Source organism: Pannonibacter sp. Q-1 (assembly GCF_054073275.1).
Window position 1 is genome coordinate 170,026 of the sequence record NZ_JBSXNB010000005.1, and the last position, 113,796, is coordinate 283,821.

A 113,796-nucleotide genomic window follows, 5' to 3' on the forward strand; every position below is an offset into this window, starting at 1 on the left:
CGACCACCTTCTTCGCCCTGCCGGAAGGCCAGCGCGGCATTTTCGTCGGCGGCGGCGGCTCGGTGCGCGTGGCACGGCTGACGGGTGTTGCCCGCATGACCGACATGATGCTCACGGGCCGCGTCGTGCCCGCTTCCAGCGCCGAAGCCTGGAACCTTGCGCAATATGTGGTGGGTGAGGGTGAGGCTCTGGCCAAGGCCACCGAACTGGCGCAAGCCGCCGCCAGCAATGCGGAACTGTCCAACTATGCCGTCATCAATGCGCTGCCGCGCATTCAGGACATGGCAAAGGAGGATGGACTTTTCGTCGAATCCTTTATTGCATCCTTCACGGCCACGAGCCCGGAAGCCGAAGAGCGCCTGCGCGCCTTCCTCGAGAAGCGCGCCGCGCGGCTGAAGGCTCCGGGCGCCGCCTGAAGGAGATGCCATCATGGCCATGGATGCGGACGTGATCTGCCCGAAGCAGGGTGAGGTGGAAATCGGCAAGCTGGATAGCGCCGTCGGCTTCCTGCTGCGCATGGCGCAGCTCAAGGTCTACGAGCAGTTCTTCGCCGATGATGCCGAACTGGTGATGAAGCCGGGCGAATTTTCCGTGCTGTGGGTCATCTCCTGCAATCCGGGCATCCGCCAGAGCGCGCTGGGCAACCGGCTGATGATCAAGCGGGCGCATATGACCAAACTCATCCGCGCCTTCGAGGATCAGGGGCTTGTCTCCCGCCGGGTGCCGGACGAGGACCGCCGTGCGGTGGAGCTGACACTGACGGCGGAAGGCGAGGATCTGGTGGAGCGGACTAGCCGCTGGTTCTTCCGCCACGAGGAAAGAATTGGCGCCAATCTGGCCGCGGAGGAGCGCGATCAACTGGTGCATCTGTTGCGCAAGTTCATCGGGATTGAAGGGAGGCCCACATGAACATCGACGATCTGATTGCCATCGACTTTCACACCCACGCGGAAGAGCCCTGCTGCGGCCCGCGCGATGACGGCTATGACGAGTTTCAGGCCGGCATGGCCAAGTATTTCCGCAATCCGGTGTCGCACAATCACCTGCCCACGGTGCAGGAGACGGCGGACTATTTCCGCGAGCGCAAGATCGGCGCGGTGATCTTCCCCGTCGATGCGGAGCGCGAAACCGGCTTCCGCCGCTATGACAACGAGGAAGTGGCCCGGATCGCAGCCGAAAACAGCGACATCCTCATCCCCTTCGCCTCCATCGATCCGGCCAAGGGCAAGGCCGGTGCGCGCGAAGCACGCCGTCTGGTGCGCGATTTCGGCGTGCGGGGCTTCAAGTTCCACCCCACCATGCAGGGCTTTTATCCCAACGACCGCTCGGCCTATGTGCTCTATGAGGCCATTGCCGAGGAAGGGGCGATCACCCTGTTCCACACCGGCCAGACGGGTGTGGGTGCCGGCATGCGCGGCGGCATGGGCATGCGGCTGAAATATTCCAACCCGATGTATCTCGATGACGTGGCGGTGGATTTCCCCGACATGCCCATCGTGCTGGCGCACCCGTCCTTCCCCTGGCAGGAAGAGGCGCTGTCGGTGGCGACCCACAAGCCGAATGTCTACATCGACATGTCCGGCTGGTCGCCGAAATACTTCCCGCCGATCCTCGTGAAATATGCAAACAGCCTCTTGAAGCACAAGATGCTGTTCGGCTCCGACTGGCCGGCCATCACGCCGGACCGCTGGCTCGCCGATTTCGAGCAGATCGACATCCGCGACGACGTGCGCCCGCTGATACTCAAGGAAAACGCAAGGCGCCTTCTGAAGCTCTGAACGCTTCGCATTCCCTCTCAGATACCTGTCCCTGCCCGTCTGGCCTTGCCAGGCGGGTTTTTCATGTGGAGTTCAAAATATTCGAAAACTGGAAAATAATATGAATGGAGTTTTGCTCGATGGTATTATCTGTCTGGAAAACATCGATGAGGCAGTGTAATAACCCTTTATTGCACTATATGGCTTCAGTTTAGCCGCTCGTCGGGAAGTTGAATCTGATAAAAAATCAACCAGTAAATGCGTATAAATTGTCAATATTACTTATAGAAGAAAATAAATATTGGTAAACTGGACGTTATTAGACTTTTATTGAAATTTTCAATTAAGGAATGAACGTTAGCGTGAGCGAATGTCCATGTTTGGGAGTTCGCGATGACCATTCGCATCAAGCTTTTTCTTTCGCTGTGCCTTCTGGCGCTGGCGCTGTTTGCAACAAGCCTCGAAGGCTGGATTGCGTTGCAGGATGCATCCGACAGAACAGAATCTATCGTTGAAGGCCGGGTTGTTCCCATGGAACAGCTCAAGACCGTCTCGGACATGTATGCGGTCAACATCAAGGATACAGCGCACAAGGTCCGGTCAGGATACATGCCCTGGGCCGACGGCGAAGCCCGGGTGAAGGAGGCGCTGGCCATCGTCGAGGCTCAGTGGATGGCCTATAGCTCAACTTCCATGGGGTCTGAGGAAAAAAGGCTGGCTGCCGAGGTTGTCTCTACCAAGTCCCGCGCAGAGCCTGCCATCAACAAGCTGGCGGGCATTCTGCAGGCACAGGACGCGGGGGCTCTCGACGCCTTTGTGCTGAATGAGCTTTATCCTGCGGTTGATCCGGTCGGCGAACCGATTGCGCAGCTGATGAACCTGCAGATCCAGATGGCACAGCAGGTCTACGCGGAAGCGGTGAAAGACCGCATACAGTCCAAGACGATCATGATCGTCATTGCCGCCGCATCCATTCTTGTCATCGCTTTCGCCGGATACACCGTGGTTACGGGTGTGACGCGGCCTTTGGCTGGCATGCAGGGCGCCATGCGCCAGCTGGCTGAGGGCAATCTGGAAGCCGATGTGCCCTATCTCACCCGCAAGGACGAGATCGGCTCCATGGCAGCTGCCGTGCAGGTGTTCAAGGACAATGGCCTGGAGCGCCGCCGTCTGGAAGCTGAACAGGCGGAACAGCGTGCCGTCGCCGAGCGCCGGGCGATGGCCATCGAGCAGGTGATCAATGGCTTTGACAGCGATGTGAGCCTGATCCTGCGCACCGTCGCCGCCGCCTCTTCCGAACTTGAGGCAACGGCTGCGTCTCTGTCTGCTTCGGCAGAAGAAAGTGCCCAGAGCGCCACAACGGTCAGCGCGGCCTCGGAGCAGGCGTCGGCCAATGTGCAGACTGTCGCCGGGGCGTCGGAAGAGCTGGATGCATCCATCGCGGAAATCGCCAACCGGGTGCAGTCATCGGCAGATGTGGCGGGCAAGGCCCTGAAGGCCGCCAATGAGACCGAGACGATGGTGGAGGGGCTGGTGGCCTCCGCCGAGAAGATCGGCAGCGTTGTGGAACTGATCAACGACATTGCCGGCCAGACCAATCTGCTGGCACTCAACGCAACCATCGAGGCGGCGCGGGCCGGAGAGGCGGGCAAGGGCTTTGCCGTCGTCGCCACGGAAGTGAAATCGCTGGCCAGCCAGACCGCGAAGGCCACCGAAGAGATTGATGCCCAGATCACCGGCATGCAGGGCGCCACGGGCCGTGTCGCCGCCGCCATCCGCTCGATTGGCGACATCATCCAGCGGATTTCGGAATCGTCTTCTGCCGTTGCGGCCGCCGTGGAGCAGCAGAGCGCGGCGACGCGCGAGATTGTCCGCAACATCACGGAAGCTGCCACAGGCACGCAGCAGGTGTCGTCCAACATTGTCGCCGTTACGCAGGCGGCAACTCACACGGGGGCGGGCGCATCGCAGGTTCTCACCTCCTCGCAGGAGCTGGCACGCCAGTCCGAAACGCTGAAGGGCAAGGTGGAGACCTTCTTCGCCGATATCCGCGCGGCGTGAGATCCCCCAGCGGCCTCGAAAGCCCTGGCAGGAAACAGGCCTGCATATGACATGAAAAACCCTCCGGCGGTTCACCTGCCGGAGGGTTTTTCATTGTGCGCCCTGGTATCAACGCGCCCCGGTATCAGAGCGTGAAGCCGCTGTCCGTGGCGAGGGACTTGAGGCTCTTCTGCGGGCGGGCGCCCACGTGGGCAATGACTTCAGAGGCGCACAGGCAGCCGAGGCTGGCGGAGGTGGCCAGATCGAAATCATGGGCAAGGCCATAGAGGAAGCCGGAGGCGAAGAGATCGCCCGCGCCGGTCAGGTCGGCGACCTCGCTCACCTCGTTGGCGCGCACGTGCACGGTTTCCTCGCGGGTGATCGCCATGGCGCCATCCTCGCCGCGGGTCAGGGCGGTCAGCTTGCAGCTCTCGGCTGCGGCGCGGATGGCCGTATCGATGTCGGCGGTCTGGTAGAGTGCCTTCAGCTCGTGCTCGTTGGCAAACATCAGATCCACCACACCGTCGCGCAGCAGTCCCTGGAACTCGCTGCGGTAGCGGTCGACACAGAAGGAATCGGACAGGGAGATGGCGACCAGCCGGCCATTTTCATGGGCGATCCGGGCAGCCTGCAGGAAGGCCTCCTTGGCAGCGGGGGGATCCCACAGATAGCCTTCCATGTAGGTGACGGCCGAGGCGCCGACGACCGCCGGGTCCACGTCTGCCGGCGACAGCTCGACGCAGGCCCCCAGGTAGGTGTTCATGGTGCGCTCGCCATCCGGCGTGATCAGGATCATGGAGCGGGCAGTCGGCACGCTGTCCACCAGCGGGGCCGTCTCGAAATGCACGCCCGTGCCCTTCATGTCATGGGCGTAGCTGGCGCCCAGAACGTCATTGGCCACCTTGCCGAGATAAGCCGGCTTGCCGCCGAGCGACGCAATGCCTGCCGCCGTGTTGCCCGCGCTGCCGCCCGAGATCAGCACGGTCTGGCCCATGCGCTCGTAAAGGCGCAAGGCCTCCGCCGTGTCGATGAGGCGCATGGAGCCCTTCACAAGGTTCTCCCGCACGAGGAAATCTTCCTCCACATGGGCGAAGACGTCGCAGATCGCATTGCCGATGCACAGGGCATCAAAGGCCGGTTTGGTCATATGGCAGTCCAGAGTTGCCGGGCCGCGCAGACGGTGCGCGGCCGGAAGGATTGGAGATCAGACGGAAGGGGTCGGGCGCAGGGCGCGGTTGGCCTCGGGCTCGCGGATCTTCTCGCGGAAGGGGCTGGCCCGGTAGACGCCGAGGATCTTCAGTTCGGCGCAGTAGAAGGCAAGCTCTTCCAGCGCCAGCGCCACGGACGGATCATCCGGATGGCCCTCGATATCGGCATAGAACATGGAGGCGAAGAACTGGCCTTCCAGCTGGTAGGATTCCAGCTTGGTCATGTTCACACCGTTCGTGGCAAAGCCGCCGAGCGCCTTGTAAAGCGCGGCCGGCACGTTGCGGACGCGGAAGATGAAGGTGGTGATCACCGGCTGGCCGTTGTTGGCCGCACGCGCCGGGCTGCGCGAGAGAATGAGGAAGCGCGTCGTGTTGTGCTCCGCATCCTCCACATTGCGCCTCAGGATATCGAGGCCATAGACATCCGCCGCCATTTCCGGGGCAAGGGCCGAGGCCGTCAGGTCGCCGCTCTCGGCAATCTGGCGGGCGGAGCCTGCGGTGTCTGCGCCGACAATGGCTTTCAGGCCCAGCTCGCGGATGATGTTGCGGCACTGGCCGAGGGCCATCACATGGCTCTGCACGCTCTTCAGCCCGTCCAGCGTCGCGCCCTTCAGCGCCATCAGCTGGAAGCGGATCGGCATGAAATATTCGCCGATGATGTGCAGGCTGGAGCGCGGCAGCAGGTAATGGATGTCGGCCACGCGGCCCGCGATGGAATTCTCCACCGGGATCATGCCGAAATCGGCCTCACCCGATTCCATGGCCGTAAAGCAGTCCTCGAACGTCGCGCAAGGGATGGCCTGGTAATCCGGATAAACGCTGTGGCAGGCCATGTGCGAATTGGCACCGGTCTCGCCCTGAAACACGATTTTCTTGCGGTCAGACATGGACGTCCGCTTTCTGCTGTTTGAGGCTCTCTGCGATTAAAGAGGAAGTGCCCGGAGGGCAAGGCCGGAAGAGGGGCTTAGCGCCCCTCGAACAGCTTGCGCACGTGATCGAGATCCTCCGGCGTGTTCACGTCGATGGGCACGGTCGGCGTCAGGCACACATCGATTCGCATGCCGTCTTCCAGCGCGCGCAGCTGCTCCAGCTTTTCCCGCAGCTCAAGGCCGGAGGGCGGCAGGGAGACGAACCGGTCCAGCGCGCTGCGCCGGTAGGCATAGACGCCGATGTGCTGGTAGAGCGGGCCGGAGCCGGTGGGGGCGGTGGCGCGGGTGAAATAGAGGGCGCGGAAGCGCTCGCCGTCCACAGGCGTCACCACGGCCTTCACGAAGGCCGGGTTGTTGCGGCCCTCTTCGGTGCGGATTTCGGTCATGATGGTGCCGATGTCCACGGAGGGATCGGCCAGCGGCAGGAAGGCGGCGCGGGCCGCTTCCGGGGCAATCAGCGGCACATCCCCCTGCAGATTCAGCACCACATCGAACTTGCGCTCCGGATCGAGAATGTTCGCCGCTTCCTGGATGCGGTCCGAGCCGGACTGGTGATCGGGACTGGTCATGACGGCGTGGCCGCCGTGATCGCGGACGGCCTCGAAGATGCGCCTGTCATCGCAGGCGACCGCTACCGGGCCGATATCCACCGCCAGAGCCTGCTCCAGAACCCGGACGATCATGGGTTTGCCAGCTATGTCTGCAAGGGGTTTTTCCGGCAAACGAGTCGCTGCCAGACGCGAGGGTATAATAACAAGTGCCGATGTCACGCCTTGCTCCGGGTGCTGCCGGGCCCCCACTTCTGCGTCTTAATGCGTAGAAGGCCCAATTTCCTTGTGCCGGGACTTTTATACCTATGGACAGCGGCGTCAAAAAATTTGTAGTTTCCAGCCCAAATTCATGGAGCAGATTATGGTTCCGCCTCTGGGGGTGCGGGCCATGGACGCGTTAATCTGGAGCCAGACCTGATGGATTCCTTCGAGCTGAACAAGGCCGCGGGAGCGGTTTTGATGGTGCTTCTTCTGACGATGGGCGTGGGCATCGTCTCTGATGTGATTTTTGAGACCAAGGTGCCGGAGAAGCCTGGGTACGAAATCGAGGTGGCAGAGGCAGGTGAAGGTGCGGCTGCACCGGCTGCCGCGGAAGCTGTTCCGCTGCCGCAGCTGCTGGCCGCTGCATCGCTTTCTGATGGCGAAAGGGCCGCCAGAAAGTGCGTTGCCTGCCACAGCTTTGAAAAGGGCGGCCCGAACAAGGTCGGTCCGGATCTGTGGGACATCGTCGGCCGTGCGCCGGGTGCGCATGAGGGCTTTGCCTATTCCGCCGCGATGAAGGCCTATGGCGAAACCCATACCGCCTGGACCATCGAAGAACTGGATGCCTTCATCGAGAACCCGCGCGGCCACATGCCTGGCACGGCCATGGGCTTTGCCGGTCTCAAGCGTGCAGAGGAGCGCGCTTCCATGCTGGTTTACCTGAACAGCCTGTCGGACAATCCGGCTCCGCTGCCGCAGTAAAGCTGCACGGCACAGAAAACGCAGGAACCGCGTCCCCCCAGGGCGCGGTTTTTGTTTGCCCGGTTTTTGTTTGCGTGGATTTCCGGTTCCCCGGACTTGCGCTTCCGTGTCCGGCGGGCACTGCCGGTTAAATTTCTGTCATCTCCCGTTTTACCCGGTGACGGCACGGCACATCGCCTTTTACTATAGCGGCGGTTGCGGCTGATTTGAGCCCGCGGCAGGCTGTATCCATCATGGGCGGCTGGCCGGCGGACCGCTGGACAGGAGAACAGTTGATGACGCTAGCCCGCAAGGCTTCCTTCCGTGCATTGATGACAGCGGCAGTCATGACCATGGCTTGCTGGCAAATGAGCGGGGGGCAGGCAAGGGCTGCAGAGGAGCCGCAATGGCGCCATGCCACGGCACTCACCGGTGAACCGCGCTACGGGGCGGATGCCACCCACTTCAACTATGTCAATCCGGATGCCCCCAAGGGCGGTACGGTCAAACTGTCTTCCATCGGCGGCTTCGACAATTTCAACGTGCTCGCCCCGCGCGGCAATCTCGCGCCCGGCCTTGGCCTCATCTACGAAAGCCTGATGGAATCCTCGCTCGACGAGTACGACATCAGCTCGATGTATGGCGTCATTGCCGAGGCCATGCGCTATCCGGACGACTATTCCTGGGTCGAATACCGGCTCAACCCGAAGGCCCGCTGGCAGGACGGCACGCCCATCACGGCGCAGGATGTGATCTGGTCCTTTGAAAAGGCGATCGAACTCAGCCCGCAGCAGAAATTCTACTACAAGGACGTGAGCAAGGTGGAGGAGCTGCCGGGCGGCGTCATCCGCTTCAGCTTTGCCTCTGCCGGCAACCGCGAACTGCCGCACACGGTCGGCCAGATCCTCGTCTTGCCGAAACACTGGTGGGAAGGCACGGACGCGCGAGGCAACAAGCGCGATATTTCCCGCACCACCCTTGAGCCGCCGCTTGCCTCGGGTCCTTACCGGATGAAGAGCTTCGTCGCCAACCGCGAAGTCGTTTATGAGCGCGTCCAGGATTATTGGGGGGAAGACCTGCCGATCCGGGTAGGTACCAACAATTTCGATGAAGTCCGCTACATTTCCTTCCTCGACCGCACGGTTGCCTTCGAGGCTTTCAAGGGCGGCCAGTACGACTTTCACCTGGAGAATAGCGCCAGCGCCTGGCTGAAGAACTATGACTTTCCGGCTGCGCGCGATGGCCGCGTGGTGAAAGAGGAGTTCATCGACCACGGTTCGGGCCGGATGCAGGCCTTCGTGCCGAACCTGCGGCTGAAGAAGTTCCAGGATCCGCGCGTCCGCCTGGCGCTGAACTACGCCTATGACTTCGAAACCAGCAACACCATCATCTCCGGCGGGCTGAACAAGCGGATCAACTCCTATTTCGCCGGCACCGATGAACTGGAAGCCAAGGGCCTGCCCGAAGGCAAGGAGCTGGAGATTCTGGAAACCGTGCGCGATGAGGTGCCGCCGGAGGTCTTCACCACGCCCTATGTCAACCCGGTCGGGGGCTCTTCTGAAAAGGCGCGTGCCAACCTGCGCGAGGCGGTGAAACTGCTGCGCGAGGCAGGCTACAGCCTTCAGAACGGCAGGATGGTGGATGCACAGGGCACTCCGCTCTCCTTCGAGATGCTCTATTTCGACCAGGGCGCGGAGCGCACGCTGCTGCCCTATCAGCAGAATCTGCGGGACATCGGCATCACGATGACCTTGCGGGTCGTTGACATGCCCCAGTACATCAACCGCGTGAACAGCCGCGATTTCGAGATGACGACGCTGGTTTGGGGCCAGTCCCTCTCACCGGGCAACGAGCAGCGCAACATGTGGGGCTCGGAATCGGCTGACCGCGAGAATTCGCAGAATTACGCCGGCATCCGGAACCCGGCCGTCGACAAGCTGATCGACAGGGTCATTTTCGCCAAGGACCGCGAAGAGCTTGTGGCCGCCACACGGGCGCTGGACCGGGTGCTGCTCTGGAACCACTACGTGATCCCGCAATTCTACGCTGACGTGGACCGGACGGCCCGCTGGAACCGCTTCGGCCATCCGGACAACATGCCGGAGTTCACCTACGGGTTCCCAACGATCTGGTGGTATGACGCCAGCCTGGCAGCCAAGACGGGAGGCGCGCGATGAGCCGGTCTGACACCCTGTCCCGCCGTTCTCTTCTCAAGCTGGGCGCCTCGGCGTCCGCGCTCGGTGTCCTGCCCTGGAGCGCTTCGGCCTTCGCGCAAGGGACAAGTCCTGCAGCGCCTGATGCTGCGGCGACTGCAGCAGCGGAAGCGGCGGCAAGGCCGGACCTGCGCCACGGGTTGTCGGTCTTCGGTGACCTGAAATATGCGCCGGACTTCACCGCCTTTGATTATGTGAACCGGGAGGCGCCAAAGGGCGGACGTCTCGTCTTCACGGCGCCGAGCTGGGCCTTCAACCAGAACCCGCAGACCTTCAACACCTTCAACACCTTCATTCTGAGGGGCGATGCGCCGCCGCGCATGGAAATGTGCTTCGACACGCTGATGACCCGGGCGCTGGACGAGCCGGATGCGGTCTATGGCTTGCTCGCGTCGGGCGTGGAGATTCTCGATGACGGTAACCGCTATGTCTTCCATCTGCGCCCCGAAGCCGTGTTCCACGACGGATCGCGCCTGACGGCGGAAGATGTGGCCTTTTCCTTCAATCTGCTGAAGGAGAAGGGCCATCCGCTGCTCGTCCAGATGCTGCAGGAGTTTACCACCGCCAATGCACTGGATGTGTCGCGGGTGGAGGTGATTCTCTCCGGCAATCACAGCCGCCAGCTGCCGCTGATCGTGGCCGGGCTGCCGGTCTTCTCCAAGCGCTACTACACAGCCTACGACTTCACCCAGTCGACGCTGACCCCGCCCCTGTCGTCCGGCCCCTACAAGGTGGGCCGCTACGAAGTTGGCCGCTTCATCGAATATGAGCGGGTCAAAGGGTGGTGGGCCAAGGATCTGCCCGTCAACGTGGGGCAGGGCAATTTCGACGTGATCCGGCTTGAATTCTTCCGCGAGCGCCAGGTGGCCTTCGAGGCCTTCAAGAAGGGCGTGATGACCTTCCAGGAGGAATTTACCGCCAGAACCTGGGCGACCGAATACAACTTCCCAGCCGTGCAGGACGGCCGGGTGGTGAAGAAGGAATTTCCCGACAACCGGCCCAGCGGGGCACAGGGCTGGTTCTTCAACACCCGCCTGCCGAAATTTGCCGATCCGCGCGTGCGTGAGGCGATTGGTTTTGCCTTCGACTTCGAATGGTCGAACCAGAACCTCTTCCACGGCGCCTATACCCGCACCCAGTCCTTCTTCCAGAAGACGGAGATGATGGCCGAAGGCACGCCTTCGGCGGAGGAACTGGCGCTGCTGGAGCCTTTCCGCGCTGATCTGCCGGAAGCCGTTTTTGAGGAAGCCGTCGTGGCGCCGGTCTCCGATGCGTCAGGCAATGACCGCAACCTGCTGCGCCGTGCCGCCGGCCTTCTGGCCGAAGCCGGGCTGAAGCGGGATGGCGGCACGCTGCTGGATGCGGATGGCAGGCCTTTCACCATCGAATTCCTCGACAATTCCTCCGCGTTCGACCGTGTCGTCCAGCCCTTCATCACCAACTTGCGCCGCCTCGGCATCGCGGCAACGTCCCGCGTTGTCGATCCGGCGCAGTATGAGTCGCGGTTGAACAGCTTTGACTTCGAGATGACCAGCCGCCGCTTCTCCCTGTCGCCGACGCTGGGCGAATCGGTCCGCAGTTTCTGGGGCAGCCGGGCCGCCAAGACCAATGGCAGCTACAATCTGGCCGGTATCAGCAGTCCGGTCATCGATGCGCTGCTTGAAAAGGCCATTGGCGCAGCTACCCGCGAGGAGATGAATATCGCTGCGCGGGCGCTCGACCGGGTTCTGCGGGCCGGGCATTACTGGGTGCCGCACTGGTTCAAGCCTGTTCACACGGTGGCAATCTGGGATGTGTTCGGCTATCCCGATGAGCCGCCGTACTATGATTTTCCGGTGGAATCGACCTGGTGGTTTGACACCGAAAAGGCAAAGAAGATTGGCATGGGGGGCTGAGAGGCACTGACGCCTCGCATCCATTCCGGCACAAGGGCACAAGACCAGACACATGGGCGCCTATATTCTCCGCCGCTTGCTCCTCATGATCCCGACGCTTGTGGGGATCATGGCGATCAATTTCGTCATCATTCAGTTTGCCCCCGGTGGTCCGGTGGAGCGGGTCATCGCCCAGCTTTCGGGCACCGATGTTTCGGCCACATCGCGCATCAGCGGCGGTGGCGGCGGCGACTTCGGCGGTGCGGGTGGGCAGGCGCAGGCCACCGCCGGCGACAGCGTCAGCTCCAAGTACCGCGGCGCACAGGGGCTGGATCCCGATTTCATCAAGCAGCTTGAGGCGCAGTTCGGCTTCGACAAGCCGCCGCTGGAGCGGTTCCTCACCATGCTGTGGAATTATGCCCGCTTCGATTTCGGCGAGAGCTACTTCCGCGACATCCGCATCATCGACCTGATCAAGGAAAAACTGCCGGTTTCCATGTCGCTCGGCATCTGGATGACGCTGATTTCCTACACGATTTCCATTCCGCTCGGCATCCGCAAGGCGGTGAAGGACGGCTCGCGCTTCGATATCTGGACGTCAGGGGTGATCATCGTTGCCTATGCGATCCCCAGCTTCCTCTTTGCCGTACTGCTGATCGTGTTGTTTGCCGGCGGCTCCTTCTACGACTGGTTCCCCTTGCGCGGCCTCACCTCCGACAACTGGGAGCAACTGTCGCTCTTCGGCAAGATCGCGGATTACTTCTGGCACATGGCCCTGCCGCTGGCCGCCATGGTGCTCTCCGCCTTTGCCACGACGACCCTGCTCACCAAGAACTCGTTCCTCGACGAAATCCGCAAGCAATACGTGATCACCGCCCGTTCCAAGGGCCTGACCGAGCGCCAGGTGCTCTATGGCCACGTGTTCCGCAATGCCATGCTGATCGTGGTGGCGGGCTTCCCCGGCGCCTTCATCTCGTCCTTCTTTGCCGGATCGCTGCTGATCGAAACCATCTTCTCCCTCGATGGTCTGGGTCTGCTCGGCTTTGAATCGGTCATCAACCGGGACTATGCGGTGGTCTTTGCGACGCTCTACATCTTCTCGCTCATGGGGCTTCTGGTGAACCTCCTCTCCGATCTCACCTACACCTGGATCGATCCCCGGATCGACTTTGAAAGCCGGGAGGTCTGAGCCATGGACAGCACCAGCACGGCATCCGCCTCTCCCGTGGCAGCGCCTGCCCCGCGCGGCCGCTTCTCCCTGTCGCCGATCAACCGGCGCCGTCTCGCCAATTTCCGGGCCAACCGGCGCGGCTACTGGTCGCTCTGGATCTTCCTCGTGCTTTTCGGCCTGTCGCTCATTGCGGAGGTTCTGGTCAACGACAAGCCGGTGCTCGTCTCCTACAAGGGCGAGCTGCTGGCGCCTGTTCTGGTCGACTATCCGGAAGAGAAGTTCGGCGGCTTTCTCGCTGTCACAGACTACCGCGATCCCTTCATCCAGGACGAGATCAGCGCCAATGGCTGGATGGTCTGGCCGCCGGTGCGCTATTCCTACCGGACGGTCAACCGCGACATTCCGGTGCCGGCCCCGGCGCCGCCCTCCTGGATGATGGACAAGGAGCAGCGCTGTGCCCGCTATCCGCTGGGCGCAGAAGACCCCGGCTGCACCATGGGCAACTGGAACTGGCTCGGCACCGATGATCAGGGCCGCGATATCCTCGCCCGCCTCGTCTACGGTTTCCGCATTTCGGTGATCTTCGGTCTTGTGCTCACCATCGCCTCCTCGGGCATCGGCATCGGTGCGGGCGCGGTGCAGGGCTTTTATGGCGGCTGGGTGGACCTTCTGTTCCAGCGTTTCATCGAGATCTGGAGCGCCATCCCGACGCTCTATCTCATCCTGATTATCTCCTCCGTGCTGATACCCGGCTTCTGGACCTTGTTCTTCATCCTGCTTGCCTTCTCATGGGTGTCGCTCGTGGGCGTCGTGCGGGCGGAATTCCTGCGCGGGCGGAACTTCGAATATATCGCCGCAGCCCGTGCGCTCGGCGTGTCCAACCGCACGATCATGTGGCGGCACCTTCTGCCCAACGCCATGGTGGCGACGCTGACCTTCATGCCCTTCATCCTCAACGGCTCGATCTCGACGCTGACGGCGCTGGATTTCCTCGGCTTCGGCCTGCCGCCCGGTTCCGCCTCGCTGGGCGAAATGCTGGCGCAGGGCAAGAACAACCTTCAGGCCCCGTGGATCGCCATCACCGGCTTCTTCGTCATCTCGCTCATGCTCAGCCTGCTGATCTTCATCGGCGAGGCGGTGCGCGACGCCTTCGATCCGCGCAAGAGTTTTGTGTGATAGACTTGCGCCAAAGGAGCTTGGCCATGAACAGGATCGTCAAGACAGGGTACCCGGTCGAGAACCTGCCAGAAGACCTGCGCGCAGGCCTTCCTGCCGGTACGCGTGTGCAGGTGACTGTAGAAGGACCAGGTCTTGAGCATCAGCAGGCCGGCCATAGTCTGGAGGCGCTTTTTGCGCAGGTTCCTGCCGGGGTTCGGCGGTCTTCCAGGGCTCTTCTGGAGGCCCTTGATGCCGAGCGTGACGGATGGGGGCGGCAGAGCTGATGCCGGACAGGCTTCATCTGGCGGCGGCTCTTTCAGCCAATGCAACATATTTCATGTCTCTGGACCGGCGCCTGACGCCGCCTGCCCCATTGCAGAAGCTTGGCCTTGATGAGGCCGCTCTGACGATGTTGAGAACCCAAGGTGCCTGACCCAATGACCGACACGCCGCTTCTTTCCGTCAAGGATCTCTGCACCGCCTTCACGCAAGGCGGGGCAACCAGTCTTGCGGTCAACAAGGTGAGCTTCGATCTGCGGCCCGGCGAAACGCTGGCGCTGGTGGGGGAAAGCGGATCGGGCAAGTCGGTGACGGCCATGTCGATCCTCAAGCTTCTGAACTATCCGTCCGCGTCCCATCCGGGCGGCACGATCCATTTCAAGGGCAAGGAGCTTGTGTCGGCCAGCGAAGAGGAAATGCGCAAGCTTCGCGGCAACGACATTTCCATGATCTTCCAGGAGCCGATGACCTCGCTCAACCCGCTGCATACGGTGGAGCGGCAGATCGAGGAAATCCTCAAGGTCCATCGCGGCATGGGCGGCAAGGCCGCACGGGCGCGGGTGCTGGAACTGCTGACGCAGGTGGGCATTCCCGAGCCGGAAAGCCGCCTTGGCTCCTATCCGCACCAGCTCTCCGGCGGCCAGCGCCAGCGCGTCATGATCGCCATGACGCTGGCCAACGAGCCGGAGCTCTTGATCGCCGACGAGCCGACCACGGCGCTCGACGTGACCGTGCAGGCGCAGATCCTCAAGCTCCTCAAGGACCTTCAGACGGCGCGCGGCATGGCCATGCTGTTCATCACCCATGACCTTGGCATCGTGCGCAAGATCGCTGACCGGGTCTGCGTCATGACGAAGGGCGAGATTGTCGAGCAGGGGCCGGTGGAGGAGGTGTTCCGCAATCCCCAGCACACCTATACCCGCCATCTGCTGGCTGCCGAGCCCAAGGGCGAGCCGCCCGCCGAGGACCTGAGCCGCCCGGTGGTGGTGGAAACAAAGGACCTGAAGGTGTGGTTCCCCATCCGCCGTGGCCTGCTGCGCCGCACCGTGGGGCACGTGAAGGCGGTGGACGGCATTGACCTCACCCTGCGAGAGGGGCAGACGCTGGGCATTGTCGGCGAAAGCGGCTCCGGCAAGACGACGCTAGGCCTTGCCATCCTGCGCATGATTTCCTCGCAGGGCGCCATCCGTTTCAAGGACAAGACCATCTCGGGCCTCTCCTGGGATGATATGCGCCCGCTGCGGCGCGACATGCAGATCGTGTTTCAGGACCCCTTCGGCGCGCTCAGTCCGCGCATGTCCGTCGCCGATATCGTCGGCGAGGGACTGCAGGTGCATCAGCCGCGCCTGAGCGAGGCAGAGCGGGACCGGATCGTTGCCAAGGCGCTGGAGGAAGTGGGGCTGGATGCTGCCTCCCGCTTCCGTTATCCGCATGAGTTTTCCGGCGGCCAGCGCCAGCGGATCTCCATCGCCCGCGCCCTCGTGCTGGAACCGAAGTTCGTCATGCTGGACGAGCCGACATCAGCCCTCGACATGAGCGTGCAGGCGCAGGTGGTGGATCTCCTGCGCGATCTGCAGAAGCGGCGCGGCCTTGCCTATCTGTTCATCTCGCATGACCTTAAGGTGGTGCGGGCGCTGGCCAATGACGTCATCGTCATGCGTCATGGCAAGGTGGTGGAGGCAGGCCCGGCGACGCAGGTCTTCACCAGTCCCGCCTCAGGCTACACCCGCGCCCTCATGTCCGCCGCCTTCAATCTGGAAACGGCCGATGCAGGAGTGGTGAGTGAGTGATACCGGACCCCGATGAGCCTGGCTCATCGGGATTTGGTCAAGCCCGTGCGGCATCCGAGCCTCTTCAAGGCTTGATTCGTCAGCCTCTCGGAACCTTGAGGCGAATCAGTATTTTGACCTAGGTATTTATATTTACCAAAGGGAATTTTACGCGGTTTCTTATTGGTTCCAGGTTTACTGCACCAAAATACTTCTCTTTAGCCGCGGTTGATGGCTCAAGTTTACGTTTCGTTATGCGCTGTCCCTGAGAGTTGGGCTCTGTTTCCTTTTGGGAATGAGTCTGAGTTCGGGGAGAGAACTGCATGTTCGGGATGAAGCGCAGGCCGGCGGCAGCAACAGCAGAGCAGAACCTGTCCGTGCCCAAGACGGATGCAACGGCTGTGCAGGAGGAGCACGCCGCCCCGCCCGTGCGCACCATCCGGACGGATGACAGCTTGTCCGGCCTCGCTGCCGCAGATCTTCTCATCAACGGCTCTGTGCCCCGTCTGGTGCTGGCCTATGTCTCGCCGAATGTGGACTTCCAGACCGTGATGAGCCGGCTGCAGCGTCTTGCGGAAGGGGCCATGGTCATCGGCACCACCACCGCAGGTGAATTGTGCGCCGAAGCGGGCGAGGGCGTTTACTGCAGTGCCTCGGGCAACTGGCGCTCTGTCGTGCTGCAGGTGTTCGGCGGTGCTCTCGTGGAAAAGGCCGAGGTCTTTGCCGTGCCGCTGCACAGCGAGGACCTGCGCGGCGGGCGAAAGCCGCTGGACCGGGAAAGCCGCATTCAGCGCATCATGTCAGGCCTGGAAAGCGTGCGGCCCTCTTTCCCGCTGGAGGCCAGGTCTGCCTTTGCGCTGACCTTCATCGATGGCCTGTCGCTTTCTGAAAACTACTTCATGGAAGCGGTCTACCGCACCCGGCGGTTCCCCTGCTGTTTCATCGGCGGCTCGGCCGGCGGCACGCTGGACTTCAAGACCACGCGGCTTTTTGACGGTAAGCGCGTGCTGGAGAACCACGCTGTCATCGTCTTCATCAAGGTCGCCGAAGCCTACCGTTACGGTGTGATGCGCAGCCACAATTTCCGCAAGACGCAGACCCGCTTTGTCGTTGTGGATGCGGACATGGACCGGCGCACGGTGAGCGCGGTGATGGATCCGGTCTCAGGCCAGACGATTTCCCTTGTCAGCGCCCTGTCGCATGCTCTCGGCGTCAGTCCGGACGGGTTGGAAAAGGCGCTGCAGAACCGCACCTGCGGCGTTGAAATCGGCGGTGAGGTGTTCGTCCGCTCGATCTCCGGCATCAATCTTCAGAACGAAATCATCACCTTCTACTGCGATATCGCGCCGGGTGATGCTCTCTACCTTCTGGAAGCAACCGGCTTCATCGAGCAGACCCGCCGGGACATCGGCCAGTTCCTGTCCGGCAAGCCGAAGCCGGTGGCGGTGATGATGAATGACTGCATCCTGCGGCGCCTGTCCAATGGCCCGGAGCTGCGCAATGCCACGGGGCTCTGGCCGGCGCCGGTCGCAGGGTTTTCGACATTCGGCGAGCTTCTGGGCGTCAACATCAACCAGACGCTGGTTGCTCTCGTCTTCTTCGAAAACGACGGAACTGCCTGGAAGGACGAGTTCATCGACAACTTCCCCATCCACTACGCCAGCTTTGTCGAGTATTTCACCCGCCGCCGCCTCAATCAGGTGCAGGTGCTGAACATGCTCCGCTCGCAGGTGGTGGATGATATTGCCCATTATCTGGGAGCCTCCAGCCGGATCGAGAATGTCGTGACCGAAGTGTCGGAAGTCGGCAACGTCATCAACAACATCCGCGGTGCCATGGCGGGCGACAGCGGGTCCGCAGAGAGCGCGGGGGAGGATAACTCGGCGCAGCTGGCCAGCAAGTTCGGCAGCGTGGCTGAATCGCTCAATTCCCTGCGCCAGGTGCTAGGCATCATCGACAATATCACCGCCCAGACCAACCTTCTCGCTCTCAACGCCACCATTGAAGCGGCCCGGGCGGGAGCGGCCGGCAAAGGTTTCAGCGTCGTGGCCGGGGAAGTGAAGAAGCTTGCCAACGACACCAAGGCATCGCTCGGGCACACCCAGAAGGCCATTGGCGACATCGAGGTTTCGCTGGGGGAACTGGGCGGCATCATTGACGCCACACGTGATCAGTTCGCCCGCGAGGGCGAGCGTTACAAGCATATCGTCCTGCGGGTGGATGAGGTTTTCGCCCAGGCCGGCAACATCGAGCGCTCGCTGCATGACCTGACCGAAATCAGCCAGATGCACCAGCAGGGCTCGGCACAGGTCATGGACCGCATCGCCTTCCTCAAGCGCCTCGACGAGACGAGCGAGGGACGTAAGGCAGCAGGGTGAGGGAGGCCGCCTCTTTCACTCCAGCCAGCAGGTGGCCCTGCGGCCGGCCTTTTCCTGCATCAGCCCGAGGGAGCGGCGGGTCTTGAAGCCAATGAGGCCGTCGGGCTTGCCGACGTCATAGCCTGCCTTCTGCATCTTCAGCTGCAGGTCGCGCACGGCGCCGCGTGACAGATGCGGCGTGGGGTCCCAGTTCGCGGCAAAGCCCTCGTCGCGGCCGTAGCGGTCGGCGAGGTGTCCGACGAAGAGGGCGTAGACGTCGCTCTCGTTATAGGCCTTCAGCACATAGAAATTGCCGGTGGCCAGAAAGGCAGGGCCATGGCGCCCGGCGGGCATCAGGATATTGGCGGGCTTGCCGAGTTCGGCCTTGGGAAATTCGCGCCCGTGCACCCGGGTGACGCCCTCGCGGACAAAGCGGGAGATCGTCTGCTGCTGGTCCGGCCCCTCGCGGGAGCAGGAGACGGACGGCGGCAGGACCACCTCATAGCCCCAGTCGCGGCCGCGCTCCCAGCCATGCTGGCTGAGATAATTGGCGATGGAGGCCAGCGTGTCGGGCACGGAGCGCCAGATGTCGCGGCGGCCGTCGCCATCGAAATCGACGGCATATTTCAGGAAGGACGAGGGCAGGAACTGCGGCTGGCCCATGGCACCGCCCCAGGAGCTTTTCAGTTCAGCGCGGGTGATATGACCATCGGCAAGGATCTGCAGCGCGGCCACCGTCTCACCCAGAAAGAACTCCCGCCGCTCCCCCATGAAGGCGCGGGTCGCCACCACGCGCAGGCCGTCATGCGGGATCTTCGCCGCGCCATAGCCGGTCTCCCGGCCCCAGATGGCGACGATGATCCTTGCCGGAACGCCATAGCGCGCTTCCACGGCTTTCAGGGTGGCGCCATGTTTCTGCATCAGGCTGCGGCCCGGACCTGCCAGTGCGCGGAACTGCTTGTCCTGGAAGTAGCCGCCGGGGGCCTTGAACTCGGCCTGGAAATTGACGGCAGGCGGGGCTTCCGGCCGGTCCGGGCGGCTGAGGCCAGGCAACTTTTCATCCGGCGTCAGGCCGGAGAGTTCCCGGTCGATCACAGCCTGCGGCACGCCGGCGGCGCGGGCGGCAGGCGCAACGTTGCCGGACAGGAAGGCGCGGAACTCGGCCTCATAGGCTGCCTGTACCGGGCTGAGGGCGGCGCAGATGGCAATCAGGCTGGCGGCAAGGGCGGCAAGTCGCAGGGGGCGCATGGGCAATCCGGTTTGATCAAGGGGCTTCAGTGTCGCCCGAAGCCGCTGATTCGGCCAGACCGCGCAAGACGCGGCCGGAGCGGGGCATCACAGATGCCCGTCAGACCGCGGTCCACCCGAGGCCGGAGGCGTTGCGCCGGTCGAGATCCTGCGGGTCAAAGGCATACCAGTTGCCGCCGGAGCGCTGGTCATGGATGCGGGATATGGGCTGGCCGAGCAGGTGGCACTTCAGCAGCGTGCCCACGGCACCATGGCCGCAGAAAAGCACGGGGTCCATCTCCGGAGTTGCTGCAAGCACAGAGCGGACGGCCGCGACGATCCGGGCCTGGGCATCAATCGCCCGCTCCCAGCCGCGCACGCTGACCTCGGGCTCTGCGAAAAAGGCGTTGGCCACGTCTTCAAACTCCGCCGGCGGCAGAAAGCCCGTGGCGGAGCGGTCATTCTCGTGGCTGGCCTCGACAATGGTGACGGAAGGCCCGCGGGCGGCGGCGAAGAGTTCGGCCGTTTCGATGGCCTTGCGCTCGCCGCTCGACACCACATGGCGGATCCCGGCGGCCCAGGGAAGGGCTGCGGCCCGTTCGGCGCGTTGACGCCCGGTGTCTGAAAGACCCCACTCCGGCACGGGCACGGCCGGATCTATCCGCACTTCCGGATGGGTGAGATAGACGCAGAAACGGCCGCTCTCCGTCATGCACCTTCCTCCGCCAGCCAGCCCGCGATCAGTTGATGGGCGATGGAAATGGGCGGCGGGGTGCGGTGGCCGAGCGGATGGGTGCCGGCCATCATTTGGCGGACTTCTGCCCGGTCACACCAGCGGCAGGCCTCCAGTTCGTCCTGCTCGAAGGCAATCTCATCCGTCAGCGCCTCGCCCGTGCAGCCCAGCATCAGGTTGGCGGGGAAGGGCCATGGCTGGTTCAGCACAATGGAGACATCACCGACACGGATGCGCGATTCCTCGTAAGTCTCGCGCCGCACCGCGTCTTCAATGGTCTCGCCCGGCTCCATGAAGCCGGCCAGAACGGTGAAGATGCCTTCGGCAAGGCGCGGCGGGCGGCCCAGCAGAACCTTGTCGTGATGGGTGATGAGCATGATCACCACCGGGTCCGTACGCGGGAAATGCATGGCGCCGCAGGCCGGGCAGTCGCGCCGGTAACCGGCCTCCGCCATCACGCTTTTCTGGCCGCAGCGCGAGCAGAAACGGTGGCTCATGTGCCAGTGCACAAGTGCACGCGTCTGCGCCAGCGCGCCCAGATCGGCCTCCGGCAGATCGGCGCGGACGGCCAGGCTGCGCAGATCGATGACTTCGAGATCCGGCCGCAGTTCCAGGTCCTCGTCCGTGCCGGTGCAGGCGAAGGTGAACAGCGGACGGCGCTCATCCCCTTCCAGACCTAGCAGGATGGCCTCCGCCGGATCAAAGCCCAGCCGGTCGGCACCGGCCCGGCCATGGCGGATCGAGGGCGCGCCACCGTCGCGGGTCAGCACCAGCTTTCCTGCCGTGGAGGCTACGAAACGGGCATCGGGCCGGGTCATCTGTTCGATGAGCCACTCCGTCTTGCCGCGCAGCTCCGAACAGCGGTCCAGCGGGTTCACGGTAAAGCTCATGCCGGCCAGCGTATTCGCCAGGGCCACAGCGTCAGATGCCATCGGTTCAGTCTCCCTCGGAAATGCTTCGGCTCAGGCTTCCGGCCCAGTGTTCTGTCCAGTGTCCAGTTCAGCGCGCAGACGGTTGATCAGATCTTCCGCCACGCCCGGCTCATAGGGCTTTGCCGGAACGGCGCCCCACACCGGGCCGGGCCAGGCCGGGTCCTCGTGGAACCTGGCAATGATGTGCAGATGGAGCTGGGAGACCATGTTGCCAAGGGCGCCGACATTCAGCTTTTCGCAGGCCGTGATGGCGCGCAGAGCCTTGCTGACACGGGCAATCTCGCGCATCAGCTGCAGCTGGTCGTCTGCGGAAAGGTCGATGATCTCGATCAGGTCGCTGTGGCGCGGCACCAGCAGCACCCAGGGGTAATTGGCATCCTTCATCAGCCGCACCGCGCACAGCGGCAGATCGGTCACGTGCAGGCTGTCGCCTTCAAGGCGGGGATTGAGGTCAAAGCGGATCATGAGCGTCCCGGCGTCCTTCCAGCGCCCCGGCATCCGGGGCAGAGGCGGCAGACTACACGCGACGCTCCGTCTTGGCGAGAGAGGCCCCCGCACAAACGAAACGCCCCGGCTTTTGACCGGGGCGTTCCAGTTTCAGGTCAGGTGACCGGACGGGGATCAATCCTCGTCGCGGGCCTTCAGAGCGGCGCTCAGGATGTCGCCGAGCGAGGCACCCGTGTCGGAAGAACCGTACTGTGCCACGGCTTCCTTCTCCTCGGCGATTTCGAGCGCCTTGATGGAGACGGAGATGCGGCGGGTCTTCTTGTCGAACTGGGTGATGCGGGCGTCGAACTTGTCGCCAACCGAGAAACGCTCGGGGCGCTGGCCGTCGCGGTCGCGGGCCAGATCGGCGCGGCGGACGAAGGTGGTCAGATCGCTGTCGGCAACCTTCACTTCCAGACCGCCATCCTTCACTTCGATGACTTCACAGGAGACGATGGCGTTCTTGCGCAGTTCGCCAGCGGCGCCAGCTTCGAACGGATCACCGCCGAGCTGCTTGATGCCGAGCGAGATACGCTCCTTCTCCACGTCCACGTCGAGCACCACGGCCTTGACCATGTCGCCCTTCTTGTACTCCTCGATGACCTGCTCGCCCGGACGGTTCCAGTCGAGGTCGGAGAGGTGCACCATGCCGTCCACGTCGCCTTCGAGGCCGATGAACAGACCGAATTCGGTCTTGTTCTTGACTTCGCCTTCGACTTCCGTGTTGACCGGGAAGCGCTCTGCGAAAGCATCCCACGGGTTCTGCAGGGTCTGCTTGAGACCGAGCGAGATGCGGCGCTTGACCGGATCGACTTCCAGGACCATGACGTCGACTTCCTGAGAGGTCGAAACGATCTTGCCCGGATGGACGTTCTTCTTGGTCCAGGACATTTCGGACACGTGGATCAGGCCTTCGATGCCCGGCTCCAGCTCGACGAACGCACCGTAATCGGTGATGTTGGTCACGCGGCCCGAGAACTTGGCGCTGATCGGGTACTTGGCTTCGATGCCATCCCACGGATCAGTTTCAAGCTGCTTCATGCCGAGGCTGATGCGGTGCGTGTCCTGGTTGACGCGGATGATCTGCACGCGGACGGACTGGCCGATGGTGAGAACTTCCGACGGGTGGTTGATGCGGCGCCATGCAATGTCGGTGACATGCAGCAGGCCGTCGATGCCGCCGAGGTCGACGAACGCACCGTAATCGGTGATGTTCTTGACCACGCCTTCCACGGTCTGGCCTTCTTCCAGGCTCTGCACCAGCTCCGAACGCTGCTCGGCGCGGGTCTCTTCCAGCACGACACGGCGGGACACCACGATGTTGCCGCGGCGCTTGTCCATCTTCAGGATCTGGAACGGCTGCGGGGTGTGCATCAGCGGGGTGACATCGCGCACCGGGCGGATATCGACCTGCGAACGCGGCAGGAAGGCAACGGCGCCATCCAGATCGACGGTGAAGCCGCCCTTGACCTGGTTGAAGATCTGGCCGGTAACCTTCTCGCCCTTCTCGAACGACACTTCGAGACGGACCCAGCTTTCTTCGCGGCGCGCCTTTTCGCGCGACAGCACGGCTTCGCCGAGAGCGTTTTCGACGCGCTCGAGATAGACCTCGACCTCGTCGCCAACCTTCAGGTCGCCATCACGGCCCTTGACGCCGAATTCCTTCATCGGAACGCGGCCTTCGACCTTCAGACCGACGTCGATGACGGCGAGGTCCTTCTCGATGGCAACGATGATGCCCTTGACGACGGACCCTTCATAGAGGTCGTTCGTGGTGAAGGACTCGTTCAGAAGGGCGGCGAAATCCTCGGTGGAGGGGTTCATTGCAGACATAAAAACTCCTGGTGCCATTGCTGGCGTCGCCGGCTGGGCTGGTGTTGATGATGGACCCCCATTCCTTCCGGGACACCACCGCAAGGTGGCATCCTTCCACGCAGAACCTGCCCCAAAAGCAGATCCGGCGCGGGCCGGCGGACGGAAGGCGGAGATCCGTAACGTCCTTGGTCCAGGCACTGCATCAGCGGCTGCCCGAACCGGAATTCCTTCATGCGGCCCATGCCGGCGGAGAGGGGGGCTGACCCGCCTGCCCGTCACAAGGCTGCCTGTTTGATCAAGCCGAAATCCCGCTCTCCGGCATGGCCGGGCGGGTCTTTCCGAGGCTCCTGATCAGGATGCCCGGGCGGAGGTGACGATATCCACAGCCGCCTGGAACGCCGTCTCTATACCCATTCCGGTCGTATCTAGCAAGTGCGCACCGTCAGCCTGGCGCAGCGGAGCGACGGTTCTGTTCATGTCGCGCTCGTCCCGGCGCTTCAGATCCTCCAGCACGGAGGCGAATTCCGCCTCCTTGCCCTGCGAGAGGATTTCCGCCGTGCGGCGCTTGGCGCGCGCCTCGGGGGCGGCGGTGACATAGAGCTTCACATCCGCGTCCGGGCAGACCACCGTGCCGATGTCGCGCCCGTCCAGAACCGCACCGGGAGGGGTCTGGGCAAAGGCGCGCTGCAGGCGGACGAGTTCATCCCTGAGGCCCGGCAGCACGGCAATGCGCGAGGCGGCCTCGCCAACCTCGTGGGCGGAGAGGGCGCTGCGGTCCATGTGGCCAAGGTCAAGACGCCCGGCAATATCGACGGCCACCTTCTCGTCCCCGAGCGGCAGGCCCTGCGCCAGAAGCGCCGCGGCAACCGCCCGGTAGGTGAGGCCGGTGTCCAGATGCCGCAGGCCGAAATGGGCGGCGAGGCGGCGGGCAAGCGTGCCCTTGCCGGAAGCGGCGGGTCCGTCGATGGCAATGATCATGCGCGGGCGTCCTCCAGCTCGCTGATGTCTGCGCCAAGGCCTGCAAAGAGGCTGGTGAAGGTGGGGAAGCTGGTGGCGATCACGGCGCCGTCGTCCACCGTCACGGCCTTGCCGCTGGCAAGACCGAGCACGAGGAAGCTCATGGCGATGCGGTGGTCGAGGTGGGTCGTCACGATGCCGCCGCCAATGCCGGAGGCGCCGCCCGTCACGGTCAGCTCTGCCTCGCCTTCCTTGCAAGGGATGCCGTTGGCCTCCAGTCCGCGCGCCACAGCGGCGAGACGGTCGGATTCCTTCACGCGCAGTTCGTCAAGGCCGGGCATGAAGGTGTCGCCCTCGGCAAAGGCCGCTGCCACGGCGAGCACCGGATATTCGTCGATCATGGACGGCGCGCGGTTCGCAGGGACGGTGACGCCCTTCAGCTTGCTGGCCCTGACGCGGATGTCGCCCACGCGCTCACCGCCGGCCATGCGCTCGTTCTCGATGGTGATGTCGCCGCCCATCTCGATCAGCGTGGTGATGAGGCCGGTGCGGTGCTCGTTGAGCAGCACGTTTTCCACCGTCACGTCGGAGCCCGGTGTGATCAGTGCGGCGACGATCGGGAAGGCGGCAGAGGAGGGATCGCCCGGCACGTCGATGGCCTGCGCCTTCAGTTCCGGACGGCCCTTGAGGCGGATGATGCGGGCGCCCTGCTCGTCAATCGTCACGGAGATATCGGCGCCGAAACCGGCGAGCATCTTCTCGGTGTGGTCGCGGGTGGCGATGGGCTCGATCACGACCGTCTCGCCCGGTGTGTTGAGGCCGGCCAGCAGCACGGCGGACTTCACCTGCGCCGAAGGCATCGGCACACGGTAGGTGATCGGCAGCGGCATGTCGGCGCCGCGGATGGACAGCGGCAGCCGGTCCCCGGCGCGGGCGACGACCTGCGTGCCCATCTGGCGCAGCGGATCCAGCACGCGGCCCATCGGGCGGCGGGACAGGGACGCATCACCCACGAAGGTGGCGGCAATCGGATGGGTGCCGAAGATGCCCATGGTCAGGCGCACGCCGGTGCCGGCATTGCCGAAGTCGATCACGTCTTCCGGCTCCAGCAGGCTGCCGAGGCCAACACCGTCGATGTGATAGGTGCCGTTCTCATCCTTGTGAATGCGTGCACCGGCCGCGCGCATGGCACCGGCGGTGTTCAGCACGTCCTCGCCTTCCAGCAGGCCGGTCACGGTGGTGCGGCCGACAGCCAGGGCGCCGAACATCAGCGAGCGGTGCGAGACGGATTTGTCCCCCGGCACGCGGATGCGGCCCGTGAGGGCGGAACCGGCGCGCGAACGCAAGGGGCGGGGCGTCGAAGCGTGAGACATGGTCAATTCCGGAAGTTGCGGAGCCTGAAAAAGTGGTCACTCCTAACACGGGTCCATGCCCCCGTCATCCGCGAGTGCGGGATGGCACGAATTTTTGCTTGCGCAGCGCCTGAGAATGCTTCAGTCAACGAGGCCGGTCATTTGGCTTTGACATGAGGGCGCGCCGCATTTAAGGGCCGCGCCTTGAGCAAGACGGCCCCGGCGTTTGCGGACTGGACAGAGGCGTTCCAGCCCGGAAGTGCCGGAGACAGAATTTTGGACAAACCCTCGAGCACGAACAAAGGGTAAGCACGGTGGCAAAACCTGAACTCGGCACAAAGCGGCTGTGCCCTAGCTGCGGCGCCAAATATTACGACCTGAACCGCAACCCCATCACCTGCCCGAAGTGCGGCACCCTGTTCGACATCGTGTCGAGCAGCCGCGCTGCCAAGGCTTCCCGCGTCGTCCAGCAGGAGGACGAGGACGAGGATGAAGAGGATCTGGTGGCTCCCGAGCTGGTGTCCCTGGAAGAGGCCGATGCCGAGGTCGAGGGCGATATCGTTCCGGATCTGGGCGATGACGACGAAGCGGCCATCGACGATGACGCCGATGACGATGTCTTCATCGAGGACGAGGAAGACGAAGACGAAGCCGTCCCGGGCATCGTTGTCGAGATGGACGACGATACCGACCGCTGAGACCGGCATCTGTTGAAATGGGCATCCGGTGAGCTGCTGCTGCCGGATCCTTATTCTCCAGTCTTCAAGGGGGCGGGGCTGCAGGCCATCGGGGCAACCGGTGCGCCAGAGCCTCGCCCCTTGCTGTTCCGGGCCTTTGCCGGCTCATGGATGCTCAGATTTCTGCGGGGCTTTTCAAGGGGTTGAGTTGTCCACAGGCGGTTTTTGATTTTTCTGGCAAAAGCCTCTTGATCAATTCGAAGACCCCCTCTATAACCCGCCTCCACAGACGCCGGTGACCCAAGCCGGTTCAAAAGTTTCGGGGCCATAGCTCAGTTGGGAGAGCGCTTGAATGGCATTCAAGAGGTCGTCGGTTCGATTCCGATTGGCTCCACCACTTCGAGGGTAACCTCGGCGAGGCAGGTTCAGGAAACTGAACCTGCCTTTTTCGTTTTCCCGTCCTGTGCCATGGTCTGGAACCGTCTCCGGAAATGCAGCGAGGCCGCATGAAGCACTTTCTTCCGCTCGATCTGGATCAGCTGACGCCGGAGCACGATGCACCGGCCCCCGAAAAGGTGATCTCGGGGGACCCGCGTTTCACCACCTGGCTGCTCGAGACCCGCGATGGTGAGCGGCAGTTCACCGGCGCCTGGGAATCAACGCCGGGCGCCTGGCGTGTCTCCTATGATGAATGGGAGTTCTGCACGATCCTGTCCGGCCATTCCCGCCTGACCGATGCGGACGGCTCTGTGCGCGATCTGAAGACCGGCGACAGCTTCATCATCCAGCCCGGCTTTTCCGGCATCTGGGAGGTGATCGAAACCACCCGCAAGCTGTTCGTCATCCGTTTGTGACACCAACTCCCGGTGAGCTTGGCTCACCGGGAGTTGGTCAAGCCCATGCGGCGCCTGAGCAATCTCAAGGCGAGATGCGTCAGCATCGAAAGCCTTGGCATAAGAGTATCTGCCGTCACGCAGAAGCGTCTGCGGCTTCCTGTCTGGCGCTGGGCAGCACGCGGTCGCGGCCGATGATGATGACGCGCTCCATGGCCTTTGCAGCGGCCTGAGGGTCGCGCTGGCCGATGGCATCGGCAATGGCGCGGTGCGTGCCGGCGGTTTCGGCAAAGCCTTCGCGGCTGCCCGTGGGAGAGCTGAGGCGGAAAATGCTGACGAGGGCCGCGCCGATGAGGCTGCCGACCGAACTCATGAACGGATTGCGCGAGGCTTCCAGCACGGCCAGATGGAACTTCATGTCGGCTTCGGCGAAGGCGCGGGCGTCTTCCGCGTCGCGCATGGCATCGGTCAGCCGGTGCAGGGTGCGGATGTCATCGTCACTGGCGTTGAGGGCGGCCATGGACGCGGCCGCTGGCTCCAGTGCCAGCCGCACATCGGACAGATGATTGAAGAGGGCGGCATCGACGCCGCCGCTGAAGTGCCAGCTCAGCACATCGCCGTCGAACAGGTTCCAGAACTTGCGGTCGGTGACCTTGGTGCCGATGCGCGCGCGGGCCTGCACCATGCCCTTGGCGGCCAGCGTCTTCATCGCCTCACGCAGCACGGTGCGCGACACCTGGAAGCGCTCGGCCAGCTCATTGTCACCCGGCAGAACGGCACCGGAAGGGTATTTCCCTTCCACGATTTCCCGGCCCAGCACATCCACCACGCGCCCATGGCTGTTGCGCGGGGAGAAATTTGCGATACTGGGCTCCATCACGTTCATGTCCGGTTCCCAAGGCCCTCCGGGGGCCTCCTCTAGCTGGCTTGATGCATGCGCCTGTCCACCCCGCCGGTAAACCAAACCAGGCCCTTCTGCAACAAAATGAAGGCAAAGAGCAGCAATCCGATCACGATCTTGGTCCACCAGCTCGAAAGTGAGCCATCGAAAATGATATAGGTCTGGATCAGGCCCATGATCAGGACCCCGGCAAAAGTTCCGGCCACATAGCCGCTGCCGCCTGTGAGCAGGGTTCCGCCGATGACGACGGCGGCAATCGCGTCCAGCTCCACCCCCACCGCTGCCAGCGAGTAACCGGCCGAGGTGTAGAGCGAAAAGACGATGCCCGCGAGGCCCGACAGGAAGCCGGAAAGGGCATAGACCTGCACCGTGGTGCGGCCCACCGGCACGCCCATCAGCCGGGCCGTCTGCACCCCGCCGCCAAGGGCATAGACATTGGTGCCGAAGCGGGTGCGGTGGGCCAGGAAGATGCCGGCCGCAAGCGTCAGCAGCATGATGCCGCCAATCAGCGTCAGGCGCCCCTTGCCGGGCAGGCGGATGAACATGTCCTGCAGCGTGCCATAGAACTCATGCGTGACCGGGATGGATTCGGTCGACAGGACGAAGGCAAGCCCGCGCGCCAGGAACATCCCGGCCAGCGTGACGATGAAGGCCGGCATGGCGAGGGCGTGGATGATGCCGCCCATGGCCGCACCGAAGGCCGAGGTCAGCACCAGAACCAATGCGAAAGCTGCCAGCGGATGGATCGGCGTGTCGCGCAGCAGTACCGCGAGCAGAACTCCGGTGAAGGCGATGACCGAACCTGCCGACAGATCAATGCCGCCCGAGAGGATGACAAAGGTCATGCCGACGGCGGCGATGCCGAGAAAGGCGTTGTCCGTCAGAAGGTTGCCGGCCACCCGAGTGGACAGCATGGCCGGATACTGGGTGTAGCAGATGGCATAGGCCAGCACGAAGACGGCGAGCGTGATGAGAAGCGGAAGCTGGCGGGATGTCATGGCTTGGACAGCTCCCTCTTGGCTGGTCTTTCCGGCTGGCGCCGCAGCACGGTGAAAAGGCTCTGGATGGCGGGGGACTGGATCAGCAGGATCACGATGATGATGCTGGCCTTGATCACCAGATTGAATTCCGGCGGAAAGCCGGAGATCAGAATGCCGGTGTTGATCGACTGGATGATGAGTGCGCCAAGGGCGGTGCCGAATAGGGTAAAACGCCCGCCGAGCAGCGAGGTGCCGCCGATGACGACGGCCAGAATGGCGTCCAGTTCCAGCCACAAGCCGGCGTTGTTGGCATCGGCGCCGCGGATATCGGCGGCGGCGATGATGCCTGCCACCGCTGCGGCAAGGCCGGAGATCATGTAGACGGCGACGATCAGCACCCCGGCATTGACACCGGCGAGGCTGCTGGCGCGGCGGTTGATGCCGACGGCCTCGATGAGAAGGCCAAGGGCCGTGCGGCGCACCAGCAGGGCGGCGATGAGGGCGGCCGCCAGCCACAGCACGACGGGCATGGGCAGACCGAAGAGCGAGCCGCTGCCGACGAAGATCAGCCCCTCATGGGTGAAGGTGAGGATGGTGCCTTCGGTGATGAGCTGGGCAATACCGCGACCGGCCACCATGAGGATGAGGGTGGCAATGATCGGCTGGATGTTCAGCAGCGCAACGAGAATGCCGTTCCACAGCCCGCAGGCAAGGCCGATTCCAAGAGCAACGGTGATGGCCGCCACGGCGCTGCCGCTGCTGGCCACCGTTGCCGCTGCCGCCGCGCCGCAAATCGCCATGACGGCCCCCACCGACAGGTCGATGCCGCGCGTGGCGATGACCAGCGTCATGCCGATGGCGAGCAGGGCCACCGGTGCGCCGCGGTTGAGAATGTCGATCAGGCTGCCGTAGAGCCGCCCGTTGGCAATGCCGATGTCGAGAAAGCCGGGAAACAGCAGGGTGTTCAGCGTCAGCACCACGGCGAGGGTGATCAGCTGCGGGGCAAAGCGCCGGAAAAAGCCGCCAGCGGCCTCGAGGAAGGGCTTCATTCGGCTGCTCCTCTGGCCTGGTCCTGAGCGGACACATGTCCATGTCCGGCCTCTGCGATGGCCTGCATCACCTTGTGCGGGGTCACGTCCTCTCCTGTCAGTTCGGCCACATGCGCCCGGTCGCGCACCACGATCACCCGGTGGCTGTAGACCACCAGCTCCTCCAGTTCGGAGGAAATCACCAGCAGCGACATGCCCTTGGCGCAAAGATCCTCGATCAGGCGGATGATTTCTGCGTGGGCGCCCACGTCGATGCCGCGCGTCGGCTCGTCGAGGATGAGGAACTTCGGATTGAGCGCAAGCCAGCGGGCCAGAAGCGCCTTCTGCTGGTTGCCGCCGGAAAGCTGGCCGATGGGCTTTTCCCGGCTGGTGGTGCGGATATCGAGCGCCTTGATGTATTTGTCGGCGAGTGCCACCTGCTCCTTGCGCGGCACGGGCCGCATCCAGCCGCGCCGCGCCTGCAGCGCAAGGGCGATGTTCTCGCGGATCGAAAGCTCGGCGATGATGCCGTCATGCTTGCGGTCTTCCGGGCAGAAGGCAAAGCCTTCGGCAATGGCCTGACGCGGCGAGCCGAGTTTCAACACCCGACCGTCCATCCGTGCCTCGCCCGTATCGGCGGGGGCGGCGCCGAACAGAACTTCAGCGGTTTCCGTGCGGCCGGAGCCGAGCAGGCCGGCCATGCCCACGACCTCGCCCGCATGGACCGACAAGTCGAAGGGGGCGACATGGCCCTTGCGGCCGAACTGGCGGAACTGCAGCGCAGCTTCGCCTTCCGGTGCCGTGTGAACGGCTCGCTCCCGCGTTTCGGCCTCCAGATCGCGGCCGAGCATCAGGGCCACCAGATCAAGGCGTGGCAGCCCCAGAGCGGCACGGGTGGCGACCTTGCGGCCATTGCGCAGGATCGTCACCGTGTCACAGATTTCGTAGACCTGATCGAGGAAGTGGGAAATGAAGACGATGCCGAGGCCACGCGCCTTGAGGCCGCGCACCACGTTGAACAGCATCTCCACTTCCTGGGTATCAAGGCTGGCGGTGGGCTCGTCCAGGATCAGCACCTTGCCGGAGAGATCCGCTGCACGGGCGATGGCGATGATCTGCTGCACGGCGACCGGATAGGCCGACAGGCTGCGCCGCACGTCGATATCAAGGCCGTAGCCGGCCAGCAGCACCTTGGCCCGTGCTTCCATCTCACGGGTGTGGACCATGCCGAAGTGCATGGGCTGGCGGCCGAGAAAGAGGTTTTCGGCCACCGTCAGGTTACCGAGGAGATTGACCTCCTGATAGACGGTGCCGATGCCCATGGTCTGGGCGTCCAGCGTGTCGCGCGGGTCGATCCTGCGGCCTTCCAGCAGGATGTCGCCCCGGTCGCGCCGGTAGGCGCCGGTCAGGCATTTCACCAGCGTGGACTTGCCCGCGCCGTTCTCGCCGAGCAGGGCATGCACCTCGCCCGCCTGCAGGGTGAAATCCACGTTGTCGAGGGCGAGCGCGCCGGGAAAGGATTTGGTGATGCCGGTGGCCTGCAGCAGATGCTGCGGCCCGGCGTGGGTAGATCTGTCTGTCACGGCGCTGCTCCGCAGGCATTGGCCGCCGCAAGGGCGGTCAGAAGCTGGAGACCGGCAGAAGGGTGTCTGCCGGTCCCCCGATCAGGACCGGCTCAGTAGCCGAGGTCCTTCTTTTCTTCGTAGACCTTCTGCGGGTCGTCAGCCTTGGTGTAGAGCTTCGATTCCGTCTGAATGAACTTTGCAGGCAAAGTGCCGTCCTTGCGGAAGGCTTCCAGCGCGTCGAAGGCGGGGCCTGCCATGTTCGGCGTCAGTTCCACCGTGGCATTGGCTTCACCGGCGGCCATGGCGAGGAAAATATCCGGCACGGCGTCGATGGAGACGACGAGAATGTCGGTGCCCGGCTTCAGGCCCGCTTCCTTGATGGCCTGAATGGCGCCGACAGCCATGTCGTCATTGTGGGCATAAAGCGCGCAGATGTTCTTGCCGCCGTTTTCCGCCTTGAGGAAGCTTTCCATGACTTCCTTGCCCTTGGTGCGGGTGAAGTCGCCGGTCTGGCTGCGGATGATCTTCAGGTTGTCATGCCCGGCCAGCGCCTGCTCGAAGCCCTTCTTGCGGTCGATGGCGGGGGACGAACCGGTCGTGCCCTGCAGCTCCACCACGTTGCACGGCTTGCCGTTCACTTCCTTGACCAGCCAGTCACCAGCGACCGAGCCTTCATGCACCAGATCGGACCCCACAGCCGTCAGGTACAGATCCTTGTCGCTGTCGACCATGCGGTCGAGCAGGATCACCGGAATTTCCGCTTCCTTGGCTTCCTTCAGCACCGCGTCCCAGCCGGTGGCGACGACGGGGGCCAGCAGGATGGCGTCCACGCCCTGTGCGATGAAGGAGCGCAGCGCCTTGATCTGGTTTTCCTGCTTCTGCTGGGCATCGGCAAACTTCAGGTCGATGCCGCGCTGTTCCGCCTGCTGGCGGGTCAGGGTCGTCTCGGCGGCGCGCCAGCCGGATTCAGATCCGATCTGCGAAAAGCCAACCGTCAGCGCCATCGCTGAGGTTGAGGCAAGCGCGACCGTTGCGAGCATCGTCATGCCCGCCAGAGCTGTCTTCAATTTCATTGGTTCCTCCCAGAACACGAATGGCCGTGGCCGGAAGTCAAAAAATCATACTATATTATTATTGTAAAGATGGTGTTTGAGTCCTGATGCAACATTGCATTGTGCATGTGCGAAAGCGCGCAGCGCCGGGTACCCGGATGATGCGAATAAGATTTTGAAATATATGAGAATTTTTCGGAGCAGAGAGGCCTGGATTTTCTCAGGCCGTCTGCTCCTGCATCTGGCTGCTGCGCCCGGCGAGGCGGCTTTCGAGGATCAGGCCCTGTTCGGCGAGGATAGGATGGGCAACGGTGACCAGCAAGGAGTTGATTTCCTTGAAAGCCCGCACCAGCTCCAGATGCATGTTCGAGGTCGCCATGCTGGCCGGATTGCCGGTCTGCAGCCGCTTCAGGTGGCGGTTCTGGCTGTCGCGCTCCAGCTTGCGCAGGACTTCCTTCTCACGCATCAACTGTTCGGCTGAATCGATGTCGGCGGATATCAGCACATTCATCGCCATCTGCATGTTGGCCAGAACCCGTTCATGCAGGCGGGTGATCTCGGCCCAGCCTTCGTCGGAGAAGCGCAGGCCAAGCCGGTTGCGCTCCTCGGCCAGCGGCAGCAGCATCTTGGCGATGATGTCGCCGATATGCTCCAGGTTGATGGCAAAGTCGGTCAGCTCGATGCTGCGCCGGGCATCTTCCTGCTTCAGCTCGCCCCGGTTCACCTCAGCAATGAACAGCTTGATCTCGGTGTGCCGCCGGTTGACCTCCTCATCAAGGGCGCGCAGCGCGGCAATCTGGCCGTCCTGCGCCCCGGCCAGAAGGTCGATGACTGGCCGGTACATCTGTTCCACCGTTTCACCCATCAGCAGCAGCTCGCGCTTGGCCGAAGCCAGGGCAAGGCTGGGGATCCTGACGGTCGAGCGGTCCAGCGCGGAGCGCGGGCGCGTCTGCACCGGGTCCGCCACCACAGGCGGACGGGGCAGAATCAGCGCCGTCAGAGCCTGCATCGGCCCGGTAAAGGGCAGCGCCAGCACCAGCAGAACGGCATTGAACAGCACATGGGCGTTGACGATGCGGCTTTCCGGGGCAGCGCCGAGCCAGTCCAGCGGCGGGCTGGCCATCCAAAGCGTGAGCAGCACGGCGGCAGACCCGGCCGCACGAAATACAAGGTTGCCCATGGGGATGCGGCGCGCCTCGATGCTGAGCCCGCGCGTCAGCCACACGGCAATCAGGCCTGCGCCCATATTGGCACCCAGAACCATCGGCAGGGCCGCATTGAACGGCAGCAGGCCCGCGCCGGCAAGGCTGGCGAGCAGCAGCACCATGGCGACAGAGGAATGCATGGCCCAGGTCAGCAATGCGGCCAGGGCGAAGGCGGTCAGCGGGTCGCCCTGCAGATAGGTGATCACCGCCGGCAATGCTTCGCTGTGGCGCAGGGGCGCGGTGGCCTCACCGATCATCTTCAGCGACAGCAGCACGAAGCCGATGCCCAGAATGATGCGGCCCAGCTGGCGTACCTGTCTGGCCTCGAACTTCAGAAACAGCACGCAGCCTGTCAGCATCAGCAGCGGAATGAGCTCGGAGAGATCGAAGGCCAGAATGCGCACCACCAGCGCAGACCCAAGGTCCGCCCCCAGAAGCGCGGCGAGCCCCATGGAGGCACCCAGCAACCCGCTGGCGGCAAAGCCCGCGGCCAGAACGCCCACGGCCGTGGAGCTTTGCAGCAGGATGGCCAGAACCATGCCGGCGAACGCCATGCCGAAGCGCCCGCCCTTTGCCTGCCTCAGCGCATCGCGCAGGGCAGGCCCATGCGCCCGCTCCATACCGGTGCGCACCATCCGGACAGCCCAGAGCAGAAGCATGACGGCCGCAGCCAGATGCAGGATGACGAGAAAGGGATGCATGGCGGCTCCAAGAATAGCCCGTCAAACGGGAAGGCTGATTGTATACGCACTGCACAACCTGTTGTTCCTTCATACGCCCGAATGATGCAAATGATAAGGCGGAGAAGGAAAAATGCCGCTGAAACGCGCCATTTTGGCAGCAAAGAGAAAATAAGCTGGCAAAATTAATGAAGCCTGGCAAGGGCGGAGCCTGTGGTGCGGCGCTGCCGTGGTGATTTGGCGCTCAGGGTTGCATGTCTTTATGCCCCTTCGGGAGGAGGGGGCCGGACATGGCCGTTGTCCTGTTCAAGGAACTGTCGTACAACGTTCATATGAGCGACATATGCCGTTCATATGAACATAATAAGAAGCGCGGGGACAAACACAGACTGCAGCCGGAAAGCCCGTCTTTCAGGCCCGGTTCGAGTGTTCCAAGCGCTGTGTGGAGCCGGACCCGTGGAGCGGGGCGGTTCCTTGTTAGGGAGCAGAAAACCAATGGCTAAGCGTCATATCGCAGCCGGCCTCTTTGCCGCTGCCGCCCTCATGGGCACCACTTCCGTTTCGTTCGCTGCCACGGAAATCACCTGGTGGCACGCCATGGGCGGTGAACTGGGCCAGAAGCTCGAAGATATCGCCACCAAGTACAACGCCACCCAGAGCGAGTACAAGGTTGTCCCGACCTACAAGGGCAGCTACGCCGAGACCATGACGGCCGCCATCGCCGCCTTCCGCGCCGGCCAGCAGCCGCACATCGTTCAGGTGTTCGAAGTCGGCACCGGCACCATGATGGCCGCCAAGGGCGCCGTCTATCCGGTCTACCAGCTGATGGCTGACGCTGGCGAAGCCTTTGATCCGAAGGCCTTCCTGCCGGCCGTCGTCGGCTACTACACCGACACGGACGGCAACATGCTGTCCATGCCGTTCAACTCCTCCACCCCGGTGCTCTATTACAACAAGGACGTCTTCGAAAAGGCTGGCCTTGATCCGGAAACCCCGCCGAAGACCTGGGAAGAGGTCGAGAGCTTCTCCAAGAAGATCATGGAATCCGGCGCTGCCAAGTGCGGGTTCACCACGGCCTGGGTTTCCTGGGCGCAGACCGAAAACTTCTCTGCCTGGCACAACCTGCCGATCGGCACCCTGGAAAACGGCTTCGGCGGCCTCGGCACCGAGCTGACGCTGAACGGCGAGACCCAGGCCCGTCACTGGGGCAACCTGAAGAAGTGGCAGGACGAGGGCATCTTCCAGTACGGCGGCCCGGCCGGCGGCAACGACGCCCCCCCGAAGTTCTACTCGCAGGAATGCGCCATCTACATGAACTCCTCGGCTGCCCGCGCTGCCGTGAACGCAAACGCCAAGGACTTCAAGGTCGGCGTTGGCATGCTGCCCTATTACAGCGACGTTCAGGGCGCTCCGCAGAACTCGATCATCGGCGGCGCCACCCTGTGGGTGCTGCAGGGCAAGCAGGCTGAGGAATACAAGGGCGTAGCCTCCTTCTTCAGCTACCTGTCCTCCGCTGAAGTTCAGGCTGAATGGCACCAGGCCACCGGTTACCTGCCGATCACGCAGGCTGCCTATGACCTGTCCACGGAACAGGGCTACTACGAGAAGAACCCGGGCGCTGACGTCTCCATCAAGCAGATGACGCTGAATGCCCCGACCGCCAACTCCAAGGGCCTGCGCTTCGGCAACTACGTCCAGATCCGTGCGATCATCGACGAAGAGTTCGAGCAGCTGCTCAGCGGTTCGAAGACCTCGCAGCAGGCTCTCGATGACCTCGTCAAGCGCGGTAATGCGCTGATCCGCGAGTTCGAAGCAGCCAACAAGTAAGCCGGAAACGGCAAGCAAGCCCGCGCTTCCCGCGCGGGCTTGCTTCTTTTTGCGTTCAGGGTGGGACCCATGCAGACAAAACGCGCCATCTTTCCCAACAGGCTGCTGCCCTATCTCTTGCTGGCGCCGCAGCTTGCGATCACGGGTGTCTTCTTCCTCTGGCCGGCAAGCCAGGCGATCTGGCAGTCGTTCCTCAGAGAGGATGCCTTCGGCTTCAAGACCACGTTTGTCGGGGTGGATAACTACATCCGCCTGCTGGCAGATCCCACCTATCTGAATTCGCTCTATGTTTCGGCGATCTTCGCCGTTTCGACGGCGCTGCTGTCGCTGGGTCTGGCGCTCGTGCTGGCCGTGGCGGTCAACAGCCTGATCCGCTCGCGCAATGTCTATTCCACCCTGCTGGTCTGGCCCTATGCGGTGGCCCCTGCGGTGGCGGGCATCCTGTGGTGGTTCATGTTCAACCCGTCCATCGGCATCTTCCCCTATCTGCTGCATGGGCTCGGCTACAACTGGAACCACAGCACCAGCAAGGTGGATGGGATGATCCTCGTCATCCTCGCCGCAAGCTGGAAGCAGATCTCCTACAACTTCATTTTCTTCCTGGCGGGGCTTCAGTCCATTCCGCAGTCGCTGCTGGAAGCAGGAGCCATTGACGGCGCGCGCCCGGTGAAGCGCTTCTTCACCATCGTGCTGCCGCTGCTCTCGCCCACCACCTTCTTCCTGATGGTCGTCAACTTCGTCTATGCGATGTTCGACACCTTCCCGGTGATTGACGCGACCACCAAGGGCGGCCCGGCGCAGGCCACCAACATTCTCGTCTACAAGGTCTATTCCGACGGCTTCGTCGGCCTCAACCTTGGCTCCTCGGCGGCTCAGTCCGTCATTCTGATGGCGATCGTCATCGTGCTCACCATCATCCAGTTCCGCTTCATCGAGCGGCGCGTGGCTTACTGAGAGAGGCGCAAATGGTTGAGAACAAACCCTGGCTCACCGTCCTCACGCATCTTGTGCTGCTGACGGGCCTCTTCATCGTCGCCTTCCCGGTCTATGTGGCGGTGATTGCCTCCACCCATGGCCCGAGTGACTTCATGACCGGCGTCATCCCCATGCTGCCGGGCAACGAGGCGATTGCCAATTTCACCACCATGATGACGAGCGGCAACAGCTCGGCCGGCGCGCCGCCGCTCGGGCCGATGATGTTCAACTCGCTGATCATGGCCCTGGCGATCGCCATCGGGAAGATCACCATCTCGATCATCTCGGCCTTCGCCATCGTCTATTTCCGCTTCCCCTTCCGCCAGCTGGCCTTCTGGCTGATTTTCATCACCCTGATGCTGCCGGTGGAAGTGCGCATCCTGCCCACCTACAAGGTGGTGGCGGATCTGGGCATGCTGAACAGCTACTCCGGCCTTGCCATTCCGCTGATCGCCTCGGCAACCGCGACGTTCCTCTTCCGCCAGTTCTTCCTGACGGTGCCCGAGGAACTGATGGAAGCCGCGCGTGTGGACGGGGCAGGCCCGATGAAGTTCTTCCGCGACATCCTGCTGCCGCTCAGCCGGACGAATATCGCGGCGCTCTTCGTCATTCTCTTCATCTACGGCTGGAACCAGTATCTCTGGCCGCTGCTGGTGACCACCGACACGTCCTATTACACGATCGTCATGGGCATCAAGCGCATGGCCGACGTGGCTGATGCGCATCCGCAATGGCATCTGGTGATGACCACCGCCGTGCTGGCCATGCTGCCGCCGGTCATCGTCGTCATCGTCATGCAGAAACTCTTCGTCAAAGGTCTCGTGGAGACGGAAAAGTAATGGCTACCATCACTCTTGATAACGTCCGCAAGGTCTATGCCGGCGGCGTCGAAGCGGTCAAAGGCGTGTCCATGGACATTGCCGACGGCGAGTTCATCGTGCTGGTCGGCCCTTCCGGCTGCGGCAAGTCTACCCTGCTGCGCATGATCGCGGGGCTTGAGGAAATCTCCTCCGGCGACATCCGCATCGGCGACCGGGTGGTGAACCGCGTGGACCCGTCCGAGCGCGACATCGCCATGGTGTTCCAGAACTATGCGCTCTATCCGCATATGACGGTCTACAACAACCTCGCCTATGGCCTGCGCAACCGCGGTGTGCCGAAGGACGAGATCGACCGCCGCGTCAAGGAAGCTGCGCGCATCCTGGAAATCGGCGCCTATCTCGACCGCAAGCCCAAGGCGCTTTCCGGCGGCCAGCGCCAGCGCGTTGCCATGGGCCGCGCCATCGTGCGCGAGCCGGCGGCCTTCCTCTTCGACGAGCCGCTGTCGAACCTCGATGCCAAGCTGCGCGTGCAGATGCGCGTGGAAATCAAGCGCCTGCAGAAGTCGCTGGCCACCACCTCCGTCTATGTGACGCATGACCAGCTCGAAGCCATGACGCTGGCCGACCGGCTGGTGGTGCTGAACGGCGGTCAGATCGAGCAGATCGGCGATCCGATCTCCGTCTATGAACGCCCCGCGTCCACCTTCGTGGCCTCGTTCATCGGCTCTCCGGCCATGAACCTGATCACGACGGCTTCCGCCAATGGCCGCCTGTCACTGCCGGGCGGTGCCGGTCTTGATGCGCCGGACATGGGCAAGGGCGCAGAGGTCATCCTTGGCGTGCGGCCGGAGCATCTGGCCCTCGCCAGCGAGCAGCCTGCGGAAGCGGGCGGTCTGACGCTGGACGTGGTGGCCGGTGTGCTGGAGCCGGTGGGGGCCGAGAGCTTCCTCTATGGCACCGTGGGCAGCGAAGCCGGGCCGCAGGTGGTCATCCGCGTGCCCGCCCATGCCCGCTACGAGCTTGGCCAGCGCGTCAGCTTCACCGCCAGCGCCGCCAAACTCCATGCCTTCGACAAGGCAACGGGCAAGCGCATCGAAGACTGATCACGGCACGCCCGCTGATCTGAAGGCCCGGCCCTGCGCCGGGCCTTTGCATGTCCGGGGTCAGAACCAGTCCGGCCTTGTCCGCTGTGCGGCGGGCACCGTGCCCATCACGTCGCGGTCCACCGCACCGCTGATGCCGTTGACCGTGCCGCTCTGGCTGTATTGCCAGAAGGCATAGCCCGTCCAGTCCGGCGGCAGGGTGGGGGCCGGAGCGGTGGTGTAGTCGGCGACCCAGAGCGGGTATTCCGAAAAATCCGGATTGCCGACACTGCTCCAGAAGCCGGGCGAGGCATAGATCAGCGGCTTCACGCGCAGAAAAATCTGCAGGACATGCAGGAGTTGCGACAGGGCATAGCTGAACTCGGTATTGGTCACCCCATTGGTCTCTTCGCAATCAATGGCGGGCGGCAGGTCCGTCTTGCTGTCATAGCCTGCCGTCTTGAGCTGCCGGATGAACAGCTCGGCCTGATCGAGAAAGCTTTCGTTGGGTTCAAAGAAGAGATAGGGCCCGCATTTCAGCCCGGCCGCCTTGGCGCCCTGCCAGTTGGTCTGGAACATGGGGTCGACATAGCTCGTCCCCTGCGTTGCCTTGATGAAGGTAAATCCGATCCCGTCCGCCGCCACCTGTGCCCAGTTGACCGTGCCTTGATAGTGCGAAACGTCGATGCCATTGACCGTGCTGCTCATGCTTCATCTCCATTGGGGGAGGATGAACAAGGGGACGCCGGTGGCATCAGTCTGTGAAGCATGCCTGCCAGATGATGGGTGTGATGCTGGCCGTCAGAACCGGCGGAAAGACGGGAGTGGCCAGTCAGCAGGACCGGCCACCCCGGAGCGGAAGCGAGGTTGCGAGCTTGCTGTTACATCGCAGGCTGGATGGAGATGGCACGCAGCGGCTGGCTGAGGCCGGTGATCTCGCCGGCCTTTGTCGCGGCGCCGGTCATCAGGTCAACCGTGTAGAGCACATTGTCCGCCACAAGCCAGGCCGTGTTCTGGCCATCGGCCGTTGCTTCAATGTCGAAGGCATAGGTTGCAGGCTTGCCTTCGATGCCCAGCTTGCCGACTTCCTTCAGCGTTCCGTCATTGGGCTTGGTCTGCTGCACCAGCGCGCCAAGGGTGGCGTCGATGTTGTACATGGCCGTCTTTTCCGGCTTGCCGCGTGAGTTGGTGTAGGCAGCGGCAGCGATATCCGGCGTTTCGCCCTTGTGCATGCTGCCCTCCTCATAAGCGAGGCTGCCATCAACGGTAACAGCGCCCGTATCGGGATGAACGCGGTGGTTCACCGTGCCTGTCATGTAGCGCAGCCGGTCGGCAGCAGGGTTGAAGTTCACGATAACCGGCATCTCGCCCATCGTCAGCGGAATGTCCATCTTCGCCACTTCCGTGGCTTTGCCGGTCTCCAGATCGATGGTGACGATTACATTTTCTGCCGTCACGCCGGTCAGCGCCTGATTGGCCGGGCGGAAGTCGATGCCTGCGAGGCGTCCGGCGCCTGTGATGTCCAGCGTGCGGGTCTGGCCCGGGTTTGCCGTGTCGAACAGCACCAGCGTGTTGTCACCGGCAAGCCCGGCCACCTGCGCGGCCTGCGCGCCGCTGATTGCCAAGGTGGATACCGCAGCAAGGGTCACAAGTCGGATCATGGTCATCTGCATCTCCTCAATCTTCGGGATGCACGGCCTTTCAGTGCCGTACAGTCTCCAGACACGGGAGAGCCGGGCATTGGATGCAGTGAGCCGGAATTTTTTTCGCATCCATTTGCGCCGCTCACGTGTTGATGAGACAGGATCGCCCGCAAGGAAAGGCTTGCCACGGGGTGGGACCGGGATACTCTCGCAACGGCAACAGAGGGAAAATTGCATGCAGGACCCGCAGCAGCGGCTGGAACAGGCCTTGAAGGCCTGTGCGGAAGGCAGCAGGGATGGCCTTGCCGCGATCTACGAAAGCGAAGCTGCGCGCATGGTCACCATTGCCTTGCGCATTCTGCGCCGCCATGACCTCGCCGAGGAAATTGTTCAGGAGGCGTTCCTGCAGATCTGGCGCAAGGCCGGGCAATATGATCCTGCCCGTGGCAGCGCGCGGGGCTGGCTTTACACGATCGTCCGCAGCCGGGCGCTCAATGCCCTGCGCGATGCGGGCCGGGAGGAACTGGCATCCGCCGAAAGCCTTGACCAGCTGCACGAGGATGGAGACGAGACGCTCTACACGGATCTGTTCGACGAACTCGATACCTCCAGCCGGCTGAAGGCCTGCCTGTCCCGTCTTGATGCCCTGCGCCGCAAGACGATCCTGATGGCCTATGTGTCCGGTTACAGCCACGGGGAAATTGCAGGGCGCCTGCGGCTGCCGCTGGGCACGGCCAAGGCCTGGATCCGCCGCTCTCTTCTGGCTCTGCGGGAGTGCATGACATGACCGGCTCCCTGACAGATGCCGAGATGGCCGACGCCTACGTCCTTGGGCTGATGGATGATGAAGAGCGGCGGGCCTTTGCACTCCGGCTGGAAACGGAACCGGAGCTTGCACGGCTGACCGGCATGGCGCAGGACCGGTTTCTGGAACTGGATCTGGCAGGGCCTGCCGCGGCGGTTTCCGCCGGTCTTTGGCAGAAAATCGAGGCGGAGCTGGACGGCCAGCCGCAGGCGGCCAGCGGAGCAGAAAAGGCCCCGCCACCTGCAAATGACAATCTGCCGGCACCAGCGGCAGGCCGGTGGAAGCGGCTGGCTCTGGCGGGCATGGCGGCTTGCCTGTTGCTGACGGCCGGGCTGACATCTGTTCTCCTGCGCCAGCAGACACCGCAAGTCATTGCCGTTTTGATGGATGCTGGCGGCAATCCGGTCGTGATGATCGAGGATTTTGGCGGCGATTCTGCCAGAGTGGTGCCGCTGGCCGATATCGCGGTGCCGGATGGACAGTCGCTGGAGGTCTGGACATTGCCGCAGCAGGCGGGTGCACCGGTCTCCATGGGGGTGCTCACTGCGCTCAGGGGGGCAACGCTGTCTCTGTCTGGCCTGCCCGAACCGCAGGAAGAACAGCTGTACGAGATCACCTTCGAACCGGCAGGCGGCTCTCCAACCGGCAGGCCTACAGGCCCCATCCTCGGCAAGGGCTTTGCACGGATGCCAAGGTCCTGAACCTCATCCCAGCCCCAATTCCTGCCGCAGCTTGCGGGTGAGCTTGGCGGCAACGAGGCTGTGGGCGGCGCGGATATAGGCGAAGAGATCGGTTTCGCTCAGGGCATCAAGGTCGTGGAGCTGGATCCATTTGGCGCGGGCGAGATAGGGGGCGGGGGCAAGGCCGGGCTGTTCGCTCAGCATCTGATAGGCCATGTCCGAGCACTTGAAGCTGACGGCGGGCGTGCCCTTCCAGTCAGACCAGATGGCGAAGATCTTGCCGCCGACCTTCCAGACGGACGCCCCTTCCCATTGGATGACGTGGGTGGTGGCGGGCAGCGAGGCGCAGAAGCTGTCGTAGCTTGCTCTGGTGGCCCGGCCGGAGGCTTCGTCTGCGATGTGCTCTTCATGAGCCTTTTTGTTAGCCATGTTTGGTCTCCCCTGTGCAGGGCGCTGCTGCCCCTTGCTTGAAACTGCTGCCGCCAGCCGCCATATTGAGGACAAGCGGGGTGATTGGCACCCCGGCTCCGGATGCCTCAAGAGAGGGTCCGGTTCTCAAGGTCGCTTTGTAGAGGACTTTGACGATGACGCGAATGTCAGCGTTTTCAAGCCCGTTCATGCTCGGCTTCGACGACATTGAACGGGTTCTCGACCGGGTGTCGAAAGCCGCCAACGACGGCTATCCACCCTATAATATCGAACGCCTTCCCAAGTCGGACGAGCATGGCGAAGTCATTCGCATCACGCTGGCCGTGGCAGGCTTCACCCGTGATCAGCTCGATGTCTCCGTGGAGGAGCGCCAGCTGGTGATTCGCGGGCGCCAGTCCGAAGACAAGTCCCGGCAGTATCTGCATCGCGGCATCGCTGCCCGCCAGTTCCAGCGCGCCTTCGTGCTGGCGGAGGGCATCGAAATCCTCGGAGCCGATCTCAAGGATGGGCTTTTGTCGATCGATCTTGTCCGTCCGGAGCCCGAACGCGTGGTGCGCCGGATTGAGATCACTGCAAGGGACTGACTTTCAAGGGGGCAGGGTCTGCCGCCCAATCAAGGAGACAATGCCATGACGCGCGACACCAATGAACGCGCAATGGACCCGCATGACCTGACGCCGGAGCTGTTCGCACGGCTCGGCGCCGGACAGGTGGGTTATCTGCGCCAGATGAGTTCCGATGATCTTGCCCGGCTTTTCCCCGGTGCGGCCCATATCGCCAGGGGCTTGCGCCTGTGGGCGCTGCTCAACGCGGACGGCACGCCGATCATCGTGGCCGACAGCCGCGAGGCGGCCATCGCCAATGCCTACGAGCACGACCTGACCATGCTGTCGGTTCACTGACCGGCAGCGGCCAGACCAGAATAGAGAAAAGGCGCAGCCTGTGAAGCTGCGCCTTTTGCGTTTGAAGGGATCTGGCTGGGGCGTTCAGGCACCTTGCGGCAAGGCGCCCGGTGTCCGCGAAGGCCGCGCCGGCGGCCCGTAGGCGGGAACGGCGGTCCGGCCGGACGAGGCCGCAACAGGGGGCTTGGCCGGCAGCGGTGCCGGAGCAGGCTTGGGCACCTTGCGCCAGGGCTGGCTCTTGAACCAGGCAGCGATATAAGCGACGGCCGCAATGGCGGCGAGGCCTGCAATGTTGGAGATGGCCTGGATCAGCCAGTCACCGCGTCCGCCTGCCATGTCGCGCAGGATCGCCGTGGCCTGGGCGATGGGAAGGCTGGCGAGGAACACCGGCAGCGACTGCTGGCCCACCTTGCGCAGCACGGCCACCACCGGGCCGGTAATGCGCCCCTCGGCATGCAGCCGCACGCCGTTGGGGCCCACGGCGACATAGGCGATATAGGCCAGCGCCAGGAAGTGGACATAGCGCAGGATGCCAAGGTCGGTCTTGATCCAGAGCGGCCTTGAGGCCTCCCGCAGCGCCTGGAAGCCCGGCACAGCCTCGTAGATCCGGAAATTTGTAAAGGGGATGCTGACCAGAACCAGCGCAACCGCCAGCCAGACAAGACGGCGGTCAACGGGCGGCGCCGGAATCCAGCCCTTCATGAAGGCAAAACCGGTGAAGAACACCAACTGCCAGGCGAAGGGGTTGAAGAACCACTGGCGGTTCGACCAGGGCTCGGCCGGAAAGCTGACCAGATGCAGGGTGGCGGCCACCCACATGCCGATCATCGCGGCAAAGAAGGCAATGCGGCTCTTGGCGGCGATGAACATCATCACCGGCACCATGGCGAGCAGCGCCACATACATCGGCAGGATGTCGAAGTAGTTCGGCACATAGGTGAGGCTGAGCAGGCCCGGCAGGTTGCCCACCGGATCATTGAAGAAATAGCGCAGGTTCAGCGCCTGCACGTAATCTTCCTTGAGCCCGCAGCAGCGCTCCAGATAGCCGCTGTTCATGAGCGCGGCAAGGCCTGCGGCGATCACCAGGAACTGGCAGATATGCGCCCAGTAGACCTGCCACATGCGGTGGCCGATGCGGGCGGTGCCCATCAGCATGCCGCTCTGGTCGAAGATCTTGCCGAAGGCAATGGCCGAGGCCATGCCGGAGCAGAAAACGAAGATCTCCGTGGCGTCGGAAAAGCCGAAGCGCGCCGGAATCCAGTTCGCCCACCAGCTCTGCGGCAGATGGGAGATGAAGATGATGAACATGCCAAGGCCACGAAACACATCAAGGCGAATGTCTCGTGGTCTTTGCACGGCCTGAGCCGGCAACTGAGGGGTCGGATGGAAGGTCAAGCGCTTCAGGCTCCCCGCTGGACAGTTGATCGAAATGCCACGCCGGAGCGGCACGGGGCCGCGAACCGGGCATGAAACATGTGCAACGCCGCGCAGTGGCACGGGCGGCAAATTGCTGTCCGGCGGTCGCGGCTGTGCCTGCGGCCCGGGTGAGGGGCGTGGGGCTTGGACGGCCGGACATCTCCGGCCGGACTTGCGCGCAAGGCTCCGGTCAGGCCTCTTGGCCTGCAGCCGGTGCGCCGTGCCCGTGATCGTCCAGATGCAGACAGTCCGGGTGCAGCAGAGCGGCAAAGCCAGCCTGGCACGGGCATGGTGGGGGAGGCATAGCCCCCCGGCCGCCCATGCTCAACCCTGAAAGGTCCTGCCGTCTGAGGGGTCTCCACAGATTTAGCCAGCTCATGACCGGCATGAGAAAATGCAGCTCCATGTGCCAGCCTGCCGGCCCTATGCAATTGCCGCTGCATCGCAGCCTCCCTGTTGGACAAGCCAGAGTGCAGGATCCTGATGGCGGATCTGGGGATGATCTGTGGCGATCTTCGCCCAAATTTGCCGCCATCGTGCACCGGGTTTCATGCGGACTGGAACGCGGCGGTCCGCCATTTGGTTGCCTCTGGCGGCGCAGAATCTGCAAAATTGTGGCGGCATCTGGGAGAGGGTGAATAAATTCAGGGACTTGCGTTCGTTCGTCGCAGCGGCATTCACGGGCAATTGATCTTGCGCTTGCGGATGTACGCGTTAAGCTCATCCTGTCTGCAACTGTTGAAAGGAGGTGAGCCCATGTCGAGTGAGACCCCGAGCCTGACCCTGATGTCTGGGCGGAACGGAACGGTGCTGGAGCAGCCTCTGGCAGCGCGAGGTTTTGCCGGGATCTGATCCGGACACGAGGTCAGCCGATCTCACGGAAGGGCCGCCAGTGCGGCCCTTCTTTGTTTTTATGGGCTTTGTTTTTATTGGCTTTGTTTTTGCAGGATCGGACAGTCAGCCTTCTGCGGCCCGGGCGTGGGAGGTAAGGCCAAAGACCTTGCGGGCCATGCCGAAGGCAAAGCGGCTCCAGTTGCCAAGCGGATCGGCAGGCGGGATGCCGGCGGACTGCGGCAGAAGGTGTCCCACCACGTCGCCGCATTCGAAGCTAAGATCGGCGGAGAACTTGCGGGCGAGGGCCTGCATGGAGCGGTTGGTGGCCAGGCAGTTCATGTAGATATGCTGGCAGTCGCGCGCTCTGGCGGCAATCAGCAGCAGTTCCATCAGTTCGGTGCCCAGCCCCATGCCGCGCCAGCCTTCTTCCACGCAAAAGGCGGCTTCTGCAGCCGCGGCGCTGCCGACGGGGCGCAATTCTGCCGTGCCGCGCAGCACTCCGTCCTCGAAATAGCCGTAAATGACTGTATCAAGCGCAAAGCTGGTTTCCACATAGGCCCGCAGAAAGCTGTCGCCGACGAGCATGGCAAAGCGGCTGCGGCGGGTCTCTGGGTCCAGACGCAGGAGATGATCACGGAAGAGATGTTTGTCGGCGCTGCCCAAGAGGCGGATACGCCCATTGGTGCTGCCATTGTTGTTAAGGTGCGGCATTCCAGCGGTCCTTCGGTGAAGTGACTCGCCGCCCTTGGGTCCTCCATAGACTTGGACCATATATGACGCGGAATGGCGTCCGGATCAATCACGTTTGCCCCATACGGTGAATTGGGGCATAGCGGGGGAAGAAATTTTTCGCCCTTGCGGTTAGACTAAACGTCCCTGTGGGGCAGGAAGGACTGATTCGACATGACACGAGTTGCAACGATCGCGGTTCTGGCATTTGCCGTTGGTGTGGCCGGCTGTTCGCGGCTGGGCATGGATGGCGGCCGGGCTCCGGCGCCGCTGCCGGCTTCCCCGACGACGCCGGTGGCCGGTGGTCAGCTGCAGCCGCTCACGCCTGCGCCGGGCATGGTGATGAGCGACCCGTCAATGTCCGGGCCGCAGCCCGGCCAGCCCATGGGCCAGCCGCTGGGTGCGCCGCAGCCAGGCACGGCTGCGCCCGGTGCCATGGCCTCGGTCACGCCGCCCGCAGGCGCCACGGAAGTGGGACGCAACGACATGCTCGGCGGCTGGAAGATCGCCTCAGGCAGCTCCAATTGCATGCTGTTCATGACCCTGACCACCTGGTCGGGCGGCTACCGCGCCAACACCCGCGGCTGCAATGACAGCACGCTCGCCGGTATCGCCGCCTGGGATCTGAGCGGCAAGCAGGTCGTGCTCAAGGATGGAACCGGCGCCACAGTGGCCCAGCTCTACGGCGCAGGCGGCGAGCGCTTCAACGGCCAGACCGTGGGCGGCATGCCGGTATCTCTTTCCCGCTGAAGCCGGAAACGCCTGAGCGCATACGGACTTGCACCCCCAAACCCGTTTCCCGGAAATTTCACGGGAAACGGGTAAGTGTGTCGGGGTGTAACTATCGGATGCTGCTGGCCCATGGCAAAATACGACCCGCTGCGTGAACATCTGGCCCGTCTGGACGAAGTCGTCTGGGCTGCGAAGCTTGACGAACTGGAGACGATCCTCGGCGTCAGCCTGCCAATGAGTGCCCGGGAGCACCGGACCTGGTGGGCCAATTCCGGCGGAAGCCTGGTGCATCAGAATGCCTGGCTCGACGCCGGCTGGCGGGTCGATCATACGGATCTGCGCCGGGATCTGGTCGTCTTCCGCCGTCTGCGTATTTCCGGCACCTCGGCTGCTGCCGAAAATGCCGGGCCCTCGCGCTCCGGACGTCATCAGGAAAACCTTGATCAGTTGCGGCGGCATGCCCGCGAAATGCGGGAGCCGGTCAATCTGACCGTTCGTGCCGAATGGACCGAGATCGGCATCGTGACTGAAACCCCCTGCAACAGCCGCCTTGTGCCCGCGCTTCCGGGGCTCTACCGGCTGGCGGTGCTGGCCGGCGGCAAGGTTCAGACTTTCATTCTGGATACGGGCGATCTGGGCGCGCTGCACCGGGATCTTCAACGGCTCAGCCACCCGGATGGGCCGGATGTCACCCGGATCGCAGAGAAGCTCGGCCTTGCGGCGGGAACAGCCGCCATGGCCGACATGGTGACGCCCGGCAACATCTGGCTGATTGCAGATGGCCGCGGCAAACCGGCTGATCTGGCCAGCCCGGCCGGCCGCGAGCTTGCGGGCCGCCTCCTGTGCCTTCATGAAAGGCAGAACGGCCGCAAATCCCGTTTCGTGCGCCTGTGACAGCCTGCCGTCCCTGGGTGACGGATACCAGCTCACGATGAGCTTGATGCCACGTAAGCTGGTTGAGCCCGTGCGGCGGCGGGTTGCTTTGCACTGACTGCCATCCCTCCCCTCAAGGGCTACAGCATGCACACATCGTGTTTGAAGCCAAAGACGGTTTGGGGACAGCCAGCAGTCTGGTTACTCTGGCGCGGCGTTTCAGCCCCCCTCCCCACCAGGGGGCTACTGCATGCACACATCGTGCAGAAAGACGTTTCTGGGCTTTGGCACAAGTGGCAGCCGTTGTTTCCATGGCTCGGCGTTTCAGTCCCCCTCCCCCTTGAGGGGAGGGGTGAGGGGTGGGGGTAACGGCCTGAAAAAACGGGGTATTTTCATTGAAGGTGCGTTGGGTAGAGACGAGTGCCAGTCAAGCGGCGCTCCTGTGTGAAGACCCCCACCCCTACCCCCTCCCCTCAAGGGGGAGGGGAAACGAGAGGCTTCAGCCAGAGAAGGAAGGCTCTGAAACTGCTTACCTTTTCCAGCATCAAAGCAGCGCTTGCAGCCTCTTCTTGTACGATGTGTGAATCCGGTAGACCAGGGGGAGGGGGGCGGCAGGCGTCCTCCCGAAAAGCAAACGCCTCATTGCGGGCAGTTTCCGGACCTGATGTGTGAATCTGGTAGCCGGGGCGGGGCAGGGTGTGCCTGCCAGCCAGCCGGACGTATGGCCGGTTCGGGTCCGGTACGTGCCGATTGCAATCCCCGGGGATACACCTTCCTGCGAGCCTGCGCGATGGTTGTGCTCCGGTGTCAATAGGCCCGGGAAAGGCCGCGCTTTTGCCGCTTTCCTCTTGCAATTGACGAAGAAGCTTTACGTTTGGGTGCCCGTCTTGTGCTAAAAAGCGCGCGCCGGCTGGAGAAGGGGCTTGCGCCGACGTGGCTTTGTCCGTATCGCAACAGCGGAAAATTGTATGCGCTTGTGCGCAGTCGTGCAGCAGATGCCCGTCTGGCAGACCGTACAGGAAGGCGGAAGGCCATTCGGTGCAGGCGGAGAGCCTACATTGAAGCCGACGATGAACATGGATCTGCCGGTTGCAACCGCACTGGCCAGCAGGTACGACGCGCTGGTTGCATCCGGCGCAATTGCCCGTGACGACGCCCAGGCGGAAGTCGTCCGCAAACTCGATTCCCTCAATGCACGCCTTGCGGAAGTCCGCCTCGCCTCGAAGAAGAGTGCGCTGGGCTGGCTGTTTGCGCGCAAGAAGAACGAGATGTGGGCCGCCGTGCATGGCCTCTACATCTGGGGCGGTGTCGGGCGTGGCAAGACCATGCTGATGGACCTTTTCATGGAAGTGACGGTCATTCGCCGCAAGCGCCGGGTGCATTTCCATGAGTTCATGGCCGAGACGCATGAGCGCATTTTTGCCTGGCGTGAGGCCCTGAAAAGGGGCGAAGTGAAGGGGGATGATCCCATCCCTCCGGTGGCTGACCAGATCGCCGCCGAGACCCGCCTCTTGTGCTTTGACGAGTTCTCCGTGACCGATATTGCCGATGCCATGATCCTTGGCCGGCTGTTCACACAGCTCTTCGCAAGAGGGGTTGTTATGGTTGCAACGTCGAATGTTGCACCCAACAATCTTTACAAGGACGGGCTCAACCGGCAGCTCTTCATGCCCTTCATCAACCTGCTGCAGAAACAGGTCGAGGTGCTGATGCTCGATTCGCCAACCGACTACCGGATGGAGAAGCTGGGCGGCGCCGAGGTCTATATCAGCCCGCTTGGCGAGGCGGCAAAAGCGGCTGCGGACGGCATCTGGGCGAAGCTCACGAACGGCTTTCCTGAAGAGCGCCAGCAGCTGGACATGAAGGGCCGGCACATTGAGGTGCCGCGCGCGGCCAACGGTGTGGCGCGCTTCACTTTCGCAGATCTCTGCGCAAAACCGCTGGGTGCAGCGGACTATCTGCGCATCGCCCATACCTATGATACGGTCTTCATCGAGGATGTGCCTGCGATGGACCAGACCCGCCGGAACGAGGCCAAGCGCTTCATCAATCTCATAGATGCTCTCTATGACAACGGGGTGAAGACGGTGGTCACCGCAGAGGTTGAACCCGATGGCCTCTACAGGGCGCCAAGCGGGGCCGAAGTGTTCGAATTCGACCGGACAGTGTCCCGTCTCATTGAGATGAGGTCCGAGGCTTACCTGTCCGGAGACAACAGAAGTCATGCACGCGCTGATATGCATTCCGTATATGTCATGCACGTAAGCGCGCAGGGGACGCCAGAATCTTCCGGTGTCCTAGCGTAATATTCTTTTGATTGGCTTGCGTGAGCGGATCAAAGGGAGTAGTGCCATCCCCAGTCATCGGCGGATGGCATTGAGTTCCATCTTACGTAAAGGGAAACGTTCGGATATGGCGCGCAATAAGATTGCTTTGATCGGTTCGGGTCAGATCGGCGGCACGCTCGCTCATCTTGCCGGTCTCAAGGAACTCGGGGACATCGTCCTCTTCGACATCGCCGAGGGCACGCCGCAGGGCAAGGCGCTCGACATTGCCGAGTCTTCCCCGGTGGATGGCTTCGATGCCAAGCTGGCCGGTGCCAACTCCTACGAGGCGATTGCCGGCTCCGACGTGGTGATCGTCACCGCCGGTGTGCCGCGCAAGCCCGGCATGAGCCGCGACGACCTTCTGGAAATCAACCTGAAGGTCATGGAGCAGGTGGGTGCGGGCATCGCCAAGCACGCTCCGGACGCTTTCGTCATCTGCATCACCAACCCGCTCGACGCGATGGTCTGGGCCCTGCAGAAGTTCTCCGGCCTGCCCGCGCACAAGGTTGTCGGCATGGCCGGCGTCCTGGACAGCGCCCGCTTCCGCTACTTCCTGGCCGACGAGTTCAACGTTTCCGTTGAAGACGTCACGGCCTTCGTTCTGGGCGGCCACGGCGACACCATGGTGCCGCTGACCCGCTACTCCACGGTTGCCGGCATCCCGCTGCCGGATCTGGTCAAGATGGGCTGGTGCACGGCCGAGCGTCTGGAGCAGATCGTCCAGCGCACCCGTGACGGCGGCGCCGAGATCGTCGGCCTGCTCAAGACCGGTTCTGCCTTCTATGCTCCGGCTTCTTCCGCCATTGCCATGGCTGAAAGCTACCTCAAGGACAAGAAGCGCGTTCTGCCCTGCGCTGCTGCTCTCAGCGGCCAGTACGGCCTCAAGGACACCTATGTCGGCGTTCCGGTCGTGATCGGTGCCGGCGGCGTCGAGCGCGTCATCGAAATCGACATGAATGCCGACGAGAAGGCCATGTTCGACAAGTCCGTCGCATCCGTCGACGGTCTGGTTGAGGCCTGCAAGAAGATCCAGCCGTCGCTCGCCTGAGCCCGGTTGTAACCTCACAGGAATGACGTCCGCTGCCGGGTCCCCCGGCGGCGGTTCTCCGAACACACGGGGGAGAGAATGAACATTCACGAGTACCAGGCCAAAGCGGTCCTGAAGGAATATGGCGCTCCGGTTGCCGAGGGCGTTGCAATCTTTTCGGCGTCTGAAGCCGAAGCGGCTGCAAAGCAGCTCCCTGGCCCGCTCTGGGTCGTCAAGTCCCAGATCCACGCCGGTGGCCGCGGCAAGGGCAAGTTCAAGGAACTGCCCGCTGATGCCAAGGGCGGTGTGCGTCTCGCCTTCTCGCTGGAAGACGTGGTCAAGCACGCTGGCGAAATGCTCGGCAACACCCTCGTCACCGCCCAGACGGGCGATGCCGGCAAGGTGGTGAACCGCCTCTACATCGAGGACGGCGCCGACATCGAGCGCGAGCTGTATCTCTCCATCCTCGTGGACCGTTCCGTTGGCCGCCCGGCCTTCGTGGTTTCCACCGAGGGCGGCATGGACATCGAAGCCGTTGCCGAACACACCCCGGAAAAGATCGTCACCCTGCCGATCGATCCGGAAACCGGTGTGACGGATGCCGACGCTGCCAAGCTCTGCGATGCGCTGAAGCTTGACGGCGAGGCCCGCGCCGACGCGCTGAAGCTGTTCCCGATCCTCTACAAGGCCTTCATGGAAAAAGACATGAGCCTTCTGGAGATCAACCCGCTGATCGTCATGAAGAACGGCCGCGTGCGCGTTCTCGACGCCAAGGTCTCCTTCGACGGCAACGCCCTGTTCCGTCATCCGGAAATCGTTGCCCTGCGCGACGAGACCGAAGAAGACGCCAAGGAAATCGAAGCTTCCAAGTGGGACCTCGCCTACGTTGCCCTCGACGGCAACATCGGCTGCATGGTCAACGGCGCCGGCCTTGCCATGGCAACCATGGACATCATCAAGCTCTACGGCAAGGAGCCGGCGAACTTCTGTGACGTCGGTGGTGGCGCAGGCAAGGAAAAGGTCGCTGCGGCCTTCAAGATCATCACGGCTGACCCGAAGGTCGAGGGCATCCTCGTCAACATCTTCGGTGGCATCATGAAGTGCGACGTCATCGCGGAAGGCGTTCTCGCCGCCGTGAAGGAAGTCGGCCTCAAGGTTCCGCTGGTGGTGCGCCTCGAAGGCACCAACGTCGAACTCGGCAAGAAGATCATCGCCGAAAGCGGTCTGAATGTGATCGCCGCTGATGATCTGGACGATGCCGCCCAGAAGATTGTCGCTGCCGTGAAGGGAGCCGCCTGATGTCCATTCTCGTCAATAAGGACACCAAGATCATTGTCCAGGGCCTGACCGGCAAGACCGGCACGTTCCACACGGAACAGGCTCTGGCCTATTACGGCACCCAGATGGTTGCGGGCGTGCACCCGGCCAAGGGCGGCGAAAAGTGGTCCGGCTCCAAGGGCGAAAGCCTGCCGATCTTCGCCTCCGTGGCTCAGGCCAAGGACGCCACGGGCGCTGACGCATCGGTGATCTACGTGCCGCCTGCCGGTGCTGCCGCTGCCATCATCGAGGCGATCGACGCCGAGATCCCCTTCATCGTCTGCATCACGGAAGGCATTCCGGTTGCCGACATGGTGAAGGTCAAGGCGAAGCTGGAGAAGTCCAAGTCGCGCCTGCTCGGTCCGAACTGCCCCGGCATCCTGACCCCTGAAGAATGCAAGATCGGCATCATGCCGGGCTCCATCTTCAAGAAAGGTTCGGTCGGTATTGTGTCGCGCTCCGGCACGCTTACCTATGAAGCCGTGTTCCAGACCTCCAACGCCGGCCTCGGCCAGACGACGGCTGTCGGCATTGGCGGTGACCCGGTCAAGGGCACCGAGTTCATCGACGTGCTGGAGATGTTCCTGGCCGACGAAGCCACCCAGTCGATCATCATGATCGGTGAAATTGGTGGTTCCGCCGAAGAGGATGCAGCCCAGTTCCTCAAGGACGAGGCCAAGAAGGGCCGCAAGAAGCCGATGGCCGGCTTCATCGCGGGCCGCACGGCTCCCAAGGGCCGCACGATGGGTCACGCAGGTGCCGTGATCTCCGGCGGCAAGGGCGGTGCGGAAGACAAGATTGCCGCCATGGAATCGGCCGGCATCCGCGTCTCTCCGTCTCCGGCCAAGCTCGGCGAGACCCTCGTCGAAGTCCTGAAGGGCTGATACGATTTCCGGGCGGGGCGCATGGCGCCCCGCTTCGGCAACCACCGGGCCCCCGGCGGCCACGCGGTAGTCCAGGGGGATTTCCGCCAGCAAAGTGCCGGAAACGTGTCTTGGCTGCGTAGTTTGTTTACGTATCGTAAGGCATAAGGGACACCCGAGCGGACGCGGCGTCGCCGTCTCGTTCGCACTCTTGAGCGGGGTCCGCGCCGCAAGGCCGGGCCCGAACGTGCAAACCAAGGGCCTGCCATCCGGCCGGTCCGCCAAAATAAGGGCGGAGCAACCCTCCGCTGATGCAGCATGGCTCGGCAGGACGCGAACAATGTCTTCGCGATGACGTCGTTTCTCTACGGCGCCAACGCAGCCTATATCGAAGAACTCTACGCCCAGTATCAGGAGAACCCCGCCTCGGTTGATGCCGAGTGGCAGGACTTCTTTGCTGCGCTGAAGGACGACAAGGCCGATGTGCTGAAGGAAGCGCGTGGCGCTCCCTGGAAGCGCGCCGACTGGCCGCTCGCCGCGAAAGGCGATCTCGTCAATGCCTGTGACGGCAATTGGGCTCCGGTCGAAAAGGCCGTGGGCGACAAGCTGAAGCAGAAGGGCGATGCCAAGGGCAAGCCGCTCTCGGATGCCGAAGTGCAGCAGGCGACCCGCGACAGCGTGCGTGCGCTGATGATGATCCGCGCCTACCGCATGCGCGGCCATCTGCATGCCGATCTCGATCCGCTGCGCCTCTCGCCCCCGGGCGATCACGAGGAACTGCACCCCTCGTCCTACGGCTTCACGGATGCCGACTGGGACCGTCCGATCTTCATCGATCACGTGCTGGGCCTGGAATATGCCACCCTGCGCCAGATGCTGGAGATCCTGAAGCGCACCTATTGCTCGACCCTCGGCGTCGAGTTCATGCACATTTCCGATCCGGCCGCCAAGGCCTGGATCCAGGAGCGCATCGAAGGGCCGGACAAGCACGTCGAGTTCACCCCGCAGGGCAAGCGCGCCATCCTGAACAAGCTGGTCGAGGCCGAAGGCTTCGAGAAGTTCATTGATGTGAAGTACACCGGCACCAAGCGCTTCGGCCTTGATGGTGGCGAAGCGCTGATCCCGGCGCTGGAGCAGATCATCAAGCGCGGCGGTCAGCTCGGCCTCAAGGACATCGTTCTCGGCATGGCCCACCGCGGCCGCCTGAACGTGCTGACCCAGGTGATGGGCAAGCCGCACCGCGCCGTGTTCCACGAGTTCAAGGGCGGCTCCTACGCCCCGGACGATGTGGAAGGCTCGGGCGACGTGAAGTATCACCTCGGTGCGTCTTCCGACCGTTCCTTCGATGGCAACGAGGTTCACCTGTCGCTGACGGCGAACCCCTCGCATCTGGAAATCGTCAACCCGGTGGTGCTCGGCAAGTCCCGCGCCAAGCAGGACCAGATTTCCGCCGTTGACGGCCGCTGGATGGTGGATACCGCCCAGATCGACCGCTCCCCGGTTCTGCCGCTGCTGATCCACGGTGACGCGGCCTTTGCCGGCCAGGGCGTCGTGGCAGAGTGCTTCGGCCTGTCGGGCCTGCGCGGCCACCGCACCGGCGGCTCGATCCACGTCATCATCAACAACCAGATCGGCTTCACCACCAATCCGCGCTTCTCGCGCTCCTCGCCCTATCCCTCGGATGTGGCGAAGGTCATCGAGGCGCCGATCCTGCATGTCAACGGCGACGATCCGGAAGCCGTGGTCTATGCGGCCAAGATCGCAACCGAGTTCCGCCAGACCTTTGGCCGCCCGGTCGTGATCGACATGATCTGCTACCGCCGCTTCGGCCATAACGAAGGCGACGAGCCGGCGTTCACGCAGCCGATCATGTACCGCAAGATCCGCAAGCACCCGACGACGCTGCAGCTCTACACCGACCGCCTGATCGCGGAAGGCGTGGTTTCGGCCGAAGAGGTCGAGGGCATGAAGGCCGCCTGGCGCGCCAAGCTCGACACCGAGTTCGAGGCTGGCCAGGTCTACAAGCCGAACAAGGCCGACTGGCTCGACGGCAAGTGGTCCGGTCTGAAGCGGGCTGACGATGAGGAAGATCCGCGCCGCGGCTCGACCGGCGTTGCCATGGATGACCTCAAGGCTCTGGGCAAGAAGCTCACGGAAGTGCCGGAGGGCTTCAACGTCCACCGCACCATCTCGCGCTTCCTCGCCAACCGTCAGACCATGATGGAAACCGGTGAGGGCATCGACTGGGCGACGGCCGAGGCGCTGGCCTTTGCAAGCCTGCTGAAGGAGGGCCACCCGGTCCGCCTGTCCGGCCAGGACTGCGAACGCGGCACCTTCTCCCAGCGCCACAGCGTGCTCTACGATCAGGAAGACGAAAGCCGCTACATCCCGCTGAACCATGTCAGCGAGGATCAGGCCCGTTACGAGGTCATCAACTCGATGCTCTCGGAAGAGGCCGTGCTCGGCTTCGAATACGGCTACTCGCTGGCTGAGCCGAACGCGCTGACCATGTGGGAAGCCCAGTTCGGTGACTTCGCCAACGGTGCCCAGGTGCTGTTCGACCAGTTCATCTCGTCTGGCGAGCGCAAGTGGCTGCGTATGTCCGGTCTCGTCTGCCTTCTGCCGCATGGCTATGAAGGTCAGGGTCCGGAACACTCCTCCGCCCGTCTGGAGCGTTTCCTCCAGCTCTGCGCGGAAGACAACATGCAGGTCGCCAACTGCACCACGCCGGCGAACTACTTCCACATCCTGCGCCGTCAGCTGAAGCGCGACATCCGCAAGCCGCTGATCCTGATGACGCCGAAGTCGCTGCTGCGCCACAAGCGGGCGGTGTCCAAGCTCGTCGAGCTGGGCGAGGATTCCACGTTCCACCGCCTGCTGTGGGATGATGCCGAGTACCAGCCCGATGGCGCCACCCGCCTCGTCGCGGATGACAAGATCCGCCGGGTCGTCATGTGCTCCGGCAAGGTCTATTACGACCTGCTGGAAGAGCGTGAAAAGCGCGGCATCAACGACGTGTACCTGCTCCGCGTCGAGCAGATCTACCCGTTCCCGAAGAAGGCCCTCGCCCAGGAACTGGCCCGCTTCCGCAACGCCGACATGGTCTGGTGTCAGGAAGAGCCCAAGAACATGGGCAGCTGGTTCTTCGTCGAACCCTATATCGAATGGGTGCTCGACCAGATCGGCGCCAAGTGCCGCCGCCCGCGCTATGCCGGCCGCGACGCCATGGCCTCGACGGCAACGGGCCTGATGTCCAAGCATCTGGCCCAGCTCCAGGCATTCCTGGACGAAGCATTCGCAAGCTGATCCGGTCCGGCCTGCCATCCCCGGGATGGCGGGCCACCGGTCTACAGAATTGGCCAAGGCAGATTTTTTAAGAGAAGGCGACCATGGCAACCGAAATCCGCGTGCCCACCCTGGGCGAATCCGTGTCCGAAGCGACGATTGCCCAGTGGTTCAAGAAGCCGGGCGAAGCCATCAAGGCCGACGAGCCGCTGGTGGAACTGGAGACCGACAAGGTCACCGTTGAAGTTCCCGCTCCCGCTTCCGGCGTTCTGGAAAGCATCGTCGTCAAGGAAGGCGAGACCGTTGGCGTCAACGCTCTCCTCGGCTACATCGCAGCTGGCGAAGGCGCCGCTGCAGCTCCCGCTGCCAAGGCAGAGGCTCCGGCCCCGGCGGCAGCTCCCGCTGCTGCTGCTCCGGCCGCTGCTCCCGCAGCTCCGTCCTCCATGCCCCCGGCCCCGGCTGCGGGCAAGCTGCTGGCCGAAACCGGTCTGTCGGCTGATCAGGTTGCCGGTTCCGGCAAGCGCGGCCAGGTGCTGAAGGGCGACGTGCTGGCAGCTGTTGCCGCCGGCGTTTCCGCAGCTCCGGCTGCCGCTGCGGCTCCCGCCGCCGTGCGTGCGTCCGTTCCGGCGGATGACGAGGCCCGCGAAGAGCGCGTGCGCATGACCAAGCTGCGCCAGACCATCGCGCGCCGCCTGAAGGATGCCCAGAACACCGCCGCCATGCTCACCACCTATAACGAGGTGGACATGGGCCCGGTGATGGAGCTGCGCAGCGCCTACAAGGACGTGTTCGAGAAGAAGCACGGCGTGAAGCTCGGCTTCATGGGCTTCTTCACCAAGGCCGTCTGCCACGCCCTGAAGGAAATTCCGGCCGTGAATGCCGAGATCGACGGCACGGACGTGATCTACAAGAACTTCTGCCACATCGGTGTGGCCGTCGGCACGGACAAGGGCCTTGTCGTGCCGGTGGTGCGTGATGCGGACCAGATGTCGATCGCCGAGATCGAGAAGGAAATCGGCAACCTCGGCCGCAAGGCCCGTGACGGCAAGCTCGGCGTCGCCGACATGCAGGGCGGCACTTTCACCATCTCCAACGGCGGCGTCTATGGCTCGCTGATGTCCTCGCCGATCCTCAATGCCCCGCAGTCGGGCATTCTGGGCATGCACAAGATCCAGGAACGTCCGATGGCTGTGAACGGTCAGGTCGTCATCCGTCCGATGATGTATCTGGCGCTGTCCTACGATCACCGCATCGTTGACGGCAAGGAAGCCGTGACCTTCCTCGTCCGCGTCAAGGAAAGCCTGGAAGATCCGCGCCGTCTGGTGCTGGACCTCTAAGCGCTCCACAGCTCATCCGCCGCCGGCTCTCCGGCGGCGGGCCTGCAAAAGGGCCGCTGGTCATGAGAGGCACGCTCGAAAGGCTGCAAGCCAACTGGGTCTACGGCGGTTTCCTCGCCGGTCTCGTCCTGCTGGCCATGACCAGCGTCTTCACCAAGACCTGGCCCTTTTCGGAAAAGCTCGTCTATCTGAGCCTTCCCTTCTATATGCTGCATCAGCTTGAAGAGCATGATGCCGACCGTTTCCGCCGCTTCGTGAACTATGTCATCGGCCGGGGGCATGATGTGCTCACGGTTCGTGCCGTGTTCATCATCAACGTGGCGGGCGTGTGGGGCGTGGTGGCGCTGTCGCTCTGGCTCATGCGCTCCATCGCGCCGGGCTGGGGGCTGATTGCGGTCTATCTGCTGCTGATCAACGCAGCCTTGCATGTGGCGCAGGGGCTTGTCCTGCGCCTCTACAATCCGGGCCTTGCCACCGCCGTGGCCCTGTTCATTCCCCTGGGCGTCTATGCGATCTATGGCCTCTGGCCTCTGACGACGCCCCTCCAGCACGGGGTGTCGATCCTCCTTGTGCTGGCGCTCCATGGCGCCATTGCCTTGCGCGTGCGCCAGAGGCTGCAACGGTTCGAAGCCGCAGCCGCATCTTCAAACGATTTCCCTTCGCAAACCTAGAGGCGACCTCATGTCCCAATACGATCTCGTCGTCATCGGCACCGGCCCCGGTGGTTATGTCTGCGCCATCAAGGCGGCCCAGCTTGGCCTGAAGGTCGCCGTTGTCGAAAAGCGCGCCACCCATGGCGGCACCTGCCTGAACGTCGGCTGCATTCCCTCCAAGGCGCTGCTGCATGCTTCGGAACTGTTCCATGAAGCCGGCCACGGCTTTGAAAGCCTCGGCATCAAGGTGGGCGCACCCACGCTCGACCTGCCGGCCATGATGCAGCACAAGCAGGCCACCATCGACGCCAATGTCGGCGGCGTCGGCTTCCTGCTGAAGAAGAACAAGATCGATGCCTTCCACGGCACCGGCAAGATCCTGGCCGCAGGCAAGGTCTCTGTTACCGCTGAAGACGGCAAGGTCACCGAGATCGAGACCAAGTCCATCGTCATCGCCACCGGCTCCGACGTGATGCCGCTGCCGGGCGTCGAGATCGACGAAAAGACGGTCGTTTCCTCCACCGGCGCGCTGACGCTGGAGAAGGTTCCGGGTCACCTGGTGGTCGTCGGCGGCGGCGTCATCGGTCTGGAGCTCGGCTCCGTCTGGGGCCGCCTGGGCGCCAAGGTGACTGTGGTCGAGTTCATGGACAAGATCCTCGGGCCGATGGACGGGGACATTTCCAAGCAGTTCCAGCGCATCCTTGCCAAGCAGGGCATGGAGTTCAAGCTGTCGTCCAAGGTGACGGGCGTTGAGAAGAAGGGCGGCAGCCTTGCCGTCAGCATCGAGCCGGCCGCCGGTGGCGCTGCCGAAGTGCTGGAAGCTGACGTTGTGCTGGTCGCCATTGGCCGCCGTCCCTACACGGCCGGTCTCGGCCTTGAGGAAGCGGGCGTCAAGCTGGACAACCGTGGCCGCGTCGAGATCGATGGCCATTACCAGACCAACGTCCCGGGCATCTATGCCATCGGCGACGTGGTCGTTGGCCCGATGCTGGCCCACAAGGCCGAAGACGAGGGCGTGGCTCTGGCCGAAATCCTCGCCGGTCAGGCTGGCCATGTGAACTATGACGTCATCCCGGGTGTAGTCTACACCTCGCCGGAAGTCGCCTCCGTCGGCAAGACCGAGGAAGAGCTGAAGGCTGCCGGCGTCAACTACAAGACCGGCAAGTTCAACTTCACCGCCAATGGCCGCGCCCGCGCCATGAACCACACCGACGGTTTCGTCAAGGTTCTGGCCGATGCTGCGACCGACCGCGTGCTGGGCGTGCACATCCTCGGCCATGGTGCTGGCGAGATGATCCACGAAGCTGCCGTGCTGATGGAATTCGGCGGTTCTTCGGAAGACCTCGGCCGCACCTGCCACGCGCATCCGACCATGTCGGAAGCCGTCAAGGAAGCCGCCATGGCCACCTTCGCCAAGCCGATCCACGCTTGATTGGTGCTGGACCTGCAGACATGAGAAAGGCCGGAGCGGCAACGCTCCGGCCTTTTTTGCTTTACGGGCTGACCTGCCAGTTTTCTCCGTCTTGCCATGGCTCGACCATGGCATCCATGCCGTTTCACCTCCGCACGCTCGCGAGCTTATGGGGTGGAGTTTCCTGAAATCTGCATGGTTGGAAAGGTCAGGGAATGGATGGCATGATCAAGTCATGCCATGACGACGGTGAGGGTGTGTGCTGACGATATGCCCCCTCACCCTTCCGGCACATACCACAGCCCGTCCGGTCCCTTTTCCAGCATCGGTGTCTCGAAGCAGCCTACGGTGCGGGTGGTCCAGTGGTCCGGGCCTTCTGCGCCCTCGCACCAGCGGCGGGATTGCAGCATGGCGGCGCCAATGACCACGGGGGCAAGGCCGAGACTGGCCAGAAGATCCAGCGCGGCGCGGATGGAGGCGCCGCTGGAGATCACGTCATCGACCAGCGCGATCCGGCGGCCCTGAAGCAGGGGCAGCATGCGCGGGTCCACATAGAGCCGCTTGATCTGATCCGGCGTGGTGATGGAGGTGAGTGGCACCGAGAGGCTGTCGTCGTACCAGAACTTGCGCGAGGTACCGAGCGGCACATAGCGGCTGTGGCCGAGCCTGCGGGCGGTCTCGGCGGCTAGCGTCAGGCCAAGCGTCGGCAGGCCCACCACCACATCCGGCGTGAAAGGCGTGAGCCTCTCCGCAAGGCCCTGTGCCAGTGCATCCAGAACGGTAAAGCCCGCCTGATTGACGATGAGCGAGGCCAGTGCGTGCTTGCCATCGGCCAGCGGGCGGATCGGCAGGCGCAGCTGTTCGCCGCTGGGAAGCGTTGCCGGGAAGAAGTTGCGATGGCCAATATTGACCGGGAAGCTGCCCGGCGCATGCAGTTCCTGCCAGAACGCATGAGGCTCAAGTGCGGGCGGGTGCGGCTCAGTCATGGGCGGCCTCACCGGAAAGCTCCCGCTCCACCAGCCGCACCCAAAAGCGCACGCCGGGGCCGATGGCCGCGTCGTTGAAGTCATAGGCGGTGTTGTGATGCAGCGCGCCATCCACCGCCGGGCCATTGCCGAGCCAGACATAGCAGCCGGGTGCTTCACCGGCGAAATAGGCGAAATCATCGCCCGCCGTGGAGGGCGGGAAGGCCGTTCGCACCTTGGTACCCAACACATCCCGCGCTGCGCCAAGCGCCCGCTGCGTTGCGTCCGGATGGTTGATTACCGGCGGAATGCGGCGGATGTAGGTATAGTCTGCAGCAATGGCGAACATCTGCGCCGTGCCCTGAGCCAGACGGCCGATTTCCGCCTCCAGCTGGTCGCGCACCTCCGGCGAATAGGCGCGGGCCGTGCCGCCGATCTCCACCAGATCCGGGATGACATTGAGCGCCTTGGGGTCACCGGCCTGAACGGAACAGGCGCTGACCACGGCGGGCTGCAGCGGATCGACAACGCGGCCTGGAATGGTTTGCAAGGCGGACAGGAAAGCTCCGGCGGCAGTGATGGGATCGCGGCCCAGATGCGGCTTGGCGCCATGCGTGCCGGTGCCCCGGAAGGTGACGCGCCAGCTGTCGGACGAGGCAAGCTGCGGGCCTTCCACAACCGCCATCTCGTCCGGGTCCAGCCCCGGCATGTTGTGCAGGCCATAGACCGCATCACAGGGGAACAGGCGGAACAGGCCGTCCTCCACCATGCGCTTTGCCCCGCCCCGGCCTTCCTCGGCGGGCTGGAAGATAAAATGCACCGTGCCGGAGAAATTGCGCGTCTTCGCCAGGGCCCTTGCCGCGCCCAGCAGCAGGGTGGTGTGGCCATCGTGGCCGCAGGCGTGCATCTTGCCGGGGACGGTGGATTTCCATGGCCGGTCTGCGGTTTCCGGCATGGCGAGCGCATCCATGTCGGCGCGAAGGCCAATGCTGCGCGGGCCGTTGCCGCAGCGCAGGGTGCCGACAACGCCGGTGCCGCCAAGGCCCCTGTGCACCTCCAGCCCCGCCTCCGCCAGCAGGTTCGCAACGATGGCGCTGGTGCGTTCCTCCTCAAAGCCCAGCTCCGGGTGGGCGTGCAGGCCGCGGCGCAGGTCCGTCAGAAACGGCAGGTCAGCGTCGATCAGGTCGCTCATGGCGGGCTTTCCCTGTCAGCTCAGGATTTCGAGAACGGGGGACTCCAGCACGTGCCCGGTCTCCACATCGGCAATGCCCCGGTCGGTCTGGTGCGGCCCTGCATTGCAGGCCAGCGTGGCGCCGAAACAGGCCTTGAACACGAGATAGGGCGGCTGCCAGATGACAACCTCATCCATGGCGGCGCGGATTCGGGCAAAGCCTTCGGCCACTTCGCCCAGCAGAGCGTCCGACACAAGGCCGGAAAGCGGCAGGGGCAGCACGGCCAGCACCTTGCCGCTGGAAGCCACGGCCATGCCGCCGCCTGCCGCGATCACCGCATTGGCGGCCATGGCGAGGTCTTCGGCACTGCCGCCAAAAACCGTCAGGTTATGGCTGTCATGGGAGACAGTCGTGGCAAAGGCGCCGTTCCAGCGGCCCCATTCGCGCAGGAAACCGACGCGCGGACGGCTGTCTGCCCGGCCATGCCGGTGGGCAACGGCGATCAGCGTTGTCTCCTCCGGCGGCACCACAAAGCCGCTGCGCACGTCTGCTTCCACCGTGCCCCAGCGGGTGAAACGGGGCCTGTCGATGGTGGCGAGTTTGACGCGGGAACCTGCGGCGGCAACCCGGAAATCATCAGAATTTAGCTGGCTAATCTTCATCGATCCGCGCAGGCCGGAGAGGGAGTTGGAGAGGGTTTCAGAGCGCGGCTCTGCCAGCATCTGTCCGTCCCGAGCCACCACTTGGCCGCTGACGATCACCTGCCGGGCCGCAAAGGTCTCAAGGTCCGCGAAGAGGACGAGATCGGCCCGGCGCCCGGCGGCGATGAGGCCGAGATCTTCGCGGCCGAGCCGCCTTGCGCCGTTGAGCGTTGCCGCCTGCAAGGCCCATTCGGGCTTGAGGCCATAGCGCACCAGCCGCCGCACCACGTCATCAAGGCCGCCGGCCTTCGCAAGGTCATCGGGGAACACGTCATCGGTGCAGAGCGTCACGGTCTGCGGCAGATGGCCGAGCGTGTTCAGGGCTTCCACGAATTCCGGCAGCAGATGGTCGTGGGAGCCGCGCAGCTCGATGGAAAGCCCGGCGCGCAGTTTTTCCATCAGGTCAGCGGCGGAGGTCAGCTCGTGATCGGAGGTGACACCGGCGGCCATGAAGGCGGCAAGGTCCGGGCCGGTGAGGCCGCGTGCATGGCCGCAGACCGGCTTTCCGGCGGCAAGCCCTGCCTGCACGATGCCGCTCATGCGCGGCTCGCCCGCGATGACGCCGCGCATGTTCATCACTTCCGCGATACCGGCAATGCCGGGGCGGGCGAGCAGGGCGGCGATCTCTTCCGGCCCGAAGTCGGCACCGGCCAGTTCCAGCCCCGGCGCGGAAGGCACGCAGGAAGGCGCGAGCACGGCATAGCGCAGCGGCAGACCGGCACTGGCGGCAAGGGCGGCATCGACACCCGCAAGCCCATGCACATTGCCGAATTCATGCGGGTCCCAGACGGCGGTGGTGACGCCCCGGGGCACAACGGCGGCGGCATAGGCGGCGGGCGTCACCATGGAGCTTTCGACATGCATATGCGTGTCGATGAGGCCGGGGGAGAGATAGCCGCCCTGCGCGTCGATGATGTCCGTGGCATCACTGCGGCTGCCGGGGGCGTGGACGGAAGCAATCAGCGGCCCCGTCAGCCCCACATCGGCGGCGCGGCGCTCGCCGGTCACCATGTCGATGAGGATGGCGTTGACGATCAGCCGGTCAAATGGCGCATCACCTCTGGCGGCAGCAACGGCGCGCAGGCGAAGGGCAGCACTCGCAAGATCGAAGGGCTCGCGTGTCTGGTGTGTGGTCATGGCCGGGCTGCCTCCCGCGTCAGGGCGGTGAGGATCATGCCGCGCACGGCGTCCACATCGCAGGCAGAGGCATAGGCGGCGTTGAAGCGGGCATGGGTGGCGCGGGTTTCCACCACGGTGCGCCCGCGCGTGTGCTGACCGGCCGTTTCCATGGCGATATGCGCCGGGGTGAAGGTGGCGAGTTCCGGCCGGGCGAAGATGGCAGCAGCTGCCGGATCATAGAGCGCCATGGCGGGCCGTCCCCGGCTGGTGGCGATGGCGATGAAGCCTTCCAGCATGTCCGCCAGAAGCGCCGCATTGCGCCCGCCTGCGGCCCGCACAGGGGCGGCGTCCTCAGGGCTTGCGAGGATCTGGCGGCAGAAGTCGAGGTCCACCATCTTCAGCGGCAGTCCCTGCGCCAGCACGATGGCTACAGCCTCCGGGTCGGCATAGGCGTTGAATTCGGCAGAGGCCGTGTGGTTGCCTCTCGTCAGCCCGCCGCCCATCCACACCAGTTCGTCAATGCGGGCGGCAAGGGCGGGGCGGGCGAGCGCCAGCGCGGCTATGTTGGTCAGTGGCCCCAGCGCCAGAATGCGGCGGGGGGCAGGGGCGCTCTCCAGCCACTCACAGAGTGCGGCAAAGGCATCGCCTTCCGGCAGTAGCTGATCCTGCGGCACGGTGAGGCCAATCGTCGGAATGCCGGTGGCCCCGAGGATGGCCTCTGCCGTCTCCATCTGGCCCATGACGGGGCGGGCAAGGCCGCTGTGCAAGGGCATGCGCCAGCCGAAGGCCGAGGCCGCGCCCGCAGCGTTGCGGCGGACCTGATCAAGCGGCGTGTTGCCGAAGACCAGCGAAATGCCGTCCACCTCAAGCCCTGCATCCATCACGGTCACAATGGCCGCGATGTCGTCAAAGCCCATATCCGTGTCGATCCACACACCCATGGTCTATCCGAACCTGTTGAGTTCCGCCGCGCCGGAAACCGGCATGTCGAAGGCAAGGCTGGCCCCCAGCGCATGGGCGGGAAGGGCAGCGTCGGTTTCGGCTTTTACCAGCCCCAGTGGCGTTTCCAGCACATATTCGCGGGCGCTGCCTGCAAAGGATACGCCGCGCACGACGCCCTTGTGCGGTCCCGTTTCAAGCTGGATGGCGCGGGGGCGCCAGGCAAGCCCGGCGGCTTTCGGCAGCGGGCCGGACACTTCCAGCGCGCCTGCGTCTGTCACCAGCCTGTTGCCGTCGATGCGGGCGATGTTTTCAAATCCGACAAAGTCGGCGACGAAGCTGGAAGCCGGGTGATTGTAGATCTCCTCCGGCGTGCCAATCTGCTCGATGGCGCCATTGCGCATGACGACGATGCGGTCAGCCAGAGCCAGGGCTTCCACCTGATCGTGGGTGACGAAGATCATCGTCACGCCGCTTTCTTTCTGCACCCGCTGCAGCTCGGTGCGCATTTCAAGGCGCAGGCGGGCATCCAGGTTGGACAGCGGCTCGTCCAGCATCAGGAGCTTGGGCTGCATCACCAGCGAGCGGGCCAGCGCCACACGCTGCTGCTGGCCGCCGGAAAGCTCCGGCGTCTTGCGGGCGGCAAAGGCGGACAGGCCCACGGTCTTGAGCCCGGCCTCCACCGTCTGCTTCAGCGCCTCGCCGCTGATACCCTTCAGCCGCAGGCCGAAGGCGACATTCTCGAACACCGTCAGATGCGGGAACAGGGCATAGGATTGGAAGACGAGGCCGATCTCGCGCTTGTTGGCGCCCACGCGGGTGATGTCGCGGCCATCCAGCACGATGCGGCCCGACTGCACCGGCATCAGCCCGGCGATGGCGCGCATGGTCGTCGTCTTGCCGCAGCCGGAGGGGCCGAGCAGGGCGAGGAGCTCGCCGCGCGCGATGGTGAGGTCGAGATCCTTCACCGCCGTGGTCTTGCCATAGGCGAGCGACAGCTTGTCCAGGGTCAGATAGGTGGCGTCAGACATAGCGTGAGAACCCCAGGAAACGTTCGGCGGCAAAGACGATGCCGATGGACAGGAAGGCGAGCAGCGACGACAGGGCGGCAATGGAGGGATCGAAGACGATTTCCATGTAGCCCAGCATGTCGATGGGCAGGGTGCGCACGCCGGGACCGGAAAGGAACAGCGACACCGGCACCTGATTGAAGCTCGTCACGAAGCCGAGGATGAAGGCGGAGAGAATGCCGCCGCGAATGTTGGGCAGCACCACCCGGAAGAAAGCGCCGAGCCGTGAGGAGCCGAGCAGCACGGCCGCCTCCTCCATGTCGGAGCGCAGGTTCGCAAGGCTGGCGGACACCACCCGCACCGCATAGGGCAGCACCAGCGCCGTATGGGCGACGAACAGCGCCAGGCTGATCGACAGGCCGATGGGCAGCACGAAATAGCGCAGCAGGGCAAGACCGACGATGATGCCCGGCACGATGATGGGCATCGACACCATGAAGCGCACGGTCTCCGCCCCCGGCAGGCGGTAGCGCGACATGGCATAGGCGGCAGGCACGCCCAGCACCAGTGCGGACAGGGTGCCGCCAATGGCAAGGATCATCGAGGTGACGAAACTCTGCTGGAAGCTTTCCACCGTGAAGACCTTTGCGATCCAGCGGAAGGAAAAGCCCTGCGGCGGGAAGGCCAGCGTCTCGCCGGCAGAAAAGGACGCGGCGACGATGATGAAGAACGGACCGATGAGGAAGGTCAGCACCAGCGTCAGGATGATCCAGCTGGACAGTCTCTGGGTCATGACTTGCTCCGGGCCGTGGCAATGCGGCGCAACAAGATGTTGGCGGCAAAGCTCATGACGATGAGGATGAGGGCGATGACGCTGGCGGCAACGAAATTGCCTGCGACGGTGACCTGCTGGTAGAGCAGGGTTTCCAGCATCAGCACCTTGGAGCCGCCAAGGATGGCCGGGGTGATGTAGGCGGTGAGCGAGCCGGTGAAGACCAGCGTGCCGCCAACCACCAGCCCCTCGCGGGAGAGCGGCAGGATCACCTTCCAGAACACCTGGAACCAGTTGGCCCCCAGCACCCTTGCGGCAGGCACCGCATCACGCGGCAGGTTTTCCAGCGCGCTGATCAGCGACAGGATCATCAAGGGCAGGAACAGCTGCAACAGGCCGATGAAGACGGCGGTCTCGGTGAAGAGGATGCGTAAGGGGCCATCCGTCAGGCCGATGCCCTGCAGCGCCTGATTGACGATGCCGGTGCGCCCCAGAATGACGATCCAGGCATAGGTGCGCGCCACCGGCGAGATCATCAGCGGCAGCACGATCAGCCCCGTGACGCGGCCCTTGGAGCCCGGCGGCAGGGTGACGATGGCATAGGCTGCGGCATAGCCGATGACGGCGGCCACCACGGTGACCATGGCGCCCAGTTTCAGCGTGCGCAGGAAAACCGTCTGGTTCAGCGGCTGCGAAAAGAAATCCGTATAGGCCGACAGCGTCCAGCCTTCGGCAGAGCGGAAGCCCTCCGACAGCAGCAGCACGACAGGCACGAGAAAGACCACGGCCGCGAAGAGCGCCGCAGGCAGCGCAAGTGCCAGAGCTTCCGCCCGGTTCTGGAACATGATGTCCGCCTTAGCTTCTGGAGGGAGAAAAAGTCGGGGTGCGGCGGCAGAGCGGAGCCCGCCCGCCGCACCCCCAGCCTTGGGAGGCATTCGTCCGGCAGCGCGAAGCTGCCAATGCTGGTCCGAGAATCAGGTCTTACTGGGCGACCTTGGCGTTCCACTCCGTCAGCCAGGCGTCGCGGTTGTCCAGAATGGTGGCGGACGGCATCAGCTTCAGGGTTTCAGCCGTTTCTTCGCCGAAGGTGATGTTGTCGGCGATGGCCGGGGAAACGGTCACTTCCTTGTTGGCCGGGCTGTCGACCAGCTTTTCGGCAAGCTTGGTCTGCACTTCGGTGGAGAGCCAGTAGTCCATGAACTGCAGCGCCAGATCCTGGTTCTTGGAGCCCTTGGTCAGCACCATCACGTTCATGCCGCCCGTCTGGCCTTCATCGGGCATCGCCCATGCCAGCGGCAGGCCGAGCTTGGTGAAGGGCGCCCAGGAGAAGCGGCCGATGGGGGCAGCCCAGATCTCTTCCTGCTGCATCAGCTGCACCAGCTGGGAGGATTTGACGTAGAAGGTGACGATCTCGTCCTTCTTGGCGCCAACGGCCTCGATCGGGCCCTTCAGGTCCGGCGTGTTGTTGCCGAGGGCTTCGCCCAGCATGTACAGCGCCGGCGGGCCCTGATTGGTGGTCACGTTCGGGAAGGCGACATGGGAGACATATTCGTCCTTCAGCAGGTCGGCCCAGGAGCGGATGGTCATCTTGTCGGTGCGGTAGACGATCGACGTGGCATAGAAGGTGTAGCCAACGCTCATGCCGTCGCCATTGGGGTCCTTGGCGATGTCATAAAGCTTGTCGAAGTTGGACAGCTTTGCGGTATCGATCCTGTCGATCAGGCCCTTGCGGGAAGCGGCCAGCGCATCGGCCATGGAGACGACGGCCATATCCACCACCGGATTGGCCATGTTGGCTTCCATCTTGGCAAGACGCTCGACGCTGTTGCCGGTCTCCACCACCAGCTTGCAGCCGCATTTCTCTTCAAAGGGCGTGTAGAGCAGTTCCTTGAACTCGTCCTGCGCAAAGGCATAGACGGAGATCGTCAGGATCTTTTCCTGGGCAGCGGCTGCGCCCATGGTCAGGGCAAGCGCGGTGGCCGCGCCGAGCATCCGTTTAACGGTCATTGGCTGTCTCCTGCTGGTGTCTGTTGTTGTTCTGCGGTTATGCGGGGGGATGGGCCGCAGGTCTGGCGGACCACCAGGCTCATGGGCACGCTGGGGCGGCTGGCGCGGGCAATGCCCGGGTCGCGCGGAGCAGTCCCCGTGTCCTGGCTTTCGATGAGGCGGAGGAGGGCCTGGATAGCCTCTTCCGCAATGGCGGGCATGTCCATCCGCACGCTGGTGATGGCCGGCGTGATGGCGGAGGACCAGATGAGATCGTCAAAGCCGGTGAGGCTGGCGTCCTGCGGCACGCGCAGTCCTGCCTGCTGCAGCTCTGTGAGGGCGCGCAGGGCCTGAAGATCGGAGAGGGCGGCAAAGGCGGTGAAGCCGTCCGCCACACGGGCCGCGAGCCCAAGGCTTGCACCCGGTCCATGCAGGGCTTCATGCGGTTCGATCCACAGCACCTCAACCCGCCGGTCCGGCCCGAGGGCGGAGCGGATGCCGCCCACCCGGTCGTTCTGCACGTTGGAGGCCGGATTGCTGCCGATGATCACCACGTCCCTGTGGCCGAGGGCTGCAAGATGGGCGCCGGCCAGCGCACCGCCCTGCCAGTGGTCGGCCGAAACCGTGTTGCCGGGGGTGGAGGGGCTGTCGATCACCGCAACCGGGCTGCCGGTGCTGATGATCCGCGTGCCCCGGCGCGGCACGATGATGATGCCGTCCACGCCCCGGTCCTGAAGGCGGGTGATCGCCTGCGTCTGCATGGCCGCATCGCCGCGCGAGTCGGCGATGAGCACGCCATAGCCGACAGCTGCGGCCGCATGTTCGATGGCCTGTGCGATCTGCGGGAACAGGGGATTGGCGATGTCCGGCAGTACGAGCCCCAGAACCTGCGACCGGCCGGTGCGCAGTGCCCGGCCTGCCTGGCTGGGCATATAGCCGAGTTCGGCCGCCTTCGTCCGGATCCGCTCTGCCAGTTCAGCCGAAACGCGGCCCTTGCCGGACAGCGCATTCGACACCGTTGCCGCTGAGACATCCAGCAGCGCGGCGATCTGGGTGAGGTTTGGCCGTGACCGGGGGGCGTTCATCCTGCGGGCACCTGATTAATCGATTAATCCGAGTGCTAGATGAAGTTTCTGCCGCTGTCGATGGCTTTTCAGGCCCAGAGTGGCTCTTGCCTAAAAGAAGTGCAACTTCATGTATCGTACTGGTTGAGCCTGGTGCCGGGGTGCCGCTTCTGATCAGTGGTCGCCGGCGCAAAGGGCGTGATTGCCGAGCGCGCGCAGCACCTGACAGTCGGCCACCACATGATCATGTCCGCAGGCGGCGACGATGCGCTTGAGTTCGGATTCAAGCCGCTTCAGACGGGCAATCTTGTCCTGCACGGCCTTGAGTTGGGTCGCAGCGATCTCGTCGGCGCGGTTGCAGGGGGCTTCCGGGTGGGCGCTCAGCTCCAGCAGATCACGGATGGCCTCCATCGGCAGGCCGAGATCGCGGGCATGGCGGATGAATTGCAGCCGCTCCAGATCCGGCTGGCCAAAGCGGCGCTGGTTGCCTTCCGTGCGCACCGGCGGCGGCAGCAGGCCTGCCTGCTCATAATAGCGGATGGTCGGAACCTTGACGCCGCTCAGCCGTGCCAGATCGCCAATCGAAAAGTCCATCGCCGCTCTCCCCTCTTGCGCTTGCAAGGAGAAGTCTAGGAAGGCCCCGGAGCCTTCGCAAGAGGCTGGCTGCCTATCTGCGGCGTGTCAGCATATGGGTGGTGATCGTCTCCACGAGACGCGGATCATGAGGATCGGCAATCACGGTTGCTTCCATCCGCTGGTCCCCGAACATGCGCATATCGATGATGCGCATGCCATAGAAGCCCTTGAGTTCCACTCTCAGGCTGCCATCCGCCCTGTAGAAGGCCTCGGTCCAGCCCCATTTGCAGTCGCGGGGGATGCAGGAGGTGAAGGCGCGCGCGCGAATGAACACACGGTCGTCCTCGCAGCGGCTGGTGACCTCGATCTGCGTCAGCTCCCTGGGCTTGGCGCCACGGGTAACCCAGGTTCCATGCTCGGGAATCGGGCAATAGCTGCGCTGCTCCTGCGCTGTGGCGGGCACAACGGGCAGGATGAAAAGACCGGTCATAAGCGCCAGGGCGGCAAGGCCAGTGTTGAACATCACGTCCTCCTGTCCTCAGCCTGAAGCCTGCGCATTAACGTTGCGTTAACGGATTGGCAGGAAAGGGCACAGGGTGTGACGGGCAAAAGAAAAACCCCCGCTGGCAACGGGATCATCCCGTGTCAGTCAGGGGTCTTTTCATCCGGCTGTCCGGAGATGCCCTGCCAGATGCTTCCATCCGGCAGATCGGCAATTAGCGGCGCGGACCTGCGGCGGCCTTGCGCTTCGGACCTGCGATCAGGCCTTCGCGCTGGGCGAGCTTGCGCGCAGCCTTGCGGGCGCGGCGAACAGCTTCGGCCTTTTCACGGACGCGCTTTTCGGACGGCTTTTCGAAGGAGCGGCGCGCCTTCATCTCACGCAGCACGCCCTCGCGCTGCAGCTTCTTCTTCAGGACGCGGAGCGCCTGCTCGATGTTGTTGTCGCGAACGAGTACCTGCAAGGTAAATCCTGACGTTGCCTGCGCCGCAGCACTCATGTGAGGGCAGCAGGGGTTAGACCTAAAGCCATATGGCACGAGAAGTGGCGCAACCTAACAGGTTCCGCGCAAATTGCACCCCCTTGGGCACAAAAAAATGCTGCGAGCCCGAACTTTCTTTGCGGCGCGCCAGTTCTGACCGGTTTTTCCGGGTCCGATACATGACGTTCCGCGCTGTCTGCTGAACTGCGGGGAAGGTTTCCTTGGCCCGGACAGTCCCCATTCGGGCAGAGCTGCCGGTCAACAGAAACGCCGCAGATACAGGCTTGCGCCACGCTGAATACAGAAACGGGCACCCCATGGATGCCCGGTCCTTGTCACGTGCAGAGGAAGCAGGTCTGCTGCCGTGCCCTTTCAGGCTGGCGCAGGGGTCGCTTCCGCCTGAAATCAGGCGATCTGCAGGTTGGCAGCGGCGCTGCGGCCCTGACGGTCGGTTTCCAGCTCGAAGCTGACCTTCTGACCTTCATTGAGGTGGCCGATGCCAGAACGCTCGACGGCACTGATGTGAACGAACACATCGCGCTCGCCGTTATCCGGCTGGATGAAGCCGAAGCCCTTCTGGGTGTTGAAGAACTTTACGGTTCCAGTTTTCATGATGATAGTACCTTGCAAAAAGAGTCATACCTGACCCGCAGGACAGGCGTCGATACATCGCCGGATTTTTCGAAGAAAGATTTGGCGGGTCGATATCGTTGACACCGCAAACAGCCAAGTCAGGCCCAAAAAGACGATGACTTACTGTGACGGGAGAATGAGGCTTATGCAAGGCATTCTTTCATTTTATTTTCGGGGATGCGCCTTGTCATAGGCCTCCAGCAGCCGCGCCGCATCCACTTCCGTATAAATCTGGGTGGTGGAAAGGCTCGCGTGGCCCAGAAGCTCCTGAATTGTACGCAGGTCCCCGCCTCCAGCCAGAAGGTGGGTTGCGAAGGAATGACGCAGGGCATGCGGCGTAGCGCTGTCTGGCAAACCAAGAGCACCGCGCAGCCTGGCCATGGCAAGCTGGATGAGACGCGGATTGAGCGGCCCGCCGCGTGCGCCAAAGAACAGCGGCCCGTTGGGCTCCGGCGTGTAGGGACAGAGCTTGAGATAGGCCTCCACCGCCTCGCAGACGACGGGCAGCACCGGCACCACCCGTTCCTTGCCGCCCTTGCCCATGATGCGAAGGCTGCGGGTGCCTGTGCGCGGCGCATTGCGCCCGGTGATCGACAGGGCCTCGGAAATGCGCAACCCGCAACCATAGAGCAGTGTCAGCACCGCGGCATTGCGGGCCTCGATCCAGGCCTCGCTTTCCATCGCCAGGTCACCGGAGGCAACGGCGGTGGCATCGGAGGCGGTGAGGGGCTTGGGCAGCGACCGGGGCTGGCGCGGCGCGCGCACGGCACCGGCTGCCGCGGCATTCACTTCGCCCTTGCGTTCCAGAAAGCCGAGAAAGGACCGGATGCCGGCAAGGCCGCGCGCGAGCGAGCGGCTGCCCGTCCCGCCGGTGCGGCGGCGGGCCATGAAGGCGCGGAAGTCGGCAGGCTTCAAGTCCTGCACGTCCTTGAGGTCAGGCGCCCCGCCCAGATGGCCTGTCAGGAACCGCAGGAACTGGCGCACGTCGCGCTCATAGGCAACCAGCGTCTTGTCTGCGAGGCGCCGCTCATCGCCCAGATGATCCAGCCATGCCCCAACGCGGGCGTTCAGCTCCGGTGTTGCGGTGACCAGCAGGGAATCAGTGTCGCTCATCGTGTGAGTTTACCGTGGCCAAGGGCAGCGCCAAAGCGAAAGAGGCGGCCCCTTCCGGGTGCCGCCTCCTGATACGGTTGCGCTCGTGCCTCGGGATCAGGCCGTGGTGTCGACGCCGCCGGTCTGGCCACCTGTCTGGCCGGCCTGCGGGGCTTCCTTGGGGCCGCCCTTGGACACGCCAACGAGGGCCGGGCGCAGCACGCGGTCGCCGATGACGTAACCGGCCTGCACAACCTGCACGACGGTGTTGTTCGGCACTTCGGTGTTGGGCACTTCGAACATGGCCTGATGGAAATTCGGATCGAACTTCTGGCCTGCCGGGTCCAGTTTCTTGACGCCGTGCTTGTCGAGCTGGTTCAGCAGCTCGCGCTCGGTCATTTCCACGCCCTCGATCAGGGCGGTCAGGCCGGCATCGGCGCTCTGACGAGCGTCCGCCGGAAGGGCATCGAGCGCGCGGCGCAGATTGTCGGAAACCGTCAGCACATCCCGGGCAAAGCCCGTGACCGCATAGACGCGGGTGTCCTTGATTTCCTTTTCCGTGCGGCGGCGCAGGTTTTCCATTTCGGCCATGACACGCAGCGCACGATCCTTCAGCTCCGCGTTCTCCGCCTGGAGAGCCTCAATGGGGTCGACGGTGGTCCCGGCCTCGGGCGCAGCGGCTGCCTCGTTTTCCGCTTCGGGGGTCTTGTTCTCGTCGGTCATCTGGGTTCCATCAATTGGGTCTGCGAATATGAAAACGCAGGCCGTTCAACCATCGGGCAGGCGGTGTTTCCGCAAGGGAAACTTCTCACCTGTTGCTTGCCCGTGACTGGAAGCGGCCTGCGGCTGTCTTTATCCATTCCCGCCGCCGCTGCCAACCTCTGCGAGCAGGGGCATGGCGGGCGGCGGGAAAAAGAGGTGCGGGATCAGAGCGCGCTCTTGATCCAGTCGGACAGCTTGCTCTTGGGAGCAGCGCCGACCTGAACAGCCATCGGCTCGCCGTCCTTGAACATGACGAGCATCGGGATCGAGCGCACGCCATACTTGACGGCCATGGCCTGGTTCTCGTCGATGTTGATCTTGGCGATCTTCACCTGGCCGGCCAGCTCTTCGGAAATTTCCTCCAGAGCCGGGGCAATCATCTTGCACGGGCCGCACCACTCGGCCCAGAAATCAACCACGACCGGCTCGGACGACTTGAGGACGTCGGCATCGAAGCTGGCGTCGGTGACTGCGGTGGTAGCCATTTGCGTTCACTTTCCATGCGGTGGCCCCCTGAAGCACCCGGCTTCACGGACTCACCTTGTTGCGTTGTCCCGAACGTAGGAAGGCGGACCCGTCCCGTCAAGTAATCCAGCCGCTCAAGCAACGGGCCTTCAAGCGATCTTGTCCGTGCTCTTGAGGCTGGCGAGCACTGTGTCCAGCGCATCTTCGGGGGCCATCATCAGCTTCGGCGCGCTGGTCCACAGCAGGGCGGCCGTCACCTTGCGGCCCGGATAGATGTCCGAAACCAGCCGCCGGTAGACGGCAAGCTGGGCCAGATAGTCCGGTGGGATGCCTGAAGCATCGGCCGGCACGTGCCGGTTGGTCTTGTAATCGGCAATCAGCACCTCGTCCGGGCTCACCACCAGCCGGTCGATCTGGCCGGAGACGGAAACCGTCACCCCGTCCGCCGTCACCATATGGCCGGAGATGGGTACCTCCGCCCGCCCGCCGGGGGCAAAGAGGGGGGCAAGATCCGGGTCTTCCAGAATGGCCATCACCTCGCCCAGCAGCTCGTCCTTGCGGGACGCAAAACGGGCAGGCAGGGAGGTTGCGACAAAGCGCCGCCCGGCGGCGGCGCGTTCCGCCTCGGGCAGATCCGGCAGCAGTTCCAGCAGCCGGTGCAGCAGGCGGCCGCGCTCCAGCGGATAGGCTTCCGCCTGCCGGTGTGCTTCCAGCGCCGAAAGCCCGTCCGGTGCCTCGATGCCTTCCTTCATCTCCATCGCGTCAAACACGCGGGAGGGCTGAAGCCGGGGCATGCGGGCGGGCGGCGTCACCGGGCGTGTCAGCCACTCCGGCACAGGGGCGGCGGGTTTCTTTGCTTCCGGCTCAGCGTGGGCACTGTGCTTCTTCAACGGCGCTGCCGGATCGGTGCCGGGCTTGCGCCACAGCCATGCGGTGACGGTGCCATCAGGGGCTGTCACTTCTTCTGCTTCCGGCTTCAGCGCGCTGGCGGCCAGATCATACCAGCAGCCTTCTTTGGGGCCCTTGGCAGGCTGCCAGCCGCAGACGATCAGCCGGTCCTCGGCGCGGGTCATGGCCACATAGAGCAGGCGCCGGTATTCCTCGGCGGCACTGGCGCGGAACTTGTCGATGGCCGCAGTCTGCCAGCCCATGCGCTCGGCCTTCACCGGCAGCCACACCAGCGCGGGGGCCTGCTCCCTCCCGTCCTCCGGCGTGAAGGGCAGGAAGGACGGGTCGTGATGGCTGCTGACGGGGGCGTTGCACGGGTCCACCAGAATGACGATCGGCGCCTCCAGCCCCTTGGAGCCATGGACGGTCATGATGCGCACCAGCCCGGCGGCATTGGTCAGCTCGCGCTTGATCTCGGTGGGGGCAGCGGCAAGCCAGGCAAGGAAGCCTTCAAGGCCGGGAATGCCGGTCTGCTCATAGCCCATGGCCAGCGCCAGAAACTCGTCCAGCACGTCATCCACTTCAGGCCCCATGCGGCCCCGGAAGGCCCGCCGCCCGCCATCGACGGACAGAAGCCTTGCATAGAACTCGAAGGGCGGCATGAAGTCGGCGCGTGCGCGCCATGCCTCCAGCTGCAGGCGCACATGGTCCCAGCGGTTGCCGTCCTGCGCCTTTTTCAAGAGCCCCTGCCACAGGGTGCCGGGGCGCAGCCGCGCCACCGGATCGCGGGCAATTTCCAGCAGGGCATCGTCATCCAGACCGAACAGCGGGCTCTTCAGCACGGAGGCCAGCGACAGGTCATCTTCCGGCAGCAGCATGAAGCGGCCAAGGGCAACCAGATCCATCACCGCGATGTGCTCGGTCAGCACCAGCCGGTCGCTGCCGGCGGCAGGCACGCCCAGCCGCTTCATCTCCCGGTTCAGCGCTTCCACGAAGGGCCCGCGCTTGCGCACCAGGATCATCACGTCGCCCGGGCCTGCGGTGCCCTCGTCCATCCACCGGCGCAAGGTGGCGGCAATGCGCTTGGCCACCCGCAGCATGGGCGAGCCGGTGCCCAGATGATCCACCGGCAAGGTCCAGTCCTCCGGCTCCTCGCTCTCCAGCGGCTCTTCCAGCGGCCAGATTTCAACGAGCCCCGGATCGCGGCGGATAGCCTCATGCACCGGGGGCTTCACCTCCTGCGACAGGCCGGCATGGGCTTCGGCGGGCAGGAACACCCGGTCCACCGCGGCCAGCACATCGGGGGTCGAGCGGAAGGACAGCTGCAGCTCCACCGGATGGAACGGCTGGTCTGCCTGCGCGGCGCGCTTGTCGAAATAGCGGCGCATCTCGTCGAAATAGGCGGGCACGGCGCCTTGAAAGGAATAGATCGACTGCTTCTCGTCGCCCACGGCGAAGATGGTGCGCGAGCCGCGTCTTGCGCCTTCGCCGGAGAAGAACTCTTCCGCCAGCGAGCGGATCACCTGCCACTGCCTGGGGCTGGTGTCCTGCGCCTCGTCCACCAGAATGTGGTCAAGGCCCTGATCCAGCTTGAACTGCACCCATTGGGCCGCATCGCTGTTGGCCAGAAGATTGGCGGCGCGCACCACGAGGTCTTCGAAATCCAGCAACCCGCGCCGGGCCTTGCCCGCCTCGTAATGGCCGATGACGCCATCAGCGAGGCGGAAGATGGCGGCGGTGCCTTCCAGCGTGACGATGGCGCGGCGTTTCTCCAGAAGGGCCACAAGCCGGTTCTGCTCCGCCAGCATGTCCTCTGCCACTTGCGGAAACTGCTTGGTGACGCCTGCCGTGCACAGGCGCTTCGCCGGTTCCATGGCCTGCGTGAAGAACACCCGCAGCCAGTTGTGACGGAAGGTGGCGGGTTCGCCGCCGGGCTTCAGTCCTTCGGCGGCAGCGGCCAGAAGGTCCGCCTTGTCGCCATCGGTTTTGGTGCCCAGCCGCAGGGCTTCGGCAACCGCCAGCGGATCGCGGATGAGGCGGCCTTCCAGAAGCTCTTTATCCAGCGCCTCAAGGCTTGCACCCGGTTCCAGCCCGAAATCCCGCGCAAGGCCCGCAAGCGCAGTATCCAGATCTCCGGCGCTGACGATCCAGTTGCGCAAGGCATCGCGCCGGTTGATGGCCTCGGCCAGAACCTCCTCGACAGCCGCATCCGGCATCAGGCCGATCAGCCGTTGCAGTGCCGCCCCCAGCGGGCTTTCCGGCTCGGTCTCTGCGGCATGCAGCACGAAGGCGCGGGCTTCCGCCATCAGTTCTGCCGCCAGCCGGTCGTCGAGCACCGAGAAATGCCCGGCCACATTGGCTTCCAGCGGAAACTGGTGCAGCAGCGCTTCGCAGAAGGCGTGGATGGTCTGGATCTTCAGCCCGCCCGGCGTTTCCAGCGCCTGCGCAAACAGCCGCCGTGCCCCGGCCAGACGGGCGCGGGACGGGGGCGTTCCGTCGATGGCTGCAATTTCCTTTGCCAGCTCATCATCGCTCAGGGCGATCCACTGGCCGAGGATCTTGAACACACGGGTCGCCATCTCGGCAGCGGCCGCCTTGGTGAAGGTGAGGCACAGAATGCGCGAGGGATCGGTGCCATCCAGCAGCTGGCGCACCACCCGGCGGGAGAGAACGAAGGTCTTGCCCGAGCCCGCATTGGCACTCACCCAGGCCGAGGCGTGGGGCCGCGAGGCAAGGTCCTGCCGCTGAAGCGTTGCAAGGGGGATCTGCGGCCCGCTCATTCGCTGTCCTCCGAACCGCTGGCCCATTCCTTCACCCGGGCAAGGTGATCATAGGGGCCGTTGAGGTCGCGTTCCTTCTCCACCCTTGCGCGGGAGAGATAGCCGCGCCCCTCATCCTGATAGGCGGCCACCAGCTGTTCCAGCCGCTTCCAGGCATCTTCGGCAAGTTCCTCGATGGTGCGGTCCTTCGGCTGGCGCGATTCCACCTTCAGCGCCGTGCGTCCGCCTTTCAGCTCGATGTAGAGCATGTCGGACACCGGATCGCCCGCAGGCACGCTGCCGAAGCCGCCGCGCCGGATCATGGCGACTTCTAGCGGCAGCTGCGGCGAAAGCAGCGCCTCCACCTGCTTGATGCTGGGGACGGCGCCGGTCTTGTAGTCGATCACCGCCAGCGTGCCGTCCTGCATCAGGTCGATGCGGTCGGCGCGGCCGGTCAGGCGGAATTCTGCACCCGGCAGGGTCAGTTCGACGCCGCCGGAAATTTCGAGGAAGCGCTGGCGGATGGAGGGTTCGCGCTGGCGTTCAAAGGCAACGAATTCCTCGGCAATGCGCAGGAAGCGCGGCCACCACAGGGCGCGGATGGCGGGGAACGCATCCAGCGGGGCAAACAGCTCCGCGCCGATTTCGACCAGCCGCGCCACGGCCTTCTGGTCGAGATCCCCATGCCATTCGGACAGGAACAGCGCCAGCGCATCATGGATGATCGAGCCCTTGTCCGCCAGCGTCGGCGAGCCGCCGATGGGGTCCACGGGTTCCAGACCGAGAATGCGGCGGGCGAAAATGGCGTAAGGATCGCGCACCAGCCGTTCAACTTCGGTAACGGAGAGGCGCACCGGCCTTGCGCTCAGCGGCGGCTTCGGGGCGGGCCGCTCCGCCGGGGTGACGGGGCCTTCGGCAAGATCAAGCAGGCCAGCAAGCTCTGTCCAGCGCCGCCCGCGTTCCAGCAAGGCAGCTTCCGCCTCAGGTCCGGCCAGTGTCAGCAGCCGTTGCAGCCAGCGGGAGGTCACAGTGGGGGCGCCATCGGCGCGGCTGGCACGGGAGAGGATCACCCGGCGTGCGCCCAGCCCTTGCACAAAGTCATGGGCGCCAGCCCCGATGCGCCGCTCCGGCGGCTCCAGCCCCATGTCGCGCTTCATCGGCCGGTTCAGCCAGGGATCATTGCGGGTGCGCTGCGGCCAGATGCCTTCATTGAGCCCGCCGAGAATGACCAGATCTGGCCGCTGCAGGCGCGCTTCCATGGGGCCGAGGATCTGCACCCGCGGATCGCCCGGCAAGCGCCGGCGCACGGCGGTTCCGGCAATCAGCGCAGCGAAGACGGAGGGCCATTCGCGCGCAGGCACGGCAAGGCCAGCACGGCTGCTGTCCATCAGCCCGGTCAGCATCAGCGCCAGCGCGTCGCCGGTTTCGCCTCGGTAAAGCTCCGCATCCGAGCCGGTGGGGTCGCCTGCAATCTGTTGCAGCACCCTTGCATGGGCACGGGCGAGTTCATCGACGGGAACGGGCTCCTTCCGCTCCAGCAGGCATTCCAGCGGCTCCAGCGCCGTAATCAGACGGTTGGCAAGATCGCTGACCGCGGCCCAGTCCTCTTCCACCAGCTTCTTCCAGCGCGGCGTATGGGCATCCTCGGCCGCAAGGCGTGCGGCGGCAATCGCATCCGGCAGCCCGCGAGAGCCGAATTTCGGCGCAGGCCCGCGCAAGACGCCGCGTTCCAGCGAGCGGGCGGCAGAGCGGATGTCTTTTGTCTCCAGCCCGAGGCGTGCCAGCGGATGTTTCAGCAGGGCGAGAAGATCCAGCGGCGCGCAGCCTTCCAGTGCAAGGCGCGCGGCCAGCATCGCCAGCACGGCGGGCGGCGTCTGGTCGAGCGGGCGTCCGGCGCTGTCATCCACGGTGATGTTCCAGCGGCCCAGCTCTTCCGCCACGCGGCGGGCGAGCAGGCGGTCGGGGGAGACAAGGGCTGCCGTCCCGCCGCGCTCCACCGCCTCGCGCAGGGCAATGGCGAGGCTGAGGGCTTCTTCCGCCTCGTTGCGGGCGATCACCAGTTCCACCCCGTCAAGCGCGGCCTTGCGCTCCTCTGCCGGGGTCTGTTGCAGGAAGGAGGTCCATGCGTCGGTGGTGGAGGCCGGGCGCAGGGCCTCGCTCACCAGCGCCTCGCGGGCGGCGAGCTGCGGTGTTTCCGGCGGGCAGAGTTGCACCACCTCGTGCCGGTCCACGCCCAGCCGGTCGAGCAGCTGTTTCAGGCCATATTGCGGGTGGCCGTTGGCGCTGGGCTCGTCCTGCGGCAGTGCGGCTTTACCTGCATTCACCCGCCGCTGCGGGGCGCGGCCAAGGGCGGACCAGGAGGCATCATCCATGCGCATGTCCAGCCCCGGCAGCACGATGGCGCCCTGCGGCAGGTCTGCAATGGCTTTCAGCAGCTCGGCGGTGGCAGGCACGGTGCCGGTCGATCCGGCGGCAATGACGGGGCCCTTGGGCGGGTTGAGGCGCAGGCGCTCCGCCTCGCGCCGGATCAGCGCCGACCGGCGGGCCTTGGGGTCCATCGCGCCGCATTCGGCGAGATAAGCAGGCCAGGCAAGGCGCACGATATCAAGGAACTCGAGCGTCACCTGCCAGTAGCGGGCGTGATCCTCCGGCACGAGGCTGGCGAGCGCCGACCAGTCGGCTTCCTCGGTTTCCAGCTCGTCCATCAGGGTGATGAGGTCACCTGCCAGCCACGCGGCATCAGCGGCGGAAGCAGGAAGGCCCAGCGGCTCGTCCTCGCCAAGAGCCAGCACCTGACGGCGCAGTGCGGCCTTCCAGCCCATCACCAGCCGCGTCATCGCCAGCTTGCGTTCCAGCGGCGGCAGTTCGGGCGGCAGCGCCTCCCCGTCACCGGGAGCGGAGAGAAGCTGCAGGTCCTCATCCGCATCGCCCAAGGGGCGGATGCGCGGCAGCAGCACGGGCCGCCCGCCGAACATTTCCTGCACCAGCGCGGGCAGGGCACGGGCGGCGCGGCGGGTCGGCAGATAGAGGGTCACATCGGAGAGCAGCAGCGGATCATCCAGCGGGCGGAAGCCCTCGATCAGCCGTCCGTCCACCAGCGCTGCGATCAGCTCCCGGGAAAAATCCGCCGAGGGCGGAATGGAGAAAATCCGCGCTGCCATCAGTCCTGCCTGCCGTCTGGATCGGGTTTCAGTCTGCGCTTTCGCGCACGGCCAGTTCCGCCTCGGCAATGGCTTCCGGCGTGCCGATATGCAGCCAGATGCCTTCCATCAGCGTGCCATGCAGGCGCCCGGCCTCGATGGCCCGGTCAAACAGCAGGTTGAGCGAAAACTTGCCCTCCGGCGCATCGCGGAAGAGGCGCGGATGCAGGATGGCCGCGCCCGCATAGGCAAAAGGCGCCACCGAACGTTCCGGCCGGCGCTCCAGTACGCCGTTCGGGTCCATCAGGAAATCGCCGCGTCCGTGATAGCCGGCGCTGTGTACCATGTCCGAGAGCAGCAGCAGCGCATCCATGCGCTCCGGATCAAAGGCTTCGATCATGTGCTCCAGATTGGGCTTCACGCCTTCCACCCAGTAGGCGGTGTCGGCATTCACCACGAAGAACGGATCATCGCCCAGCAGCGGCAGCGCCTTGGCGATGCCGCCGCCGGTTTCCAGCAGAGCCTCGCGCTCGTCGGAAATCATAACCTCAAGGTCCTTGCGGCGGCGGGCATGCACTTCCACCAGATCGGCAAGGTAATGCACGTTGACGACGCAGCGCTTCACCCCGGCAGCCGCCAGCTTGTCCATGCCATGGTCGATCAGCGCCTTGCCGTTCACCTCGATCAGGGGTTTGGGTGTTGTCGCCGTGATCGGGCGCATGCGCTTGCCAAGCCCGGCAGCCAGGATCATTGCGCTATGGGGACGGAAAACGCCGTTCGTCATGAGAAACCTGCAAACTGCTCCGGTTGAAATCGCCTGCCGGAGATAGGAAGTGCCGACGCCCCCGGCAAGCAGGGGCCACTGCCTAGCAGTGCCTGCTTCGCGCCCTCAAGGCAAGTGCAGCCGGGTGCGGCTTGAGAGCCTCTTGCAGCCATGAGGCAGCAGGATGACCAGCAGGCAGCTGGAACGTGACTGAATCTTCGCGGCACATGAGCATTTTTCGCGATGTGCCGTTTGACCGGCCTTTCCCGCCATGCAAAGCACAGGGTACGTTGGTGAGGCCTCTCAAGAGTCCGGTCCGGAGTTCGCCATGACAGTGAATGCGTCAGTTCTGCTCTTTTCCTATGGCACGCTGCAGCTGCCTTCCGTGCAGCAGTCTTCCTTCGGACGGCTGCTTTCGGGGGAAGAGGACGCCATGACCGGCTATACAACCAGCATGATCGAGATCACCGATCCCGAAGTTCTGCGCCAGAGCGGGCAGCGGTTCCATCCGGTGGTCGTGCCCAGCAGCAATCCGGACGATGAAGTGAAGGGCACCGTGTTTGCGATCACGGACGAAGAGCTTGCAGCCGCGGATGCCTATGAAGTGGATGACTACATCCGGACCGAGGTGCAGCTGAAGTCCGGAAAGCGGGCGTGGGTCTACGTCAAGGCCTGATCTGACGGCATCAGAGACACCGCCGCCTCACGGCTTGGAAATGCTCATGGGCGGTGTGGCCTAGCCAGTCCGTGCCCGGAACCAGCTGGCCAGTTCCGCCAGCGCCGGATGGGCGAGGGTGCGGTCGAGATAGTCCGTCATGCGTGGCATGTGGGCCATGTACTGCGGCTTGCCATAGGCATATTTCAGCCGCACGAAGGCCCCGAGGATCTTGGCGATGCGCTGCGCGCCCATGACGGCATAGGCAGCACGGAACAGCTCTTCGTCAAAGCCCGCATCCTGCGCCTTGCGGCGGGCGAGATAACCGGTCAGCAACCCGTCTTCCAGCGCGCGCGGGATATCCACCCTTGCATCGAGCAGCAGGGAGGCAAGGTCATAGGCAACGGGGCCAAGGACGCAATCCTGATAGTCGATGAGACCCAGCTTCGCGTGCCCCTCGCGCCCGTCCAGCCACAGGATGTTGGGGGAGTGATAGTCCCGCATCACCCAGCCGGTCTGCGCGTCCCTGATCCGGGCAAAGGCCGTCTGCCACAGGGCGCGGTATTCCGCCCGCTCCTGCGTATCCGGCGCTGCAGGCAGGGTGGCGGGATCCGCTCCGGCACGCCAGGGCACATACCATTCGAGAAAGAGATGGGCCTCCGTCAGCAGGGCATTTTCCGAATAGGCCGGGATGATGTGGCGGGCCAGCACCGTACCGTCCATGCCGGTCACGGGCAGATCCTGCGGCCAGTCCGTGTCCGAGTGCATGTCCGCCAGCAGCTGCGCGGCGGCGGCGTAGCGCTCCGCGATGGGCTGCCTGTCCGGCGTGATGATGCCTTCGCCGCCAAGGTTCTCCTGCAGCAGCAGGCCCGCATCCCGGTCGATGGCATAAAGCTCCGGCGCGCTGTAACCGCGCCGCCGCAATTCACCCGTCAGTGCGATGAAGGCATCGACGGTGCGGGCGCGGTGCACGGTCTCGCTGTAGCTGGGTATTTCGCCGGGCTTTGCCTGGTCATAGGCGGCAGGGGAATTCATCAGCACGGCGGATTTTTGCGGCGTGCGGATCACCTCATAGGCCCGAGCCGACGCATCGCCGGTCAGATAGCGCCGCTCTGCGCCTGTGAAGCCTGCCGTCTCCGCCAGCGCCCGGATGCGCTGCGTCCGCGCCAGCCGCTGCACCCAGCGGCTTTCTGCGGCAGGGCTGGCAAATGAGAAAGTCACCGCACGGGCGTCATTCTCGCCGGAATGGGCGATGGACAGGATCAGCCGGCTGGCGGGAAGGAAACGGCCGGCCTTTTCCGGCCATTCGATCAGCGCCGCGCCTGTGGCCGTCAGATCCTCCAGCCCCAGTTCCTCCAGTTCCTCCGGCTCTTCCAGCCGGTAAAGATCGAGATGGGAGATGGTCAGCCGGTCCAGATCATAGGTCTGGACGAGGGTGAAGGTGGGGCTCGGCACTTCCAGCGCGGGATCACCTGCAAAGGCGCGCAGCAGGGCGCGGCTGAAGGTGGACTTGCCCGCGCCCAGATCACCGTTGAGCGCAATCACATCGCCGGGGCCAAGGATGGCGGCCACGTCTTCGGCCAGCCGCACCATGGCGGTTTCATCGGCGATGGTGAGGCTGAGCGTGGGGGAGAGCGGGTGCGCGGGGCTCATGCCGGGCTTACTCGGCAGCAACCCGGCCGGTCACTTCGGGCTTGGCGGGAAACGTGCAGGTCACGGTCGTGCCGTTCCCCTCCCGCGACTGGATCTCCACATGCCCGCCGTGCAGTTCCACGAAGCTCTTGACGATGGACAGGCCGAGGCCCGCGCCCCGGCGTCTTGCGCCCGAATCGTGGCCGACAAAGCGGTTGAACACGGCCTCGATCATCTCCTGCGGAATACCGCAGCCACGGTCCTTGACGGTGAAGACGACGCTGGCGCCCTGCCGGGTGCAGGTCACATCGATGATGCCGCCTTCCTCGGAATAGCGCACGGCGTTGGCAATCAGGTTGAACAGCACCTGGCGCAGCCGGCGCTCATCCGCCAGCATGGTGCCGATGTCATCCGGCACATGGGTGCGCAGCACGATCTGCGATTCGACCAGCCGGTCTTTCAGGCCCTCGACGGCGGCGGACACGGTCTGCGCCACATCCACTTCGCTGAGGTCCAGCTCCATGATGCCCGCATCAATGGTGGCCAGGTCGAGAATGTCGTTGATGATGGCCAGCAGCGCCGAGGACGAGGACAGGATGTATTCTGCGTATTCGCCCTGCTTGTCGGACAGTTCGCCGAATTTCGGATCGGACAGAAGCTGGGCAAAGCCGATGATGTTGGTCAGCGGCGAGCGCAATTCGTAGGAAACGTGCTGGATGAAGGCGTTCTTCAGATCGTCCGCCTGCTGCAGCGCCTCGTTCTTTTCAACGAGGGCGCGCTCCATGTTGACGCTGTCGGTAACGTTAACGAAGGTCACCAGTGTGCCGCCATCCGGCAGGGGCACGGTGGCGTAATCCAGCACCGAGCCATCGCGCCGCTCCATGCGGCCGGCCAGATGCGTACGGCTGTCCATCAGCCCGGTGATGGACCCTGCCAGCAGGCGCCAGGCTTCCATCTCGCCGGTGTTGGCAGCGCAGGTGTTCACGATGTCATTGACATGCGGCATGACCGAAAGCTGGTCTTCCGGCATTGCCCAGATTTCGCTGAAGGCCGGGTTCCACAGGCGCAGGCGCCCGTCGGAGCCGAACACCGCGACGGCTTCGGACAGATTGTCCAGCGTTTCGCCCTGAACGCGGATCAGGGCGTTGTAGCGGCTTTCAAGGTCCAGCCGCTCGGTCACGTTCTCGTAGATATAGGTCACGCCGCCCTGCGGATGCGGGTTGGCGATGACGCGCAGCGTGCGCCCGTCCGGCAGGTGCCACCAGCTTTCGCGCGCTTCCAGCGACTGGTAGCTTTCCAGCATCTTGGTGCGCCAGACGCGGTAATCGGCCTGCTCGGGCAGCTTGCGCCCGGCGCGCAGCGTGTCGAGCACGATGCCGTCTTCCGGCTGGCCGTCGAGGAAACCGGTGTCGAGATCCCACAGGGCGCGGAAGGCGGCATTGTAGAACTGCAGCTTGCGGTCGGCACCATAGATGGCCACTGCTGTCGCCAGCTGGTCCAGCGTGCGCCCGTGGAATTCCTCGGTGCGCTTCAGTTCCTTCTTGGTGCGGTCCAGCTCGGAAATGTCGATGGCAATGCCGGCGCTGCCGACGTTGGAGCGCACATCCGTCACTTCAAAGACGCGGCGTTCACCAGCCGCCACAATCGGCATGCGCGAGCGGAAGCAGCCGTCATCGTTGCGCTCGCGGCTCATGGCCTCGCGCGCCGGGGCATCCAGGAATTCGACAGCGCCGCTGACGGCCGCCTCGGGTGAGGCGCAATCGACGGCGCGGGCATAGGCGCGGTTGGCCCAGTTGACCTTGCCTTCCGCATCCGTCTGCCAGGCCGGGGCGGGCATGGCCTCCAGCAGGGCATGCAGCATGTAAAGCTCACCGGAGAGACGCGCGTTGCGGGCGGCAAGCTCCGCCTGCGACTGGCGGTCGCCGGTCAGGTCGCGCAGACGCAGCACGGAGGCGGCACCCGCCGTGCGGCCCACGGCCTCTATATAGGTGCGGTGGCGGGTTTCCAGCGTGATGCAGAAAGCCTCGCCAATGCTGCGCAGGCGGGCGAGGTGATCTTCCAGCAGTTCGGCCGATTTTGCATCCAGCCAGCTGCCGAAGCTCAGAAGCTGGGCGGCGCTGCGCGGTGCGCCGCAGCTGTCCGGCAGATTGCCCCAGACATGCGGCGTCAGACCCGGGCGCTCGCCAAGTCCGGTCCAGGCGATGATCCGCTGCTCTTCGGTGTTGAGCATGGATTCCAGCCGGTCGACGAAAAGCTTGAGATCGCGGTTCTCGCGTGAAAGGGCACCGATGCGGGCAGCGCTGGTGCGGCGGTTGCGCAGGAAGGCGAAGGAGGCTGTGACGGCAAAGGCGCAGGCCCCGCCAAGGGCGGCCAGCCAGACCATCTGGTCGGCGCCGAACTGTGCGGTGGAGGTGCTTGCCGCCTGTGCCAGACTGCTGCCCATGCTTGCTGCGAGGGCAAGGGCGCTCACGCCCGAGAGGGAGAGCGTTTTCAGAATCCGTCTCCGCCGCCCTGCGCCCTTGCGCAAGCGTGAACCGCCGTCTACCGGCATCTGCCTACCTCTTTTGCCGCCATTCAGTCCGGCCGGAGGCCGGAGTCGTCAGGGAGCTGCCTCAATCCCCTGATTCGTCTTGACCATACCTTGTTCGGGAATCGCGCTAAAGAGTCTGTTGATGAAAAGTTAACAGGCCCCGTCCGGGTGGACGGGGCCTGCATTTGTGCTTCTACGCAAGTCAGATTCCATATGGCACAATATGTGGTGTGCCGTATGCTTGAAATCAGTACTTGTAGTGTTCCGACTTGAACGGACCGGTCTTGTTAATCCCCAGATATTGGGCCTGGTCGTCCGTCAGTTCGGTTAACGAGACGCCCAGCTTGGCGAGGTGCAGGCGGGCCACCTTCTCGTCCAGGTGCTTCGGCAGCACGTAGACCTCGTTCTTGTACTGCTCACCGCGGGTGAAGAGTTCGATCTGCGCCAGCACCTGGTTGGTGAAGCTGGCGGACATCACGAAGCTCGGATGGCCGGTGGCATTGCCAAGGTTAACGAGGCGGCCCTGCGACAGAAGGATCATGCGCTTGCCGTCCGGGAAGACGACCATGTCGACCTGATCCTTGACCGGGCGCCACTGCAGGTTCTTCAGCGCGGCAACCTGGATCTCGTTGTCGAAGTGACCGATGTTGCAGACGATCGCCATGTCCTTCATCGCCCGCATGTGGTCGAGGGTGATGATGTCCTTGTTGCCGGTGGCGGTGACGAAGATATCAGCCGTGCCGGCCACCTGATCCAGCGTCTTCACGTCGAAGCCGTCCATGGCGGCCTGCAGGGCGCAGATCGGGTCGATTTCGGTGACGATGACGCGTGCGCCCGCACCTGCCAGCGACTGGGCCGAGCCCTTGCCCACATCGCCATAGCCGCAAACCACGGCGACCTTGCCCGACATCATCACGTCGGTGCCGCGGCGGATGCCGTCCACCAGCGATTCACGGCAGCCATAGCGGTTGTCGAACTTGGACTTGGTGACGCTGTCGTTCACGTTGATGGCCGGGAAGGGCAGCTGGCCCTTCTTCTGCATCTCGTAAAGGCGCAGCACGCCCGTGGTGGTCTCTTCGGTGACGCCCTGGATCAGATCGCGCTGCTTGGTGAACCAGCCCGGGTTCTTGGCCATGCGCTTCTTGATCTGGGCAAAGAGGTATTCTTCCTCTTCGGACTTCGGATCTTCGATGAGGCCGGTCTCACCGGCTTCGACGCGGGCGCCGAGCAGGATGTAGAGCGTGGCATCGCCGCCATCGTCGAGGATCATGTTGGCGCCTTCCGGGAAGTCGAAGATCCGGTCGGCATAGTCCCAGTATTCTTCCAGCGTTTCGCCCTTGATGGCGAAGACCGGAATGCCCGCAGCGGCGATGGCGGCAGCTGCCTGATCCTGGGTGGAATAGATGTTGCAGGAAGCCCAGCGGACTTCGGCGCCAAGGGCCACCAGTGTCTCGATGAGCACGGCCGTCTGGATGGTCATGTGCAGGGAACCGGCGATGCGGGCGCCCTTCAGCGGCTGAGAGGCGGCGAATTCGGCGCGGCTGGCCATCAGTCCCGGCATTTCGGTTTCGGCGATCTCGATTTCCGTCCGGCCCCAATCGGCGAGCTTGATGTCCTTGACGATATAGTCGGTCATGACCTGATCCTGTTCTGATCTGTTTCAGCAGCCGCCCGCTGGCGGCACGAAGGTGCACTGCACCCGGCCAGGCCTGCCCGCCTCACGGCAACAGCCCCGGAATCCCATTCCGCTCCTTATATAGCGGCCTTTCAGCCCTATCAATGCGGATATAAAGATTTCTTTATATCCGGGCGGAAATGCGGGAATGGGGTTAAGGGAGTGTTGGGGGGGGCAGCGCAAGGATGATCTCTTAAGAAAATTTACGGCGAGTGCTTTGGGGGAGGCGAGTCTAGTCTTTGACCAATCCTACGAATCGGAATATTTTGCTTTTGAATTAAAAGGAGTCGCAGATTGAAAAGTCTTCCTCATTACGCGAAAAATCTAGCAAAGATAGCCGCGATCATTGCTCTTATGGGGTCTCTTGTTTGGGTTCAATGGCCTATTGATCTCTCTAAAGTGTCTCCGGGTGCGTTGCTTACATTTGTAGCCGCATTTATAGCATGGGTTAGTTTTGAACTTGAAGATCTCTCCTCAGTGTTGAAAATTGAAAACCGAAAGATGAATGAGGATGTTGAAAAAATAAATTCACTTATCGGAATTATAGATAAAAAACAATATTACATTCTTCGAAATAATGCAATTGAAACTACAATGCAAAATGATGATTATGAGGGATTGAGTAAGCTTCTAGATTATTATGAGGATGATATTTTTCCGTTTAATAATCGAGATGTACAAGCGAAGTATGAAAAATTTTGTCGAGATAGCGAAGATTTTTTAAATGAACTAATGAGTATTTATAATAAGGGTAGTAATGGCTGGATGACGTGGCGACCTGACAACGGAAGTTGGGTTTCACAAGATAAATATGACTATGTTATGAATAAGATAAATGAGTTAAATATTAAAAGCCGAAATCTTAACGATTCATGGATTTCATTTTTAAAGCTGGCCTCTAAGAGTTTGAGTGGTGCTTCAATATCTATTGAACGATATAAATAGTTGATAGTAATAATGAGAACTTATTTCTATTGCATGCGGCGTCCAGTAAACTTTGCGTAAGGCTGTATGCGGATCGAGAAGAAGCTGCCGCAGCTTCCTCGTTAAGGGGCCAGGGTGGAAAACAAGCGCGTCGGAGAACACAGTTTTGGCCATGCAACAGCTCTAGGCGAGACGCAGCTGTTAGACCGAAAAGATCCTCAAGGTTGATGACTTGCGGGTGTTCATTTCAATAGGCATATGTTGCCATTGTCCGCGACGCGCACCCGCAACACTCCCTGCCTCTCAATCTTCCTCGCCGAACCTGTCCGCCACAAGCGCGGCGATGGCGGTCAGGGCGGCTTCGGCTTCGGGGCCGGTCACTTCCACGTGGATGCAGCAGCCGGGCGCTGCGGCCAGCATCATCAGGCCCATGATCGAAGTGCCGCCGACGGTCTGCCCGTCCTTTGACACGCGCACATCCGCGTTGAACGTATCCACCAGCTTCACCAGCTTGGCGGAGGCGCGGGCGTGGAGGCCGCGCTGGTTGACGATCAGCAGGCTGCGTTCGAGGCGTGTCATGTTTGGCGCGGCATCCATCGTGGTCAGTGTCTTTCTTCGGGGCGCTGGCGTCAGCCGTTGCCGGACAGAACCTGGCTGGCGACGGAGATGTATTTCTGGCCGGCCTTGCGGGCTTCCTCCACCGCATCGGCAAGGCCCCGGTCGGCGCGCACGCTCGCCAGCTTGATCAGCATCGGCAGGTTCACCCCGGCAATCACCTCGATGGTCTTGCCGTCCATCACGGAGATGGCGAGGTTCGAGGGCGTGCCGCCGAACATGTCGGTCAGGAGCACGACACCTGCGCCGGTGTTCACCTCCTCGACAGCGCCGAGGATATCCTGACGGCGCTGCTCCATGTTGTCCTCCGGACCGATCGCAATCGTTGCGACCTGCGTCTGCGGGCCAACCACGTGCTCAAGTGCCGCCTTGAACTCTTCCGCCAAGCGGCCATGGGTCACGAGTACCAGTCCAATCATGCCTTGCCGACCTGTGTCTTTCGTCGTGGGTCCGGTCTGTCCGGTTTCCCGGGGCTTGCGCCGGATCTGAACGCTGTTGCCGCAATGTCGGCAAGCGTGGCGCCCAAAGCAAGCAGTTTTCTCATTAACACGGCCTAAACAGGCGGCCGCTTTCCCGGATAAATCGCGCGCAGGGCCTCCCGGATCAAGGCCACTGCGCCTGCCGCATCGCCGGAGGGCACCGGCTGGCGGGCAATCAGCCGGTCCAGCAGCACCGTGGAAAGGGCATCTGCCTCCGGCATGCGCTCGAGTTTTGCTGCCGGCTCAAGATCGGCCACAAGGCTGATCAGGGCCGCAGGCTCATGGAGAACCGGCACGATGCCGCGCCCGCGCAGCTCCGCCAGCCCGGAGATGGCCTGCGGCGCCCGCGCCCTCAGGCCTGCCGCTGCCGCGTCCAGCAGGCACTGGTCATCGGCCACATGGGCGGCAAAATGGCCGTTGCGGCCAGCCCGCTCCACCAGTTCTGCCGCCAGCCGCGACTTGCCGGAGCCCGAGGCGCCGCGGATCAGTACACCCGTGGTGCCGAGGATGACCGCGCAGCCATGCACCAGCAGGCCGCCATGAGCTGCCTGGCCACTCATGCGCTGCCGCCTGCGGGCAGGGTGATGATGAAGCGCGCACCCAGAATGATCTTCTCACCGGTTTCCGGATCGGTCTCCGTGCGGTTTTCTGCCGTGATCGTGCCCCGGTGCGCCTCGATGATCTGGCGCGAGATGGAGAGGCCAAGGCCGGAGTTGTTGCCGAAGGCCTCGCCATCGGGCCGGTCGGTATAAAAGCGCTCGAAGATGCGCTCGATCTTCTCGGCCCGGATGCCGGGGCCGTCATCATCGACGGTGATGACAACCGTGTTGCCTGTGCGGCTGGCGCCGATGCGCACGGTGCCGCCGGGGGGCGAGAAGGAGCGGGCATTGTCGATCAGATTGTTGATCACCTGCGCCAGACGGCTGTCATGGCCGAGGATCAGATAGCCTTTCTCCTCCGCCTTTTCGGCGGCCTTGTCGGCATGCCGGTCCTGACGGGTGCTGCCCTTCACATCGGCATTCTTCACGTCTGCGATGGTCAGGATCACGCGCGGTGCATCTTCGGCGGCACGCTGGTTGGCCATGTCGGCGACATTGCGCAACAGGCGGCTGGCATCCAGCGCTTCCGCACTGCCGCGCGCCAGTTCCGCATCCAGCCGCGAGGCGTCGGAAATGTCGGTGATCAGGCGGTCGAGCCGGCGCACGTCATGCTGGATCACCTCCAGCAGGCGGGCGCGCGAATTGTCCGATTTCGCCAGCGGCAGGGTTTCCACGGCGCTGCGCAGGGATGTCAGCGGGTTCTTCAACTCATGTGCCACATCTGCGGCAAAGCGCTCGATGGCGTCCATACGGTTGTAGAGCGCATTGGTCATGTCGCGGAAGGAGCGGGCAAGATGGCCGATTTCGTCCTGCCGGTCCGAGAACTCCGGGATCTCCTGACGCGATTTGCCGCCGCGCCGCACCCGCTCTGCCGCCGCAGCAAGGCGGCGAACGGGGCCGGCAATGGTGCCGGCCGTCAGGATCGACATGACGAGCATGACGCCTGCGGCCACCATGAACACGCGGATGATCGCGATCCGCTCGGCACTGACGATCGCGTCAATGTCTCCCCCTTGCGTGGAGAGCAGAAGTGCGCCCACCACCTGCCGGAACCGCTGGATCGGCACGGCCACGGAGACGATCAGCTCGCCGCGCGGCGACAGGCGCACGATGCTGGCGGGAGAGCCGGAAACGGCGGCTTCCACCTCAGGATAGATCAGCCCGTCACCGGCACCGGCTTCCTGATAGACCGGCAGATCACCGCGCCGCAGCCAGATCTTCACCGATTGCCAGATCCGGTCAAAGAAGCCGTCCTCCTGCACCGTGGGCGGGGACAGGTCGTAGCGCATCACCTGGCTGTAAAGCTGGCGCGAATCAAGGATCAGCATGCCTTGTGTGTCATAGATCCGGGCGCGGGTCTTGGTCGGCGAAATCAGCCGCCGCAGCACCGGCCCGACACGCTCGGGATTGACCGGGAAATCGAGGGATTCCACCGTTGTCGTGCTCGGCATCAGAGTTTCGCCCGCCTGCATCTGCAGCAGGCGTTCCGGGTCAACCGTAATGGCGCCTGTGTCCACCGTGGCCGAAGCGGCGATGGCGCCGGCGATGATTTCTCCCTGCGTCAGAAGGCTCTGCACGCGCGCGTCGATCAGCCCGGCGCGGAACTGGTTGAGGTAGAGAATGCCGGAGACCAGCGCAATGAGCCCGGCGAGGTTCAGCACCACGATGCGCCGGGTCAGCGAGGAGAAAACATAGGTGCCGAGCAGTGCCCCGGCCCGGTTCAGGAACCTTCGGCGCAGGCGTGGGTTGCCAAGATGGCGCAGGGCAGCCGGAGACGTGCGTTCGCCCGCGCTGTCCTCTGCGCGGGCGTTGCCGTCTTGCTCCTTCGCGTGAAGGCGCATGTCTTCCCCGGTGTCAGTTGCCATCTGGCGTCAGGAACCCTCAGGTCTCCCGGAACCGGTAGCCGACGCCATAAAGGGTCTCGATCATGTCGAAGTCGTCGTCCACCATCTTGAACTTCTTGCGCAGGCGCTTGATGTGGCTGTCGATGGTCCGGTCGTCCACATAGACCTGATCATCATAGGCCGCGTCCATCAGTGCATTGCGGCTCTTCACCACGCCCGGGCGCTGGGCCAGCGCCGAGAGGATGAGGAACTCGGTCACGGTCAACGTCACCGGCTTGCCGTTCCAGGTGCAGGTGTGGCGCTCCTGATCCATCAGAAGCTGGCCGCGTTCCAGCAGCTTGTCGCCATCCTCGCGCGGGGCGGAGGCATCGCGCGGCTGCACCCGGCGCAGCACGGCGCGCACGCGCTCCACCAGCAGGCGCTGGGAGAAGGGTTTGCGGATGAAATCGTCCGCGCCCATCTTCAGGCCGAACAGTTCGTCGATCTCGTCATCCTTGGAGGTGAGGAAGATCACCGGCAGGTCCGAGGTCTGGCGCAGGCGGCGCAGCAGTTCCATCCCGTCCATCCGCGGCATCTTGATGTCGAAGATCGCAAGATTGGGTGTGTCGCTGAGAAGACCATCCAGGGCGGAAGCGCCATCCGTATAGGTCTGAACCCTGTATCCTTCCGATTCCAGCGCAATGGAAACCGAAGTCAGGATGTTACGGTCATCGTCGACGAGTGCAATAGTCGGCATGATGCGGGTCTTCGTCCTTTGATCCGTCAATGTCGTAACTCACCTTCAGCCTTTGGCCCCGCAATTGCGCATAAAATAAGGCAAAGGCAATTGCATACCAACTCTTTAATCTTCTGCCGGTTCCATTAGCCGCCGTTTTTTGTACGGCGGGAACCTCGGCGCCCGTCTGTCATGTGGGTGTGATCTGCGAAAGACAAAGTGTTCTGCGTCACAGTTTTGCTTAAATTCACGGTCCAAAATAAATCGTTCTGCCAAGTCTTTGTTTTTTAATCGATTAAATGGTCAAATCATCCTTTCTGTTCTCTTGTTGCGCAGCAGCAGATCAACTAGGGTCCGCCTGCGCCGGGACTTGAGGGGCAGCAGATCAGGTGCGATCCCCCGGCCCTCCGGCGCGTGTAGACAGATTAAGGGACTGCGCGATCATGAAAGAGACAGGTGTCCGGAACCCGGCCTGCGGCCTTGAAACAATCGGCCTGACGGGGCTCGGTGCGATTTATTGGAACCAGAACGAACCGTCTCTTTACGAATACGCGCTGCAGCGAGGTGAGGCGCGGCTGTCGGCCGGCGGGGCTCTGGTGGCTGACACCGGCACCCACACGGGCCGTTCGCCGAAGGACAAGTTCGTTGTCTGTGATGCTTCGACCGAAGATCAGGTCTGGTGGGACAACAACGCAAAGATGACGCCGGAGCAGTTCGACGTTCTGCTGGGCGACTTCCTCGATCATGCCAAGGGTAAGGATCTGTTCGCGCAGGATCTCTACGGTGGCGCCGAGGCAGCCTATCGTCTTCCCGTGCGTGTCTATACCCAGTTTGCGTGGCACTCGCTGTTTATCCGCAACCTGCTGATCCGCCCGAAGGCGGAAGAGCTGGCCACCTTCGTGCCGAAGATGACCATCATCGATCTGCCGGACTTCAAGGCCGATCCGGCCCGTCACGGCTGCCGTTCCGAAACGGTCATTGCCTGCGACCTGTCGCGCATGATCGTGCTCATCGGCGGCACGTCCTATGCCGGCGAGATGAAGAAGTCCGTCTTCACCTTCCTCAACTACCTGCTGCCGCCGCAGGGCGTCATGCCGATGCATTGCTCGGCCAACGTCGGCAAGGACGGCGACACTGCTGTCTTCTTCGGCCTGTCGGGCACCGGCAAGACCACGCTCTCCGCTGATCCGGAGCGCACTCTCATCGGTGACGACGAGCACGGCTGGGGCAAGACCGGCGTCTTCAACTTCGAAGGCGGTTGCTACGCCAAGACCATCAAGCTGTCGAAGGAAGCCGAGCCGGAGATCTTCTCCACGACGCAGCGCTTCGGCACCGTGCTGGAAAACGTGGTGCTGGATGACGCCCGCGTGCCGGACTTCGACAATGGCTCGAAGACCGAGAACACCCGTGCGGCCTATCCGATCCACTTCATCTCCAACGCCAGCGCCACCGGCGTTGCACCGCAGCCGAAGACGATCATCATGCTGACCGCCGATGCTTTCGGCGTGATGCCCCCGATCGCCCGTCTGACCCCGGCGCAGGCCATGTATCACTTCCTTTCCGGCTACACCGCCAAGGTGGCTGGCACGGAAAAGGGCGTGACCGAGCCGCAGGCAACGTTCTCGACCTGCTTCGGTGCACCCTTCATCCCGCGCCACCCGAGCGAATATGGCAACCTGCTGCGTGATCTCATCGCAGAGCAGGGCGTCGATTGCTGGCTGGTGAACACTGGCTGGACGGGCGGGGCCTATGGCACCGGCAGCCGCATGCCGATCAAGGCAACCCGCACGCTGCTGCGCGCCGCGCTGGATGGCTCGCTGAAGACCGCGGCCTTCCGCATGGACCCGAACTTCGGCTTCGCCGTTCCGGAAGCCGTGCCGGGCGTCGACAGCGCCATCCTGAACCCGCGCGAAACCTGGGCCGACAAGGCCGCCTATGACGCGCAGGCCAAGAAGCTGGTGCAGATGTTCATCGACAACTTCGCCAAGTTCGAAGACGCGGTGGACAGCTCTGTTCTGGCTGCAGCTCCGGCTTCGCGCAACGCGGCTGAGTGATCCGCTTTCCCGTACGGGAATGACATGAGAGACAGCCGCAGCCTCGCTGCGGCTGTCTCGCGTTTTACAGCTTTCCAAACGGGCCCCGGCATGCGCACCCATCATGCCTGGTTCCGCTGCAGCGCCCCGGCCCTCCGGGGCGCTGTTCCTTTTCCGGCCAGTATTTTGGCAGCAGCCCGGTTGAACGGGTTTTTCTTTCCAGCGCCTGCATCCTCCCTATATCCTTGCGGGAAAGACCATGAGGGAGAGTGCCATGGCGGATGAACTGGCAGTGGCAGAAGCCTGGGTGAAGGCGGGCCGCAAGGTGGCGGTTGCGACGGTGGTGGAGACCTGGGGTTCTGCGCCCCGGCCGGTTGGCTCCCATCTCGTCATTGATGCACAGGGCAATTTCGAGGGCTCCGTCTCCGGCGGCTGTGTCGAAGGCGCGGTCGTCGCCGAGGCGGCGGACGTGATTGCCTCCGGCAAGGCCTCGATGCTGGAATTCGGCGTCGCCGATGAAACTGCCTGGCGGGTCGGCCTGTCCTGTGGCGGGCGCATCCGCGTCTATGTGGAGCCGGTCACCCATGCAGCTTGATCTTCTTGCCGCTCTCAACGAGGAGCGTTCGGCCCGCCGTGCCGCCATTCTGGTGACGGAGCTTGCCAGCGGCGCCCAGCGGCTGGTGAAAAAGGGGGCGGTCGCGGCTGCGGACCCTCTCGCCGCAGAGCTGGAAAAGCGGTTCCTATCCGGGGCGTCCGGGCTGGTGAGCGCGGAGGATGGAACGCAGGCCTTCCTCACCGTTTCCGTCCCATCACCGCGCCTCGTGATCATCGGCGCGGTTCATATCTCGCAGGCGCTGCTGCCGATGGCGCAGATTGCCGGGTTTGACGTGACGGTGATTGATCCGCGCACCGCCTTTGCCAGTCCCGAGCGGTTCCCGGCGGAGGTGCTGATGGCCGAATGGCCGCAGGATGCACTGCGCGAGCGCCCGCTGGATGCCTATACGGCGCTGGCCGCCGTCACCCATGACCCGAAGATCGATGACTTTGCATTGGAAAGCGCGCTGCGGGCGGGGTGCTTTTATGTGGGCGCGCTGGGCAGCCGCAAGACACATGCCTCCCGCCTGCAGCGGCTGGCGGCGGCGGGTGTGGCAGAGGCGGATCTTGCCCGCATCCGCGCGCCCATCGGCCTTGATATAGGGGCAGCCTCACCTGCCGAAATCGCCGTCGCGGTGCTGGGTGAGGTGATTGCCGCGCTGCGCAAGCCGGGCGGGGGGCGCTGATGCAATTTGGTTCAGTCCCTCTGGCGCAAGCCGAAGGCGCGCTGCTGGTCCATGCGACGCGCACGGCAGAAGGGCTGCTGAAGAAGGGGCACCGCCTCACCGCAGCCGACATCGAGGCGCTGGCCGCAGCGGGGCTGACGGTTGTGACGGTGGCGCGGCTGGAGCCGGGCGACGTGGATGAAAACACGGCGGCGCAGAGGCTGGCAAAGGCCGCAGCGGGCAGCGGCTTGATCCGGGACGGGGTGCAGACCGGCCGCGTCAATCTTCATGCGGAGGTGAATGGCGTGCTGGTGATCGACCGGCAGAAGGTCGATGCCATGAACCGCATTGATCCGGCGCTGACCTTCGCCACCCTGCCGGAATTTGCCGCCGTGAATGCGGGCCGGATGGTGGCGACGGCGAAGATCATCCCCTATGCGGTGGCCGAACACCATCTGGCTGCGGCGGAATTGGCCGGGGCAGGGGCCATCCGTGTCGCGCCCTACCGCGCCCGCCGGGTGGGGCTGGTGGCAACCCTGCTGCCGCAGCTGAAGCCCGTGACCATGGACAAGACCCGCAAGGTGCTGGAGCGGCGGTTGGAAGTCTCCGGCAGCGAGGTCATCGCCGAGCACCGGGTGACCCATGACAGGGACGCGGTGGCAGAGGCGCTTGCCGCCCTGAGGCGCCAGGGGGCGGATTTCTTCGTGCTCTTCGGCGCTTCCGCCATTGCCGACCGGCGCGATATTCTGCCCGCAGCCATCGAACAGGCCGGTGGCCGGGTGATCCACTTCGGCATGCCGGTGGATCCGGGCAATCTGATGCTGCTGGGCGAATTGGACGGCATGCCGGTCATCGGCGCGCCGGGCTGTGCCCGCAGTCCGGCGGAAAACGGCTTCGACTGGGTGCTGAACCGGCTGCTGGCGGGGCTAGCCGTGACGCCGGAGGTGGTGACCGGGCTTGGCGTCGGCGGCCTTCTGATGGAGATTGCCAGCCGCCCGCAGCCCCGGCAACAGGGGGCGGGCAAGTTTTCAGCCGCCAGTGCAAGCGGGCGCTATGGCGGCATCATTCTGGCGGCGGGCAGTTCCAGCCGCATGGCGGGCGGCAACAAGCTTCTGGCGCAGCTGGAGGGCAAGAGCGTCGTACGTCATGTCATTGACGCGGCCGCGGCCAGTCAGCTCGAAAAGGTCATCCTCGTCACCGGCCACATGGCGGAGCGGGTGAGTGGAGAAGCAGATGGCAGCCGTGTACGCGCGGTCATCAACCCCGGTTTTGAAGAAGGCATGGCCAGTTCCATCCGTCTCGGGCTGCGGGCCTTGCCGGACAATCTCGATGGCGTCGTGATTCTGCTGGGCGACATGCCGCGCATCACCGGCGCCATGATTGATGCGCTGATCGCCGCCCATGACCGCAGCGAGGGGCATCTGATCGTGCTGGCGACGGCAGAGGGCAAGCGCGGCAATCCGGTGCTCATCGACACGCGCTTCCGCGAAGATCTCATGCAGCTTCAAGGTGATACGGGCGCCCGGCATCTCGTAGGCGCGCATGATGATGTCTGTACTGAAGTTGAACTGGGCCGTGCCGCGCGGCTTGATCTCGACACGCGCGAGTCTCTGGCTGCGGAGGGCGGAGTATTGACAGAAGGTTAACTGCAGTTTCAGCCATGCTTTGCCTGCAGGTCTTCCATGACGGCTAAGCTCTTGCGCAAATCAGGCAAGGGCATTATGTAACCTTCACTTGATTTGCGGTTGCGGACGTGAACTTCGGTCCTGTCTGGCTCCGCCATGAAATTCCAGCACGAGAATGCGACGTCTGGCCGCCCGGCAAGTTCCGGAGGAGCGGCCGGTCTTTTGCGTTTTCTTGCAACAGAGACCGGCAAGAAGGAAAAGAAGATGGATAATGCTCTGAGCCTCCCGCGTCCTGGCCGCTGCAAGTGGGCCGAAGGTGACAGCGGCAACTACACGTTCCCGTGCAATGTGCGCGTCGAGTCCGGCACGTCCTACTGCACGGACCACCGCGCACTGGTCTACATGCCGCCGGAAGAGCGCCGCCGCTCCAGGAGCGCGTCTGCTCCGGCCTTCAAGCGCATCGCGGCCTGATACGGGCACACTCAAGACAGGGCAGCTTTCCTCCTCCCGGCTGTCCTCTTTCAACCCGGCTCCCCGTTGAGCCGGGTTTTTTCTTGTTCAGGCCAACGTGGAGGAGGGAGAAGGATTGTCCTGCGGCAAACAAAAAACGCGGCTCCGGAGAACCGCGTTTCGAAAAATGTCCGCTCTGAGCGAGACCGGCCGTTATCCTCAGGCTGCCTTGAGCGCCGTCTGGATTTCGATCAGCTGGGCCAGCGTTGCTTCGGCCTTGGTGCGCGCTTCGTCGTCGCGGGCGTCGGCAACGTCCTCACGGGCGTCCTGCACCTGCTGGGCGATGACGTCGGCCTTCAGCTCAGTCACCGGAATGGCCTGTTCGGCCAGAACGGTGAGACCGCTGGTGGACACGTCGGCAAAGCCGCCGCGCACGAAGTACTCGACCAGCTTGCCTTCGCCGGTGCGGACCTTCAGCAGGCCCGGACGCATGGTGGCCATGAACGGGCTGTGATCCTTCAGGACACCAAACTCGCCTTCGCTGCCGGGAACGGTGACCTCGAGAACCTTGTCCGACAGGAGAAGGCGCTCAGGGGAGACAAGCTCAAACTGAAATGGCTGTGCCATCTGGCGTGTCCTTTGTTCGTCGCAATGCGGGCGGCAAAGCCGCCCTGCAAGAAGCGGCGCCACGCGGGCGCCCGCCAATTATACCAAGTCTTACGATGCTAACGCATCATGCCTTGAACAGGCTCAAACGCCGCACGGGCTGGTATTACAGGCCGCTGCCGGGAAGCCCGGCAGCGGCAGATTGCATCAGGCAGCTTCAGCTGCCAGGCGCTGGGCCTTCTCGATCGCTTCCTGCATGTTGCCGACCATGTAGAAGGCAGCTTCCGGCAGGTGATCGTACTCGCCTTCGACCAGGCCCTTGAAGCCCTTGATCGTGTCTTCGAGGGCGACGAGCTTGCCCGGCGAACCGGTGAAGACTTCGGCCACGAAGAACGGCTGGGACAGGAAGCGCTCGATCTTGCGGGCGCGGGCCACGGTCAGCTTGTCTTCTTCAGACAGCTCGTCCATGCCCAGGATCGCGATGATGTCCTGCAGGGCCTTGTAACGCTGCAGAGTCTGCTGCACCTGGCGAGCCACATTGTAGTGCTCATCGCCGATGATGCGGGCATCCAGCATGCGCGAGGTCGAGTCCAGCGGGTCCACGGCCGGGTAGATGCCCTTTTCGGCGATCGATCGGTTGAGAACCGTCGTTGCGTCGAGGTGGGCGAAGGTCGAAGCCGGCGCCGGGTCGGTCAGATCGTCGGCGGGCACGTAAACGGCCTGCACCGAGGTGATCGAGCCCTTGGTGGTGGTGGTGATGCGTTCCTGCATGGTGCCCATGTCGGTCGCCAGCGTCGGCTGGTAACCCACGGCCGACGGGATACGGCCGAGCAGAGCGGACACTTCGGAACCGGCCTGGGTGAAGCGGAAGATGTTGTCCACGAAGAACAGCACGTCCTGGCCCTGGTCACGGAAATGCTCGGCGACGGTGAGACCCGTCAGAGCAACGCGGGCACGTGCCCCGGGGGGCTCGTTCATCTGGCCATAAACAAGTGCAGCCTTGGAGCCTTCGCCGCCGCCCTTCTTGTTCACGCCCGATTCGATCATTTCCCAGTAAAGGTCGTTGCCTTCACGGGTACGCTCACCCACGCCGGCGAACACGGAGTAACCGCCGTGCGCCTTTGCGACGTTGTTGATGAGTTCCATGATCAGAACGGTCTTGCCGACGCCGGCGCCGCCGAACAGGCCGATCTTGCCGCCCTTGGCATAAGGAGCCAGCAGGTCCACCACCTTGATGCCGGTGACCAGGATCTGGGCTTCGGTCGACTGCTCGACGAAGCTCGGAGCTTCCTGGTGGATGGCACGCTTGGCGTCATGCGGGATCGGGCCGGCTTCGTCAACCGGCTCGCCGATCACGTTCATGATGCGGCCCAGGGTACCGGCGCCAACCGGCACGGCAATCGGGGCACCGGTGTCGGTGACCTTCTGGCCGCGCACGAGGCCTTCGGTGGAGTCCATCGCAATGGTGCGAACGGTGTTTTCGCCGAGATGCTGGGCAACTTCGAGCACCAGACGGGTGCCCTGGTTGTCCGCTTCCAGGCTGTTCAGAATCTGCGGCAGGTGGCCGTCGAACTTGACGTCGACCACGGCGCCGATGACCTGGGTGATCTGTCCGACTTTGTTGTCAGCCATCCCTCAATCCTCGATCCGGTCAGAGCGCTTCGGCGCCCGAGATGATTTCAATCAGTTCCTTGGTGATCTGAGCCTGACGCTGGCGGTTGTAGCGCAGTGTCAGTCTCTTGATCATGTCGCCTGCGTTGCGGGTCGCATTGTCCATGGCGGACATGCGGGCGCCCTGCTCGGAGGCGGCGTTCTCAAGGAGCGCACGGAAGATCTGCACCGACACGTTGCGGGGCAGAAGGTCGGTCAGAATAGCGGCCTCGTCGGGCTCGTACTCGTACACCAGCGACGCGCCATCGGCAGCCTTGGCCGTCTCCGGCAGCTTGGCCGGAATGAGCTGCTGCGCCGTCGGCACCTGGCTGATCACCGACTTGAATTCGGCAAAGAACAGGGTGCAGACGTCGAACTCGCCGGCCTCGAACATCTTGAAGACGACGTCCGAGATGTCAGTCGCGTTGGCATAGCCAACGGACTTCACGCCGCGCAGCTCGATGGTGCGGATGACGTACTTGCCAAGCTCGCGCTTGATGGCATCGAAGCCCTTCTTGCCGACGCAGAGGATTTTCACCTCCTTGCCCTGTGCAATGAGGCTCCGGGCCCGCTCGCGCGCCAGCTTGGCGATCGAGGAGTTGAAGCCGCCGCACAGGCCGCGTTCGGCGGTGGCGACGATCAGGAGATGTACCTGATCGCGCCCCGTTCCGGTCATCAGCTTCGGCGCATCATCGCGGCCTTCAAAGGCAGCGGCAATGTTGGCCAGCACCTGCTCCATGCGTTCCGCATAGGGCCGGGCCGCCTCCGCAGCGTCCTGGGCGCGACGCAGCTTCGCCGCGGCCACCATTTTCATGGCCTTGGTGATCTTCTGCGTCGCCTTGACCGAGGCGATACGGTTTCTTAGGTCCTTCAGGCTCGGCATGGCCGCCCCTGCTCCTTATCCCGACAGCGTTTCTGGTTTACGAGAAGCTCTTGGCGAAAGCTTCGATCGCGGCACGAAGGCGCGCGGTCAGCTCATCGTCGAGGGCCTTCTTCTGCCAGATGGCGTCGAGGAGGTCCGCATGCTCACCACGCAGGGAGAGCAGCAGGCCAGCCTCGAACTCGCGAACGCGGTCCACCGGGATCTTGTCCAGGTAGCCGTTCACGCCGGCGTAGATGACCGCAACCTGCTCCTGCGTCTTCAGCGGCGAGAACTGCGGCTGCTTCAGCAGCTCGACCAGACGGGCACCACGGTTCAGCAGGCGCTGGGTGGTGGCGTCGAGGTCGGAGCCGAACTGGGCAAAGGCCGCCATTTCGCGGTACTGCGCCAGCTCGCCCTTGATCGGGCCTGCCACCTGCTTCATCGCCTTGATCTGGGCCGAGGAGCCGACGCGCGACACCGACAGACCCACGTTCACGGCCGGGCGGACGCCCTGGTAGAACAGGTCGGTTTCAAGGAAGATCTGACCGTCGGTGATCGAGATCACGTTGGTCGGAATGTAGGCCGACACGTCGTTTGCCTGGGTCTCGATGACCGGCAGAGCGGTGAGCGAACCGAGGCCGTTGTCCTCGTTCAGCTTGGCCGCACGCTCCAGCAGACGGGAGTGCAGGTAGAACACGTCGCCCGGGAAAGCTTCGCGCCCGGGCGGGCGGCGGAGCAGCAGGGACATCTGGCGGTAAGCCACGGCCTGCTTGGACAGGTCGTCGTAACCGATCACGGCATGCATGCCGTTGTCGCGGAAGTATTCGCCCATGGCGCAGCCAGCGAACGGAGCCAGGAACTGCAGCGGGGCTGCATCCGAAGCGGTCGCGGCGACGACGATGGAGTAGGCGAGGGCACCGCTGTCTTCCAGAGTCTTCACGAACTGGGCGACGGTGGAGCGCTTCTGGCCGACTGCGACGTAGATGCAGTACAGCTTGTTGCTCTCGTCCGAGCCTTCGTGAAGCGGCTTCTGGTTGAGGAAGGTGTCGAGCAGGATCGCGGTCTTGCCGGTCTGGCGGTCACCGATGACGAGCTCGCGCTGGCCGCGGCCGATCGGGATCAGGGCGTCAATCGCCTTGAGACCGGTGGACATGGGCTCGTGCACGGACTTGCGCGGCAGAATGCCGGGAGCCTTGACGTCGACGCGGCGCATTTCGGCAGCTTCGATCGGGCCCTTGCCATCCAGCGGGTTGCCCAGCGGATCGACAACGCGGCCGAGCAGGCCCTTGCCGACCGGGACTTCCACGATGGCGCCGGTACGCTTGACAGTGTCGCCTTCCTTGATGTCGCGGTCGGAACCGAAAATCACGACACCGACGTTGTCGGTTTCAAGGTTGAGCGCCATGCCCCGGATACCGCCAGGGAACTCGACCATTTCACCGGCCTGGACATTGTCCAGACCGTAAACGCGCGCAATACCGTCACCGACGGAAAGCACTTGACCGACTTCGGACACTTCGGCTTCTTGGCCGAAACCCTTGATCTGGTCCTTGAGGATAGCGGAAATCTCCGCGGCCCGAATATCCATCAGCCGACCTCTTTCATTGCGAACTTGAGAGTATTGAGCTTGGTGCGCAGCGACGTGTCGATCATGCGGCTGCCGACCTTGACGACAAGGCCGCCAATGAGGGCAGGATCAACGCTCGCGGCGATCTTGACGGACTTGCCCGTGGAAGCAGAGAGCGCTTCCTTCAGGGCAGCGACATGCGCATCCGACAGGGGAGCAGCGGAAACGACTTCAGCAGTCGTCTCGCCACGCTTCTCGGCGAGAAGCGCCCGGAAGGCCTTGATCATGTCGGGAAGAACGAAGAGGCGGCGGTTCTTTGCAGCCAGCTTCACGAAATTCGCGGCAAGACCGGTGATACCGGCCTTGGCAAGCAGCGCGTCCAGAGCCGCAAGCTGCTCATCGGCGCTGAATACGGGGCTGCGCACCAGACGGACGAGATCCGCGCTTTCGGCAAGCATGCCTTCAAACGCATTGAGATCACGCTCGACGTCTGCGGTCACGCCGCCGTCCCCGGCAAGGTCCAGCAGGGCAGAAGCATAGCGCTTCGCGACGCCGGATACGAGAGATACGTTGTCAGTCACCAGGTCCGAGCTCTCTGACACATTTCTTGGCACCGGCAAGGGGAAACCCCGAGTCAATGCCTTGAAAATTATTGGTTTTTCAGGGTCATAAGGTTTGACGGCAGAACCGCACCCCCCAGAAGCCGCGCCTCGAATAACACAGCCCACCGAGGTGTGCAACTTTGCCAGTGGGCAGAAATGCTGCATTTTGGGCGGAATCTTGCCGCAACGCGCAACAGCGGTCACAAAAACTGCTGCGGGTCGATATCGATCTGCAGCCGCAACCCGCCGCGGGCGGGTGGAACAAGGCTCATCCAGTGCCGCAGATAGCTCTGAAGGTCCACCTGACGCGGCGCCATGGCGAGCAGGCGGAAGCGGTGGCGGCCGCGCACCAGCGCCATCGCCGCCTCGGCCGGGCCCAGCACGGTGATGCCCTGATGCGGCGGGGCGGCGCGCAGCACGGCGCGGGCAAAGCCCTCCGCCTGGGCCTTTTCGGGGCCTGAGATGATCAGCGCGGCCAGCCGGCCGAACGGCGGCAGGCCGGTGACGCGGCGGGTCTCGATCTCGGCCTGATAAAAGGCCTCGCGGTCGGAGGAAACCAGCGCTTTGAGCACCGGGTGATCGGGCGAGTAGCTTTGCAGCAACCCGCGCCCGCCGCCGGTCATGCGGCCTGCCCGGCCCGTCACCTGCGCCAGAAGCTGGAAGGTGCGCTCGGCCGCGCGCGGGTCGCCATGGGCAAGGCCGAGATCCGCGTCGACCACGCCGACAAGCCGCATCAGCGGAAAGTTGTGGCCCTTGGCGACGAGCTGCGTGCCGATGATGATGTCGGCGCCGCCCTCCTCGACGATCTTCATCTCCCGCCGCAGCCGCTCCGGGCCGCCGCTGATATCCGACGAAAGGATGAGGGTGCGGGCCTGCGGAAAAAGCCCTTCCACCTCTTCGGCGATTCTTTCCACGCCGGGGCCGCAGGCGACCAGGGCATCCTGCGTGCCGCAGGCGGGGCAGGCGCGGGGCACGGGTTCCTGATGGCCGCAGTGGTGGCACACCAGCTTGCCCTTCATCCGGTGCTCCACCAGCCAGGCGCTGCAATGGCTGCACTGGAACCGGTGGCCGCAGGAACGGCAGAGCGTCAGCGGCGCATAGCCGCGCCGGTTGAGGAACAGGAGCGACTGGTGCTTTTCGGCAAAGGTCTGGCGGATGGCCTCGATCATGGCAGGTGCCAGCCAGCGGCCGCGCTCCGGCCCTTCGGTGCGCATGTCGATGAGCCCCAGCTCCGGCAGGGCAGCGCCCGTGGCGCGCTCCGGCAGAACATGGCGCACGTAACGGCCCGTATCCGCATTCACCCGGCTCTCGACCGATGGCGTTGCAGAGGCCAGCACCACGGGAAAGCGCGCTAGATGCCCGCGCACCACGGCCATGTCGCGGGCGTTGTAGGACACCCGGTCATCCTGCTTGAAGGCGGTGTCGTGCTCTTCGTCGACGACAATCAGCCCCAGATTGGCAAAGGGCAGGAACAGAGCCGAGCGCGCGCCCACCACCACGGGGATTTCCCCCTTCGCCACCCCGCGCCAGACGCGGGCGCGCTTCTTCGGCGTGATTTCCGAATGCCACTCGGCCGGCGGCACGCCGAAGCGCTGCTCGAAGCGGCGCAGGAACTGTTCCGTCAGGCCGATTTCCGGCACCAGAATCACCGCCTGCCGTCCGCGCCGGATGGCCTCCGCTACGGCCTCGAAATAGACCTCCGTCTTGCCTGAGCCGGTGACGCCATCGATCAGCGACACCACGCCGCCTTTGTCGAAGCTCTCCACCAGCGCCGCTGACACGGCACTCTGGGCCGGCGTCAACTGCGGCGGGGCAAAGGCCGGATCCGGCGGCAGGGGCAGGGGACTGGCGGTCATCGCCACGGTTTCCAAGACGCCCTGCTGCAACAGCCCGTCGATGACCGAGGCGCTGACACCCGCCGTCGCGGCAAGCCCCGGCTTCGTCCAGGCCATGCCGTCTTCCATCAGCGCCAGAACCTTGGCGCGGGCAGGCGTTGCCCGGTCCGGCGCCGCGCCCTCGACGCGGATCACGCCGGAAACGGGCGCCTCCGGCTCCAGCGCGTCCTCAGAGCGCAGCACCATGCGGGTCACCATGCCCGGCGCGGCCAGCGTCCAGTTCGCCACCCAGTCAATGAAGCGGCGCAGTTCATCGCCCAGCGGCGGGGCGTCATAGACATGGGTGATGGATTTCAGCTTGCGCGGATCGATGCCCGCTTCCGGCTCCACATCCCAGACAACACCCACCACCTCACGCGGGCCCAGCGGCACACGCACGATGGCACCGGGCCGCACGCTCATCTCCGCCGGCACCTTGTAGGTATAGGGCGCAGGCACGGCGACCGGCACCAGCACGCTGACGATGGTTTCATGGTTGCGGGGCAGATCGTCAAACAGCATGGGTCCTCGCTTCGCGGAGGCTCATGCGTCCTGCGCCAGAAAACCGGGTCAAATGCTGAGGTGCGTACCGCAATCGCTTGTCACATTCCGAATCGGGGGTGTTGCTCGGCGCAATCCTACGCTAAAGAGGCAGGGACGGGACAGACGCGCGGCACCTCCATCGCACGCGTCTCAACTCATGCCTGATTGCCCCAGAGGGCAAGCCGGGCGCAAGGGGAGTGGATACTCGCATGAAATTCTTTGTCGATACCGCAGACACCGCCGAGATTGCCGAGCTGGAATCCACCGGCCTGCTCGATGGCGTCACCACCAATCCGTCGCTCGTGATGAAGGCCGGCCGCCCGATGAAGGAGGTCATTGCCGAGATCTGCAAGATCACCAAGGGCCCCGTGTCCGCCGAAGTGGCCGCGACCGACTATGAAGGCATGATGCGCGAAGCCAAGGTGCTGGCCGCCATTGCCGGCAATGTCGTCATCAAGCTGCCGCTGACCATGGACGGCCTCAAGGCCTGCAAGGCGCTGACCTCTGCCGGTCACAAGACCAACGTCACCCTGTGCTTCTCCGCCACGCAGGCGCTGCTGGCTGCCAAGGCCGGTGCCACCTACATCTCGCCCTTCATCGGCCGTCTCGATGACATCAACATCGACGGCATGGAGCTGATCCGCGAGATCCGGGTGATCTACGATAACTACGGCTTCCAGACCGAAATCCTGGCCGCGTCGATCCGCACCATCAACCACGTCAAGGATTGCGCCATCGCCGGTGCCGACGTTGCCACCATTCCCCCGGCAACGCTCAAGGCGCTGGTCAAGCATCCGCTGACCGACAAGGGCCTCGAAACCTTCCTGGCCGACTGGGCCAAGACCGGCCAGTCGATCGCCTGATTGACCGGTTCACCGGGTTTCGAAGATGCACGGCGCCCCCAGTGGGCGCCGTTTGCGTTTTCGGGGGCCTTGCCGCGTTTCCATGAGGGCAGTATGGTCTCAGCTGGCTCAGGTGCATGCCTCCGGTCCGCGGAAAGACGTTTCGTCGGCACTCATGCGTTGCGCATTGCTTATGCCATCCTGATTCCCGCTCCCTTCGGCTCTGCGGACACCGTTCTGACGAGTGAGGAGTCCCCATGACCGGTGAAACGGGTTCCCCTTCGGCTGTTCTCTTGAGCGAGGCCGACCTTTCCCTCAATCTTGACCGCCAGAAGCGTGAGGCCAAGCGCCTGCGTGACGGGCTGCATGCGGGCGATCCCGCAGCACTGGCGCGCCTTCAGGCACATCATCCCCGGGCTGCACGGCTTGACCCGGCGCGGGCAAAGCTTGCCGATGCACAGCTGGTCATCGCCCGTGAGGCAGGGCTTTCCAGCTGGCCCGCGCTCAAAGCCCATGTCACCGGTCTTGACGCGGCCTGCAACGCCATCCGCCACGGTGCGCCTGCACCGGACGGGGACCTGCCCACACTGCATATCCGCTGCGGGAATGACATCGAAGCCAGTCTGCGGCATGCCGGATTTGAGGGTGAGTTCCTGTGCCATGATGATCCCTTGTGCGACGGGCCCGTGCGCATGGGGGCAGATCACCTTCCGGCACGTGCGGCTTATCTTGGCACCAGTTATCCGGGGGTGACGGCTGAGGAGGCAAGGCGGCGGATGGCGGCCGGCGAAGCCATGCTGTCGCGCATGACAGAGTTTGCGCGGATCGTCCTTTGGTTCGAGCATGACCCGTACGACCAGTTCTGCCTTGCCGATGTTCTGGCCCGGCTTGCGCCGCTGCCGCGCCGCAAGGTGGAGATGGTGGCACTGGACCGCTATCCCGGCCTGCCGCACTTCATCGGTCTCGGACAGCTTGCTCCCGCCGCACTGCGCCATGTCTTCGCGGCCCGCCAGCCGGTGCCTGAACCGGCCTTTGCAGCGGGACTGGCGGCGCGTGCGGCGCTGGCCGCTTCTGACCCTCTGGCGCTGATGGCGCTGACAGAGAGCCCTTCCCCGGCGCTCCCCTTCCTGCCTGGGGCTATCCGCAGGCATCTGGCGGAATTGCCCGATCCGGTCTCAGGGCTGGGCTTCAGCGAGCGGGCAGCCCTGCAGCTTATCGCAGATGGGGCGCAGACCTGGGGCCTGGTCTTTCACGGCTTCATGACCCGGATCGATCCATTGCCTTTCTTCGGGGACCTCATGTTCCTTGCCCTACTGCTGCGCCTGTCGCGGGCGGGCAATCCGCCGCTGCGGTTTTGTGATGATCCCATGCAAGGGGAGTGGGGCAAGGCGCAGGTGGAGCTGACGGAAACCGGCCGCAGGCTTCTTGCCGGAACGCTGGACTTCAGCGCCTGCTCACCCGAAGTCCGGCATGTGGGCGGCATCACCTGTTTTTCAGGAGCCGATTGGCGCTGGGATGGGCAGGCACCTATTCCGCATCGGGCTGATTCTGCGGGGCGGCGGCGATGAAGGCCGGGAGCTCCATGGCGGCGGCGTGGATGCGGGAGATCACCGGATAGGGGATCATGTCCACGCCGAAGCGGCCATTGTTGGCCACCTGCGCCACAAGGCAGAGATCGGCCATGGTCACCGCATCGCCGTGGCAGAAGCGGCCGGTTTCCGGGCTCTGCGCCAGCAGCGCCTCCAGCGGGCCGAAGGTCTCGGCCACCCATGTGCGGAACCAGTCCGTGACAGCCGCGTCATCAGCGCCGAAGCGGCTGCGCAGGGCGTTGAGGATGCGCAGGTTGTTCACCGGGTGGATGTCGCAGGCAATCATCTGCGACAGCATCCGCACCCGCGCCCGGCCCCTGGCATTCTCCGGCAGCAGCCGCGGCTCCGGCACCATCTCGTCCAGAAACTCGATGATGGCCAGCGACTGGCTCAGCACCGTGCCGTCGCTCCACTCCAGCGTGGGCACCAGGCCTTGCGGGTTGACGGCAAGATACCCGGGCTCCCGGTGCTTGCCGAGGCGCAGGTGGTGAAACACCGGCTCATAGGCAATGCCCTTCATCGCCAGCGCAATGCGCACCCGGTAGGACGTGGAACTGCGGAAATAGGTGTGAAGGACAACGCGGCCCATAAGCCCCTCCCAAGGCGGACTGGAAATGCAATTGATTGCAAATGCAACTATATGCCGTCAAGCGGGAAAGGGGATTTCAAAGGGAGACACGAACGGCCAGCCGCGAGCTCCCCTCAGACGTGCACCAACCCCCTCCCCACGAGGGCTACCGGATTCACACATCGTGCTTGAAGCCGGAGACGGCTTGGGGAAAGCCCGCAGTCTGGTCATTCCGGCACGGCGTTTCAGCCCCCCTCCCCCTCGTGGGGAGGGGTTAGGGGTGGGGGGAAGGCCTTTCCGGCTGGTAGAGTATCCATTGATTACAGATAGATTCCCCTCGTAATGCCTCTTCAGGAAAATATCTGTCTTTCATATAGTTGCGGGCTCAGATCCCCCCACCCCTTACCCCTCCCCACCAGGGGGAGGGGAGCGGCGAGGTCCTGCCACAGATCAGATGCATCACTGCGGCCGATGTCCGCAACGGATGTGTGCATGCCGTAGCTCAAGGAAGGAGAGGTCGGCAAAAGGAGGGGGCCTTTCGGCCCCTCACAGCCCGTCGAACCAGGCCTTCCACTGCGGGGTGGCGCGGGCGAAGGTGCCGCGGTGGGTGGTGTCGCCGGTGGAGACGGCTTCCACAGCCGGGTTTCCGGCGCCGATGGCCTGCTGATAGGTCATGGCCATGCGGCCGACACCCACGGAGATGGCTTCGTCCGTTTCGCCGTAATAGTTGCGCACCGGGGTCTTGTAGATCCAGCGGAAGACCTCGTTCTGCGCCGCAAGGCGGCCAAAGGCGGAGGCGGCGAAGAACTGGGTGTCGAAATATTCCGGCTTCAGCAGCTTGTGCAGGTCGCCCGGGATCGTGGACGGATCAATGGGCTCGCGCAGATAGGCCTTTTGCGCCACGTCATAATATTCCTCCGCGATCATCGAGCGGGCAAGGCCGGGCAGGCCGTAGTAGTGCTCGTAGGAGAAGGACGACAGGATGAACAGGCTGTTGACCCAATCCGCATCGAACTTGCGCGGGAAATTCAGGAAGCCGTTGAGCGCGGCGAAAATGTCGATGGGCGCGCTGGCGGTGGCGGCGGCCGTGACGGGCACACCGGCCTGTTCCAGCTTCTGCACCATGGCCATGGTGACATAGCCGCCCTGCGACCAGCCGGCGAGGAACAGCTTGCTGTCCTCCAGCTTCATGGCAGTGAGCACGGACCGGCTGGCGGTGAGCATGTCATAGGTGGCCTGCTGGTGGCTGGCCTTGACCATGTAGCCTTCCGTCTCGGGCGAATCGCCGAGGCCGAAATAGTCCGCACCGATGAGCAGATAACCCTGCCCGGCGAACTGCGCGATCATCAGCTGGGTTTCCGGCGACTGATCCGGATAGGACGGCACCTGCTGCTTCAGGTAGACCGTGCCGTGCTGGTAGGACACGAGGGGGAAGCTGCTGCCGTCCACGTCCGGAACGGCGAGCAGGCCGGTGGCAACGGTCGGCTTGTTGCCGCGCTCCGGGATCACGGACGGATAGGTGACGCGGTAGAGCTTCACCGCGTTGCGGGCCGGGGTGTAGGTCTCGGTGATCCCGGCAAAGGCAGGCGTATCCTTGGTCAGGATTTCGTTCAGCTTGTCCACGTCCCAGCGGTCGAGATATTCGTAGGTCACGCCCTGTTCGACGGAGACAGGGCCGTTATCTGCGGCGTGAGCTGCGGGCGCCACGGCGAGAACGGCGGCGCAGAAGCTGGCGGCGGCCAGCAGATGACGGAAAATCGAAAGCTGCCCTTGCACGGAAGGTCCCCTTCATGGCTGCGGCGCACCCCGCGCCGGATGCCGTGTTTTACCGCAAGGGAAGCGAAAAAAGCGTTAGGACCTCAAACCCCTGATGTCAGGCGTGCTCCATCACCAGCAGCAGCACCGTTCCGGGCTCAAGGGCTTCGTAGAGATGGGCCGTATCGCCGGGATAGGTGTAGTAATCGCCGGGTGAGAGGTCTTCGGTTTCCGTCTCCGGGCCGACGCGGGCGCGGCCGGATGCGACCAGCACATGTTCCGTCGAACCGGCAATATGGGCCGGAGAGCGGCGCGCGCGTCCGGGTTCAAGGTCCATGCGGTAGATGTCCCGCCTTGCGCCGGTGCTGCCGGTGGACAGAAGCGTCGCGCGGACGGCGGCCTCCTCGGACAAGGTGTAGGGGCCTTCGCCCGCCCGCACCAGGCGGGTGCTGCGCTCCGGCCGGTCGACAAGGCGGCTGAAGGGGATGTTGAGCGCGACCGCCAGCATCCACAGCGTCTCGATGCCCGGATTGCCGTTGCCCGCCTCCAGCTGGGACAGGGTGGACTTGGAAAGGCCCGCCCGCCGCGCCAATTCGCTGAGGCTCAGGCCCGCCTTCTCCCGCTCGGTCTTGAGTGCGATGGAAATCCATTGCCGGAGGGCTTCGGCGGTGTCTGACATGCGGAGCCTTTGCGTCTGGTTGGTGTTTTTTTAATCGAACGAACGTTCGCCTTGACGAACGATCTGACTTTGTCCATTTTATCGCACATGCGGACGATATTTCAAACACTCACGCGCCGGGACTGGATGGACGTGCTGCTGGTCTGCGGCGCCACCACCATTGCCGGTGTCTCCTTCGGGGCCATAGCCACGGGCGGCGGACTGCCGTTCTGGGTGCCGCTGGCCATGTCCACCATCGTCTTTGCCGGGGCCTCGCAATTTGCGGCCGTTGGCGTGGTGCTCGCGGGCGGCGGGCCGGTGGCTGCGGTTCTGGCCGGGCTGGTGCTCAACGCCCGGCATCTGCCCTTCGGCTTTTCGGTGGCAGGCCTTCTGCGCGGCGGGCTCTTGCAGAAACTGCTCGGATCGCACCTTCTGACCGACGAGGCGCTGGCCTTTTCGCTGAAGGACAGCAACCCGGAGCGCGCCCGTGCGCTCTACTGGGCCTGCGCCATCGGTCTCTACATCCTGTGGAACGTGGGGACAGTCGCCGGGGCATTGCTCGGTCAGGCGGTGGGCGATGCCTCGGCGCTGGGCCTGGATGCGGCCTTCCCGGCTGTGCTGCTGGCGCTGGTTCTGCCGGCGCTGAAGGATGCCCGGCTGCGGCTTGCTGCGGGGCTGGGGGCGGCCATAGCCTTCGTGTTGACACCGGTGCTGCCCGCAGGTGTGCCGGTGCTGGCGGCGCTCTGCGGGCTGGTGGTTTTCATCGTCTGGCCGCGTACTGTCCCGCCAGAGGGAGATCCTGCACATGACTGAGAACCTGATGCCGATGGCCGCCATTCTGGCGCTGGCGGCCGGTACCTTCGCCTTCCGTGCCACCGGTCCCCTGCTGCATGGGCGGCTGGTCCTGTCGGGGCGCATGCAGCAGCTGTTTCAGGCCGCGGCTGTCGTCATGCTGGTGTCGCTGATGGCCAGTTCCGCCCTGCTGGACGGGACCGCCTTTGCGGGCTGGGCGAGACCTGCGGGCGTTGCCGCCGGTCTCGGGTTCTATCTGCTGCGGGCGCCGTTTCCCGTCATCGTCATTGGCGCGGCTGCCGTGACGGCGGCGCTCAGGGCCTCCGGCATCGCCTGAGGCTTGATACCAAGGCTTTCGATGCTGACGCATCACGCCTTGAAATGGCTCATGCGCCCCATGGGCTTGACCAACACTCAATGAGGCAAGC

At 63.9% G+C, this 113,796-nt stretch carries 99 protein-coding genes, 1 tRNA gene and 1 pseudogene (1 of these 101 only partly in view); 44 read left to right on the forward strand and 57 right to left on the reverse strand.

From position 1 onward, the window contains the following. The 4 genes and pseudogenes from ACVNHC_RS15715 to ACVNHC_RS15730 all read left to right on the forward strand — a co-directional run. A protein-coding gene (locus ACVNHC_RS15715; RefSeq protein WP_094462758.1) for a crotonase/enoyl-CoA hydratase family protein crosses the window boundary here: on the forward strand, positions 1-416 show its 3' portion. Its footprint begins 379 nt before the window's first position; only the last 416 of its 795 coding nucleotides appear in the window; its start codon lies off the left edge, out of view; it ends in the stop codon at positions 414-416. Positions 417-630: 214 nt separating this feature from the next. Next, positions 631-909 (forward strand): annotated as a pseudogene (locus tag ACVNHC_RS15720) (MarR family winged helix-turn-helix transcriptional regulator); the annotation flags it as partial. After that, positions 906-1,778: an amidohydrolase family protein gene (locus tag ACVNHC_RS15725; protein WP_094462760.1), complete on the forward strand. Its 873-nt coding sequence runs from the start codon at positions 906-908 to the stop codon at positions 1,776-1,778. The pseudogene ACVNHC_RS15720 and the gene ACVNHC_RS15725, both read left to right, overlap by 4 nt. Positions 1,779-2,150: 372 nt before the next feature. Beyond that, positions 2,151-3,818, forward strand: coding sequence for a methyl-accepting chemotaxis protein (locus ACVNHC_RS15730; protein ID WP_123193332.1), 1,668 nt, complete (start codon positions 2,151-2,153; stop codon positions 3,816-3,818). A gap of 124 nt (positions 3,819-3,942) precedes the next feature. Here ACVNHC_RS15730 and ACVNHC_RS15735 read toward each other — a convergent pair whose 3' ends face one another. The 3 genes from ACVNHC_RS15735 to ACVNHC_RS15745 all read right to left on the reverse strand — a co-directional run bounded on the left by ACVNHC_RS15735 (position 3,943) and on the right by ACVNHC_RS15745 (position 6,704). After that, positions 3,943-4,944, reverse strand: coding sequence for an adenosine kinase (locus ACVNHC_RS15735; protein ID WP_094462762.1), 1,002 nt, complete (start codon positions 4,942-4,944; stop codon positions 3,943-3,945). A 57-nt stretch (positions 4,945-5,001) separates the two neighbouring features. Next, complete coding sequence (locus ACVNHC_RS15740) at positions 5,002-5,892, reverse strand: prephenate dehydratase (RefSeq protein WP_050473415.1); 891 nt, start codon at positions 5,890-5,892, stop codon at positions 5,002-5,004. Between the two features lie 77 nt (positions 5,893-5,969). Next, a complete protein-coding gene (locus tag ACVNHC_RS15745) occupies positions 5,970-6,704 on the reverse strand; it encodes a 3-deoxy-manno-octulosonate cytidylyltransferase (RefSeq protein WP_457167933.1) in 735 nt (244 codons plus the stop codon). 198 nt (positions 6,705-6,902) lie between these two features. Here ACVNHC_RS15745 and ACVNHC_RS15750 point away from each other — a divergent pair, with 198 nt between their 5' ends. The 8 genes from ACVNHC_RS15750 (at position 6,903) to ACVNHC_RS15785 (ending at position 18,269) form a co-directional block, all read left to right on the forward strand. Beyond that, the gene (locus ACVNHC_RS15750; protein WP_050473413.1) at positions 6,903-7,448 is read left to right on the forward strand and encodes a c-type cytochrome; all 546 of its coding nucleotides are present in this window, start codon (positions 6,903-6,905) and stop codon (positions 7,446-7,448) included. A 275-nt stretch (positions 7,449-7,723) separates the two neighbouring features. Continuing rightward, positions 7,724-9,604: an extracellular solute-binding protein gene (locus ACVNHC_RS15755; protein ID WP_123195555.1), complete on the forward strand. Its 1,881-nt coding sequence runs from the start codon at positions 7,724-7,726 to the stop codon at positions 9,602-9,604. Further along, positions 9,601-11,535 carry an extracellular solute-binding protein gene (locus ACVNHC_RS15760; RefSeq protein WP_457167936.1) on the forward strand — a complete coding sequence of 645 codons (1,935 nt, stop codon included), beginning with the start codon at positions 9,601-9,603 and terminating at the stop codon, positions 11,533-11,535. Before ACVNHC_RS15755 ends, ACVNHC_RS15760 begins: the two co-directional genes overlap by 4 nt. A 52-nt stretch (positions 11,536-11,587) precedes the next feature. Continuing rightward, positions 11,588-12,703 (forward strand): microcin C ABC transporter permease YejB, encoded by a 1,116-nt coding sequence (locus tag ACVNHC_RS15765; protein WP_457167938.1) that lies wholly within the window; start codon positions 11,588-11,590, stop codon positions 12,701-12,703. Between the two features lie 3 nt (positions 12,704-12,706). After that, positions 12,707-13,861 (forward strand): ABC transporter permease, encoded by a 1,155-nt coding sequence (locus tag ACVNHC_RS15770; protein WP_457167940.1) that lies wholly within the window; start codon positions 12,707-12,709, stop codon positions 13,859-13,861. 26 nt (positions 13,862-13,887) lie between these two features. Next, positions 13,888-14,127, forward strand: a complete 240-nt coding sequence (locus ACVNHC_RS15775; protein WP_152967544.1) for a hypothetical protein — start codon at positions 13,888-13,890, stop codon at positions 14,125-14,127. Positions 14,128-14,280: 153 nt separating this feature from the next. Further along, on the forward strand, positions 14,281-15,912 hold the full coding sequence (locus ACVNHC_RS15780) for an ABC transporter ATP-binding protein (protein WP_457167942.1): 1,632 nt from the start codon (positions 14,281-14,283) through the stop codon (positions 15,910-15,912). 302 nt (positions 15,913-16,214) lie between these two features. Next, complete coding sequence (locus ACVNHC_RS15785) at positions 16,215-18,269, forward strand: methyl-accepting chemotaxis protein (protein ID WP_457167944.1); 2,055 nt, start codon at positions 16,215-16,217, stop codon at positions 18,267-18,269. Positions 18,270-18,284: 15 nt separating this feature from the next. Here the strand turns inward: ACVNHC_RS15785 and ACVNHC_RS15790 are convergent, their stop codons facing one another. From ACVNHC_RS15790 to aroA, 7 genes are all read right to left on the reverse strand, one after another. After that, positions 18,285-19,496, reverse strand: a complete 1,212-nt coding sequence (locus ACVNHC_RS15790) for a lytic murein transglycosylase (RefSeq protein WP_457167946.1) — start codon at positions 19,494-19,496, stop codon at positions 18,285-18,287. 100 nt (positions 19,497-19,596) lie between these two features. Then, positions 19,597-20,187, reverse strand: coding sequence for a histidine phosphatase family protein (locus ACVNHC_RS15795; protein WP_457167948.1), 591 nt, complete (start codon positions 20,185-20,187; stop codon positions 19,597-19,599). Next, positions 20,184-21,140: an NAD(+) diphosphatase gene (gene nudC / locus ACVNHC_RS15800; protein WP_457167950.1), complete on the reverse strand. Its 957-nt coding sequence runs from the start codon at positions 21,138-21,140 to the stop codon at positions 20,184-20,186. The genes ACVNHC_RS15795 and nudC overlap by 4 nt, the downstream gene beginning before the upstream one ends. A gap of 30 nt (positions 21,141-21,170) precedes the next feature. Then, the gene (locus ACVNHC_RS15805; protein ID WP_050473650.1) at positions 21,171-21,605 is read right to left on the reverse strand and encodes an HIT domain-containing protein; all 435 of its coding nucleotides are present in this window, start codon (positions 21,603-21,605) and stop codon (positions 21,171-21,173) included. A 156-nt stretch (positions 21,606-21,761) separates the two neighbouring features. After that, positions 21,762-23,459, reverse strand: coding sequence for a 30S ribosomal protein S1 (gene rpsA, locus ACVNHC_RS15810; RefSeq protein WP_050473403.1), 1,698 nt, complete (start codon positions 23,457-23,459; stop codon positions 21,762-21,764). A 333-nt stretch (positions 23,460-23,792) separates the two neighbouring features. Further along, on the reverse strand, positions 23,793-24,419 hold the full coding sequence (gene cmk / locus ACVNHC_RS15815) for a (d)CMP kinase (protein ID WP_050473402.1): 627 nt from the start codon (positions 24,417-24,419) through the stop codon (positions 23,793-23,795). Next, positions 24,416-25,771 carry a 3-phosphoshikimate 1-carboxyvinyltransferase gene (gene aroA, locus ACVNHC_RS15820; RefSeq protein WP_457167953.1) on the reverse strand — a complete coding sequence of 452 codons (1,356 nt, stop codon included), beginning with the start codon at positions 25,769-25,771 and terminating at the stop codon, positions 24,416-24,418. The genes cmk and aroA overlap by 4 nt, the downstream gene beginning before the upstream one ends. 293 nt (positions 25,772-26,064) lie before the next feature. On the opposite strand from aroA, the gene ACVNHC_RS15825 reads away from it, so the two are divergent. From ACVNHC_RS15825 to ACVNHC_RS15835, 3 genes are all read left to right on the forward strand, one after another. Then, the gene (locus tag ACVNHC_RS15825; protein ID WP_019963733.1) at positions 26,065-26,448 is read left to right on the forward strand and encodes a TIGR02300 family protein; all 384 of its coding nucleotides are present in this window, start codon (positions 26,065-26,067) and stop codon (positions 26,446-26,448) included. Between the two features lie 300 nt (positions 26,449-26,748). After that, a tRNA-Ala gene (locus tag ACVNHC_RS15830) sits at positions 26,749-26,824 on the forward strand. A gap of 109 nt (positions 26,825-26,933) precedes the next feature. Next, the gene (locus ACVNHC_RS15835) at positions 26,934-27,281 is read left to right on the forward strand and encodes a cupin domain-containing protein (protein WP_186391571.1); all 348 of its coding nucleotides are present in this window, start codon (positions 26,934-26,936) and stop codon (positions 27,279-27,281) included. A gap of 115 nt (positions 27,282-27,396) precedes the next feature. Here ACVNHC_RS15835 and ACVNHC_RS15840 read toward each other — a convergent pair whose 3' ends face one another. From ACVNHC_RS15840 to ACVNHC_RS15865, 6 genes are all read right to left on the reverse strand, one after another. Then, entirely contained in the window at positions 27,397-28,137 is a 741-nt protein-coding gene (locus ACVNHC_RS15840) for a FadR/GntR family transcriptional regulator (RefSeq protein WP_082206016.1), read from the reverse strand. A 41-nt stretch (positions 28,138-28,178) separates the two neighbouring features. Next, positions 28,179-29,159, reverse strand: coding sequence for a galactofuranose ABC transporter, permease protein YjfF (gene yjfF / locus ACVNHC_RS15845; protein ID WP_457167956.1), 981 nt, complete (start codon positions 29,157-29,159; stop codon positions 28,179-28,181). After that, the gene (locus ACVNHC_RS15850; RefSeq protein ID WP_186391573.1) at positions 29,156-30,190 is read right to left on the reverse strand and encodes an ABC transporter permease; all 1,035 of its coding nucleotides are present in this window, start codon (positions 30,188-30,190) and stop codon (positions 29,156-29,158) included. The genes yjfF and ACVNHC_RS15850 overlap by 4 nt, the downstream gene beginning before the upstream one ends. Further along, on the reverse strand, positions 30,187-31,752 hold the full coding sequence (gene ytfR, locus ACVNHC_RS15855; protein WP_457167958.1) for a galactofuranose ABC transporter, ATP-binding protein YtfR: 1,566 nt from the start codon (positions 31,750-31,752) through the stop codon (positions 30,187-30,189). Before ytfR ends, ACVNHC_RS15850 begins: the two co-directional genes overlap by 4 nt. 92 nt (positions 31,753-31,844) lie before the next feature. After that, positions 31,845-32,807: a galactofuranose ABC transporter, galactofuranose-binding protein YtfQ gene (ytfQ, locus tag ACVNHC_RS15860; RefSeq protein WP_457167960.1), complete on the reverse strand. Its 963-nt coding sequence runs from the start codon at positions 32,805-32,807 to the stop codon at positions 31,845-31,847. A gap of 199 nt (positions 32,808-33,006) precedes the next feature. Next, complete coding sequence (locus ACVNHC_RS15865) at positions 33,007-34,692, reverse strand: Na/Pi cotransporter family protein (RefSeq protein WP_457167962.1); 1,686 nt, start codon at positions 34,690-34,692, stop codon at positions 33,007-33,009. Positions 34,693-35,166: 474 nt separating this feature from the next. On the opposite strand from ACVNHC_RS15865, the gene ugpB reads away from it, so the two are divergent. The 4 genes from ugpB (at position 35,167) to ACVNHC_RS15885 (ending at position 39,397) form a co-directional block, all read left to right on the forward strand. Next, positions 35,167-36,498, forward strand: coding sequence for a sn-glycerol-3-phosphate ABC transporter substrate-binding protein UgpB (ugpB, locus tag ACVNHC_RS15870; RefSeq protein WP_058898288.1), 1,332 nt, complete (start codon positions 35,167-35,169; stop codon positions 36,496-36,498). 69 nt (positions 36,499-36,567) lie between these two features. After that, positions 36,568-37,452, forward strand: coding sequence for a sn-glycerol-3-phosphate ABC transporter permease UgpA (gene ugpA / locus ACVNHC_RS15875; protein ID WP_050473392.1), 885 nt, complete (start codon positions 36,568-36,570; stop codon positions 37,450-37,452). An 11-nt stretch (positions 37,453-37,463) separates the two neighbouring features. Next, a complete protein-coding gene (gene ugpE, locus ACVNHC_RS15880) occupies positions 37,464-38,312 on the forward strand; it encodes a sn-glycerol-3-phosphate ABC transporter permease UgpE (RefSeq protein ID WP_050473391.1) in 849 nt (282 codons plus the stop codon). After that, the gene (locus tag ACVNHC_RS15885) at positions 38,312-39,397 is read left to right on the forward strand and encodes a sn-glycerol-3-phosphate import ATP-binding protein UgpC (protein ID WP_457167963.1); all 1,086 of its coding nucleotides are present in this window, start codon (positions 38,312-38,314) and stop codon (positions 39,395-39,397) included. The genes ugpE and ACVNHC_RS15885 overlap by 1 nt, the downstream gene beginning before the upstream one ends. Positions 39,398-39,457: 60 nt before the next feature. On the opposite strand, the gene ACVNHC_RS15890 is transcribed toward ACVNHC_RS15885, so the two are convergent. Further along, positions 39,458-40,084, reverse strand: coding sequence for a glycoside hydrolase family 25 protein (locus ACVNHC_RS15890; protein WP_457167965.1), 627 nt, complete (start codon positions 40,082-40,084; stop codon positions 39,458-39,460). Positions 40,085-40,257: 173 nt separating this feature from the next. Further along, the gene (locus ACVNHC_RS15895; RefSeq protein WP_457167967.1) at positions 40,258-41,043 is read right to left on the reverse strand and encodes a DUF4394 domain-containing protein; all 786 of its coding nucleotides are present in this window, start codon (positions 41,041-41,043) and stop codon (positions 40,258-40,260) included. A 211-nt stretch (positions 41,044-41,254) separates the two neighbouring features. On the opposite strand from ACVNHC_RS15895, the gene ACVNHC_RS15900 reads away from it, so the two are divergent. Next, on the forward strand, positions 41,255-41,806 hold the full coding sequence (locus ACVNHC_RS15900; protein ID WP_457167969.1) for a sigma-70 family RNA polymerase sigma factor: 552 nt from the start codon (positions 41,255-41,257) through the stop codon (positions 41,804-41,806). Further along, on the forward strand, positions 41,803-42,525 hold the full coding sequence (locus ACVNHC_RS15905; RefSeq protein WP_457167971.1) for an anti-sigma factor: 723 nt from the start codon (positions 41,803-41,805) through the stop codon (positions 42,523-42,525). The genes ACVNHC_RS15900 and ACVNHC_RS15905 overlap by 4 nt, the downstream gene beginning before the upstream one ends. A 3-nt stretch (positions 42,526-42,528) precedes the next feature. Here ACVNHC_RS15905 and ACVNHC_RS15910 read toward each other — a convergent pair whose 3' ends face one another. Beyond that, the gene (locus ACVNHC_RS15910; protein ID WP_457167973.1) at positions 42,529-42,933 is read right to left on the reverse strand and encodes an MmcQ/YjbR family DNA-binding protein; all 405 of its coding nucleotides are present in this window, start codon (positions 42,931-42,933) and stop codon (positions 42,529-42,531) included. Between the two features lie 155 nt (positions 42,934-43,088). Here ACVNHC_RS15910 and ACVNHC_RS15915 point away from each other — a divergent pair, with 155 nt between their 5' ends. Together ACVNHC_RS15915 and ACVNHC_RS15920 are read left to right on the forward strand one after the other, a co-directional pair. Next, complete coding sequence (locus tag ACVNHC_RS15915; protein ID WP_050473386.1) at positions 43,089-43,517, forward strand: Hsp20 family protein; 429 nt, start codon at positions 43,089-43,091, stop codon at positions 43,515-43,517. A 45-nt stretch (positions 43,518-43,562) separates the two neighbouring features. Beyond that, positions 43,563-43,835 (forward strand): BQ00720 family protein, encoded by a 273-nt coding sequence (locus ACVNHC_RS15920; RefSeq protein ID WP_174235442.1) that lies wholly within the window; start codon positions 43,563-43,565, stop codon positions 43,833-43,835. Positions 43,836-43,919: 84 nt separating this feature from the next. Here ACVNHC_RS15920 and ACVNHC_RS15925 read toward each other — a convergent pair whose 3' ends face one another. After that, positions 43,920-45,191 (reverse strand): OpgC family protein, encoded by a 1,272-nt coding sequence (locus tag ACVNHC_RS15925; protein ID WP_457167976.1) that lies wholly within the window; start codon positions 45,189-45,191, stop codon positions 43,920-43,922. A 1,017-nt stretch (positions 45,192-46,208) separates the two neighbouring features. Continuing rightward, entirely contained in the window at positions 46,209-46,796 is a 588-nt protein-coding gene (locus ACVNHC_RS15930) for a GNAT family N-acetyltransferase (protein ID WP_050473385.1), read from the reverse strand. A gap of 192 nt (positions 46,797-46,988) precedes the next feature. On the opposite strand from ACVNHC_RS15930, the gene ACVNHC_RS15935 reads away from it, so the two are divergent. The 10 genes from ACVNHC_RS15935 (at position 46,989) to lpdA (ending at position 60,660) form a co-directional block, all read left to right on the forward strand. Continuing rightward, positions 46,989-47,564 (forward strand): protease inhibitor Inh/omp19 family protein, encoded by a 576-nt coding sequence (locus tag ACVNHC_RS15935; protein ID WP_050473384.1) that lies wholly within the window; start codon positions 46,989-46,991, stop codon positions 47,562-47,564. Positions 47,565-47,675: 111 nt separating this feature from the next. Next, positions 47,676-48,440: a DUF7662 domain-containing protein gene (locus tag ACVNHC_RS15940; protein ID WP_050473383.1), complete on the forward strand. Its 765-nt coding sequence runs from the start codon at positions 47,676-47,678 to the stop codon at positions 48,438-48,440. A 1,049-nt stretch (positions 48,441-49,489) separates the two neighbouring features. Beyond that, entirely contained in the window at positions 49,490-50,725 is a 1,236-nt protein-coding gene (zapE, locus tag ACVNHC_RS15945) for a cell division protein ZapE (RefSeq protein ID WP_457168260.1), read from the forward strand. Positions 50,726-50,831: 106 nt separating this feature from the next. Further along, positions 50,832-51,794, forward strand: coding sequence for a malate dehydrogenase (gene mdh, locus ACVNHC_RS15950; RefSeq protein ID WP_050473381.1), 963 nt, complete (start codon positions 50,832-50,834; stop codon positions 51,792-51,794). A 78-nt stretch (positions 51,795-51,872) separates the two neighbouring features. Next, positions 51,873-53,072, forward strand: coding sequence for an ADP-forming succinate--CoA ligase subunit beta (sucC, locus tag ACVNHC_RS15955; RefSeq protein WP_457167979.1), 1,200 nt, complete (start codon positions 51,873-51,875; stop codon positions 53,070-53,072). Next, positions 53,072-53,974: a succinate--CoA ligase subunit alpha gene (sucD, locus tag ACVNHC_RS15960; protein ID WP_019963709.1), complete on the forward strand. Its 903-nt coding sequence runs from the start codon at positions 53,072-53,074 to the stop codon at positions 53,972-53,974. Before sucC ends, sucD begins: the two co-directional genes overlap by 1 nt. A gap of 297 nt (positions 53,975-54,271) precedes the next feature. After that, positions 54,272-57,259, forward strand: a complete 2,988-nt coding sequence (locus ACVNHC_RS15965) for a 2-oxoglutarate dehydrogenase E1 component (RefSeq protein WP_050473379.1) — start codon at positions 54,272-54,274, stop codon at positions 57,257-57,259. Positions 57,260-57,342: 83 nt separating this feature from the next. Then, a complete protein-coding gene (gene odhB / locus ACVNHC_RS15970; RefSeq protein WP_122519063.1) occupies positions 57,343-58,575 on the forward strand; it encodes a 2-oxoglutarate dehydrogenase complex dihydrolipoyllysine-residue succinyltransferase in 1,233 nt (410 codons plus the stop codon). Between the two features lie 62 nt (positions 58,576-58,637). Beyond that, entirely contained in the window at positions 58,638-59,246 is a 609-nt protein-coding gene (locus tag ACVNHC_RS15975; RefSeq protein ID WP_186391585.1) for an HXXEE domain-containing protein, read from the forward strand. 10 nt (positions 59,247-59,256) lie between these two features. Continuing rightward, positions 59,257-60,660, forward strand: coding sequence for a dihydrolipoyl dehydrogenase (gene lpdA / locus ACVNHC_RS15980; RefSeq protein ID WP_457167982.1), 1,404 nt, complete (start codon positions 59,257-59,259; stop codon positions 60,658-60,660). Positions 60,661-60,917: 257 nt separating this feature from the next. On the opposite strand, the gene ACVNHC_RS15985 is transcribed toward lpdA, so the two are convergent. The 19 genes from ACVNHC_RS15985 to ACVNHC_RS16075 all read right to left on the reverse strand — a co-directional run bounded on the left by ACVNHC_RS15985 (position 60,918) and on the right by ACVNHC_RS16075 (position 82,446). Then, positions 60,918-61,625 carry a phosphoribosyltransferase gene (locus tag ACVNHC_RS15985; RefSeq protein ID WP_457167984.1) on the reverse strand — a complete coding sequence of 236 codons (708 nt, stop codon included), beginning with the start codon at positions 61,623-61,625 and terminating at the stop codon, positions 60,918-60,920. Beyond that, positions 61,618-62,796: a M20 aminoacylase family protein gene (locus ACVNHC_RS15990; protein ID WP_457167986.1), complete on the reverse strand. Its 1,179-nt coding sequence runs from the start codon at positions 62,794-62,796 to the stop codon at positions 61,618-61,620. Before ACVNHC_RS15990 ends, ACVNHC_RS15985 begins: the two co-directional genes overlap by 8 nt. Positions 62,797-62,811: 15 nt before the next feature. Further along, positions 62,812-64,614 (reverse strand): adenine deaminase, encoded by a 1,803-nt coding sequence (locus tag ACVNHC_RS15995; protein WP_457167988.1) that lies wholly within the window; start codon positions 64,612-64,614, stop codon positions 62,812-62,814. Continuing rightward, complete coding sequence (locus ACVNHC_RS16000) at positions 64,611-65,537, reverse strand: nucleoside hydrolase (protein ID WP_374629816.1); 927 nt, start codon at positions 65,535-65,537, stop codon at positions 64,611-64,613. The genes ACVNHC_RS15995 and ACVNHC_RS16000 overlap by 4 nt, the downstream gene beginning before the upstream one ends. A gap of 3 nt (positions 65,538-65,540) precedes the next feature. Beyond that, the gene (locus ACVNHC_RS16005; RefSeq protein ID WP_457167991.1) at positions 65,541-66,566 is read right to left on the reverse strand and encodes an ABC transporter ATP-binding protein; all 1,026 of its coding nucleotides are present in this window, start codon (positions 66,564-66,566) and stop codon (positions 65,541-65,543) included. Continuing rightward, positions 66,559-67,338 (reverse strand): ABC transporter permease, encoded by a 780-nt coding sequence (locus ACVNHC_RS16010; RefSeq protein WP_019963699.1) that lies wholly within the window; start codon positions 67,336-67,338, stop codon positions 66,559-66,561. The genes ACVNHC_RS16005 and ACVNHC_RS16010 overlap by 8 nt, the downstream gene beginning before the upstream one ends. Continuing rightward, entirely contained in the window at positions 67,335-68,162 is an 828-nt protein-coding gene (locus tag ACVNHC_RS16015) for an ABC transporter permease (RefSeq protein ID WP_019963698.1), read from the reverse strand. The genes ACVNHC_RS16010 and ACVNHC_RS16015 overlap by 4 nt, the downstream gene beginning before the upstream one ends. A 136-nt stretch (positions 68,163-68,298) precedes the next feature. Then, positions 68,299-69,324: an ABC transporter substrate-binding protein gene (locus tag ACVNHC_RS16020; protein ID WP_457167994.1), complete on the reverse strand. Its 1,026-nt coding sequence runs from the start codon at positions 69,322-69,324 to the stop codon at positions 68,299-68,301. Next, positions 69,321-70,388: a LacI family DNA-binding transcriptional regulator gene (locus tag ACVNHC_RS16025; RefSeq protein WP_457167996.1), complete on the reverse strand. Its 1,068-nt coding sequence runs from the start codon at positions 70,386-70,388 to the stop codon at positions 69,321-69,323. Before ACVNHC_RS16025 ends, ACVNHC_RS16020 begins: the two co-directional genes overlap by 4 nt. Before the next feature lie 153 nt (positions 70,389-70,541). After that, positions 70,542-70,961 (reverse strand): MerR family transcriptional regulator, encoded by a 420-nt coding sequence (locus ACVNHC_RS16030; protein WP_050473367.1) that lies wholly within the window; start codon positions 70,959-70,961, stop codon positions 70,542-70,544. A gap of 73 nt (positions 70,962-71,034) precedes the next feature. Continuing rightward, complete coding sequence (locus ACVNHC_RS16035; protein WP_094462791.1) at positions 71,035-71,466, reverse strand: hypothetical protein; 432 nt, start codon at positions 71,464-71,466, stop codon at positions 71,035-71,037. A gap of 193 nt (positions 71,467-71,659) precedes the next feature. Beyond that, positions 71,660-71,905, reverse strand: coding sequence for a 30S ribosomal protein S21 (rpsU, locus tag ACVNHC_RS16040; protein ID WP_019963693.1), 246 nt, complete (start codon positions 71,903-71,905; stop codon positions 71,660-71,662). 423 nt (positions 71,906-72,328) lie between these two features. Next, a complete protein-coding gene (locus ACVNHC_RS16045; RefSeq protein ID WP_019963692.1) occupies positions 72,329-72,535 on the reverse strand; it encodes a cold-shock protein in 207 nt (68 codons plus the stop codon). Positions 72,536-72,721: 186 nt separating this feature from the next. Further along, positions 72,722-73,669, reverse strand: a complete 948-nt coding sequence (locus ACVNHC_RS16050) for a tyrosine recombinase XerC (protein WP_457167999.1) — start codon at positions 73,667-73,669, stop codon at positions 72,722-72,724. A 96-nt stretch (positions 73,670-73,765) separates the two neighbouring features. Then, positions 73,766-74,371: a nucleotide exchange factor GrpE gene (gene grpE, locus ACVNHC_RS16055; protein WP_457168001.1), complete on the reverse strand. Its 606-nt coding sequence runs from the start codon at positions 74,369-74,371 to the stop codon at positions 73,766-73,768. A 203-nt stretch (positions 74,372-74,574) separates the two neighbouring features. Continuing rightward, positions 74,575-74,895, reverse strand: coding sequence for a thioredoxin (gene trxA / locus ACVNHC_RS16060; protein ID WP_050473364.1), 321 nt, complete (start codon positions 74,893-74,895; stop codon positions 74,575-74,577). 129 nt (positions 74,896-75,024) lie between these two features. Continuing rightward, complete coding sequence (gene addA, locus ACVNHC_RS16065; protein WP_457168004.1) at positions 75,025-78,543, reverse strand: double-strand break repair helicase AddA; 3,519 nt, start codon at positions 78,541-78,543, stop codon at positions 75,025-75,027. Next, a complete protein-coding gene (gene addB, locus ACVNHC_RS16070) occupies positions 78,540-81,683 on the reverse strand; it encodes a double-strand break repair protein AddB (RefSeq protein WP_457168006.1) in 3,144 nt (1,047 codons plus the stop codon). The genes addA and addB overlap by 4 nt, the downstream gene beginning before the upstream one ends. Positions 81,684-81,711: 28 nt before the next feature. After that, complete coding sequence (locus tag ACVNHC_RS16075) at positions 81,712-82,446, reverse strand: nucleotidyltransferase family protein (RefSeq protein WP_457168008.1); 735 nt, start codon at positions 82,444-82,446, stop codon at positions 81,712-81,714. 307 nt (positions 82,447-82,753) lie between these two features. Between ACVNHC_RS16075 and ACVNHC_RS16080 the strand changes: the two genes are divergently transcribed. Continuing rightward, positions 82,754-83,101 (forward strand): gamma-glutamylcyclotransferase family protein, encoded by a 348-nt coding sequence (locus ACVNHC_RS16080; RefSeq protein WP_050473360.1) that lies wholly within the window; start codon positions 82,754-82,756, stop codon positions 83,099-83,101. 60 nt (positions 83,102-83,161) lie between these two features. On the opposite strand, the gene tsaE is transcribed toward ACVNHC_RS16080, so the two are convergent. The 3 genes from tsaE to ahcY form a co-directional block, all read right to left on the reverse strand. Then, on the reverse strand, positions 83,162-84,733 hold the full coding sequence (tsaE, locus tag ACVNHC_RS16085) for a tRNA (adenosine(37)-N6)-threonylcarbamoyltransferase complex ATPase subunit type 1 TsaE (protein ID WP_058898315.1): 1,572 nt from the start codon (positions 84,731-84,733) through the stop codon (positions 83,162-83,164). A gap of 7 nt (positions 84,734-84,740) precedes the next feature. Next, positions 84,741-87,155 carry an ATP-binding protein gene (locus ACVNHC_RS16090; RefSeq protein WP_457168011.1) on the reverse strand — a complete coding sequence of 805 codons (2,415 nt, stop codon included), beginning with the start codon at positions 87,153-87,155 and terminating at the stop codon, positions 84,741-84,743. 334 nt (positions 87,156-87,489) lie between these two features. Beyond that, positions 87,490-88,878 carry an adenosylhomocysteinase gene (gene ahcY, locus ACVNHC_RS16095; protein WP_457168012.1) on the reverse strand — a complete coding sequence of 463 codons (1,389 nt, stop codon included), beginning with the start codon at positions 88,876-88,878 and terminating at the stop codon, positions 87,490-87,492. A 333-nt stretch (positions 88,879-89,211) separates the two neighbouring features. Between ahcY and ACVNHC_RS16100 the strand changes: the two genes are divergently transcribed. Then, on the forward strand, positions 89,212-89,862 hold the full coding sequence (locus tag ACVNHC_RS16100) for a hypothetical protein (protein ID WP_457168014.1): 651 nt from the start codon (positions 89,212-89,214) through the stop codon (positions 89,860-89,862). A gap of 282 nt (positions 89,863-90,144) precedes the next feature. Here the strand turns inward: ACVNHC_RS16100 and ACVNHC_RS16105 are convergent, their stop codons facing one another. The 5 genes from ACVNHC_RS16105 to ACVNHC_RS16125 form a co-directional block, all read right to left on the reverse strand. Further along, entirely contained in the window at positions 90,145-90,438 is a 294-nt protein-coding gene (locus ACVNHC_RS16105; protein ID WP_058898317.1) for an HPr family phosphocarrier protein, read from the reverse strand. Positions 90,439-90,470: 32 nt separating this feature from the next. Beyond that, positions 90,471-90,875, reverse strand: coding sequence for a PTS sugar transporter subunit IIA (locus tag ACVNHC_RS16110; RefSeq protein WP_019963681.1), 405 nt, complete (start codon positions 90,873-90,875; stop codon positions 90,471-90,473). A 134-nt stretch (positions 90,876-91,009) separates the two neighbouring features. Next, positions 91,010-91,495 carry an HPr kinase/phosphorylase gene (locus ACVNHC_RS16115; protein WP_457168019.1) on the reverse strand — a complete coding sequence of 162 codons (486 nt, stop codon included), beginning with the start codon at positions 91,493-91,495 and terminating at the stop codon, positions 91,010-91,012. Beyond that, complete coding sequence (locus tag ACVNHC_RS16120; RefSeq protein WP_457168021.1) at positions 91,492-93,399, reverse strand: stimulus-sensing domain-containing protein; 1,908 nt, start codon at positions 93,397-93,399, stop codon at positions 91,492-91,494. Before ACVNHC_RS16120 ends, ACVNHC_RS16115 begins: the two co-directional genes overlap by 4 nt. 16 nt (positions 93,400-93,415) lie before the next feature. Further along, complete coding sequence (locus tag ACVNHC_RS16125) at positions 93,416-94,114, reverse strand: response regulator transcription factor (RefSeq protein ID WP_026355512.1); 699 nt, start codon at positions 94,112-94,114, stop codon at positions 93,416-93,418. A gap of 422 nt (positions 94,115-94,536) precedes the next feature. Between ACVNHC_RS16125 and ACVNHC_RS16130 the strand changes: the two genes are divergently transcribed. The 5 genes from ACVNHC_RS16130 (at position 94,537) to ACVNHC_RS16150 (ending at position 99,481) form a co-directional block, all read left to right on the forward strand. Then, positions 94,537-96,147 carry a phosphoenolpyruvate carboxykinase gene (locus tag ACVNHC_RS16130; protein ID WP_122519082.1) on the forward strand — a complete coding sequence of 537 codons (1,611 nt, stop codon included), beginning with the start codon at positions 94,537-94,539 and terminating at the stop codon, positions 96,145-96,147. Positions 96,148-96,400: 253 nt separating this feature from the next. Continuing rightward, entirely contained in the window at positions 96,401-96,721 is a 321-nt protein-coding gene (locus tag ACVNHC_RS16135) for an XdhC family protein (RefSeq protein ID WP_019963676.1), read from the forward strand. Further along, positions 96,711-97,406 (forward strand): XdhC family protein, encoded by a 696-nt coding sequence (locus ACVNHC_RS16140; RefSeq protein WP_457168024.1) that lies wholly within the window; start codon positions 96,711-96,713, stop codon positions 97,404-97,406. Before ACVNHC_RS16135 ends, ACVNHC_RS16140 begins: the two co-directional genes overlap by 11 nt. Then, positions 97,406-99,031 (forward strand): NTP transferase domain-containing protein, encoded by a 1,626-nt coding sequence (locus ACVNHC_RS16145; protein ID WP_457168026.1) that lies wholly within the window; start codon positions 97,406-97,408, stop codon positions 99,029-99,031. The genes ACVNHC_RS16140 and ACVNHC_RS16145 overlap by 1 nt, the downstream gene beginning before the upstream one ends. 243 nt (positions 99,032-99,274) lie before the next feature. Beyond that, positions 99,275-99,481: a hypothetical protein gene (locus ACVNHC_RS16150; RefSeq protein ID WP_050473644.1), complete on the forward strand. Its 207-nt coding sequence runs from the start codon at positions 99,275-99,277 to the stop codon at positions 99,479-99,481. Positions 99,482-99,679: 198 nt separating this feature from the next. Here ACVNHC_RS16150 and ACVNHC_RS16155 read toward each other — a convergent pair whose 3' ends face one another. The 6 genes from ACVNHC_RS16155 to ACVNHC_RS16180 form a co-directional block, all read right to left on the reverse strand. Continuing rightward, positions 99,680-100,087 carry a F0F1 ATP synthase subunit epsilon gene (locus tag ACVNHC_RS16155; RefSeq protein ID WP_050473351.1) on the reverse strand — a complete coding sequence of 136 codons (408 nt, stop codon included), beginning with the start codon at positions 100,085-100,087 and terminating at the stop codon, positions 99,680-99,682. Between the two features lie 186 nt (positions 100,088-100,273). Then, the gene (gene atpD, locus ACVNHC_RS16160) at positions 100,274-101,698 is read right to left on the reverse strand and encodes a F0F1 ATP synthase subunit beta (RefSeq protein ID WP_050473350.1); all 1,425 of its coding nucleotides are present in this window, start codon (positions 101,696-101,698) and stop codon (positions 100,274-100,276) included. A gap of 19 nt (positions 101,699-101,717) precedes the next feature. Next, a complete protein-coding gene (locus ACVNHC_RS16165; protein WP_058898322.1) occupies positions 101,718-102,599 on the reverse strand; it encodes a F0F1 ATP synthase subunit gamma in 882 nt (293 codons plus the stop codon). A 37-nt stretch (positions 102,600-102,636) separates the two neighbouring features. Continuing rightward, positions 102,637-104,166, reverse strand: coding sequence for a F0F1 ATP synthase subunit alpha (gene atpA, locus ACVNHC_RS16170; RefSeq protein WP_058898323.1), 1,530 nt, complete (start codon positions 104,164-104,166; stop codon positions 102,637-102,639). Continuing rightward, the gene (locus tag ACVNHC_RS16175; protein ID WP_050473643.1) at positions 104,166-104,726 is read right to left on the reverse strand and encodes a F0F1 ATP synthase subunit delta; all 561 of its coding nucleotides are present in this window, start codon (positions 104,724-104,726) and stop codon (positions 104,166-104,168) included. The genes atpA and ACVNHC_RS16175 overlap by 1 nt, the downstream gene beginning before the upstream one ends. Before the next feature lie 221 nt (positions 104,727-104,947). Next, the gene (locus ACVNHC_RS16180; RefSeq protein ID WP_457168030.1) at positions 104,948-107,143 is read right to left on the reverse strand and encodes a primosomal protein N'; all 2,196 of its coding nucleotides are present in this window, start codon (positions 107,141-107,143) and stop codon (positions 104,948-104,950) included. Between the two features lie 230 nt (positions 107,144-107,373). Between ACVNHC_RS16180 and fsa the strand changes: the two genes are divergently transcribed. Together fsa and ACVNHC_RS16190 are read left to right on the forward strand one after the other, a co-directional pair. Next, on the forward strand, positions 107,374-108,027 hold the full coding sequence (fsa, locus tag ACVNHC_RS16185) for a fructose-6-phosphate aldolase (protein WP_457168032.1): 654 nt from the start codon (positions 107,374-107,376) through the stop codon (positions 108,025-108,027). A 236-nt stretch (positions 108,028-108,263) separates the two neighbouring features. Next, on the forward strand, positions 108,264-109,574 hold the full coding sequence (locus tag ACVNHC_RS16190) for a DUF1835 domain-containing protein (RefSeq protein WP_457168033.1): 1,311 nt from the start codon (positions 108,264-108,266) through the stop codon (positions 109,572-109,574). Here the strand turns inward: ACVNHC_RS16190 and maiA are convergent. The 3 genes from maiA to ACVNHC_RS16205 form a co-directional block, all read right to left on the reverse strand. Beyond that, positions 109,534-110,184 carry a maleylacetoacetate isomerase gene (maiA, locus tag ACVNHC_RS16195; protein ID WP_050473344.1) on the reverse strand — a complete coding sequence of 217 codons (651 nt, stop codon included), beginning with the start codon at positions 110,182-110,184 and terminating at the stop codon, positions 109,534-109,536. The genes ACVNHC_RS16190 and maiA overlap by 41 nt on opposite strands. A gap of 525 nt (positions 110,185-110,709) precedes the next feature. Continuing rightward, on the reverse strand, positions 110,710-111,939 hold the full coding sequence (locus tag ACVNHC_RS16200; protein ID WP_457168036.1) for an alpha/beta hydrolase family protein: 1,230 nt from the start codon (positions 111,937-111,939) through the stop codon (positions 110,710-110,712). A 97-nt stretch (positions 111,940-112,036) separates the two neighbouring features. Next, the gene (locus ACVNHC_RS16205; protein WP_457168038.1) at positions 112,037-112,597 is read right to left on the reverse strand and encodes a helix-turn-helix domain-containing protein; all 561 of its coding nucleotides are present in this window, start codon (positions 112,595-112,597) and stop codon (positions 112,037-112,039) included. A 126-nt stretch (positions 112,598-112,723) separates the two neighbouring features. Between ACVNHC_RS16205 and ACVNHC_RS16210 the strand changes: the two genes are divergently transcribed. Together ACVNHC_RS16210 and ACVNHC_RS16215 are read left to right on the forward strand one after the other, a co-directional pair. Beyond that, positions 112,724-113,389, forward strand: a complete 666-nt coding sequence (locus tag ACVNHC_RS16210; protein WP_457168040.1) for an AzlC family ABC transporter permease — start codon at positions 112,724-112,726, stop codon at positions 113,387-113,389. Then, entirely contained in the window at positions 113,382-113,705 is a 324-nt protein-coding gene (locus ACVNHC_RS16215; protein WP_122519090.1) for an AzlD domain-containing protein, read from the forward strand. Before ACVNHC_RS16210 ends, ACVNHC_RS16215 begins: the two co-directional genes overlap by 8 nt. Positions 113,706-113,796 lie beyond the last annotated feature (91 nt).

Excerpts from the sequence above, each read along its gene's own strand:
- ACVNHC_RS16035 (WP_094462791.1), bottom strand. The coding sequence starts at position 71,466 with ATGTTCAACACTGGCCTTGCCGCCCTGGCGCTTATGACCGGTCTTTTC.
- ACVNHC_RS16155 (WP_050473351.1), bottom strand. The coding sequence starts at position 100,087 with ATGGCACAGCCATTTCAGTTTGAGCTTGTCTCCCCTGAGCGCCTTCTC.
- sucC (WP_457167979.1), top strand. The coding sequence starts at position 51,873 with ATGAACATTCACGAGTACCAGGCCAAAGCGGTCCTGAAGGAATATGGC.
- ACVNHC_RS15920 (WP_174235442.1), top strand. The coding sequence starts at position 43,563 with ATGACGCGCGACACCAATGAACGCGCAATGGACCCGCATGACCTGACG.
- ACVNHC_RS15890 (WP_457167965.1), bottom strand. The coding sequence starts at position 40,084 with ATGAGCAGCACGGTCAATGGCATCGACGTTTCGCACTATCAAGGCACG.
- ACVNHC_RS15785 (WP_457167944.1), top strand. The coding sequence starts at position 16,215 with ATGTTCGGGATGAAGCGCAGGCCGGCGGCAGCAACAGCAGAGCAGAAC.
- maiA (WP_050473344.1), bottom strand. The coding sequence starts at position 110,184 with ATGGGCCGCGTTGTCCTTCACACCTATTTCCGCAGTTCCACGTCCTAC.
- ACVNHC_RS15965 (WP_050473379.1), top strand. The coding sequence starts at position 54,272 with ATGGCTCGGCAGGACGCGAACAATGTCTTCGCGATGACGTCGTTTCTC.
- ACVNHC_RS16020 (WP_457167994.1), bottom strand. The coding sequence starts at position 69,324 with ATGACCGTTAAACGGATGCTCGGCGCGGCCACCGCGCTTGCCCTGACC.
- ACVNHC_RS15735 (WP_094462762.1), bottom strand. The coding sequence starts at position 4,944 with ATGACCAAACCGGCCTTTGATGCCCTGTGCATCGGCAATGCGATCTGC.
- ACVNHC_RS16140 (WP_457168024.1), top strand. The coding sequence starts at position 96,711 with ATGCAGCTTGATCTTCTTGCCGCTCTCAACGAGGAGCGTTCGGCCCGC.
- ACVNHC_RS16110 (WP_019963681.1), bottom strand. The coding sequence starts at position 90,875 with ATGATTGGACTGGTACTCGTGACCCATGGCCGCTTGGCGGAAGAGTTC.
- odhB (WP_122519063.1), top strand. The coding sequence starts at position 57,343 with ATGGCAACCGAAATCCGCGTGCCCACCCTGGGCGAATCCGTGTCCGAA.
- tsaE (WP_058898315.1), bottom strand. The coding sequence starts at position 84,733 with ATGAGCCCCGCGCACCCGCTCTCCCCCACGCTCAGCCTCACCATCGCC.
- ACVNHC_RS15990 (WP_457167986.1), bottom strand. The coding sequence starts at position 62,796 with ATGAGCGACCTGATCGACGCTGACCTGCCGTTTCTGACGGACCTGCGC.
- addA (WP_457168004.1), bottom strand. The coding sequence starts at position 78,543 with ATGAGCGGGCCGCAGATCCCCCTTGCAACGCTTCAGCGGCAGGACCTT.
- ACVNHC_RS16145 (WP_457168026.1), top strand. The coding sequence starts at position 97,406 with ATGCAATTTGGTTCAGTCCCTCTGGCGCAAGCCGAAGGCGCGCTGCTG.
- ACVNHC_RS16075 (WP_457168008.1), bottom strand. The coding sequence starts at position 82,446 with ATGACGAACGGCGTTTTCCGTCCCCATAGCGCAATGATCCTGGCTGCC.
- ACVNHC_RS16165 (WP_058898322.1), bottom strand. The coding sequence starts at position 102,599 with ATGCCGAGCCTGAAGGACCTAAGAAACCGTATCGCCTCGGTCAAGGCG.
- ytfQ (WP_457167960.1), bottom strand. The coding sequence starts at position 32,807 with ATGAAATTGAAGACAGCTCTGGCGGGCATGACGATGCTCGCAACGGTC.
- cmk (WP_050473402.1), bottom strand. The coding sequence starts at position 24,419 with ATGATCATTGCCATCGACGGACCCGCCGCTTCCGGCAAGGGCACGCTT.
- ACVNHC_RS15885 (WP_457167963.1), top strand. The coding sequence starts at position 38,312 with ATGGCTACCATCACTCTTGATAACGTCCGCAAGGTCTATGCCGGCGGC.
- ACVNHC_RS15725 (WP_094462760.1), top strand. The coding sequence starts at position 906 with ATGAACATCGACGATCTGATTGCCATCGACTTTCACACCCACGCGGAA.
- ACVNHC_RS15995 (WP_457167988.1), bottom strand. The coding sequence starts at position 64,614 with ATGACCACACACCAGACACGCGAGCCCTTCGATCTTGCGAGTGCTGCC.
- ACVNHC_RS15770 (WP_457167940.1), top strand. The coding sequence starts at position 12,707 with ATGGACAGCACCAGCACGGCATCCGCCTCTCCCGTGGCAGCGCCTGCC.
- yjfF (WP_457167956.1), bottom strand. The coding sequence starts at position 29,159 with ATGACATCCCGCCAGCTTCCGCTTCTCATCACGCTCGCCGTCTTCGTG.
- ACVNHC_RS15975 (WP_186391585.1), top strand. The coding sequence starts at position 58,638 with ATGAGAGGCACGCTCGAAAGGCTGCAAGCCAACTGGGTCTACGGCGGT.
- ACVNHC_RS15740 (WP_050473415.1), bottom strand. The coding sequence starts at position 5,892 with ATGTCTGACCGCAAGAAAATCGTGTTTCAGGGCGAGACCGGTGCCAAT.
- ugpE (WP_050473391.1), top strand. The coding sequence starts at position 37,464 with ATGGTTGAGAACAAACCCTGGCTCACCGTCCTCACGCATCTTGTGCTG.
- ACVNHC_RS16180 (WP_457168030.1), bottom strand. The coding sequence starts at position 107,143 with ATGCTGTTTGACGATCTGCCCCGCAACCATGAAACCATCGTCAGCGTG.
- ACVNHC_RS15730 (WP_123193332.1), top strand. The coding sequence starts at position 2,151 with ATGACCATTCGCATCAAGCTTTTTCTTTCGCTGTGCCTTCTGGCGCTG.
- ahcY (WP_457168012.1), bottom strand. The coding sequence starts at position 88,878 with ATGACCGACTATATCGTCAAGGACATCAAGCTCGCCGATTGGGGCCGG.
- ACVNHC_RS16120 (WP_457168021.1), bottom strand. The coding sequence starts at position 93,399 with ATGGCAACTGACACCGGGGAAGACATGCGCCTTCACGCGAAGGAGCAA.
- ACVNHC_RS16115 (WP_457168019.1), bottom strand. The coding sequence starts at position 91,495 with ATGAGTGGCCAGGCAGCTCATGGCGGCCTGCTGGTGCATGGCTGCGCG.
- mdh (WP_050473381.1), top strand. The coding sequence starts at position 50,832 with ATGGCGCGCAATAAGATTGCTTTGATCGGTTCGGGTCAGATCGGCGGC.
- ACVNHC_RS15755 (WP_123195555.1), top strand. The coding sequence starts at position 7,724 with ATGACGCTAGCCCGCAAGGCTTCCTTCCGTGCATTGATGACAGCGGCA.
- ACVNHC_RS16090 (WP_457168011.1), bottom strand. The coding sequence starts at position 87,155 with ATGGGCAGCAGTCTGGCACAGGCGGCAAGCACCTCCACCGCACAGTTC.
- aroA (WP_457167953.1), bottom strand. The coding sequence starts at position 25,771 with ATGTCTCACGCTTCGACGCCCCGCCCCTTGCGTTCGCGCGCCGGTTCC.
- ACVNHC_RS15780 (WP_457167942.1), top strand. The coding sequence starts at position 14,281 with ATGACCGACACGCCGCTTCTTTCCGTCAAGGATCTCTGCACCGCCTTC.
- grpE (WP_457168001.1), bottom strand. The coding sequence starts at position 74,371 with ATGACCGACGAGAACAAGACCCCCGAAGCGGAAAACGAGGCAGCCGCT.
- ACVNHC_RS16010 (WP_019963699.1), bottom strand. The coding sequence starts at position 67,338 with ATGACCCAGAGACTGTCCAGCTGGATCATCCTGACGCTGGTGCTGACC.
- ACVNHC_RS16210 (WP_457168040.1), top strand. The coding sequence starts at position 112,724 with ATGGACGTGCTGCTGGTCTGCGGCGCCACCACCATTGCCGGTGTCTCC.
- ACVNHC_RS16005 (WP_457167991.1), bottom strand. The coding sequence starts at position 66,566 with ATGTCTGACGCCACCTATCTGACCCTGGACAAGCTGTCGCTCGCCTAT.
- sucD (WP_019963709.1), top strand. The coding sequence starts at position 53,072 with ATGTCCATTCTCGTCAATAAGGACACCAAGATCATTGTCCAGGGCCTG.
- ACVNHC_RS15930 (WP_050473385.1), bottom strand. The coding sequence starts at position 46,796 with ATGCCGCACCTTAACAACAATGGCAGCACCAATGGGCGTATCCGCCTC.
- ACVNHC_RS15765 (WP_457167938.1), top strand. The coding sequence starts at position 11,588 with ATGGGCGCCTATATTCTCCGCCGCTTGCTCCTCATGATCCCGACGCTT.
- ACVNHC_RS16025 (WP_457167996.1), bottom strand. The coding sequence starts at position 70,388 with ATGAACGCCCCCCGGTCACGGCCAAACCTCACCCAGATCGCCGCGCTG.
- ACVNHC_RS16205 (WP_457168038.1), bottom strand. The coding sequence starts at position 112,597 with ATGTCAGACACCGCCGAAGCCCTCCGGCAATGGATTTCCATCGCACTC.
- ACVNHC_RS15775 (WP_152967544.1), top strand. The coding sequence starts at position 13,888 with ATGAACAGGATCGTCAAGACAGGGTACCCGGTCGAGAACCTGCCAGAA.
- rpsA (WP_050473403.1), bottom strand. The coding sequence starts at position 23,459 with ATGTCTGCAATGAACCCCTCCACCGAGGATTTCGCCGCCCTTCTGAAC.
- ACVNHC_RS15940 (WP_050473383.1), top strand. The coding sequence starts at position 47,676 with ATGGCAAAATACGACCCGCTGCGTGAACATCTGGCCCGTCTGGACGAA.
- ACVNHC_RS15905 (WP_457167971.1), top strand. The coding sequence starts at position 41,803 with ATGACCGGCTCCCTGACAGATGCCGAGATGGCCGACGCCTACGTCCTT.
- ACVNHC_RS16015 (WP_019963698.1), bottom strand. The coding sequence starts at position 68,162 with ATGTTCCAGAACCGGGCGGAAGCTCTGGCACTTGCGCTGCCTGCGGCG.
- addB (WP_457168006.1), bottom strand. The coding sequence starts at position 81,683 with ATGGCAGCGCGGATTTTCTCCATTCCGCCCTCGGCGGATTTTTCCCGG.
- ACVNHC_RS16030 (WP_050473367.1), bottom strand. The coding sequence starts at position 70,961 with ATGGACTTTTCGATTGGCGATCTGGCACGGCTGAGCGGCGTCAAGGTT.
- zapE (WP_457168260.1), top strand. The coding sequence starts at position 49,490 with ATGAACATGGATCTGCCGGTTGCAACCGCACTGGCCAGCAGGTACGAC.
- ACVNHC_RS16045 (WP_019963692.1), bottom strand. The coding sequence starts at position 72,535 with ATGAAAACTGGAACCGTAAAGTTCTTCAACACCCAGAAGGGCTTCGGC.
- ACVNHC_RS15795 (WP_457167948.1), bottom strand. The coding sequence starts at position 20,187 with ATGACGGAGAGCGGCCGTTTCTGCGTCTATCTCACCCATCCGGAAGTG.
- ACVNHC_RS15805 (WP_050473650.1), bottom strand. The coding sequence starts at position 21,605 with ATGATCCGCTTTGACCTCAATCCCCGCCTTGAAGGCGACAGCCTGCAC.
- trxA (WP_050473364.1), bottom strand. The coding sequence starts at position 74,895 with ATGGCTACCACCGCAGTCACCGACGCCAGCTTCGATGCCGACGTCCTC.
- ACVNHC_RS16080 (WP_050473360.1), top strand. The coding sequence starts at position 82,754 with ATGACAGTGAATGCGTCAGTTCTGCTCTTTTCCTATGGCACGCTGCAG.
- atpA (WP_058898323.1), bottom strand. The coding sequence starts at position 104,166 with ATGGATATTCGGGCCGCGGAGATTTCCGCTATCCTCAAGGACCAGATC.
- ACVNHC_RS16105 (WP_058898317.1), bottom strand. The coding sequence starts at position 90,438 with ATGGATGCCGCGCCAAACATGACACGCCTCGAACGCAGCCTGCTGATC.
- ACVNHC_RS15790 (WP_457167946.1), bottom strand. The coding sequence starts at position 19,496 with ATGCGCCCCCTGCGACTTGCCGCCCTTGCCGCCAGCCTGATTGCCATC.
- ACVNHC_RS15935 (WP_050473384.1), top strand. The coding sequence starts at position 46,989 with ATGACACGAGTTGCAACGATCGCGGTTCTGGCATTTGCCGTTGGTGTG.
- ACVNHC_RS15895 (WP_457167967.1), bottom strand. The coding sequence starts at position 41,043 with ATGACCATGATCCGACTTGTGACCCTTGCTGCGGTATCCACCTTGGCA.
- ACVNHC_RS16135 (WP_019963676.1), top strand. The coding sequence starts at position 96,401 with ATGGCGGATGAACTGGCAGTGGCAGAAGCCTGGGTGAAGGCGGGCCGC.
- ACVNHC_RS16000 (WP_374629816.1), bottom strand. The coding sequence starts at position 65,537 with ATGGGTGTGTGGATCGACACGGATATGGGCTTTGACGACATCGCGGCC.
- nudC (WP_457167950.1), bottom strand. The coding sequence starts at position 21,140 with ATGGCATCTGACGCTGTGGCCCTGGCGAATACGCTGGCCGGCATGAGC.
- ACVNHC_RS16190 (WP_457168033.1), top strand. The coding sequence starts at position 108,264 with ATGACCGGTGAAACGGGTTCCCCTTCGGCTGTTCTCTTGAGCGAGGCC.
- ACVNHC_RS15835 (WP_186391571.1), top strand. The coding sequence starts at position 26,934 with ATGAAGCACTTTCTTCCGCTCGATCTGGATCAGCTGACGCCGGAGCAC.
- ACVNHC_RS15850 (WP_186391573.1), bottom strand. The coding sequence starts at position 30,190 with ATGAAGCCCTTCCTCGAGGCCGCTGGCGGCTTTTTCCGGCGCTTTGCC.
- ACVNHC_RS15760 (WP_457167936.1), top strand. The coding sequence starts at position 9,601 with ATGAGCCGGTCTGACACCCTGTCCCGCCGTTCTCTTCTCAAGCTGGGC.
- fsa (WP_457168032.1), top strand. The coding sequence starts at position 107,374 with ATGAAATTCTTTGTCGATACCGCAGACACCGCCGAGATTGCCGAGCTG.
- ACVNHC_RS15915 (WP_050473386.1), top strand. The coding sequence starts at position 43,089 with ATGACGCGAATGTCAGCGTTTTCAAGCCCGTTCATGCTCGGCTTCGAC.
- ACVNHC_RS15900 (WP_457167969.1), top strand. The coding sequence starts at position 41,255 with ATGCAGGACCCGCAGCAGCGGCTGGAACAGGCCTTGAAGGCCTGTGCG.
- lpdA (WP_457167982.1), top strand. The coding sequence starts at position 59,257 with ATGTCCCAATACGATCTCGTCGTCATCGGCACCGGCCCCGGTGGTTAT.
- ACVNHC_RS16150 (WP_050473644.1), top strand. The coding sequence starts at position 99,275 with ATGGATAATGCTCTGAGCCTCCCGCGTCCTGGCCGCTGCAAGTGGGCC.
- ACVNHC_RS16125 (WP_026355512.1), bottom strand. The coding sequence starts at position 94,114 with ATGCCGACTATTGCACTCGTCGACGATGACCGTAACATCCTGACTTCG.
- ACVNHC_RS15985 (WP_457167984.1), bottom strand. The coding sequence starts at position 61,625 with ATGACTGAGCCGCACCCGCCCGCACTTGAGCCTCATGCGTTCTGGCAG.
- ACVNHC_RS15910 (WP_457167973.1), bottom strand. The coding sequence starts at position 42,933 with ATGGCTAACAAAAAGGCTCATGAAGAGCACATCGCAGACGAAGCCTCC.
- ugpB (WP_058898288.1), top strand. The coding sequence starts at position 35,167 with ATGGCTAAGCGTCATATCGCAGCCGGCCTCTTTGCCGCTGCCGCCCTC.
- ACVNHC_RS16050 (WP_457167999.1), bottom strand. The coding sequence starts at position 73,669 with ATGAGCGACACTGATTCCCTGCTGGTCACCGCAACACCGGAGCTGAAC.
- ACVNHC_RS15865 (WP_457167962.1), bottom strand. The coding sequence starts at position 34,692 with ATGCATCCCTTTCTCGTCATCCTGCATCTGGCTGCGGCCGTCATGCTT.
- ACVNHC_RS16130 (WP_122519082.1), top strand. The coding sequence starts at position 94,537 with ATGAAAGAGACAGGTGTCCGGAACCCGGCCTGCGGCCTTGAAACAATC.
- ACVNHC_RS15840 (WP_082206016.1), bottom strand. The coding sequence starts at position 28,137 with ATGGAGCCCAGTATCGCAAATTTCTCCCCGCGCAACAGCCATGGGCGC.
- atpD (WP_050473350.1), bottom strand. The coding sequence starts at position 101,698 with ATGGCTGACAACAAAGTCGGACAGATCACCCAGGTCATCGGCGCCGTG.
- ugpA (WP_050473392.1), top strand. The coding sequence starts at position 36,568 with ATGCAGACAAAACGCGCCATCTTTCCCAACAGGCTGCTGCCCTATCTC.
- ACVNHC_RS16215 (WP_122519090.1), top strand. The coding sequence starts at position 113,382 with ATGACTGAGAACCTGATGCCGATGGCCGCCATTCTGGCGCTGGCGGCC.
- ACVNHC_RS15750 (WP_050473413.1), top strand. The coding sequence starts at position 6,903 with ATGGATTCCTTCGAGCTGAACAAGGCCGCGGGAGCGGTTTTGATGGTG.